A 101,355-nucleotide genomic window follows, 5' to 3' on the forward strand; every position below is an offset into this window, starting at 1 on the left:
TCGCAAAATACCCCTATGTTGAGCATCCGGATAACATCGCCTTAGTCTGCAAAATGGCGCAATATATTGGCATCAATAAAGACTATGTGTTCAAAGAAACGGCTTCTAGGGTTATTCCCGATGTTGGCGTGCTTCAGCAGTTTACGACCGCAAAGATTGGTGCAATCAGTCAAAGCTTTATCAACAGCATGTCTGCCAACGAACGTCTAGCAACGATAGAAAATTGGAAACGCTTAAACATCGTCGAACAGGGAAAACAGGGGCAAATTGTTGCACTAATTAATAATCGCAACGACCGTGTAGCGCGCTCGCAAGTATTTGCGAACATTCTGGCCAATGATCTGCATTTTGATGCCATTGTGGTGATCGGCACCAATATCGATGGTTTCTTTAAGTACTTTATGGTTGCACTGGACAATCTCTTACACAGTATTTTCAGCAATAACGACCACAATGCACTGCGCGATTTACTCACGCGCTTTAGGCTCACATTATCGCGAGATGCGCTTATCGCATCATTAAATACTACGGCAGACAAGCTGCCTGAGTCTGCGTTTTCAAGCCTCGACTCGCTGCAGTCGCAACTTAATCATGAAAACGACACACATCAGCCCACTCTAAAGCGTTTTGAGGCGTGGACGATTGCCCAGTCGCTTTTGGCAGTTGAAGATCTGAACACTAGGCTTTCGCAAACAACAGCGCTTGCAGAGCAACTTGCCACTCTCAAATGTACGTTAGTGCATGATAGCGACATTAAGCCTGATGCCTTAAATCAAATCATTGCCAAACAAGCACTGCCAAATGAACATCAAATTATCGTCGGCATGCAAAATATCAAAGGTGCGGGACTGGGCTACGTTTACATGTGGCAAAAGTGGCAGTTGTTTAATCAGCATTGCGAGCGCCTGAGCCGCCGCAGCGTAACACAAACTGAGTTTAGAAATGGCTTAAGTAGAATTTTACAGCAAGAGGAGCTCAGCGCGATTGAATGCCAATACTTAGCTGACAAGCTCGACTTGTTCAAAATGTTGCCCAATGCCCAAAGCGAATTCAGCCAAGCCGAATTAACGCAAATAAAGCGCAAACTCGAGCAACAAATGCAACGCTTACAAAGTAAAGATAATACGCGGGCTCACTCGCCGCTAACACGCTTTTTGAATAAATTGGTCGAGTCATTTTTAGATGCCGGCGCGGCGGTAAAAAGGAAAAAAATCGCAGTTCAGGTATACAAAGATATCGCCGACTTTAGGATCACAATAGAAAAGGCAACCCTTATTTTAAGTGAATTAAATCGCTCGCAAAAACCTGGATGGTTGAAATTACAAAATGGTAAGCGCCGCAAAAAATAGCTCGGCGCTTGTTACCCGACCACTAAAACGTAGATAAGTTTAATGATCAGCGTCACCATTAATAAAGGCAGTACATATTTGGCATACTTTTGCATTTTATCTAGCCCTAAACGCTGCTGATACTTTTCCAATAACGGTATCAAGACGACCAACGCGATGACTAAACTCACTAATAATATAACTACATTCATCTTAGTTCCTCTTTCTAAACAGGTATCTTACAACCGGTATTCACTTCAAGCAAAATTCCAGCTATGCTCATAAACACATCTGACCAGTAGAATAACAATGATGAAAACTGCTATCACCGAATTATTTGGCATCGAAAAACCCATTATATTACCCGGCATGAGCTGGATTTCTGTCCCTGAGCTTGTTGCGGCTGTGAGCAATGCTGGTGGCTTAGGTATTTTAGCCACGGGCCCGCTCAGTCAGGACGAGACACGTCAAGCAATACGAAAAATTCGTGCACTCACCGATAAGCCTTTTGGTATTGGTGTGACGTTAATGATGCCAGGCGCCAAAGAAAATGCCAAAGTCGCATTAGAAGAGCAAGTGCCTGTTATCAATTTTTCTTTAGGAAAAGGCGATTGGCTAGTACAAGCAGCTAAAGCTTACGGCGGACAAGTCATTGCCACTGTGGTGACACAAAAGCATGCACTAGCAGCACAAAAATCTGGCGTTGATGCGCTATTAGTTACAGGTCATGAGGCCGCAGCCCATGGTGGTGAAGTAACTTCACTGTGTTTAGTGCCGAGCATAGTCGATATTGTCGATATACCTGTGATTGCCGCTGGGGGATTTGCCGATGGTCGAGGACTTATCGCCGCGCTAGCGCTTGGCGCAGAGGGCGTTGCAATGGGCTCTCGTTTTGCAACATCTAAAGAAAGTCCTTTGCATCAACATGTCAAAAATACTGTAGTGGAAAAAGATGTTGAACAGACGATTTATTCCAAAAACTTCGATGGTCTTTATGCTCGAGTAATGAAAACCCCCATGGCTGAAAAGGCAACGCGCCGCCCGATGAACTTTTTCATGGCCACCATAAAATCATTCAAGGCCGCTAAAATGGTCGACATACCCTTATGGAAGCTACTACTAGGGCTGTTATCTCAATTCGATAAAATTAAGATGCTGTCGCTCTTTGGAGCCGCCACCGAAAAGCTTGAAGCCGCCACAATCCACGGAGATTTAGACCATGGCGTGCAGTTTATTGGTCAATCTCAAGGCTTAATTCGAGAAATCGAATCAGTACAAACCTTAATGGATAACATGATGGCTCAAGCCACTGAGGTGCATTCACGTATCGGCAGCAGTACAGCCAAGTAACGGATGTTTGGTATTGATGCGGTAAAAGCGGTATTATTTGCTCAATATCGCTCTGGCCCTAGTTGCGCAATTCAAGTGCTGGCCATAAACTCTGATTTTATAAGTGACTTTTAATGCCTAAACATTATCTTTTCTACATTGAGCAGCCATATAGCTTTGCCATTCTGAGACCCCTTCAAAACGCTATCCGTGCTAACGGTGACGTAGTGAAATGGTTTTTAAAAGGTAAAGATGTAAACTCAAGTTCACTTGCACCAGACGAAGCAGAGTTACTGAGCGTAGAGGACGTCAAGACGTTTAATCCCAGAGCTGTATTTGTACCTGGAAACGTTGTTCCTGACTTTTTCCCAGGCGCTAAAGTGCAAGTGTTTCACGGGTTAGAATATAAAAAGAAAGGTCACTTTGGGATCCGTGGTTTCTTCGACTTGTATTGTACTCATGGCCCAATTACCACCGCGCCATTTAACCAACTCGCACAAAAACATGGTTATTTCTCGGTAATTGAAACTGGCTGGCCAAAACTCGACCCTTATTTTGATTACACCAAGCAAGAGAATGAAAAGCCAGTCATACTGTATGCTCCTACTTTTTCACCCAATCTCACATCGCTTGAAGCATTACATGCACAAATCAAACAGCTCGCAGAGTCAGGAAAATACAAAGTCCAACTTAAGTTTCATCCTAAGACGAAACAGCAGTGGCAACAGATGTACATGGAACTTGAAACTATCAGCGATTTTGAAATCGCTGGGAATGACAATCTCATTCCACTTATTCAGCAAGCAGATGTGGTGATTTCTGATACCTCTAGCGCCGTTGATGAGTCGCTACTAATTGGTAAACCGGTTATCACATTTAATAATCACCAGCCTCAAGATGCCTTAATCAATATTACCGACGCAGGCAAATTATCTGAAGCGGTTGAACAAGCACTTAATCTGTCTGAGGCACAAAGTGAACGTATTGAGCAATATATTCAGCAAGTGCACCCTTACCGCGATGGTAAAAGCGCCGAGCGCATACTCGCAGCAACAGAGACCGTAATTGCTGCTGGATTAAAGCGTAAACCACTTAATTTATTGAGGCGCTATAAAATACGCAAAGCACTGAATTACATGAAGATAAGGTGAAAAGCCGGTAACTTTTCGGAAATAAAAAGCTCACTAAAATGTGAGCTTGTTCATGTTAATTTATCACTAATCTTAACAATCGCACTGCCAGTATTGGTTACCCGTTTCCGTCAAAGGCGGACGACACGGAATACGGCTATTTGCACCACCAGCGATGTTTGGTGTTTGCTCTTGAGGCAAGCTTTGTTTTTTATCTAATTGTTTTAATGCTGTTTTTTTAAATTTTAATTTCATCTTCTTATCCTTGAGTTAATCTTAATTTATAAATCATGTTGTTTAAGGTTGATAGTCCAACAAGTCGATCTCTATCCCATCAGGCCAACCTAAAACACTGCTCGACTATACTAACAACGGCACTGACCGTAATCCGTACCAGTCAACGTTTCCGTTAAACGGCATGGGATTCTAGTGTTTGGCTCAGCACCGCCAGCTACTTGAGGGGTTTGCTGTAAAGGTAGGTTTTGGTTTTTATCTAGTTGCTTCAACGCTGATTTTTTTAATTTTAATTTCATTATCATTTCCTTGAAATAGTCGTTTAGTGATAAGAATTTATCACTAATTCTTAAGCTGCCATGAAAAAATTAAAAATTCAACATTATTAACAATAAAGTTAACTTTAAAATTCACTCCCTCATTAGGACAACAGTTAACCATATGTTAAATAATGTTTTTTAACCACAACCCCCAAAAAACGCACCATTAAAAACAAACAAAAAATTAATAAATCTGCAATCTAATGAGATAAGCTTACCTCAACTAGGCATCTTGTTGCTTATCCATAAAATCAGCCATACGCGCGAGTAACTCGGTTTCTGTGAGATCTTCTTTATGCGTGCCAATCGTCCAGACATGACCAAATGGGTCTCGTAGCGTTCCCGCCCTATCACCATAAAACTGATCACAAACGGGTGTGACTTGCTGTGCCCCCAATTCAATTGCCCCCGCAAACACAGTGTCCACATCGTCAACATACAACATCAAGCTAACGGGCGTGCCACCAAGCTCATTGGGATCTTTAAAGTGCATATCAGGGCACATATCTGAAAGCATCACATAAGAGTTACCAATCAGCAGCTCCGCATGTGCTATTCCTCCATCTGGCATAGGTAACTGAAGCTTTACGCTAGCGCCAAAAGCAGCTCGGTAAAACTCGATAGCTTTTGCTGCACCAGCCACAATGAGGTAAGGCGTGAGTGAATGATAACCGGGAGGAATTGAAGAAGTCGCCATAATATGGATCCTATAAAGTCCGTTAAATTCCCTCTAAAACTAGCCGATTATTTGAAATATGCGAATTAAAATTGTGATGCTCATGTTATTGCAGCGATGAGATTTACTCATAACTCGAGTGTTGATTAACGAATTATTTACCTATATGCTAATTTGGTTTTGTTCATAAAACACACAACAACTTGTAAGGGATCAGTATGAAACCAACTTCTATATTACGATTGGCTTGGACGAGCGGCGCTCTCATCCTCGCAGGCCAAGCAAACGCCTACGACTGTAGTAATTTAGCCCTGTGGTCTGAACAACAAGTCTACAGACAAGGGGATATTACAGAGTCCCAAAACCAAGCATATGAAGCTAAGTGGTACAGTCAAAACGACAATCCAGCTGGCCACTCAGGTCCTTATGATGTCTGGCGGTCACTTGGAGCTTGTGCAACGGGGTCAGGTCAAACGCCGAGTGTCGTACTCACCAGCCCAAATAATGGTGCTGTGCTGGGCGAAAATGACAGCGCTGTTTTTTCCGCTGATGCCAATGATGCCGATGGTGACCTAGCTTATGTCGAATTCTTAGTAAATGGCCAAGTTATCGCAACGGATACTAGCGCGCCATTTCAAACCACTTGGAGCGCAGTACTTGGCGAATACGATATCAGTGCAATTGCCACCGATTTACAAGGGCTAACCGGAAGTTCGCAATCAGCACGGATCACAGTAAAACCGGGCGGGGGAAATTTACCACCGAACGTATCCATTGTAGCACCAGCCAACGGCCAGCAATTCTATCAAGGCGATATGGTAGGGATCAGCATCACCGCTGAAGATAGCGACGGTACTATTGCGGGAGTAGAAATTAGCCTGAACAACCAGCTTGTCGCGAACCTAACAACCTCCCCTTTTGAGTTCCAATTCCAAGCGGAACAAGTTGGCGTAAACCAACTAAATGTAAAAGCGATAGACAATCGAGGCTTGGTGAGTGAGGCAAACCTTGCCATCGACGTGTTAACAAAAGTGGGAGGTGGCTGCCAAGGCCTTAGAGCATACAGCGCTGGACAAAATTACCAGGCTGGTGAACTCGTCGCGCATAATAATCATAAATATCGCTGTGACATCGCAGGCTGGTGTAGCTCAAACGCGCAGTGGGCATACGAGCCAGGTACAGGCCAGTATTGGACCGATGCTTGGAGCGACTTAGGGATCTGCGCAATCGCGCCAACCGTAACGTTCGAAAGCCCGTCCAATAATGGTACTGTTTTGGTCAATGCGCCCACCACTATCTCTGTCAGTGCTCAAGATACTGACGGCAGTATTGCTACACTGTCACTCTATGCTGACAACACACTCCTCGCCACAGCCAATCAAGGAACACTTAGCCACAGCTGGACACCGACAACCCTCAATCCGGTAAGCTTAAACGCCATTGCCGTCGATAATGAAAGTAATCAAAGCGAGCAAACAATCACAGTGAATGTAACTGATAAACCGATTGCCGTTGATTTACTCGCCCCCACTAGCGGCAGCCAAATTACCTTGGGTAATTCCACTCAATTGATTGCACAAGCATCCTCTTTTGTTGGACAAATCACACAAGTACAATTTTATGCTGATGGCGTATTACTCAATACAGACGCAACGCCACCCTACGAATATAGTTATGCACCGGCCTCAATCGGCACAAAAACACTTTATGCCACGGCCACCAACGACAATAATGAACAGGTGTCCAGTAGCGGCGTGACAGTTCAAGTCATCGACAAACCCATCGGTAAAAAGCACAAACTGATTGGCTATTGGCATAACTTTGTCAATCCAGCTGGTTGCCCTATTCCACTTGATCAGATGTCTACTGCTTGGGACATCATCGATATTGCCTTTGCTGAAAATGATAGAAACTCGAATGGCACAGTGCACTTCACACCATTTGAAAAAGACATTCGCTCTAACTGCCCGCCTATCGACCCAGTAAAATTCAAATCCGACATGCAGGCACTACAAGCGCAAGGTAAAGTTTTTGTGCTAAGCCTTGGTGGTGCAGAAGGCACAATTACCCTCAATACGGATGCCGATGAAGCGGCATTTGTCAGCAGCCTCACCGGTATTATTCAACAATGGGGATTTGACGGGCTCGATATAGATTTAGAGAGTGGCTCGAACCTTGTGCATGGCTCTCAGATCCAAGCTCGGCTGCCAAGAGCATTAAAACAAATAGAACAAAATATTGGTGGCAATATGGTACTTACCATGGCCCCTGAGCATCCCTACGTACATGGTGGCATGATTGCCTATTCAGGTATTTGGGGCGCTTATATTCCACTTATAAATGAGCTACGCGACACATTAGATTTACTGCACGTACAGCTATACAACAATGGCGGCCTACCTAACCCATACGAACCGGGAAGTGCTCCTGAGGGCTCAGTGAACATGATGGTTGCTCATGCAAAAATGCTGATTGAAGGATTTGATCTTGCTGATGGCACCCGCTTTGCGCCACTTAGGGATGACCAAGTAGCCATTGGTCTACCTTCTGGCCCACAGTCGGCAAATTCAGGTCAAGCGCCTATCGGCAATATCATCAATGCCTTAGATTGTTTAACCAAAGGTACAGGATGTGGCACTATTCAACCCAACAGGGCTTATCCGAACTTTGGTGGCGTGATGACATGGTCGATTAACTGGGATAAGTACGATGGTTATAACTTCTCTCAACCCATTGGCGATAAATTAACGCAGATGAATCGAGGAAATTAAAGTTACATTGGCCTGGGCTTGGTATTTACGTCAAACGTTATTCTGAGCTCAGGTTGATGAATCAATAAAATACAAAGAATAAAGGCAGGTACTGCCCAGCTCCTGCTTACTTAATTGCTAACAATTTTCAGTCGTGTAGTTATCGCATCGAGCGCTTGTACAAAGTGCAGTGGTGATTAAATCACACTCTTTAGTCGTGGTTTCACAACCAATCGTGCCAGGCCTCGTTGTATAACCGCCTGCCACATTAGGCGTCGCTGCATAATCAAGTGTTTGGCTGTTTTTAGATAAAGACTTTAATTTTTTAACCGTTAATTTCATTGGTAATCCTTTTTTGTTTTATTGATAAATTCAGGAACTAGCTCATAATAATTTAGTCCTGAACTTAAGTTGTATCACCTGAACAAAAAACACTCAACCCAATTAAAGCAACTATTCAATCATTCGCGTGTTATCACTGTATTTTTGCCAGAACCACACTGAATAACCCTATAACTTAGACTATGTAGCAATCAGCCAACGACACAAACAAACAAGGCTGATAAACGGTCAACAGCTTTTTGCTTGGAAATAAACTATTTCTCCCCTACTATTAGAGCGTTACACGCAAATTCATAATGAATCCCAAGGTCGATATGAAATCTTTTCCATCGCTTTATTTAACAAATCTATTCTTAGTCGGTGGGACAGGCCTGCTGACTACTTACTTAGCGCTTTATTTAGGCCAGCACGGCGTCAGCACGTTTTGGATCGGCTTGCTTACCTCGTTTTATTACTTGGGTTTGTTGCTCGGTGCCAAATTAGGCTACCACCTGATCAAATCAGTTGGGCATATTCGCGCGTTTGCGGCAAGCACAGCTGCAGTGACGGCCTGCGTAGCAATACATGGGGTGAGTGACAATATCTATCTTTGGCTTGGACTACGACTTGTGGTGGGTCTTGGCATGATGTGTAACTTTATGGTGCTCGAAAGCTGGCTGAATGAACAAGCAGCACCAGAGCAGCGAGGGCGGGTATTTTCTTTTTACATGCTCACTTCCTACCTCGGTATGGTAACTGGGCAGTTTGCGCTTTCTAACTTCCCCGAGCTTGGCTATGCGCCGCTATTTTTAATTGTTGTTGCTTTATCCTTTGGAATTATCCCTATTTCAACGACGAGGCGGATCCACCCCAAGCCACTTAAACCTATTCAAGTCAGTCTGTTTACCTACTTCAAAAAAGTGCCTCAATCTCTTACGGCGGTCTGTTTTGCCGGAGTGATTAATGGCAGCTTTTATGGCCTTGCCCCGACTTTTGCCAGCCAATCAGGATTTAATGCCGAAGAAATTGCTATGTATATGTCGGTAACAATTTTTGCAGGTTTGCTTGCACAGTGGCCAATGGGCATTATCTCTGACCGAGTTCGCAGAAGTATCTTACTGCGCAGTAACGCTGTTTTTATTGGGTTGATTTCTCTTTGTATATTTTTACTGCCACTGAGCCCAAGCTACAGTCTTTGGCTGACTTTTGGCTTTGGGTTATTTGCATTTACCATGTACCCACTTTCTTCGGCACTAGCAAACTCCCGTGTTGATGATGAAGACCGTGTTGGTGTTTCTTCCGCATTGCTGGTGGCGTTTGGGGGAGGTGCCTGCGTTGGCTCGGCCGCTATTGCACAGATCATGTCCCATTTTGGTCATCAAGCCCTATACGCTTCGTTAAGCGCACTAACCGTTGTTATGTTTTTACTCCTCCACTTTATCAACGCCAGACAAAAAGCTGAGCAGCCAGAGCCTAGCGACTATGTGGCTGCGACTTCTGATATTACCAGCTCACCGCTCGCAGCCACCATGGACCCGCGTATCGAAGAAAAAACAGCACACGAACAGCTACTTGTCGTTGACGAATATGCGCCTCGCGATAACGACGATGAACTCGACGACAATGATCAAAATAGTGAGCCAACCGAGGAGCTGGACGAAACGACTAACAAACCTCAGCCATAGTCTGACTGATAAACGCTCGTAACCAACGAAGTGCAGGATATTGATGCTGCACTTCGTGCCACACCATAGCGACATCAAAAGCACAGTCAGGTATCGGATTTTCAACGAGGGTAAAATCAGCTCCGAGTTTTGACGCTTGACGAGCTGGAATAAGTGCAACCAACTCGGTATTTCTCACCAGTTCCGGCACCAATAAAAATGAGGGTACTGACGTCATCACCTGCCTCGATACACCATATTGCTGCAAGATTGAATCAACGAATGTCGAGGTGCTATTTCCTTCAAAAGACACCACAATATGCTCAAGCTTCACATAATCTGCGATTGTCATTTCTGGCGTTAGCTGTGGATGATGTTTTCTGCCAATCAAGACATACTTTTCTTGATATAAGGTTTTAAATCTTAACGAATCAGGCCCACATTCCGGCGACATTAATGCCAAATCGAGTTCTGACTGTTGTAGCTGGGCTGCAAGCGTTGCTATTTTTAAGTGGCAAAGCACGACCTTGATATTGGGCGCAGCGATTTTTAAACGCCGTATTACCTCTGTCATCACCACTAACTGTAAATAGTCGGTACATGCCACTTTAAAGGTTAAATTGGCCGTTTCTGGGAAAAAGTCTTGATGCTCGACTAACACGTTACTTACTAGCTTCATCGCAGCGCGAAGTTCCGGCAGCAAAGCAAGCGCTTTAGCAGTTGGTAGCATGCCTTTATGAATTGGGACTAATAACTGATCATCAAATAGTCCGCGCAGCCGACTTAGCTGAGTGCTTACTGCAGGCTGGCTGAGGTTCAACCTATCTGACGCTTTGGTCACATTGCACTCTTCCAGTAACACCACCAAAGTCTGAAGCAGGTTTAAGTCCACCTTTTTGCTATCCATTTAATTTATACCTAGGGTAAAAATATTCAATTTCATTTATAGCAAGATTACAGAGATAGTAACAACTCCTTTTCGTTACAGAGCACTTATCATGACCAAATCCGCACTAGTGGTATCGGCACATCCAGAGCCGACTTCCTTAACCCAGACACTCGCCAAAACAAGTGTTGAAACCTTAACGCGCATGGGTTTGCAAGTTCAAACTTCAGATCTATACCAAATGAAATGGAAGGCTGTGGTTGATGAGACCGACTTCCCGCAAGATGACTCACAAGCACCACTTGCGATTATTGCAGCATCTGGCAAGGCATATCACTCAAACACCCTAACCGAAGACGTTATTCAAGAGCAGCAAAAATTGCTGGCTGCCGATTTGGTTATTTTTCATTTTCCACTTTGGTGGTACAGCGTGCCTGCCATACTTAAAGGCTGGTTCGATAGAGTCTATGCCTATGGCTTTGCTTACGGTTATCAAAACAAAGGGAACCAATTGCGCTACGGCGAGGGAGTTTTACAGGGAAAGCGAGCGTTAATTTGTGTAACCACAGGTGGTGGATATGAGGATTACTCTCCTTTAGGGATAAACGGCACAATGGACGAATTACTATTTCCGATCACGCACGGGACTTTGTTTTTCCCAGGTATGGACGTTCTACAAAACCATGTTATTTTCGACGCAAAAGGCGAACCGAATCAACGTATAGCTGATGAAATTGTCAATTGGTCAGAGCGCTTAACACAGGTATTTAGTGAACAGCCAATCCCCTACCGAAAACAAAATAGTGGCGATTACATCAACGGCCAAGTGCTAAAAGCCGAAGTCGCTATGGGAAAATCGGGTATTGCTGCACATATTGCTTAATCAAGGCCTTATCAGCTATGTTTATAGGATGTAGCTGATGATTGATGAGTATTGTGATTTGCAAAACACTTGGATTGCCTTTTGTGGCGTTATGCTGCTCACGGCTTGTACCATAGCCAATAGCTGTGAGCTTGCTGTACTTGATGGTAGTGTCGTGCTCAATTCCTCAAAGATACAGCCTAAATGTCGTTTTAAACAAGATCAAACCGGCCAGTTGTCTGCTGCGGCTAAGTTCACCTCCGCGCTAACTCGTCAAACGCCAAATTCTAAAATAAAGCCGCTATCACAGGAGCAAGCTCAGCAATCATGCAACATTGACGCTACCCAAGGCAGTTTGACTTGTACATTTAATGGCAAAAGCGACCACTTCACGCTGACTAACACCGTTAAACAAGGGAAAATCGCATCAACAAACTGGCAAGATGATGAATATGTTTACCTTGGCTGGGTGACCAATACTGAGGTATTAATGGGCTATATTGCGTTTGGCGCCCTTAACAAGCATACCGCACCCTTTTTCATTCCCGCCTCCCAGTTTTGCCAATATGGTCTAAGCCCGCATATTATCGACCTTGGTAAGGGCAACTTATTGTGCCAAAACCACGAGGGGCTTTGGTCTCATAGCCGTTTACTGCCCCTACCACAGCCCTGCCAACAACCACAACAAATGCTCCAAGATAAAGGTGGGATTTGGGCGCTGGAGTTTATCGAAAGTAGCTATCAATGGCGGTTCTGCAGATATACCGATAACGCAGGTAGCCTGTTAGCCGCATACGAATACAGCATAGACTTAAAAGCAACGCTGGCTCGGTATGACTTACAGCCCAGTGATTACACCCAACTCACTTTTTTATCCGATGGCGATACTAACGCTATCGCGAATGCGGTGGAAATAGATAACGTCTTTCCGGTCAGTGATATTACGCCAGAGCTTGACCCACAGACGATAGAGCTACCTATTCAGCAGCTACAATACAAACTAACTAAGCTAGATTAGGCCTGTTGATCTTGTGCTTCACGTAGCACTTGCGTTTGGCTATTTTGCTTTCTAAATTGATTTGGCGTGGTTCCCGTGGCGATTTTAAATGCTCTAGTAAATGGTCCAACCGACGCAAAACCACTTTCCAGTCCAACGACAAGTACTGGCCAATGCTGTTTAGCGGGGTCTTGTAACAGCACTTTGGCATGCTCAACCCTCAACTCATTGACCAATTGGCTGAAATTTCGCGCTTGCAGGTTTTGCCGTATCACTCGGCTTATCTTGTATTCAGGTTCATTAAATTGCTGAGCTAAGTCAGCAACTTTTAACCCTTCTTTGAGAAAGCCTTTTTGCTTGATAAGAAAGTGTTCCACCTGTTGCTGGAGCGCAATATCATCCTCGGTTTGTGTTGGTTCATTTGATTCAACGCGCCTTACTGATGTAATTGTACGTTGAGATGAAAATCGCCAATACAGTAACACTTGCGCCGTCAATATAATGAGGATGGCTGCGCTTGTCACTGCCCACTCTTGAACTTCACGATTATCGGCAAAGCGATTTTCGACTAATTTGGTGCCTGCGACGCAAATAAAATAAGCGGATAAGAATAGCACCCTTTGTGCTTTTTCTTGCCCTTGAGACTGTGAGAATCCTCGGCACCCTTCCCAAAATGCCAACATGAGTACACTAGATGACAACAACAAAGTAAGCTCATACGCCGCAATGTTAAACCACTCAACAAATCCGCTAGCATTCATGTGTAATTGACTGTCGATAAACAAATAGCCTTGCCGCCACACGACTAAGGCAGCAATGGCGATTGCAAACACAACATGCCTTTTTAAAATGGCATGCTTTTCTCTAAATAGTGCCCGAGCAAGCAACCAAAACCCATTACAGGTCACGCAAGCGCCCATGCCAATTAAATACTGATATCCATTTAAAGAATCTTGAGTCAGCTTTTTGGTCGTGGCCAATGCTATCGAGCCGCACACTAAAGCAAAGAGTAAATGTGCTGCTTTTTTCTCTTTTACAAAAAGCTGAGCAACAACCAAAGTGCAACATAGGCTAAGTAAAAGTAGGTAATAGTTTTCAATAGTCATGGTGATTGAAGGAATATTGATCGACACAGAAACTCTAACAGCCACACCAAAAGCATTCAAATTAACTTTGTAAATAACCATTACATCAGGTCAAGTAAACTTAACACCACCATTTTTAAAATTCGGCCTACTTTCTTTGCTTTGATTTTCAAAATCAAAGCGACGAGATAGCAAAATCTTATCATTTTATATATCAAGTTCATTGATTTATAAGGATAAGTATTTTGTCTTCCCTCAATCTAACCAAAACAACTGGGCTTTTCTTTAGTCCCTTTAGCGTATTGAATGGTGCCGTAAAGAGCTGGATATGTATCGCACTGCTCGGGCAATGGATGTTTGCTGTTTATATCTTAGGCCTATATGCCATCCCGCTTATCGTGGGACTCACAGAGCAAAGTGCAGCGGTTTCACCGGCGAGTGGACACACAAAAGATGCCAAGGTGTTTTTTAGCCATGTTTTACCCGCTGTGATTTTGGCCACCAGCGGTTTATTACAGCTTATTCCTGCGGTGCGAAAACGCTTTCCACGCTTTCACCGCTACAACGGACGCGTATTTTTTATTCTCGGTATTTCGGGCGCACTCACAGGATTATATCTCACTTGGGTAACCGGTCTTAGGCTAAGCGATGTTGGTGCCATTGGGATAACACTCAACGGTATATTAATTCCCATTGCGATATTTTTTGCTTGGCACGCTGCCATACAAAAAAATATCGCCGCACATCAACGTTATGCCGCACATAGTTTTTTGTTGGTTAATGGGGTATGGACATTTCGTCTTTATTTGTTTGGTTGGTACATGGTCAACCAAGGCTTCAATGGCAATACCGCAACCTTAGATGGCCCTGTCGATATATTTATTTCGTTTGCCTGCTATCTGCTACCAATGGTACTCGCAGAACTCTACTTTTGGGCAAAACGCCAAACCAACGTCAGCGCACCGGTGTGGATAATCGCGGTGATGATGAGCCTAGGTTTTGTGATCACCGCGATTGGTGTCTGCGCGGCCGCTGTCATGATGTGGTGGCCACGCATTTCAGCCGTCTTTTTTAGTTAAATTACAGTTTAATCAGTTAGGAGACAACACAAATAATTCCTAGGCGCTGCTATATAACCCGTTCCTTGTCGTTTTGACTCGTGTTAAATTAGCGATGATTTTTAAGCAGGGAACGAGCGGTTATGCAAACTAGGTTAGTTACTCACATTGTTATCGTGGCTATTTTTACATTGCTGTCAGTTGGTAGCGCAGTTGCTAATAACTCAGCAGATCCGAACTCGACACTGCAGCTTTCGTCCGCTTATTTTTCGCAAAAAAGAACGGTTCATATCGTCCTGCCACCAAGCTATGAGCAAGGCAATACAAGCTATCCAGTGTTATATCTGACTGATGGCCAGAGCAATCTTGAACATACCGCTTCGGCGGCTCGCTTCTTGGCACAACAACATAAAATACCTGAACTTATCATTGTTGCCATCGAAACCAACGAACACCGCACTCGAGATCTGACCCCGTCTTATCACAAAGGCAGCCTTGCGGTACTGGGACATTTTGCAGGTCCAACACGACAGCAAAATCCGGGCGGTGCAAAAATGCTACTGCAATTTATCGACAAAGAACTCATCCCATACGTAGACAAGCATTATCGCACATCAGGCTATCGCGCGTTAGCAGGACACTCATTCGGTGGGCTGTTTGCAACCTATGCGCTACTTGAAAAACCCGATTTATTTAATGGTGTGATGTTGGCAAGTCCAAGCCTTTGGTGGGATAAAGAGCGATTATTAAATGACTTACTGGCAAAAGCGTTAATCAACAAGTGTATCTACATCAGCGTGGCAGACGAAAGCGCAATCATAACACAGCCATTTCAACGTCTTAATGATGCTTGGCGAAAGCCAAATGGCATTGACTTCAAAGCACAGCACTTTAGCAGCGAAACCCATATGAGCGTCGTCTACCCGAGCTATTATCATGGTCTGCAGCACCTCTTTAACCATTATCAGCCATCCTTGAAGGTAGCTGCTGCCGGTGTTACTCAGCTGGAAAATCATGTCGCCATCGCTAAGTCACTATATGGACTCAAGACTTACCCCTATAGTGCGCTGACTTCGCTCGGGTATGCCGCCCTATTCGAACGTAACTTCACTGCGGCCATCAACCTGTTTAGCTTTGTGAGCCAGCACAACTCAGAGTCTCTCAATGCACTGCAGCAATTGGCGATGGCTTATCAGCAAAAAGGAGATAAGCCATCACTATTAAAGACCTACCAAGCCATGCTTAAGCTTGAAGGGCTAAGTGAAAGCGAACAAAAACATTTGCTCTCTGAAATCAAAGCATTGCAACACTTACATTAACTGATTTTTTCTAAAGTGATGATATTCACTCAACGCAAGTGGCACAGAAACCACTGGGTTTTGTGAATGCCCCGCGCCCTCGCTAATGCTGTGTCCCCAACGCACATTGACAGGCGCATGTTGTTCAAGTGCATCTAATAAACCGTGAAATGCCCCCGTAATGATGTCATTCTCAGCACCGCCGATGGAGAGGTAAATATACTTAGGTTTGCCTTGAACATTGGCTAGGCTTTTTGCGAATTCTTTTACGACAACCGAGTCGTCGTACCACGCAGCAGGACTAAAAGCAAAATAGCCATCAAAAAGCGCTGGTTTAGTCACCATGGTATAAAGTACAAAACTTCCACCAGCAGAGAACCCGCTTAATACACGGTTGTCGTTAATTGAGTAGTTAGCTTCTAAATAGGGTAACAGCTCGCTTTCAACAAATTGCAAAAAACGATCTGCACGACCAAAAATGGCAGGATCATTGTCACTCTCTGGACGGGCCTCAATCGCAACATCTTGTCGAGCATAAGGCGGCACTAAGTCGCGGTTGCGGGTCTCAGTCCAAAATTGATTGGGAATAGACACTAAAATTGCATCTTCTACCCTACCTTGTTCAGCAAGGCTGCTTAGTACCTCATCCCACCGCGCGAGATTAAAGTTGCCGTCGGTGCGAATAATGAGTGGATAACTATGTGCCTTGTCATATTCTTTTGGGAGGCGAATAAAGACCTTTCGATCTTCATTAAGCACTTGTGAAGACAACACTACATCAACATAATCTGAAGTGTAATGAGACTGATACTGGGTAAACTTCCAACCAACAGCTACGCTGGCGATTAAACCTAAGAAATAAAATAGATATCGCTTCATAAAACTTCCTGTCATTGTTTTTATTATTTCGTACTTTTGAATACTGTTTACTTCATCCTACTGTATATTTTTTAGAAACTAAATCGCAACTGCTATTATATAGGCAGATAAACATAACATCATGAAAATACTAAAGTTTATGCCAAATTTAAATGTAAGATTATGTTTTAAAAAATAAACTTTCGCTGTAATGTGGTGTAATGGATAAAATCAGAATCTACCCTACCCTTACGCTGCGCAACAAATTTGCAACCAATTAAGTTCATTTTTTTTACTCGCGCAAATCATGTATCTGCATCAGCAGTACAGCCAGATACTTCTTACACCATTTGAACAATATCTTGTCGCTGTTGTGAGATTTTCCGATTAGATAATGCAAATGGTATCTTTTGAGATGGAGTTCACGATGATGAAAATCTTAGTATCTGCCATTGTTTTGGCAACCACAATGTCGAGTTTCAATTCGCTCGCTGCGCCTGAATCTTATGGCGTACTTTTTTTAGACCGCAGTAGTTCAATGAACACGTTACGCCCAGATGGACAAAGCCGATGTTCGTTCTCAAAGCAACAAGCAGTGCAAAAAGTATCAAAGTTCTTTTTAGATGCCACAATTAATGGCCAACAGCTAAATGTGAAAACGTTTGCTAGTGGCGGTCAAATTCAATCCCTAACTAACGGGTTTGTCGGTTTCAATGCGGCAATGATGGCACTCTATCAACTAGATCCAGAAGGGTGCTCAGGGTTAACTGCACTTGCACAAGCTATGTGTGATGGCGCTGATGAGTTAAGAGCAAACTACTCAACAGAAGCCGCTAATGGCGCACTGTTAAGAGTGTATGGTTCTACTGATGGCGGCGAAAATGACAGCCCAGCCTCTAGCTGTGGCGGCTCAAATTGGCAAACGAGCGTAACCTCTAAATACCTGTTTGAGCTACCACCTGTGCAATTCAATGCCACAATCTATACAGGCACAGTGCAAAATATTCTAGCTAATAAAGATAAGATGTATGTATTAGATGTTTCATCTGCATCTCAGTCGGTATCTAGTACCCCTACATTTCAGTTTCTTAAACAGCTGAGTATTGACACTGGCGGTACTTACGAGGAGATCAGCGACTCAGATGGCGGCGACCCAGGCGACTGGTAACTCACCAAATACCAAAACATATATAAAGGCCGATAAGGCCTTTTTCTATTTATCGTAGAGAAAAGACAGAATGTTGTTTTTACACATTATTTAAAATAAAAAAACAATTAAATTACACAAAGCGCAAATATCTAAGGATCTTCAACTACACTCTTCGTGGGCATTTACCCTGTGCAAGTTAAAAGGAGATTGTAATGAAGATTAATGGCAAACAACCGAATTTTCTAATCATTACCACCGATGAAGAGCGTTTTCCTCCGCCCTACGAAAATTCACAAGCAAAAGAGTATCGACTCAAGCACAGTGCGTGCATGGCAGAAATGCGCCGCTGTGGCATGGAATTTATGAACCATAATGCAGCAGCAACGGCATGCGCACCGAGTAGAACATCCATTTACACGGGACAATATCCATCCCTACACGGCGTCAGCCAAACACCTGGAATTGGCAAGTCGTCATTTGATCAAAATATGTTCTGGCTGGCTCCCAATACCGTGCCAACCATGGGCTCTTGGTTTCGCGAAGCGGGTTATCAAACCTATTATCGTGGTAAGTGGCACCTCTCCGATGAGGATATTATCGTGCCGGGGAGTCAGCAAGCGCTGTATAGTAACTCCGAAACCGGAGAGCCTTACCCAGCAAAACAAGCTCTCTATGAGCGCGCAGAGCGCCTAGATAAGTTTGGCTTTAGTCAATGGATAGGTCCTGAACCTCATGGCGCTGCAGAGAACAATTCAGGTACATCTCGAGATCCGGGATTTGCCAATCAAGTTTGTGAAACCCTTAAACAACTTGAAGAAAAGGCACAAAACGGCGACCAAACGCCATTTTTACTGGTTTCTTCATTCGTAAACCCACACGACATTGTATTAATGGGACAAAAAGATTGGTTTTCCAACTTTTATGCCGAAAAAGAAGCCGGTAACCTTCCAAGTGTTGCACCAGCCCCAAGCCAAAATGAAAGCTTAATGGACAAGCCTAGATGCCAAAAAGACTATCAACTTATGTACCCGCATATGTATCTACCACAGCCACCAGATGAAACCTATCGACAGTTTTATTACTACCTTATCGCAGAAGTGAACAAGCATATAGAACAGGTATTTAACGCTTTAAAGCAGTCATCTTTTTATGAAAATACGATTGTCGTTTTTACCTCAGATCATGGTGAGCTACTAGGTGCTCACGGCGGTCTACATCAAAAATGGTACACCGCGTATCAAGAAGTATTAAACGTGCCGTTTATTATTTCTAACCCAGTGCTTTTCAATCAACCTAAACAGCTTGATATCACCACATCACATATCGACTTACTGCCTACCCTGCTTGGTCTAGCGGATATAGATATTGAGCAAACTCGTACTCAGCTTGCTAAAGATCACAGTGAAGCACAGCCACTCGTTGGCCGAAACCTAGCCAACGTCATTTTAGGTGAAGCGTCGCCCAAAGAAGAAGCTATTTACTTTATGACCGATGACAACATCGAAGTTGGCAGTGATATGACGAATATGCTTACCGCTAAAGCTTACAATAGTATTATCCAACCGAACCATATTGAAGCTGTGGTAACACAACTACCAGATATCAGCGGTGACACGAAATGGAAGTTTGTACGTTATTTTGATAACGCTAGATTCTATGAGCAAGACCCGAACTTAGTTGATCTTGGTGGTAACGATGAGGCTACCACGCAATCGTCTGTGAGTAATGTCGTTGGCGTTGGCAACCCTGACGGAATAACAACCTCTCAGTTCATTCCCAGTGAATACGAGTGTTATAACTTGAGTGAAGATCCGACGGAAGAGAACAACCTGTTAAGCCCGTTTTGCGAAACGCCATTGGAGGCGCGGATTTTAAAAGCGCTTCAATTTACGCTACGGGAGCAGCGTAAAGCCAAACGTTTATTACCACAAAACCTCAATGAAGCACCGCAAAAGCCAGTCAACCAGCAAGTGCCGATTAGAAGGTAATCGAAAGGCTCTGCAAGTAGCCCTGAAATATACGGGCTACTTGCGATTATTTATGCTTTTTTAAACACTGCCAACAACTGACTTAGCACCGCCGCAATAATGACACCAATCACCGCCCCCAAGCCAAGCTTGGCGATAATATTCAAAAGCCAGCTTATTGCAGGGATCAGCTTTTCAATAGCGTGAACAATTTCTTCGAGTAAGTGGAACTGGTGAGCCAAAATATCAACGCCAACTAAAAGCATTGCCAGCACACCGGCGACCGACAAAAACTTCATCAGACCGTTGGCAAAATAAAGCAGCCCCTTACCCACCCCACGTTTTATCGCCGCAAGTGTAGTCTTACTTGCGTCCTTAATCATGGCTAAACCAATATCATCAAGCTTAACAATCAAGGCCACAATCCCGTAGACCCCGACTGTCAGTGCAAGCCCAATTAACGAAAGGACTATTGCTTGCTTTTCAAAAGGCTGATCAGCAATCGCACCCAGCGCAATAATGATAATTTCCGCCGACAGAACAAAGTCGGTAACAATAGCGCCCTTGATTTTGTCTTTTTCAAACTCGACCAAGTCAACACGCTCATCCTCAAGCGCTTTGACAAACTCATCGGTTTCTTGCTGTTGCTCCTGACGGTGAAAAATAGCGTGGAGAATTTTTTCGCCGCCCTCGAACAGTAAATACAGCGCCCCTAAAATTAGCATAATGGGGATCATAAACGGCGCAAAGTAACTGCAAGCCAAAGCAACGGGCACCAAAATAAACTTGTTCAGCAAGGAGCCTTTAAACACCTTCCATACCACTGCAAGCTCCCGATCTGGTTTGATCCCGCCCGATAGTTGCTCTGCGTTGACGGCAAGATCGTCTCCTAACACCGGAGCGGTTTTCGTTGCGGCTAATTTTGTTAGCGCAGCGACATCATCGAGCAAGGCAAGTAAGTTTGCGGATGGCATAGCACACTCCTTTCGTTTAAGTTATTCATCAGGTGCGGTTGTCAAATTACTGTTTATGTTAACCTGAGCTTCGGATAATTAATGCCTTTCTAGCAGCCAGTTTTAGCGCTAACTGCGTTGAGTTCACTTCCAATAGCCAGCTATTGGTGCATAAATTCGCCTTGTTATCCCTAAAACGGTCTGGCTAGATAAGGGGATAATTTAATGTGATATTAAAAACAATGAGTTAGCTCATTCCTTATCCAAACCTCAGGTTATGTTAGCAACAGACCCTAATACACAATATTTTTATCATAGGCCAAACATGATATTGCAGGCATGACCGCTTCAAGACAACTTAAATGTTGCTTTAATTCTCTCGGCTCGGTAATTTTTTTATACCGGATCCAAGAGATCAAAGGCATAGTGTCGTCCAGCTCAGCTGTTAGGTAGGCCTCATACCCTTTAATCCACTCATTCAACAAACCAAATGCATACGCATAAGGTAACAATGCTTCGTACTCTGCTTTTTCGACCCCTTCAGCGAAGCAGTGCTGACTCTTAAGTTTAATGTATTGATAAAATTGCTGAGACTGCAATACCCAAGCTTTAAATTGCTTGGAGGGCCCGATAAATGAAAAGAAAGCCGCAATAAAACCCAGGTAAAAGAAGTGAAAAACCACACTGGTACCATTCACCAGCTCATCATCACCATCAACACACATCCATAATAAGAATAAATAGGTAGGAATATAAATTAACGCGCGTACAAGCCACATTTCTCGGCTCTTTTTATCTCCGCTGCGATGTTCTATAAACATCTCTACAATAAGCACCGCAATTAATAATATTGAAGTGCACAATAAAACTACAATTAAACTCCCCGCAAACACTTGCCATCCATTGCCAGCACCAACTCCAATCACAACAAAAGAAGCACTTAACCAAAGTAAAATAGGCACAATAAAAGCAAGAAAGTTTACATTATGCTGAGCTTTCCCCACTTCGGCATTATTCACATAATGACATATTATTTCTGTGAAAGACGTTCTCCCCTCGTTTCCTTTGTTAATAACAAAGCGGTTTTTTATTACTCGTTTTCGCTTGCGTTTTCCACTCGGGCTTTGAACGTCTTGCTGTTGATAAAAGTAACGTTGCAGTTTACCGCTTAACCCAACCGCCTCTGGCTGGCTCGGCGCTTCAGGATTTATCTGAATTTGATCCAGCTTTTTTGGCTCAACATTACTAAATTCATCATTGTTTTTACCCCGTTCGCTAATCGTTAACTGTTTCGCCACTGCAAGCTTTAGCACCTCAGCTAATGCGTCTTTTGCTGTTAGCATGCGCTCGATATTTGCAGCAACCAGCTCTCTCACCAAGCAAATCGGTAAGTCTGGTGGTTGAGTTGAACAAGGATGCGCATCGGCAAGTTTTGGCAATGTGTGGAGGCGCTTACGCGTTTGCCACACAGCCAATGCAAATAACATTAAAAACGGCAAAGCAATAAATAACACTCTAAACGGATACCAAATTTTGCGGTAAAGAAAATTATCCTTAAACACACCTTTTTCAAACGCGAGGGCGATTTCTCCCTGCGCTTTATCTGCTATCTCAGATTGGCTCTCGAATAGGAGCTGATTGCGTCCATCAACCACCCCATCGCGTATCAAAAACGCATCATTTTTTAGGTGATCGACAAACAATTGGTGCTCCTTCAGCGTCGCAGTTTGAGGATAGAGAATGGAGACGGTAAGCTTTTTTATTTTAAGATTAACATTCGGAAAGAGTGCATAAGTCAATTCATCCAATGCCGGATAAAATCGCATACGGTTTTTTGATTGATATCGCACTTCAAATTGCTGAGCTTGTCCTTGCTTTGGAAGCTGCTCTTTGCTTATTACAAGCGTGACTGCACTTCTATCGTAGTTATACTTCAGTGCATAACGCACTTCTTGCTCGTCGATTTTTACTGAGTCAATGCTGATATCGCTCAGATAGTGTGTACCATCTGGATACCTCACATCCAGCTCAATTGTTTGCGCGAGCCCCTGCCAATCGAAGTTTCCCCCTTGCAGTATGCCTTGCTGAGTAACTTGCAGTGCACCCGTTTTATTAATATCGAGATTAACTTGTAGCTGAGAGAAGTGAGGATCCGCTACCGACGCATCTTTAAATCTCAAATAAGCCAGAGAAGGCGCGCTCACAACCAATAAAATGATTGCCAGTAATACACCATAAAGCGTGGTAAACCAAAAGCGTTTAGTCATTGTTCAAATCCTTTGAATGCGCAGCGCTAAGTCTATGTAACTCAGCTCAATTTGCGCAGCAGACTAAAGCAAATAAGGTCTAATTTCAACACTAAAGTTACCGTTAAAAACACCGCTTTTGGCGAGTAGACCTTGATAATATTTGCACATCACCGGTTGACTTTTTGGCTATATACGCTCCCTTTTGGTGCAACGAACAACCGCCTTAACGCATGCTAATTGACACCGAAATAGCGCAGTGATCGCTGAGCATTTTCTCTTCAGACATATCCGCAAAAAAGTGTACGCTGGGGTCGAATTTCACCGTGTTTGCAAGTTTGTTGCTCAGCAATATATGGTCAATCGGCACAGGGTAACGTGGGTGACAACCTGTCAGTGTTTTAGTTGCGTTTACCAAAGGTACAGAAGCATTATTTTGATGCTTGGTTAATTGCTGCCAAAATTGATTGTCGCCATGGCTTAAACGATGATTAAAGTCACCCAACACAATGGTGTTGCTATTTGCATGTTTCTCCAACCAAGATTTAAGTACTGGTAACTGATCTGCCAGCAATCGACAGGCCTTTTTATCCGAAGTCGAGTAGTTATCAACAAAACAGCCACTTTTAAGGTGAACATTAAGCACTGAAAGCTCACCAAACTGAGTATCTAAGGTCACAACTAGACCATGTCTTAATCCTTCAACATCCACGCTAAGTTCGCTCAGGTTATCCACTTTGCTTGGGACTAGGTTATTTCTAATCGCAAACGCGGTTTTCTGCTGTGTAGACAGATTGCCACTTCCTCTACAGTCGTACGTCGTGCTATTAGCTCGACTTGAAATCAGTAATTGCCATTCACTACTTGGAAAGACCTGCTCTAATGCCTTAACCGATGCGACTTCCTGCAGCGCAATAACGTCTGCATTAAGCCCTTTTGCATAATCACGCAGTGCGCTTATCTCCTGCTCGTCACGAGGTCTACATCCTGCGCTCGATGGATATGCTAAATGCTCCATGTTCCAAGTCGCGATTTTAAGCGATGCGGCCGTTGCTTGGCCGCTTACCACGGAGTTACCGATATTTGAAGGCTCCGATTGGCACCCCAAAAGCGAGAGACTAAAAATAGCGCTAAATGCAAATGCAGTTAATTTTGTTGTCATAATGAATCCAATCTAGGCGATAAAATCTAACGTCAGTAGCAATCGTTTTTCCCCTATTACTACCGCAGGTGAGCGATGTACTAAGCCACGGCCTTCATTACCTTCCCAACGCTCGCCTTTTAATAATGCCACATCCCCACAGGCAAGCTGTATTGCGTCTGCTTCCGAGGCCAGAGTCAGTTTGTTGTCATCCCTTGATACATGCTGGTTTCTAAGCCACTCACTGCCCGCGCCTGCGAGTGTAGTCACCAGTCGTACAGGTACTTTATCAACATGAAATTTCGGGCACATTGCAGTCTTGAGCATTTTTAACCGAAAACCAACGACGCGAAGTTCAAATAAGCAGCTAAACATATCTACTATTTCAATAATATGCGCCACCATCGCATCGCTAAAATTCAGCCGCTTTAACGGCTCACTAACTTCACAGGTGATATTGCTAGTCGCAATTTGTAGCGCTAATTCTAGCTCTTTTGCTGCTTCTAAGTAGCGACCAAACTCTGCTTTCAAAGCAGGAGATAATGCATGTTGCCAAATCACAATATTGATTTTGGGCTCATAAATCTTGGTTAACACGGTAGCATGTTCTGACTGCTGATGATGCACTGAGTCCACGTCAAGCAAGGGCTCTATAGGCATAAGGCTATTCATAGTAACTCCAAATAGGGTTTTATTTAGTGAAAGTTGCGACGCAGCGCATAGTTTCGAAGATGAGCGTAGGAGATGAGCATAGAGCCAAGTACTGTAAACAAGGTTTCTCCGCGTTGTTCACCTAAAATAGTTGCTAGCACCAAGAATGTGCAGCCCATTAACCCCAAGCCCACGACAAGACCTGACTTATGCCGCACATAGCCAAATCCAAGGGCCAATACGCTAATGGGTAGCACGGCTATGAGTAACCATTCGTGAAAAGCTTCATCAGAGAGCGCTAGTAAACCCGCAAAGGGAGGAAGTACAAATAATAAAAAAGGTAATATTAAACAATGGACTAAGCACAGCATAGATAACCCAATTGCTGCCTTGTCTCCAAACGACTGTACTTTTGCGTTCACGCTTTCTCCTTCGCCATGGATGCACCAAGTTGATACAATATAACATACCAATCAAAAAAGAGTAAAACGTTAAAGTCGTACAACAACAAGAGTGTTCGATACAAAGCCATGAATACAAAAGTAGCGTGTATTTAAAGCATCTAGAGAGTCAATCTCTGCTTGTTGTGATTTTTACGGTGTTGTAGCAAATAAACGCAAAAGCACTTTGGAAGGTATTTATAAAAAAGAATGCACTGAATTACAATTCACAGGTTTGAGATTCAGAACAAACCTATGAATTGATGAGCAATCGCTGACTATGGGGAAAGGTTATGCGTTACACCCCATCGTTTCACACTCTGGATATGCAGACGGACAATGCGTTGTCCCACAAAAATAAAAGTCTGTATAACCTCGATTATAACCACCAGCAATTTGCAAAGTAACATTTTTAGCTATTTGGCTATTATCTTTATTGAGTACTTTCATGTTCCTTTTCTTAAGGCTCAGTTTCATTTTATTTCCTTGATAATCATTGTTTAAAGTTTCCAAAATGGAAACTAGCTAATGACTATACTGGCAGCAGAGAAACAAAAAATCAACATGTAAAAAAATTTGTTAGGCAGATTAACAAGTGATCTCTAAACCTAAACAATGATGTATATGGCAAGCGCCAAAAGCCCCATGTATGAGCACTTTTGACTCCCAATGATTAAAACGTGTTCACAGCTTTAAACGACTTTTATAATTTCGTTGACGCCATAGTCTCTTGTTAGATTACCTATGATCCAGACAATGTAAGCCAACTTTCTCGGCACATGACTCAATAATGGGTCTGATCCACTCCCTAAATTTGGACACAAAAAACCCGCTGTGTGCGGGTGGTTTGTCTAAAAGTTAAATCGCAGGATAACTACCCACTCTAATTCGAATTCTTTTCTTGCATTACTTCTGAGTCAACCGGCACATCTGAAAAATGCATTTCCGTAGGCTTTATCCCTTTATCATCAAACCTGTGATGCAAAAATTCATTAAAGCAGTTAATGTCATGAATGTTAGCGTGCACGATTTCTCGGAGCGGAATTGATATAGAAAATTTCTTTATTAGGTATCTTCTTCTGTCGTGATCATTTAAATGCTGCAGCTTCCCATCATCTAGATGCTTCGGCTTATTTTTGTCAAATTCTTTAATTACACTTTGGTAATTAATTACTTTTTCTAAATCAAGAGTTTTTTCATGACGATAACCACTTACTAATGGTAAAACATGAACATCATTACAATTGACTCCAAACTGGATCACGTAGCCTATATATACCTTTCTATTGGATAAGGTAAATGCAATAGGTAGTTTTAGGTCCGTTGCATCAAAAAACAGGCTTAAAAATTCTGGAGTTTCCTTGTCTCTAGCATCAACTTTCCACTGCTCTAAGTATGGACTTTTGTTGTATCTTGCCTTGTAAATAGCTACTACTAGCTTTGGATAGGCGAAAGCAATAATTAAAGACACGATACACACTGAAATAAGGTTGAGAGAATCGGTATCATTTCCTAGTGATGGCAATAATATAGATACAGAGCTTGAAAACCAAGAGCCTATCGTTTGCGCAAAATCACAGTGAGCTACTGTAGAAACTAAAATAAAAGATATACCGAACAACAGCATGCCAGCAAACGCAGCCATTATAAATGTGTGATACCCACTTGAATTATTGTATTTTGTTGTGGTTCCTGGGAGCTTTCTTAGGAATAAAGAGCCGCACGCCGTAAGTAAAAGTATCAGTAAAACTGTTGGCTTTATCATAACTCCCTTTAGTAAATTTTAGTTATTGGGTTACATGAACCTCCCTATAAGCTATGCCCTATAGTTTTACCAGCAGCCGACGCTTGTTCTTGCACAGTTTTACTGTCAAAAAGTGAGTCAGAATCAACAACAAAGAAATCTGTTCCAATGGTATGCACCTTAAGTTCTGGCTCAACAGTCACACTTTCCGATTCATGTTGTTCTTCAGTATTGCTAGTAAAAGCTTTAAATATGCCTTTTATCGTCATTTTATATCTCCCAACAAATAGATCTAATCTATCAGCTCGGCTCCTAGTCTTAGAAGGTCAAGCGCGACCTTTAAACACCTTTAAGTTCGTTTAAACTACGTTGAATTGCTTTGAATCACGTTTAATTAGTATTTTGATACTAAGACACTTGAACAAAACTTTCAACCAAACCTTTTGTAAAATAGTTAGCTAATATTAGCCAAAAGGTTTAGCTAACCCTTTTACTTAATGATTTAGCTTAACTTTTTAGCTCTCTTTGTAGTTAGACGCTTGAATAAGGGAATAAAAAACCCGCACTATGGCAGGTTTATTCAGACTAGGCTCTATTTATACAGCTCTCGCAAGCTTGGTGAAATTATGGCATTTTTAAGAGGGAAATAAAGCTCATATTTGAACGCTTACTGTTCAAATATAACATACCGACTCTAAACTTTCTGCACTTCCCTTATGATTACTTATAATTCTGATAATTTTTTAAATTCTAAACCTGTTTCTCAAGCCAAGACCGATAAGAAAAATAAACGTAAATGATGCAAAAGCATGCCCATAACTAAGAAGGTCATAGTCCTTCGGAATATCATCACCAAACATCTTCTCGAGTCCTCTATCCCTTGCACCTTTTGACAAAGATATAAACGGAATGACTGTTGCTATTGATACAGTAAGTGCATCTTTAAAACGTGGCTCACTATCAGGTTCTGCAAAACTAATAGTCAACTGAGCAAACATAAAAATCGATAGCATCAAACATACAAAAGGTCTTAGTATGCTTTGCCCATAATTGCTGGTTAAAGAGTAGAGAGTATCTAGAACAGAACGTTGCCAATTTAATTTTATCCAACGCTTTGCTCTCATTTCATCAGCATGGAAAGCTAAAGCTCGTTCATGGTTTTTATTAGACTCGGCTATTTCTTTTAATCGGCACAAACGTTCTGCATCTTGAGTGTCATGTGCCTTTTCCAATATTGCACCATTTTGGCTATCTCGTTTCAAATTAACCGTCACCCCACTCAAATCTATATGGTGGCTCGTTTTGGTTTGTCTTAGATCTGGTATGCAGTTGAAATCCCCTTTTAAAGAAAAGGGTCTTTCAAATGAAGTACCCTTGAAGCTAAGTGACTCTATTGAATCGGCATGCTCTGGCTCAAACCTTGATTTAGAATTAAAGTCTACACTAGCAAAACGAAAAAACTTGCCGTGGCTTATTTTAAAAAAGCTCGAGAATCCGTCGAATTTTGAGTCTAAAAAGTCCGCTCCCGCGCCAAACACTGCCTTATCAAAGCTCGCAAGCCCGATGAATTTTACGCTTTGAAATAACGCTCTACCGTTGAATGTTGCTTGCCCAAAGTGCGCATCGCCACTAAATATTACCCCATTGAAGCGCGTTCTTTTGTTAAATGTTACTCTCTTAAAGTACGCATCACTGTTGAATTTTGCTTCCTCAAAGCGCGCATCACCACTGAATGTTGCTCCATCAAAGTACGCATCATCACTGAATGTTGCTCCCTGAAAGTCCGCAACACCACTGAATGTTGCATTCCGAAAGCCCGCAACATCATGGAATACTGCATTCATAAAGGTCATATAACCACTGAATATTGTCTCCGTAAAGTTCGCATAACCGCTGAATTTATAACCAGAAAAATTTATTATCTCATCATCTTTGCAGTCTTGTATAAGCTTCTTCAAATTCTTATTAACTGGAAATCGCTTATTTAATGCTTCATAGCTAAAGTCAACGCCTTCAAAGTCAATATTGACTTTTGGATGCTCTTTCATCCAATTATTCCAAGCGTTTCTCCCTTCTAACCACAACAGTATTGCATCATCACCTTTAAGCACCGTTACAGGCTCTTTTTCATCTGCCATTACCACTAACCTCTTTTCCCTGACTGCACCGCCAACACCTATCGATATATAATACTCAATTGGATGGCTATGGAAACAAAAAAACCGCTATTAAGCAGGTTATCAAACAAGAGCTTTTATTATTTAAAACTTTCACTAACCAATTGAGTTTATTCCACTTTTAAGAGAAAAACAAAACACGAGTAAACTTAAGCCAAACACCCACCTCAAATGTGTACGCTCCTAAAAATGCAGCTTCAACTCGAAGGGGGATACTATCTCGGCTTCTTTAAAAACTTCTTCCCCTCTCTTGCTTATTTATCACAATCTATCAAATTGATTAGCGGCGTTTGATAAGGGCTTTACCTTTTGCGTTATCTCCTCTTCAAGGTTATTAGACAATCGTGTACTCAGCGCAGCTGGTTTCGCGAAATAATAACCTTGCAGATAATCAGCCCCTATATCTCGGAGCACTTGTGCTTCTGCACGACTTTCCACCCCTTCCGCAATTACTTCGATACCATTTTCATGTGCGAGCTGGATTAAATGAGAGACAATATTACGCTTGTGTTGATTGGTGTCGATGTGTCTTACCAGCTCCATATCTATCTTTATATAATCTGGCCTCAGCTGCGCCAACATATTTAAGCTCGACCACCCAGAGCCAATGTCATCTAGTGCAACACCAAAGCCACAGCTACGATAAAACGCCAAAATTCCTTTCAAATGATTCATATCCCGAGCTTGATGTGTCTCGGTCACTTCAAATACGATGTCCTGAGGTTGAAACCCCAGCTCACTAATCGCTGAGGCAGTCGAACGCAAACAATATGACGGATCATAGATGCTAGAAGGGTTGAAGTTTATGAATATCTTGGAATTCAAATTCGCTTTAGCAGCATGCTCTACAGCAGACTTTCGTGCAATTAAATCAAGGGAAAAGAGTAAACCGCTTTGCTCGGCTAAATTAAAAACGAGGCTTGGCGGTACCATATTATTTTCATCATCGAACAGCCTAAATAGCGCTTCATTAGCAAACACATCAAGGTTTCCCGGCTCCGAATAAGCTCGTACAATGGGTTGAAACCAGCTTTGGTACGTCTCGTTTTCTACCGCAGTTTTGATCCACCGCGCTTGATGGCGGCGCACCAAAGTTTCAACACTGGCGACTCGACTAATCGCATTGATATCTGGTTGGCCTTCCTGTGCCATGGTCGTCACTTTGGATTGGCCGAACTCAGGCCCTGCTAAACAACCACCGATATTATTTAAAAACGTAGAAAGTCCATTTTTATTCACCTGAACAGTAATGCATTTATCTGCTACTAACTCTGGGGCTAGCGCCATTTCAGTGCACATTTGCATCAAATTTTGCTCAGCATTACTGGTCGGCAGGAAAAACCAAAAGTAAGTTGTTTCAAAAAAATATGACTCAATTGCTTCACAATCTGCGCACCACATAGCATTCTCCATAGGTTTTAGTCAGCCTTTTGTACGTGAGTGATCTCAAAACCGCTCACTTAGAGGTGAACCTAACAGTAGCGTATACCGTATTATTCGTTAGCGAAATAAAATAGCCACGCAAAGGTTTAAGTTTGAAGAGCAGTTCACGTAAAGTTCCATCATCTCGGTTTAGCCGCCTCGCTCACTTAGGTGGGCTGGCAGGTCAAGTCACCTCAAATATGCTACTTGAAGGGGCAAAGCAGACACTCCAAGGACAACCTATCAACCGCACTGATTTACTACTACAAAGCAAAAATATTCACGCAATTGCAGAAAAACTGAGCCACTTGCGTGGTGCAGCAATGAAGTTAGGTCAATTGCTTTCAATGGATGCAGGCGACCTATTACCACCTGAACTTGCGATGCTGCTTACACACCTGCGTGCAGATGCAATGCCGATGCCATACAAGCAGCTCATTGGCGCACTAGAACAAGAGTTGGGGCAAGACTGGCTCGACAAGTTTAGCCATATTGAGCTAAAAAGTTTTGCACAAGCGTCTATTGGGCAGGTGCATAAAGCCAATGCCGAAGATGGTCAACCACTAGCCATAAAAATACAATACCCTGGGGTGGCAAAAAGTATTCAAAGCGATGTAGACAACGTAGTAAGTCTTATCAAAATGACTGGTATACTTCCTAAAAACATCAACATCGCCCCTTTAGTAGCCGAAGCTAAATTCCAATTGCTCGCAGAGACTAACTATCAACAAGAAGCGAACTATTTGCAGCAGTTTGCCTGCGGACTTGCAAAAGATACACGCTTTAAAATTCCTAAGGTATACCAAAGCCTAAGTAGCAAGCATCTGCTGACTATGGAATACGTCTCTGGCGAGCCACTAGCCGAGGCTGTTGCTTTACCACAGCCAGCTCGCAATAAAATTATGGCAACACTGATCGAGCTTTTCTTTATTGAAATGTTCGAACTTAAATTGATACAAACCGATCCTAACTTTGCCAACTATCTATTTAATAAAGATCCCCTTCAAATCGTGTTACTAGACTTTGGCGCAACACGTGTAGTCAGCGACACTATTAGCAGTGGTTATAAAAACTTGCTTGGGGCTGCCATGGAGCAAGACCATGCCGCCGTTAAACAGGCTGCATGCGACATCGGCTATTTCGACACAGATATTGCACCTGAGTACTGTGATGCGGTTATTGAGCTGTTTTTACTTGCAACGACCCCGCTTCGCTACAACGGCCCATTTGATTTCGCTAATAGCAAACTGAGTAAAGAGCTCAGTGAAAAAGGGCTAGCGTTGAATGGCCGCTCTAACGAGTGGCATACTCCACCTGTAGATGCGTTGTTTATTCACCGTAAACTGACAGGGTTATATTTAATCGCAGCAAAATTACAAGCAAAGGTAGACTTAACAGCACTGCAAACATATTTAAAATAGCGGCCTGCCAGTAAGCAGGCCTTGGGTCATTACCACATACTTTTTAGCACGCCATCTTTTCTTATAAAGTGATGGTAAAGCGCCGCGCCAATATGAACTGCAAGTACTGTTACCAATAGCAATACAGCTAAGCCATGTCCTTCGCGAAACACTGCAAAGTATTCGATGCGTGGTACCATCGCTGCTGGAATGGTGAATAAGTCGAGCACCACAATTGGTCGCGCAGCATAATACTGCATCAACAGGCCGCTAGTCGGTATAATTAACATCAATACGTAAAGCAGCCAGTGGCTGAATTTGGCCAGTTTGACCTGTATTGTCGACATCCCTGATGGCAAGCTGGGTGTCGATGACTTTATTCTAATAAGAAAGCGCAATAAAAGTAGCAAAAGTGCCAGCATACCAAATGATTTATGTAACCCCAGTAAAGTAAGCTGCCAAGGTTCAAGCGCACGTACCATCGTAAGGCCAGCAAAAATCATAGCAAAGATAAGTAATGCCATAGACCAGTGAAGCACTCTCATCGCAAGATTAAATCGTGTTGTTTGATCAGTCATTCACTGTCTCCTCAAGTGCGCCCATCAATTGCTCCTTAGCCCTACGGCGATAGGACTCTGCATAGGCAGCAGAGCGCGCTCTTAGAATTGGATCTTCGGTTGCAATAACACCGCTAGGTAATATCAAGGGATCAAAATTGAGCGCATGGCAGTTACCCGATAGTTGCGGTTGCCAATGCGTTATGAAGATCTCTCCAGCATCTACCTTTGCGCGGTTACTGGGCCAAAGTTTGGCTGGATTATTTTCATCATCTTCTTGCTTGGCAAATATAAACTGCCAATTGAAGCGTACAGCTCCTTTCTCTAATCGAGTTGCAAATTCTTGCTGTAGCGCGTCTTTGCCAGTGTAAGGATTTTTACTTTCTTCATCTAATGGCAGCATTTTCCAGCGAATAGCCTGACGCTGCGCTTTTTCATCAACCAAATAAAATGCATTAATACTATGATAAGTCTCAAGGGCAAAGCTCGGGCTTGGCGTGTAACTCGCTTTCCATGCCAAAAAATCCGCACTCTCTGGATGCTTAGCAAAAAAGTCTTTTACTGCCTCTTTGCCCTGCTTCAGAGCAACAATTTGCTGATAAAAATCATGCGGATTTGTTACCGCCATCACTGGAGGCGTATTCATCGCAATATTCCAACGCTCAGCACCTGTTACGAAGCTCAGCGCGAAGCTCCTTACTGGTGCCGTCAACTCAGCAGCGTGCGGATTATTTCCAGCAATGGACAATCGGCCAATAAATGGATGCGTACCGGCTTTAAAAACTGTTGCGTTTGAGTACTGAGATAGCCGTCCATTCGATTTAAATTCTCCTGACACACAAATCCCTTTTGCATGTGCTCTACGAAACCCAGGGAAGTGGTTTTGCCCTTGTTGCAAATCGACAAATTGCTGGGCGGTGACTTGCTCGGTTTGCGCTTGTGTTAATGGTGAAAGTAACAACGCAACAGCAAGACTCGCAAAATAAAACCCCTTTTCTAACAAGGATACAGATGTGTATTTCACAAAACAGCTCCTAAGTTAAGCCAGTTTGCCGAATTAGTGACTTATATACAGCGCAAACTGGTCGTGAATAACTAATGCCATCAATAGACCTGCAGTACGAACGTTTCCTTTCATTTATTTTGATTGTAATCCTGATGTTTACGCTATGCTTTGTTATCTACCCGCCTATCATTATTTAGCTTGGGCCTATTTAACAGCACGGCGAAATTGCTTAAGCGGAGTAAATACTGTACTCTTGCCCGCCGCCCAATACAGAGTACAAAATCATGAGCTTTAGCCACTTAGGTTTAGCCCCAGAAATAAATCAAGCCGTTGTCGAACAAGGTTACGACAAACCGACTCCGATTCAAGAGCAAGCCATTCCTGCTATTTTAGAAGGCAGAGACGTGATGGCTGCGGCGCAAACGGGAACAGGTAAAACAGCGGGCTTTACATTACCTTTGTTGCAAAAGCTGATTGCTGGTACTAAGCCTCGTGCGAACAATGTACGCGCGTTAATTCTAACGCCGACCAGAGAGCTTGCTGACCAAGTATGGCAAAGTGTTGCGCTTTACAGTAAACACCTGCCTATCAGCTCTGAAGTTGTTTACGGCGGTGTGAAGATCAATCCGCAAATGATGAAGCTGCGTAAAGGCATTGATGTTTTAGTGGCAACACCTGGGCGATTACTCGACCTTTACCAGCAGAATGCTGTCAAATTTGATGACCTTGAAGTATTGGTATTGGATGAAGCCGACCGTATGCTAGACATGGGCTTTATTCACGATATCAAGCGCATCATCAAAGTATTGCCAAGCTGCAGACAAAACTTGATGTTCTCTGCCACTTTCTCTGAAGAGATTAGAGCATTGGCAAAAGGGCTAATTCATGATCCAGTAGAGATTTCTGTGGCACCAGCAAACAGCACAGCAAAAAGCGTGACTCAATGGGTATACCCGGTAGACAAAAGTAAACGTACGAGCTTACTCAAGCATTTAGTGCAAACGCATGATTGGCAACAAGTGTTGGTATTCACCCGCACAAAACACGGTGCCAACCGCTTGGTTAAGGATCTAGAAAAAGACAAGATCAATGCCGCAGCAATCCATGGTAATAAAAGCCAAAGCGCTCGCATGAAAGCCCTTGCTGGCTTTAAAAATGGTGAAGTACGTGTACTTGTTGCTACTGATATTGTGGCAAGGGGCTTGGATATTCAAGAGCTGCCTCATGTCGTGAACTTTGACCTGCCAAATGTTTACGAAGATTATGTTCACCGTATCGGCAGAACAGGCCGTGCTGGTGCGACAGGTGAAGCTATCTCGTTTGTTACCCAAGAGACAGCAAGCGATTTATTTGGCATTGAGCGATTAATTCAACAGTTGGTGCCACGTAAAGTGGAGCCTGGGTTTGAACCGCAACTTGCCGTACCTGAGTCAAAGTTAGATACGCGCCCAATCAAACCGAAAAAACCAAAGAAACCGAAAAAGCCAAAGGCGGCAGACGCTGAACAAGCACCTTCTGCTCAGCCGAAAAACAAACCTAAGCAAAATTCAGGTCCTCGCAACAATAGGCCAAGTGGCAACGGCAAGCCTGCTGGTAACAACAATAGCAACCGCAGACGTCGCCCATCATCACCTGCAAACAAGCCAAAGAGCCAACACTCTGGAGAAAAACGTACACCACGTCAGAAGCCCACTTCTGGCAATTAATGGTGTAAGCAGGTGTAATAGCATTTGCAACACCTTCTCCTAAGCTAAAAAGGCTGTTAATCGTAACAGCCTTTTTTCGTCAAAGGAGCTAGACAATGAATATCTTGAAATTGATACTGTTCACATTGTTTGGTAGTACATTTTTAGCGCACGCTGGTACGCAATATGTGACCCAAGCTGCGAGCAATATCACAGAAACCTCCGCTCAATTAAACGGCTATTCCACCTCTACTATTGGTTTAAGTGGAGAAACGTTTGATTATGGCCCAACCACTAACTACGGCTACAGCGTACTCGCAACACCGGCTGGCGTGAATGGCCCGGTTAGCGCACAAATAGCGAACCTAGAGTGCGGCAGCGAATATCATTTCCGTTTTCGAGGAGATCCAAAGCCACCTCGCACCACCATTCAAGGGGAAGACCTAACCTTCACTACAGCCCCATGTGGCCCGACGATTTTTACTAATGTGTCGTTTGAAACGGGCGGACAATATTACTTCGTTGCAGAAAACAATGGCGGTAATACAGTAAACGCCAATCGTATTGCGATTGGCCCTTGGGAACGGTTTAATCTTATCGATGTCAACGGCGGTAACCTGTTTGATGGCGACACCATTCACATTCAAACAGCCACTGGCTATTACTTTGTTGCAGAGCAAGGTGGGGGCGCTGAGTTAAATGCTAATCGAACGGTGGCTTCTATTTGGGAAACCTTCACGATTGAGCTGCCGAATAACCCCGGCGCTTTGATCCAAAATGGCGATAAAGTGGCGCTTAAGTCAATCAATGGTCACTATATCCAAGCCGCAGGTAATGGTGGCGCGGGAGCCAATGTGCATCCTACCGTCATAGGCTGTAATGCCACTTACCCCTGTTCATGGGAAATGTTTAAGATTATTTTTTAACGCACTTGGCCGTGGTAAAAAATTTTATCACGGCCTTACACGCGCTATCCGTTCGAGCCATGTTATAATTGCGGTTTTAGAACTACAGAGACAGCGACTTTGACTCAGCCACTTTTTTCAAGTACCTCACTTTCCAGCGCCTTACTCGATAACCTCGCGTCATTGGGGTATCACACCATGACTGACATTCAAGCACAAACCTTACCGCTTATCTTGGCGGGTAAAGATGTCATTGGCCAAGGTAAAACAGGCTCAGGTAAAACCGCCGCTTTCTCTTTAGGACTATTACATAATTTAAACGTGAAACGCTTTCGCGTGCAGGCGCTTGTGGTATGCCCAACTCGAGAGCTTGCCGATCAGGTTGCGGTTGAAATTCGCAAGCTTGCCCGTGCTGTTCATAACATCAAAGTGTTAGCGCTGTGCGGTGGCGCACCTATGGGTCCGCAAATTGGCTCTCTTGAACACGGTGCGCACATCATTGTGGGTACACCAGGGCGTATTGAAGAGCACCTGCGCAAAGGCCGTTTGTCGCTAGATGAAGTGAATACCTTTGTACTGGATGAAGCGGATCGCATGTTGGAGATGGGTTTTGAAGAGTCACTACAGTGCATCATAGATCACTGCCCTACAGCACGCCAAAACCTGTTATTTAGTGCAACTTATCCACCAAAAATAGAGCAGCTCGCGCAGCACATCATGAAAGATGCAGCCAAAGTCACTGTTGAAGCAACCCATGACGATAGCTCAATTGAACAGTACTTTTACGAAGTCGACAATAACGACGCGAGATTGCCTGCGGTACAAAAGCTGTTAATGCAATTTCAACCAAACTCAGCGGTTATCTTCTGCAACACCAAGGCAGAATGCCAGAACGTATGCGACAGCCTATATAGCCTAGGTTTTGATGCGGCTGCACTTCACGGTGACTTAGAACAAAAAGACCGTGACCGCACATTGGTTCGTTTTGCGAATAAGAGCGTCACCATTTTATTGGCAACGGATGTCGCCGCCCGGGGTATCGACGTCGATCACGTAGATATGGTGATCAACTATCATATCGCCCATGACCCAGAAGTGCATGTTCACCGCGTTGGCAGAACCGGACGTGCAGGTAATAAAGGCGTGGCATGCTCTTTAATGAGTTATAAAGAATCGCATAAAGTAAATGCCCTCGAAGACTATTTAGGCAAGACAATTGAGCCCAATGCCCTGCCAAGCGACCAAGTGTTAAATAACAAAATTAACCGAGCGCCGATGGTAACCATTCAAATCGACGGCGGTAAGAAAGCGAAATTAAGACCGGGTGATATCTTAGGAGCACTGACCTCAAATCAAGCGTTAAAAGGTGACCAAATCGGCAAAATAAAGGTCACCGCGATGTCATCATACGTTGCGGTTGAGCGCAGTATTGCCAACGTGGCGCTTAAAACAATCTCAGAAGGGAAAATGAAAGGCCGTAACTTTAGAGCCCGCAAAGTAACAAAGTAACAGGTCACTCTCCCCTCTCTATGGTGGTCAACTTTTCCCTGACCACCATGACTTTAGATTATCCCAGCAATTACTCGCCTATTTATAACTTATTTCACACCACAGGGGTTTAAATCTACACCATGACCCCAAGGTCTTAATTAAGCAAACACTTTAAAGGAGTTTATCTATGAAGACCTTAATTATTGGTGCCAGTGGTCAAATTGGAAAAATGACGACAAAGAAAATGCTGAAACAAGGCCATGACGTCGTGGCGTTAGTGCGCAATAAAAGCAAACTAGTAGATCTTCAGTCTGAGCAACTTATTATCATTGAGCAAGACCTTGAAGGCGATTTTAGCTCAGCCTTTAACAACGTCGAGCAGGTAATATTTAGTGCAGGTTCTGGTGGAGATACTGGTGCGGATAAAACCCTACTTATTGATTTGTGGGCCGTCATTAAAGCCATTAACTATGCTGTGAAAGCAAACGTTAAGCATTTTATTATGGTCAGCTCTATTGGCGCCGATGATCCTGATAACATTGAAAGTGAAATTAAACCGTACTTGGTAGCCAAACACATGGCCGATCAACACCTACAGAAAAGTATTGTAAACTACACCATCGTCCGACCGGGTGCGTTACAAAATGAGCCTGCAACTGGGGGATTCTCGACCGCACGCCCTGCAAATAGAGAAGATGCCGTAATAAGTCGAGAGAATGTCGCAGACGCGCTAGCTTACCTTGCCACTCAACATCCTCAGAACCTAACATTTGAGCTATTTAACGGCAAGCAGTCAGTCGAACAAACGCTGTGCTAATAGAGTAACTATGTCTCGGGGTTTAACGCCTCGGGGCAAACTTAGGTGCTTTATTTGGCTAAGTGTTGAGAATATTTACCGCTACATCGACATAAAAAGCTTGCTTTAAAAAATGCAATTCTATATTATCCCTCTCTTGCTTTAACTTCCTCTCAAAATAAAGCAAACCTCAAGTAATGCCTCCTTGCCTTGATCCAGTAAGTCCGCATAAAAAATACAAGTAGAGCTTAATATAGTCAGGCGAAATCAAGCCAATTACGAAAATTGGTATAAGCTGTCATACCCGTCTCGGGTCGTTGCGAGGACAGTGTCTTCTGTTCGCTAAACTGTAATGAAGCTCATCTACTATCAAAAGCATCAGCTAATTTGCTGTGCATTATAAAAGTGAGTTTTATTATGTCATATACATATAACGGAACAGAGATCCGTGTTGAGCAACCAATTCGCTCAATTTCGGTGAACAAATCTAAAGTGATCTTTGCTGACGGCACAGGCCGTAAGATCACACAATTCGCCAATGGCGGCGAAGCACGTCAATTTCTGAGCTGGTTAACTTCAGCACATTAATTGAGTGGTAATATAATTGATGTAAAAAATGCCGGATAAAGTCCGGCATTTTTGTATCTTTGTTTGTTAAGCTTAGCAGTAGTAAGCTTCAACAGTCCCTTTTGACTTCAGTAGCAAAGGCTGACCACGACGGTCTAACGCCTTTGGTGATGCTACCTTAATCCAGCCTTCGCTGATGCAGTACTCTTCAACATCCGTGCGCTCTTTTCCGTTGAAACGGATGCCAATATGGTGTTCTAGCACTTCTTTAGCATAATGTGGGCTGCGAGGGTTGATTGAAAGTCTATCTGGTAGTGCTGGTTTTTCAGTTGAATCTGTCATCGTTTTTCTTCAATTATTTAAGCATGCTGTATTGTAGGTAATCCCGTGCGTGCGCTCAATAGCTGAGCGTCCTATATTCGCAATTGAATTAAAAACTGTCCCCCCTAGGCCTAGTGGGATTCTGAAGTTTAGCTAACATTATTACTTAAAAATGCCTTGGCACATTCACCCACGTATCGGCGGCCGAGATTATCTCCACTCAACCACTCTCTCCACAGAAAACTTGTTATAACACCTTTACCATAAAATACTTACAGCCATCTTTAGGGTAATGCTCTTGGATCCATTGAGTCTCGTAGCCATGCTTTTCATAAAACGGCATTGCCTGAAAATTTAAGGTATCGAGTAAGCATTTCACGCACCCTCTTTGTTTGGCTGCCGCTTCTAGGCTTTCTAGTATCTGTGAGCCGATATTTTGACCTCTAAGTGTCTCAGGAACCCACAAAGTATCTAGCAACAACCAGTTACCAAAAGTACGCGCGGCTGCACCTGCAACAACCTCTCCAGACTCATCCTTTACTTCAACCGCCAATGGAAGGCGCTCTGTGACCTCCCAATTCGCCCAGTTAAACTCGCTAATTTTACTACTTAAAAAATCGACAAATTGTTGCTCAGGATTTTCTACTACGGATATTTTCACAGCTACGCTCCGGTTGACTTCGTTGAACTACGGTAATTGTTATTTACTGTGGTATTTTGCCATTTCATAATAAAGAAAAAGTATCAAAAAAGAATCAAACATAACGCACGATAACAATAGCGAGAAGGCCAGTTGTTACTTTCAACCTGGGTTATTGAGTAAACTCTTTTTCTGTTGCATTTACCAGCTGTTGAAATGCGCGAGTACTGCCGAGGAGCTCTCGCTTTACCTTATTCCACTGTGCATTGTGGTGACCAAACCTTAATTGCCATTCGCGCTTTTCGTCCACACTTAAAGGGTGCAGCTTTGCGCCCAAGGCCATGAGCTCGCGCTCACAGTGTTTTTGCAGTTGCTCTATCTGCGCAATATGAGTATGAAATGTTTGCTTACCCGCGTCCTCGATTTCCCCTTTTAAGCGCAGCGGTAAACCATCTAACCAATGCTGATTTGCGACGGTCACCCAAGCATCGGGAACACTTTCGAGTAAAGCTATCTGCCCTATCTCGTTTTTTAGCAGATCAGGACCTGAAAACAAGCCAACAACGCTAGGGTCAATAACCTCTATATGTTCTGTTCTTGCCATTTTGGCCACTTGTGCCCAAGGCACATCAATAACATTTGCCGACGTCATACTGTAAAAATGACTCAAAACCTTAGAAGCAGGTACTCTTAGCACTACTCCTTTAAGTTTTTCAGGCAAATTAATCAAGCGGTTGAACTGCTTTGTGCTTGTTAGGGTGCGACCTCCAACGAGATGATGCATTAAGATATTCAGTTTTCCTTGTTCACTAATAGGCTTAATAACAAGTGACTGCCATTGTGGCGAACAAATTAGATTGAGAAACGCGCGATTTGAGCTCGCCCAAAATGGGATATTAAGGATATCTAGCACAGGTAACGCCCGAGACAGATTTGACACAGAGATAAGTGCGGCCTCCACATGTCCCCGAGTCACTGCCGCCATTAACTCGCGGCCACTTCCAAGCGCGCCACTATGGTGAACATCAACATAGATTTTACCGCGAGTCATAGACTCAACATTCTCCTTAAGCACTTGATGCATGTGCGGGATAAAGTCACTTTGATCCGCAGGGTATGGGGAAGCTAATCTTAAAATATGGAGGGCAGCACTGCGCTTAGCCATTTCTTGTTCTCGTTCATCTTCTGAGAATAAATTTAGTGCAAGTACTTGGCTAACCGGAAATGAAGCACTCAAACATGCCGCTAGTGAAGCTTCAAGAAATTGACGTCTACTCTTAGACATGGGAGTACAACCTAAATTCCATACCTCAATTAAAGATAGCTGAGTCGATCACTATTTCAATAAGCTTAGATGTAAACCCAAATCAAAAACACAAAAAGCTCACTTGTATTTAACAAAATTTATACTAGTCTATCTTGGATTCACCACAAGGAGTGTACTGCTAGTTTATTCATCAAAAGCGATAGCTTTACTATCATTACTTTTGTCTCGCTGGGTGTTTTCTTAAAACAAAGCAAATTTAACGCAGTAATCACGTTCATATCGATTAATAAAAGGAGATTAACGATGAACAGAAGAAATGCACTAATCTGTGTTGCCTTGGGATTTTGTGCCCACTTATCCGCCAAGACACCTCAACCAACCCTTTCGATCAACACTAACCTTGATTATGACGGCCTCATTACAACACCGAATGGAAAGGCTTATTTTGGTCAGCAATGGTTTGAAAATGCCAGTGAAGTCACTTTGTACCCAAAAAATGGCAACAGCGCGCTTTGGACATTAACATTAACCTATTCTGATGGCAGACCGGCCGTTGGTAAAACCATTACTATAAATTCAACTTATAACACGCTCACCACATCAAGTTGGCGAGATAAAAATACCATGGCAAACCGCTTTCCGAGTGGTTCAAGAGCAACGGTAATTCAAAGAATAGACCAAGGGCTGTTCCGATTACGTGCTCCTTACGAAGCTTCAAGCCTAGTGACCGATGCTAATGGCCAAGTGAAAGTTACCGTAAATAACTTCCATAGCTGCGGTAATGAACAACAGCCAGGTTCTGATAAGTTAACAGCCTCAACTGGTAACTTGCAGGCTCAGCTAATTGTAAAATGCGCAGTAACAGGCTTAGTCAACATTCCAGACCGCGCAAGTGAGGGGCTTACTACAGCAGGTTTAGTTGGCCGCCACTTACACCCAGACTTGCTAAGTGCTTTACAAAATTTAGGACAAGCTTGGAAAAACGTACAAAACAAACCTATCGGGATGCCAAATTATCTCACAATAACGGGAGCAACCATGCGCTGGGGTGGAATAAATCCTCCTCATTTTACGCACAAGTTTGGTGGTACAGTAGATATTCGTCCGATAGGAACATCATCAGGCCCGGTTAGCGTTGGTGACGCACACTACCATCGCCAAGCCACACAGACTATAGTTGACGCTTTGGTACAATTAGGCGCAACTAAAATTATCTTTGCCGATAATTTGAAAGGCGTTACAGATGTTAAATCAAATCATAAGAATCACCTACATGTCAGCTTCTTAACTGAACCTTTAGAACCTTGGCTTGCTCCTAATGATAACGAGCTTGATAGCGAAGGTGAAGCTTGGCATGACTACAGCAATATCTACGATACTAGCTATTTCGTGCCTCAAGTTAAATCGTTACAGGTTACCGACTTTCATTTTGAATTAGGAAAGTAATGACGAATATCGCTTGGCTAATTTATCTCGCTATCTTTAGCATTTCGGCAAGCTTTGATTTATTAAGCTGCGAGCTCGCTATGTCTAGCGATAAAGTAGCCTTAGCACCCTCTACTGAGCGGCCAGAGTGCCGCTTTGAACAATCAGACAATAATGAGTTAAAGCCAACATCGTTGCCGCACACGCGCTTTATTCCACCAAACTATCCAGATGCTGCAATACCTCTCAATTTCGATAGGGTTCAGTCAGCCTGTAAACTTAAGAGTGACACCATCCATTGCCAGTTTGCTGACCGACAAGGCGCTTTGCCTTTAGCTACTAAATATCAACGAGGTCGGTTAAGCTATGATCAGTGGCGCGTAGACAATGATTATTTTATTGGATGGACCTCGCACGACCCAGAAAGACCTGTCGGATTTATGGTACTTTCCACCACCAAACCCGCCTATTGGTTACCTGTGGAAGATGCTTGTAAAGCAAGACTCAGCACACGAGTCGTGACGCTTAATAGCAAAGAGAATCTCTGTTTGAATCACCAGGGTACTTGGCAACGCAGTAACACACAGTCACTACCTGCGCCTTGTGAAAACCCATACACTGTTGCTACCGATAAAAATGGGGTGTGGGCTTTACAGCTAAACAATGAAAATCAAAGTTGGAATATTTGCCACTTTGATCACGCACTGCAACTGGTGAAAGCATATCAATATCAACTTGATTTACCGCGTTCGCTAGCGCCATACAAGCTTGTACCTACATCTTTTTCTCAGGTTACCGCCTTATTCGGCGAATATGACAATGCACCAGCATACGCATTTGATATTAGCGCTGTTGAACCGATGTTTCTATCAGCCTTCCCGAGTTCTATAAGGCGCTTCACAGTACCTCTTGCATCAGCGAAATATCGTTTAAAAGAAATGACTCACGTTAATTCTTCGTTAGCAGCTAAGTAGTCAATATCAACTAATTCGATGATGTACCAATTACCAGAGTAGGAATAAAACTCTTTATTCCTACTCTAAGGGTCAAATTGAACTATATTGGCATGCCGATCTAAAAGCTGAGTTGATTTAGAATTGAGATTGTCATACCAAAGCCATACTGCTCAGGTCCATCCAACCGAACCTTCATTGTTTTACAACTCCCGCCAGTGCTGATCCGCTTCGTAATATAGTACCTAGTACCAAAATCACTCCCTGAAAAACTGCCGCAAGATACGCTAAGCTTAGCGTCTTTACTCGCATACCCTGAAACATCAAAAATTAGCTCCTGACCAAAATCACCATCAACCGGTATCGTCATTTCATAACCCACAATATACTTCACTAACCTATATTTACCCTCACTTCCATATTTTTCGTATCGAGTCGCATGGATTGGCTCGAAGAAGTAATTAAGCAATTCATACCTTGCTCCACCCACATAGATAGGCTCTATATTCGTTATATTGTTTTGATTTGATTGTTCGGGTAGATACAAATTATTAGGCTTGGCACAAGTTTGGAACCCTGCCAAAACCAGTAACGTTCCAAAAATAAATCTCGAAAATGTTGCTTTCATTAAATGATTCCTTTTAGTTATTAAATTTCTACTTCTTTGTTATGCCTAATACTGGCAATAGACTTTTAAATAATTTTTATATGACAGGAAAATTTGATAACAGCTAAATAGAGAACAATAGCGTTCAGCTCTAGCCCCAAAAAAAAGAACGTTCCAAACAAAGGTAAATATTAACATTTTCATTACCTCTGTCAACTAGGAAGTAATTGGTAGTCACCAAAACTCAAAATATAAAAAATTCAATTTTCACATTCTCTGCACTTTTGCCTGCCAATTTTAAAACTCGAATCACAATAAGGTTTGGAATAACGATGAACAACGCGAACTTTCTACGTGCAATAGCACTTGTTACCGCGGTGGCAAGTTTACCAATAGCTGCACAACATAAACCTCTACCACCTCCGCCTCCAGGCCAGCCACAACCGAACTCGGCACTGGATGATGAACTCTCAGAAATTATTACTGCTCGCGGTATTACTGGCAGAGTTGCGGGTGCGCAACAACTGCCGAGGATCTCAGATCCCATTGCTCAGCTCGGCATGCAGTTATTTTTTAGCAAAGCCCTTGGGGGAGAAAAATCAGTCGCCTGTGCGAGCTGTCACGATCCAAGGCTCGGTGGTGCCGATGGCCTTTCGTTGCCAATAGGTACAAACGCAGTAGAAAGTGATGTGGTAGGCCCAGGTCGTCAAGCAGTCAACGATGACATCAATATTCCACGTAACTCTCCCACCATTTTTAATACCGGATTTGCCAACAACGCTTTATTTTGGGACGGTCGTGTTCAACGTGTGACTATCACTGACGACCAGGGCGATGAAAGCAGTTTTATCAGTACGCCTGATTCAGGCTTTAACCAACCAGATGTAAACGCGGCAGATTCACTAGTTGCAACCCTGTCTCGCTTTCCTGTCACCTCTCGTGAAGAAATGCGTGGAGAGGCTTTCGAAAGTGCCGAAACCAATGAACAAGTTCGCTCACACTTAGCCCAGCGTATTGGCGATTACGGTGAAGAAGCAGGAGGCTTGGCCACTAATGATTGGCTTCAAGCCTTTAGAGAAGCATTCAACTCACAAGCTGACGCGCAAACCTTAATTACCTTTGATAGTATTGCCTTTGCGCTCGGCCAGTATCAAGCGTCATTTGTGATGGTGGATACCGATTGGCATCGCTATGCCCGTGGTGACCGTGGCGCACTTAACGATCAACAAAAACGTGGCGCTAAACTCTTTTTTACTCCAGTAGCTGAAGGTGGTGCTGGATGTGTTGGGTGCCACAGTGGTGAACGTTTCACTAACGATGGTTTCTTTAACCTCGCCTTTCCACAGTATGGTATTGGTACACAAGATAATCAGGCCGATATCGGACGCGCTGCAATTGACCCCTCGCCTCGCAATCAATTTGCGTTTAGGGTCCCGAGCTTAATCAATGTTGCCCTGACTGCGCCATACGGTCACGCAGGAGCCTACGAGTCGTTAGAACAAGTGGTCAATCATTACTCAAATCCTGAGCAAACCGTCGAGCAATTTTTTCAACGTGGTGGTGCTTGTGGATTAAAGCAGTTTTCCTTAACCGCTCAGTGTGACACACTAAACCTACAAGCGAGAGAAAATAGTGAAGCGGCGTTAACGTTACTGCGCCAATCTCCCTTTGTTGCCGCCAATTTAGCGCCACAACAAAAGCAGGATCTCGTTGCGTTTTTACATGCCTTGACAGACAAGTGTGCAAAAGACCAACAGTGCGTAAGAAGATGGATGCCAAACCGTCGCACACCAGACCCTGATAATTTACGCTTGCATTCACAACGTTAACCGGTGGAATCACAACAACCATGAAAATGACCATTCGCGTCAAACTATTGCTGATAATTTTGATAGCCAACACCACATTGGTGCTGGCTATCTATATCGCCAATAAATTAGCGTTTGAAAAGAGCTTTACGGCCTATCTTGAAAATACCTCTCGGGCACAGCTCAAAAATGTGGTAACGCAAGTTGCTGAGACTTACGCACGCCATGGTTCTTTGGACTGGGTGTATCGAGGTTCAGAGGATTGGGACAGCATAGTACGTAGCTTCTATGGTCTTTCTGAGGATGAGCGCCCACGAGACAGGCAACATTCTCGTCCACCACCAAGGCATCGTGAAAGAGGCGACGGAGGGCCAAGAAGACGTGACGGCCCCCCACCGCGTTTTGACAATAAAAAACGCCTGCTGATCAAAGACGCACAAGGCAATATTATTATGGGCACACCGAAAAGTAAGCAGACTTCGCTGTGGTTCCCAGTCTATCAAAGCGACCATTTGGCGAAGCCTAAACGCGAACAGATTATCGCCTACTTAGGTGTCGAGCAAAGTGGCTTGATACGCAATGACTTCGACCAATTGTTTGCAGAGCAACAACGTAAACAGTTCATGATCATTGCGCTTGTCGCCCTGTTGGTTACTTTAGTGATTGCCGTGCCTTTTAGTAAATATATGGTCAACCCAATCGTGTTGTTGCGCCGCAATGCAAAAACACTGACACAAGGAAATTACGATGCTCGCGTCGATATCGCGAGTAAAGACGAACTCGGTTTGCTTGCCAGAGATATGAACCGTTTGGCAGACACATTAGCGCAGAACCAAATAGCTAGGCAGCAATGGATAGCGGATATTTCGCACGAGCTACGCACGCCGATTGCCGTGATCCGCGCGGAACTTGAGGGAATGATTGATGGCATTATCGCAAGCGATCCTGAACAACTTATGTCCCTTAATGAAGAGATCCAACGATTGACTCGGCTGGTGGACGATTTACATCAACTATCGCTATCAGACCGCGGTGCACTTACTTACAACATGGATAAAGAAAACCTTTACGACCTGCTCTCACGCACGTTTGCGAAAAGTAGTCACCAAATTGAAAAGCACCATCTTGCTTATTCCTTGCAATGCGACGAGCATATTACCTTAGAATGTGACGAACAGCGCCTTGGACAGCTATTCGACAACTTGTTGCAAAACACCTTGCGTTACACAGACTCCTCAGCTGAACAACCGGGAAATCTCGATGTAAAAGTCATACAACGACAAGATAAAACGATAATTTACTGGCAGGACAGCGCACCTTCTGTACCACAAGAACAGCTAAACAAACTATTTGATAGGCTCTATCGAGTAGAGGAAGCGCGGAGTAGAAAAACGGGTGGCTCTGGCCTTGGTTTAGCCATTTGCCAAAGTATTGTTGCTGCCCACAACGGAAAAATCACTGCGGACTTGAGCGAACTGGGTGGTCTCGCTATTATTATTGAACTGAAATAATAATGAGTTTCCCCCGTGCCAAACAAACATATTTTAATCGTCGAAGATGAACCAAAACTTGCCGATATTTTAAGTAAGTATTTGGCTCAAGCCGAGTATACCAGCCATTGTGTTCATGATGGCGCTTTAGCTGAAGAGGCTTTTAAACAACAGCAACCCGCCCTTATCTTACTCGACCTCATGCTGCCTAATCTTGACGGTATCGAAATTTGCAAGCGGATCAGAGCTTATTCTAACGTGCCAATTGTCATGATCACCGCCAAAGTAGAAGAAATCGATCGTCTCCTTGGTCTTGAAGTGGGTGCTGATGATTATGTGTGTAAACCTTATAGTCCAAAAGAAGTCGTCGCAAGGGTGAAGGCGATTTTAAGACGCGTGACGCTAAATGAGCGCGGCACAGTGTCAGAAACCGAGAGCAAACTTAAATTGGACGAAGAGAGCTTGTTTGTCTCCTTCCTTGACGCGAGAGCGACACTCACTTATGTCGAGTTTATGCTCTTAAAGGCGATGTACGGACACCCATGCCGAATTTATAGCCGCGACTTATTGATGGATCACATCTACGATGACAGCCACATTGTTAGCGACAGAACCATAGATAGCCATATCAAAAATATTCGTAAAAAGCTGCAAAGCATCGCGCCTAAATACGACTTTATCCACTCCATTTACGGAGCGGGATATAAGTTTGAAGCCCAGGAACGTAATGCCTAGTCCTTAGCCCATAAGGGAAGTTGGGTTATGCGTTAATCCAACTTCCCTTAAGGCATATCTCACCGCTACACCCCACCCCCTTTTATTGGTAAACTCCAAAAAATAACTAATAATTATAAAAAGGAATGGGCATGAAAAGGCTTGCTTTGGCAGTCATAATCACATTAACAGGCTGCAGTAATAGTAATGTTGTAGAGCGAATAAAATCTGAGTCTTCCGTGGTAAAACATAGCTCTGTAGAAGGGTATGAAGATAGATATTCCAACATCTACAATAAGTTTAAAGATTATCCCGTGACTTGCGAGGAAAACTGCTATCCAGTCACCCAACAAATTCAATGTCAGTCCGAAATGCAAGATTGCACTTACGTTGGCAACAACCCCACTCTCTCGCTCAATACCGGTTTTGCTATCCAATGGCTCGGACATGCGAGTTTTAAAGTCAACACCAAAGATGGACAACAGTTTTTGTTTGACCCTGTCACGGCTCAATTTGACTGGCCTGTAAACTGGGCATTTCGCCTCTCAGAAGGGTTTAATCGCAAGCAACCTGCACAGCTCAGTCAAACCGAGTTACAGCAAACCAATGCTGTAATGTACTCCCACATTCATTACGATCATTTTAACAAGAGCGATATCGAAGCGATTGGTACTGGACCAAATTACCTCACCCCACTTGGATTTGCTGAGCACTTTCCTGAAGATGGATACAAAGTTTCTGAAATGGAGTGGTATTCAAGCAAACAACTTGGTGAAGTAACCGCACACTTTGTGCCTGCAAATCACTTCAGCAGCCGTATTTGGGTGCCGTTTTTATACGAAGATCATGGCGCTGCACTATGGGGTGGCTGGATATTAGAACACCAAGGTAAGACTCTATTTTTTGCAGGAGATACTGGATATTCACCGCACTTTAAAGACATTCAAGAAAAATACGGTGATATTGATGTGTGCCTACTTCCAATTGCCTCATACTACAGCGAAGAACATCCTGATTGGTATCGTAAAGTACACACCACACCAGAAGATGCACTAACTGCCTCAAAAGAGCTCGGCTGTAAGGTCATGGTGCCGTGGGGCTATGGCAATGCTAGTTGGAAAATGGGAGATAAAACCTCACATTCAGCACTGTTCCGCCTACTGCATATGCAACAAGTGCTGAAAACCCAAACGCCATTGTATATTTTAAATGAAGGTGAAAAAGTAACTTGGTGAGTTTATCGAGGCTCATGTAAAAGAAACATTGATAGATAGCTCTCCGCGACCAATGCCGCATTAAAAAGGAAGCCCTAAGTCCATTAAGGCTTCCTATATGTGTACTAAGATGGCGTACTAGAAATCAGCCTTTGATAACAAATATGACCAATCGCGCCCCAAAGTGCATTCGTAGTTTCTTCATTACTTGAATTTACCCCGAGTGGCGAGACTACTTGCCATTCACCACGCTCAAAATCAGATTCCCAAAGGTTTCTATAGCCGCGATCATAATCAGTATGGCGAACCGGGTACTCATTAGGATCACAATTCCCAAGATCAATCACGCGAGAAGCTTTACCATCAGGGCCCGTTGTAATGTCATAATTAACAGCAGCTCCCCTTCCTTGGCGCCAATTTTTAACTAACCTAAGCCGAACTGTTGCCCCGGCTACAGGCGCTCCTGTCGAATCTTCTAACTCTGCTGACCAAGTAATTTTATTATAGGCCTGTACAGTAAGATATGGATTGTCGTATGCGGAGCCGGGAATACGAATCACGTTATCTTCTCCTGAAACGGTACGCTTTCGGATAGAAGCCACTGATCCAGCCTGCAAATTATAGGTATTGCTTGGATTTGTTGCGACATTTGGGTTAGCCCTAACTCTAAAATTAACGACTTGATTTACCTGTAGTCCAGTTAAAGAAATGTACTGGTTATTATCTAACAAAACCCACCCGTTGTTGTATACCTCAAAAATATATTCATTACTTGCGGTACTTTGTAGTGACAGAAAAAGATCTTGCCCCCGTACTGCAGAATACTGAAAATAATCAATGTCATTGACAGCATCCATATTAGCGACCAAGCTTGTTTGCTGATCTGGCAAAACGGTTGCCGATGCAACCGTATCATTGAACTCATACTCGTCTAGATTAGTCGCTACTGCTGCGCCAAAACTGAAAGGCGACCCATCGGACTCAATCACCTCCATATACCAGTAATAATGTCCGGGCTCGGTAAGCGCAACAACTACTTCATCTTGATTCCCTGCATTAGCAGAGCTGCCAATTGTGGTGTAAGTATCATCACTATTGTGACGCAAAATAGATAAATTGACATCGGTCAGTGCATTTTGATCAACCAACAAAGCGGTTGTTTTGCTACGTTCAGTAATTTCAAAGTGATAACAATTCGCATCACCTGATTGCGAGTTATTAATCGTATACAGATTTCCCATAGATAAAGTTGGGCAAACAGGAGTAATATCTAGAGCTGATTCAGCACTATTAAATGATATGTGTGAAACTCCCTTGCTTGACTTTTCTATTAAGTTTCGGTCTTTCATAGCCTTGACTGCACCAAAGTGACTCACTACTCCTGATGGGGTCAATTTATGTTCTAGTGCGTGGCTAGAGCAGGTTGTTGATACTGCTACTAATACAACTGATAAGTGTGAAATTTTCATCTAATCCTCCTTTTAACGTATGAAATTTCCCCACCAACACTAGTATTGATAACACCAATTATCAATATAATTAACAAAATAAAAACATCAATCATTAAAGGTTTTATTTTTAGTGATTTTCTAAAGATGAGAATTGATTAGCAGAACCTATTAAACATTGAGATCAATAACCTATAAACCCATTTCAGCTTTTATACACTTATCTATGTTATAATTACAAAGTGTTAATTCAAGGAGGCACCATACCCGAGTGAGCAGAGCCAAACTAAGTCAAGACGAAAGCTTATCTTTTAAAATCAACTATCAACTCCTTCCCAAAGAGACAAACCAACTCGACCTGTATTTTTCAATCCCAACCGATATGGGGATTAATACCAACACGTTGAACGAAGTAGACTACTTTAATGCCAATATAAAAAGCCACAGTGCATATTACTCGGAACAGCTCCACCTCCCCTTGGTACGTAGCCGCTTTATCAGCCAAAGCAAAGGTCAAAAAACGGATTATCGCGTTAATCTAAACCTATTTTGCTACCAGATCCGCATTGCACTAGATGCCGATGTAAAGCAGACATTGAAGCTAAAAGAGGCCGATGAGTTTTATCCAGCCGCACAATTATTGGTGGAAGAAACCGAACGCCTATTGAAGAAGCTCAGGCGTTACACGCCACCAGATAATAAGCTTAAGCCTTACTATCAAAACGCAGATAACTATCTCAGCTGGCATACTGAGCAAGCGTTTTTGAAACTCCTCTCCAGCGGGCCTAAGTCAAGCGACTTTAGTCATGAGCGAAGCTGTATTGTTAGTTTCTGTCAACGAGAAAGCCAATACCGCGAGGAGCAGAGCTACAACTCACAAGTCACGTTGGACGACCCAAACCGCATTACCAATAAAATGAAATTGCTTGAAAGGCTCATTGAATATGGCGTTGTTTTTAACAAACAAACCATTGACTTAAGTACCAATCTAAAGCGTTTAGTTCGCGGTGTGGTTACTGGTATTATCATGGCCTTCGTGATGTTTATTGTGCTCAACGCCCGCTCTAACTTTCAAGAAGTCACCGTCGCCCTTATCGCTTTGCTTGGGGTAATTTATGGCCTTAGAGAAACATTCAAAGAAGATTTAACCCAGTGGGCGTGGCGTCATATTCAACGCGGCCGACCAAAGTGGCGCAACAAGTTTAAAAACTCAGTGACGGACGCCATCGTTTGTACACAAACGATATGGCTGGAACATATTCGCAAAAAAGACCTACCAGAAGACGTTGATAAGCTGCTAAAGAAGCGTCGACAGCAAAATAAACAAGCTGCGCATCTACTGCATTTTTGCTGTAAAAACCAAGTACATATTGACGAGTTTTTACCCGGTTACGAAGAAGTACAACAACGTATCACCTTTAACATGAGTTCGTTTGTACGCTATCTAAAAAAAGGCGCAGGAAAGCTTTATAGCCTTGAAGGGAAAAAGGTCTCTAAAAAGTCAGTTGAACGTCGCTATCAAATTAACTTGGTAATGCGGTTTAAATCTTCTCAGGGAATACAGTTAGAAAGATATAAACTCACCATGAATCGTTCTGAAATCGTCGCCATAGAGCTTATGGCGAGCGACTCCGTGTATATTGAAAACGACGTTTAAACACTGATACGGTTTTGCATAACCGCCGACAAAACGGATTGGAAGCAGGTTTATCCTGCACTCCAATCTTAAATCCAGCGATGTGGCTACTCAAAAGATATTAATGCGCTTTCTTTGGCCCGTAACGAACCATGTCTTTGCCGTTTTCATACACGTCTTGAGATACCCAACGACCCAACAACAATTGGTGTTTATCATCCAAAATCGCAATAAATGGTCTGCCATCACTGTTGTTCGTTGCCAGTGCCACACCGGCCACGTTTTGCAATCCTAAGCCACCGTTATCAATTAGCAATAAAAAAGCTTCCAGCTCGTCCAAAGTTTCAATGATATCTTTATCGTTGATCATCTCTTTACTCTCACTTACTCAGTATGCCGCGTAGAATACCAGTTCTGTTGAAATGATTGAACCTGACGCCCCAATTACATCCTATTCAAACTATGGCTTAATGCTTCCCACACACACTGTACGGCTTTACTGCGGCCTTGTTTACCTAAACACACTAAATGAATTGGTTGGCGGTCAGGATGTGCGTATTGAGTTAAAATAGGCACCAACTGACCTTGGTTTAATTCCTGTTGAACGTAGTAAGGGTCTCCCATCACAACCCCCTGCCCCAGCACCGCAAGTTGCACCATTGCACGCGCATCATCACAATACGCTACCGCATGAGGCTTGATGTTGAACACCTGACCGTTTTGATGGACAAATGGCCATTTGTCCATGGTGGTGCCTTTATTTTTAAATACCAGGCAACGATGACTCAATAAAGCATCGGGAGAGTCAGGCGTGCCGGCTACAGCCAAATACTCCGGACTGGCAAACCAAGCAAAAGATTTTTCACCGATTTTCTTAGCAAGTAATGAAGAATCAGGTAAATGCCCTATTCGGATAGCAATATCTATCTGATTATCGATTAAATCAACAATATCGTCCGTCAGGTTCAGCTCGAAGCGTATATCAGGAAACTGTTTAGAAATATCATGTAGTTTAGCCAGCAAATAGCGCTCAGCCATCAAGGTCGAGCAGCTGATCTTTACCTTACCGCTTGGTGTTAAACGTTGCTGCTCACTTAACTGCTCAGTCTGGCTTAATACTTCCTGTAACTTTTCGGTACTTTTGAGTAACTGGCTGCCGCTTTGGGTCAGTGCCAATTTACGCGTACTGCGCTCTAATAAACGCACATTGAGCTGCTGCTCTAGCTGCGATATGCGCTTACTGACTGACGAGCGTGGTAACTGCACTTTATCGGCAGCGCCCTGAAAACTACCTATAGAGGCCACTAGCCTAAATAAATACAAATTTTCTAATTGCTTGTGTAATTCCATTTCATTGTTTCTCTAAGAGAACTTATCAATTCGTTTTTTATCATCTTATCAGCACGAATTGCAATCACTACAATGTCATTTATACCATCGTATAACGCATAAGGATTTACCATGTCATTACCAACCACCTTGATCACTGGCGCAACCGCTGGAATTGGATTTGCAGCTGCCAAGCATTACCTCACCCAAGGCTGGAAAGTCATTTTTACGGGAAGAAACGAAGACAAAATTGCAACGGTCGAAAACCAACTGCTAGCATGCGCAAGCCATCCCTCACAAGTGCTAGGGCTGCTCTGTGACAGCAGCGTTCCAGCCCACTTTGAAAGCTTACCAGAGGAGCTAAAAGCACAAGGTATTAAGCTTGACGCGGTGATTTTAAATGCAGGTGTATTCTATCCAAAACCTTTTGCTGACAATGAGCTAAGCGATTTAAATACGACCATGCTTATTAACTTCACAGGCCCTGCAATGCTATTACAACGCTTGTTACCTGTAATGAATAATCCATGTAGTGTTGTTTATGTATCAAGTATTGCGGTACAGCGTGCTTTTGCAGGAGCGGCAAGTTATGCCGCTAGCAAAGCCGCATTTGAGGCGCTTGCAGCGACGCTCAATTTAGAATGGAGTGACCGTGGAGTACGTATTAACCACCTACGTCCAGGGGTGACTCATACTGAAATCCAAAATAAAGCAGGAATGAGCGAGCAACAAATAGCCGAGCTAAATGCAGGGTTGTCGTCGATTCCATTAGGGCGCATGTTACAAGCAACAGAAATGCTAGCAAGCTTAGACTTTTTAACTGGCGAAGGGTCAACAGCAATGCGCGGTGCGCACATCACTGTTGACGGTGGTTACTGCTTGTAAAAATGTGGGGTCAGTCCGCCGTTGGTTTTACCTCTCTGGGCTGATCCTGCATTTTTTGAAACAACCAACCAATTCCCACCAGACATAAGCCTAAACCGATAAAAGACAAGGCACGCAGCAAGCCTTCGAGGTTTGCCATATCGACCACAAAGGCTTTTAAGATAACAATGGCTAGCCCTGCAAAACCGGCGTTAATCAACACCTTATGCTCTATCCGCTTGGCAACAAAAATCAATACGGTTGAAATCAATAGCCAAACAATTGAATAGGTATATAACTCAGATTGCTCCATCGGCATCGACAGCACGAGGAAACCCTCATGAAATAACGCCCGAATTTCACCGTTGATAAACAAGACCCCTAGCAAGGCTATCAGGCCGTATACCAAACGCTTAAATTGCGGTGGTATTAACTTAAACTGGAGCATGACAGCAAATACACATGCTGGTGCCAACCACTGCAAAAGTAGCCAATTAAACACACCGTCTCCAATATATTGCCTGTCAAAAAACGGATTATTGGCAAACGAAATATCGGCGTGGAGCAACGCGCTTCCAAGTAACAGCAAGCTCGCGGCAAGCGGATAAAGTCTGTTGCCCTTGTCGCTGAGCTGCCCTCGCCACAGATATACAGCGCCAAGCACCAGCCAATTTAAAGCAAGCAACACGGATTCTTGGAAACCGAGATTAGTAAAATCAGGGTAGTCACCAATCAAGAGATAGCTTGTTTCGGTCGTGACCAGAAGCGCCACAATATGCATTGCGACACCCATAAACCAAGTGCTCAAGCTCTTTGAAGGGTTGTATTTGGTAGCAAACCAAATAATGCCCAGCACCAGCGGATAGACAACAAGTGTCCAATGTATAGTTAAAATCGTTTCGTGCTTGTAATCTGCAAGCCAAGGCGCAAAAGTAAGACGGGTAACAACGGCAATAAGTGCAGCTTTATACAACCAATCAGGTAAACGCACTTTGTACTTCCAGCTCAAATAACTCATAGACGCTACTTGTGCCGCAATCGCTAAAGTCAACGAGCTTGCCGAGAGTAACATCGTAAAACACAAACTCAGCATAGCGTTCGCCAAAATAAGGTAAGTGACCTGTTGAATATTTGTATCCGTTTTCATCGCACAATACGAAGCGAAAAGCCCGATGACCAACATTTCAATCGCCCATACAGGATACAAAATTGCTTCTGTGACTTTAGGAGAAATAGCGTAGCTTACACCGTAAAGCGCAAGTGGAGCCACGTTTAAAAGCATCAAATAAGCGAGTCTTGATGGATATCGCTTAATCATCATCATACTAAATAACATCATGATGACCACTGCTACTTGGATAAACAAATACTTACCGATGAAAGGAAAAAGTACGTCGTCGTAAGTGCCCACTTTGGGCATCAAGTAGAATGAGAGAAGTACAAAAAATAGCAAATAAAATGGCCAACTATCCAATGCACTATGTCTATAAGCCGCACACAAAACAACGCTAGCAAATAAGACATTAGCCCAAATAAGCGTATCGATTTGGGTTTTTATTATTAGCGCACATGCGATAAATAACAGTGGGAGTATAATCCCCAATTGCTCTTTTCTTGGCATTAATAGATCTTTGATAGGCAAAGGACTTATCATTGAATTCGTCAGTCGCCAACCCAGTACGTCTACCAACACATATAAGTACATAGAGATAAGCGCAAAAATCAGCAGCACCCAAAAGTCGCCGCTTCCACCAACCGCAACCGCGGTGCAAAACCATAAGAAATGACCAACAAAACTTTGCCACCACAACCATTTGCGCTTCACATAATCCGCAACCCATATCGCAGAGAGTGAAACAAAGCTGATATACAGCAGTAACGCACCGATATTATTAGAACCCGTCGATACCAAGGCAGGCACGACATACGCACCAACAATGCCAATACCTGCGAGCACTGGGCCAAATCTCAGTGCCAAAGAGGTCGCAGCCAATGAAATAATGGCGAGTAAAACAAAGGCCATATTAGCCGGTATAAAATGATAGAAATCAAAAGCAACCAATGTCATGGCAAAGCATGTGATCACGCCACCACTGGCAAGCGCTGCAGAAATGTATGGAGTATTAATTTTTAGCTTTTCTTTGTAGCGACTTACGACTTCAGCGGCAGTAACCAAACTGATTCCAAAAAGGGCCCCCAGTATCACTCGCACACTTGGGGGAAGAAGTCCGGCTTCAATAGAGTACTTAGCTAGAAAAACGCCGCCAAGAGCTAGTACTACGGCACCTATCCAAAAAAGTCCATTCCCTTTTAATAAGGAATCTAAAGTAAAGTCAAATTCAAAGGCAGGTTTACTCTTACTAGGCTTAGCTCTTGCGATAGTGACCGCGCTTTCAGGCTGCTGAGGTTGTGTATGATTGGCTGTTGCCGTGGGTTCGCCCAATGCAGTCTGTGCTGTTAATGATGTGCTATCAGCTGTTTCGCCATTCTTTTGTCCACACTCAGATAGCTTATTCTCTGAATGTGTTTGCTCTGAGCATGCTTGATCTGATAATTCACGACCTTCAAGTGTCGAGATCCGGCGACTTTGCTGCTCTATCGTATTTTGTAACTGATGTACTTTTTTGACAAGTTGCTTGAGCCTTTGTCTATCTTGTAGAGCGAAAACAGCGCCAATAAATACAAAAAGATAAAAAATAAAAGAGATAAACTCCGTTTCCATACGATTCCTTATTTGTTTGCTAGGCCCTAGCTAACCTGTATTAGAAACAGTATGAGATCAACCACACCAATAAATCAATCTCTCATCATGGGAGCCATAACTTTAGCAAGCCGCATAGAAGTATGATGACTTGAAATTTTCTAACATTGGCCAAAAATGCACATGAGCCCCGTTGCCATATTACCTCCTTGTAAATACACTAAAAAATTATATTTTAGGGACGTTGTTCTAAGGTTTTTTCTATGCGTTTTTTATCACTTTTACTCGTTGTTGCGGTTTCTGGCTGTAGCTATACTCAGCCAAACTTAAACCCAAAACAATGGCGTTTTGCGACCGATCCGCATGGCAGCCAAGCAATTCTGAACGGCCCGCTTGTTAACGAAGAGCAAGTTGCAATTCAGTTTAAACGCGTACCTCGAGTCGACAAACAAAACAACTCTTGGGTAGAACTTATTTACGACTTGCCCACAAAACAGCTCCCCTCTCAATTCAACATCGCACTGACGTATAAAAGTGATAACGCTTTAATCGTTAAGTTATCGCAACAGGAGTATGGCGGTTCAGGTGATAAAAGCTATGCTCACTACCAAACTAAATTACCTGCATCAAACACTTGGCATACAGTCAACGTATCTTTGAGTGATTTTGCCAGGCCTAATTGGACACCTGCTTGGTCAAAAGACAAAGGGGTCATACTCAAGCATGTTTCAGCACTTTACTTCGTACCAGATTTAACGGATGTGGAAGGTGGTGAAGCAAGCCTTGCAATAAAAAGTCTTCGAATTGAGTAATCCATTGGTTAGAAATGATGTACACGAGATGTGAGATATTGCGGCTTTTCGCTAGGGGATAATTTGGCCAGCGCATATAACGGTTAAATTATTAGCGCTGGCGAATCCGGGGCAATTAAGCTTTTGATAGCTAAATTACGCACCTAATGCCGTTAGCTTTTCTTTTAATTCTTCTTTATTGATTAGACCCATTTCGTGCTGCTTTTTGGTTTTACGAATTTCATCGAAATTGTCTAGTTTCAAACGCGCTTTAGCCAGCTTAGTATCAAATTCGTCTTGTGAGATAACATCAAGCTTTAGCGCTTTTTCTAGCTTCTCCTTTTCACCATCAAATTCTTTTTGGAAAACCGCTTTTTCCTGAATAACAATCTGATCTTTTAGTTGCTTCTCAATAGCAATAACTTCTGCTTCTAAATCATCTTTACGCTTAATTAATGGGTCGATACGCTCGATAGTGTCTTGCAATACAGCTTCAAGGTTTGCACCATCGTTTTTGATTAGGTTTTCAATGTATTTGCGGCCAATATCTTGGTATGCAATATTAAGTTGACCATCGATTGACGCGATATCTGATTTCAAACCAGCAAGCTTTGCATTGTCTTTTGTTGAAGACACAATATCACCGCTTAGTTTACTGGTAGATTCGCCAATACTACTACCAATAGATTGCGCTTGAGTTTTGAATTTATTTAATAGACTCATGGTTATTTTTCCTTAAATAGATTGAGATTTTCAATTTATGTAATATCTAATACGGCAGACAAACCGACAAAATATATTTCAGATTAATTAAGTAATAATTATTAAGCCCAGAGTATCTTGACTTAACTTTAAGAGACTCGTTTCTTGCGCTTCGACATGATGCGTTTAGTGCCACTCCACGCCATCCAGCAGCCGAATAACACAGCTCCCACGACCAAAGAGTAAATAGCAAAAGAGGCAACTTTAATAATAAAAATGACGAGTAAGGTGATAAATAGAACAACAAACAACAAAAGCTTTGGTGATTTAGCCAGTTGCTTGGCAATAAAAGAAGGCAAAAACGCACTTAATATGCGCTCCAATCTTTGAGCATTCATAACACTATAATCCTTGTGTTTAAGTGAGATTATTTTAAGACGGACGGTAGGTTATCAGTTTTATTTCTACCTGCCAAATTAATTATAGGTTAATTATCAAACTGAACAATCCCAACCTCCAAACCAGTTATTAAGTGTAACTTACAGCAGAAATGAAAATTAAAACCATTACTTACAAAAAGTTATCACTTAAAAAAATGTTGCACTTTGAAATTTTAATACCTTTTTTATCAACAATTGAAACTAGCCAATTGTTAGTACCCGAAACAATACTGTTTTATTTGAGTAAATTTCGATAGTGCCTTCCAGATTTAGGTCAACACTTATCCAAGATTTTGCATGGCTTCACCCAAACGCTAGATCGAAACCAACGTCTCCACTAGGGATACTTTCACACCAGCTGTTAATCATAAAATATTCTGCAGGTATCCCTGAAGCCGTAAGCCTTGGGGAGTGGTTAAACCCAAAGCGTGAGTAATACGCAGGCTCACCAATCAGCACATAAAAGAAATCTTTTAGCAAAGAATTACTGTCGAACCTGTAAGTTAGACACATCACTGCTAATAAGTAGATACAGCGACTATGTATAGGGGGGAGTATGGATATTAATCATAAATAACCTGAGCTGCGGTTAAATAAATAATGTTGAAATGTGATACAAGCTCAAATTCGTATCACATCTCACTATGGTTGCTCGTCCAACTTTTTTAATAAAAATATCGCCTCCATACATCCTTGGGTTAGATTATTCGGTCGTCAATTTTATGTAAGGCGTAAGTGTGTCAACTTGATCCAAACAGCGGATTTGGGCAACAGGTTGCTTTGCTCTATCTGCAAAATTAACAACACCACCGCGCTGACATTTTGCTTTGAAAGCTTGATAAGCCGGTCCCCCATTTTTAAGCAGATCCACTCCATCTACAAACTGTATCTCCATGTCATGGTCAAATACTTTGCAGTTCTCTATCGGGTAGGTCTTGATATAGTCATCGTAATAGCTGAGGCTAATCCTGCTGCAATGAGTACGCATTAGTTCTATTATAATCTCTTTACCCCAATGTTGATGGTAAAAACTAGGGTAGTCCGTTGACACAGCCCCCTTTAGCACAGTGCCTTCAAACCAAGTCTCTATTTCGCTGAGGTTATCTTCCACTCTTTGATCGCTAAAACGTCCCAGCACCTTAGCAAGCCTATCATTACCGATTAAGCCATTTAGTACATTAAAGTAATCGCTTTGATTGTATGAGTAGGCCTTACTTTGTGCGAATAGATGTCGCCAGATATCAAAAAGTGACAGCGAGGGGTTTGTAGCTTGAACCTGATAATGACTAGCAAGCGCCATTACCGCGCCACAAGAATAATAGTTTTTGTATCGTTGCAACTTCGCTGATTTGTTAAGCGCCGTTTGCTCTTTGTTCAATAAACATTGATTGGCTGACTCTTCAAATTTTTGTAACCACTGTTTAGCGTCAATAAAACCAAACTCAAGCATCGCAAAGTTAGCAAAAGCATCGGCTCCCCCTTCGTGAAGCCAAGCATGTCCATGGTCTTCAACCGCATACATTTGACCATTCCAAAAATGAGCAGCTTCATGGGCAAGAAAGTGGAAGAGCTGATTAAAACGCTCACTGTCTTTGTTTTGCCAACGTTTACCATTCACACTTAACTGCACCAGTCCAGCTAACGTTCCCCCTTCATAATTGGCAAAATCGTCAGCTAAGTGTGCATAATTAAAAAATACGACAGGCTTGAAGTTAAGTGGTTGATCAAGTTTTTTGGCGTAATAGTCAAATAGTTTGGGGAAATACGTTTGTGTGTTTTGCCACACCCACTTAGGTAGCGCTGGATCTACTACCGCTATCATGTTGTCATTCTCAATGGGAGTGATAGTGCCAAAGTAAATATAAGTTCCATCTCCGGCTAAATCCCAGCTTGCCTTATGCTTATATCGCTTGCCCGAGAAAACAATATCGGTCTTAGGGCTATAAAAATAAAACTGGGTCCCATCAAATATAGGCTCAGATTGCGCAGTTAACTTTTCACTAAGGCTAAGATGATTGGTGTAAAACAAAACGCTGCCATCACTGTATTGCACATTTTGGCTGTAGTCTTTTAGGATAAAACCATAAAACGAATCAAATGTAAGCGAGAAAGACGTAAACTTTTTACCATTCGCTGCGGTGATTGATAGTACTCCATCTTCTTGCTGCCACTTTAAGTCCGGTTGAGTTATTTGGTAGTGCTGCGTGCGGTCGAAGTTGCTTTGTCTTGCAAAGCTTACCCGCTCAACTGCTTTAGGCAATTTGTACTGTATCAACCATGAATCCGAGGCTTGCTGATAATGGACATGGATCTGCAGCTTATTTTCACTCTCAGATGCCAAAGTCGGCGTTGATAGCATTAGTAGCAACGAGAATAACAAAGTAATTGTTAATATTATTGTATTTTTCATGCAACTCGGATTGTATCTTTTTTAGGTGCAATAAAATTAACCTATTTATTGACTAAATACTAGTCGAGTACGGCTTTGCTCTACCCTGAGCTAATTTGCTCATCAAGTTGACTGTTTTTGTCCTAGCTATTGAATTTTCTTCATTCCTATACTGAAGAACATAATAATAACGACGAAAGGTTACTCAGCATGATTGCAGCAACTCAATCGCACAGAGTCAGTTCAACCAAAGGAATACCACGGCATACCTTGTCACTTCTGATAGCGACAGTATTATCAGGCCATAGTTATGCCGAAGCGGAATCCACGCTTAGCTCTGAGCAAAGCAAAAAAATTGAGCGGATCAGCGTTACCGCAACGCGGCAAACCGAAAATCTACAAGATGTCGCGCTTGCGGTGACCGCCCTCTCCGCCTCAGAGCTTGAGAAGATGAACGTACAAGATCTCGGTGACTTGGCGTCTCACGTTCCGAACCTCAACCTGCACTCAGGTGATGCTTCCAACGCGGTCATTTATATTCGCGGAATTGGCCAAATTGACTCTATCTCATTTAACGATCCCGGCGTTGGTGTGTATCTCGATGACGTATATCTTGGGCGCGTCCAAGGTGCCTTTTTAGATGTTGTCGACCCTGAGCAAATCGAGGTATTACGTGGTCCACAAGGCACCCTTTACGGTCGCAATACCATAGGTGGCGCGGTGCGTTTCAGTAGTGCCAAACCTTCGCAAGACAACGAAGGGTATGTCAGCGTGGCGCTTGGAAATTATAATGCTCGAACGGTAAAAGCTAGCGTCAACGGTGCATTGGTTGAAGACACGCTCTCTGGACGTTTTGCGATTGCCAAAAGTAGCCGAGATGGTTTTAGTGAGAATCGCTATAACAATAGTGACGACCACGACAAAGATACCTTAGCATGGCGCGGCAGCTTACTTTATCAACCAAGTGAGAATTTTTCGGCCTATTTAGTCGTCGATGGCTCGAACGCATCTCCCTCAAGCTCACGCACTCCACATCGAGAAACGCCTATCTATTCGGTGATAAAAGAAGGCTATTATGCGCCTGAGGAAGACCCTTTTGTCGTTGACGTTAACTACAACGATTTAGAAGAGCTCGATACCTCGGGAGCGAGCTTAACACTTGAATATCTCACGGGCCACTCGGTATTTAAATCCATCACTGCTCGACGCGAAATGGAATACCGCACGCACTTAGACTTAGATGCCACTCCCGATGCATCATTTGGTATTTTTAACTTCGAAGATCAACAGCAGATAAGCCAAGAATTTCAATGGTTATACAAAGACGACAAGTTCTCCTTGGTATCTGGGCTCTATTACTTTAATGAGGACGATCTGAGTTTTGGCGGCTCCGTAGCACCGGACTTTTTCGTTATGGTGGCGCCAGAGGTTTACCTACCTTGGCCTGTGATTAACGCAGGAGAACGCGATCAAGAAAATACCAGTTCAGCCCTCTACGCTAATCTCTCTTGGTCTTTGACTGAAAAGCTCGACGTCACGCTTGGCGCACGCTACACCATAGAGAAAAAAGAAGTCACATCCAAAGGCGAGGAATTTTTTGACACCGGTGTAACAACGGCTGAGGAAATGGAAGCGGTATTCGGCACGGGGATTGGCTATAGCCCTACAGGCTACAGCGCATCCAAGGAGTGGAAAGAATTTACCCCAAAAGTGGTGTTCGATTACACCATCTCTGACGACAGTATGGTTTACCTAAGCGCTGGAAAAGGGTTTAAAAGTGGCGGTTTTAACGGCCGGATCACCTCATTTGCACAACCTTTTGAGCCTGAAACCTTGTGGAGCTATGAAATTGGCTCTAAGTCTTTATTGAATAATCAGAATATTCGCTTAAATACCGCGGCTTTTTTCAATGACTACAAAAACTTTCAGCTCAGCCGCTTTTCTATCGACCCCGACACCGGTGCGTTTTTATCACTGTTTGAAAATGCAGGTAAAGCCACTATTTACGGCGCAGAAATGGAGCTCGAAGCCGTGGCTTCCGATAACCTCACTCTGAACCTCAATCTGGGCTATTTAGGGGGCGGTTATGATGAGCTCATCGGCGACTTTGGTAAAGAAGTCAGCGATGAAAGGGAGCTGGTTAATTCACCCAAATGGAATGGCCGTGCAGGCTTTGAATACTTCTTTAGCGCCTTTACACAAGGCGAATTTTCACTACGTGCTAGTGCCGCCTATCGCAGTAAAACCTATCTCACCGTGAGCAGTTCAGAGGTGCTCGCACAATCTGGCTACACCCTCTTTGATATGTCACTACACTACCGCTCCGTGGACGACAGTTGGGAAGCAAGTTTATACGGCAAAAACTTAGGCGATAAACGCTATCGCCAACACGGCTTCGATCTTAGCGCAGCACCTGGGGTTCAACTTGGTTATTACGGCGCGCCTAGAACGTACGGTATCAACCTTAAATATAAGTTTTAATTATGAAATTAGACAAACAAACACAAGCATTGTTAGACGACCTCGCGGCTCAAGCTGGCGACATTCATGACATCGAAATCTCCATTGAGACCTCACGAGAAGGCGCAAGAGCGATGTTTTTGGGGCTCGCGGGAGAGATTGAAGCACAAGTAAGTAGCCAAGACCTACACATTGAACACAATGGTATTCACGTGGGCGTTCGCTGTTACCGCCCAGCGCAGTCTTTGGCAAGCCCCAGTCCCGCGGTGGTGTTTGTCCACGGCGGCGGCTGGTCTTTAGGAGATGTCGACTGCTATGACGGACTGGTAAAAGACTTATGCCAGCAATCCGGTGTCGTTTTTTTCAGTGTCGAATACAGCCTTGCGCCCGAGCATAAGTTTCCATGCGCCCTGCAACAAGTAATAGCTGTAGTTGATTGGCTGCAAGAAAACCACCAGCGCTTGGAGCTAGACCCCACTAAGATTTCCCTGATGGGCGACAGTGCAGGTGGTAACTTAGCGCTTGTTGCAGCGCATAACTTACATCAACAACAACCAAACACCCTAAGTAACTTATACCTAGTTTACCCTGTGGTTGATTCCTTTTCTCCCCATGAAACCTATCCGTCACGCATGCAGTATGGCGATGGAAACTTGTTGCTAACCAGAGAGGCAATTAAAGACACCTGCAACTGGTATCTCGCACCCGAGCAAAGCGCGGCGGACGTCAATGTCTCGCCATTATTTATTGAAGACATGACACACCTTCCTGCCACCAGTGTGTTGCTTGCCGGCTGCGACCCACTTTACGATGAGGGAGTGCTGCTCGCCAAAAAACTAAAGCAAGCGGGCGTGCTTAATACCTTAACCTGCTTTGAAAATACCATACATGCGTTTTTCTCCTTTGCCGTGCTCGACGTCTGCAAGCTCGCGCGCAGCAATATCGCCAATCAGTTAAAACATGACTTGACCTAGGATAAGAATATGAAAAACACAAATACGGCGTTGCGCACTCACACTTATGGTTTGCTCGTTTTTATCTCACTCGCAGCAAGTGGCTTAGCGCACGCTTCAGCGACACTTGAAGCCACCTATACCTCTGGTATTAATAATGGCTGGCAAAAGATTGAAAGATGGCGAGATAATTCAGGGCATATTGGTAATGAGAGCTTTCCTGCTGACGGCCGTGGCAACCAATCAGGTCAGCGTGCTACTTTCTTTGCATCTAACCAACCAAGCTCTGCGCAGTTTCTGCTTTATCATGCGCCGGGTTGGGATAGTAACAGCCGCCAAACACCGGTGTTGCTGATCCACGGTGCCAATCAAGATGCCGATTTGGCTTGGGCAAATCCAAACGAGGCCGGTAGTTACGGCTGTGGCCGACAAAACTGCCCTTCGCAAGGCTTAATGCAAACGCTTGCCAATGATGATTACAAAGTCTTTGCCTTAAATCTGGCGCATAAAAATGGCGATGGCTTTATCTGGGCGGAGCAGATCGCCAATGCCATCGCTCAGGTTAAAAATAAGACGGGGGCAACGCAAGTCGATTTAGTCACTTGGTCAAAAAGCGCGTTTAATGCCCGCATGTATATTTCTTCTTTGACCAATGCTTGGAGCACTAAATTCAACAGTGATGTACGCAAACTAGTGATGCTCGGCGCCCCCAACAACGGCATTGATTGGTCATTTCGTCACGGCGTTAATCATACCTATGGTGCTTATTCGCAATGTGGCGGCAGCATAAATGGGCCTACTGCGCATGATCAGATATTATGTTTTGGCTTATGGTATTCAAGTTCTGAGTGGGTTTACGACTCGCCTTACTTTCCAGGCTCCGCGCAGATGCTAAAAGCACTCGATGATAAATATGCACTCCCCACTACAGAACAAGATTGGTACACCACTTACTACGGTGGCTTGGGGTTTGTGAGCAAAGGCCGAGGTATCGCAGCGTTTACGGTCGACTCACTGGTAGACCAAGTTCGTAGCGCTGGCACCGACAGCAGCGTTCAAGTTTATAATCTTTGCGGCGATCAGGCCGACATGGCATTTATTCACAATGAACATACCGGCCCTTCCGATGGCGTTGTATTTATCAGTAGCTGCATCGACAGCACAGGAATAAGTAACTTGGCGGGCTCTGCAGTTGTGGCCACCAACCATCTAGAGCTTGGCTGGGAGCCCAGTGCAATCAACCAAATCAAAAATTGGTTAAGTACACCCTAGATGAGTGGTGACAAAATACTGCACTAAAGTTGCAACGCAAAACTATTGCTATCTAGAGTTGATGTTGATTAACTGAATTGTTGAGAGTGACAGGATGAGCTTACGTATTTATGTCAAACACCGCCATTGCACCTTGCTACGTGCAATTGATGCAGCACACACTCACCGCAGCAAAACTGGAATTTGCTGCGGTCGCTCGGTCTTTGGCTATCAATAAAGCCATTGACGCCCTAGATGCCATTGAGTTTATGCGCGTGATGGAACACTGTGCTGTCGAACTCAATGACGAAAGCCTAAACCTCAACCGCAAAAAGCTTCTGCCTGGCACCAACGAATTTGTATTCAATAGCCTACGCCATTGCCGTACCATTACTCAGCTATTACAAGAACTTGCCCGTGGCTATAACTTTATCCACGCGGGAACTTACAATTTCTGCGAGGTATCACACACTCAAGTGAGTTATATAATTGATGATGCGGCCTTTGACTATGCCACGGCCGCTGACGCGCAATTTTCTCGCTGTATGTTAGATAGCATGCTGATATTGATCCACGGCCTCGTAAAATATGTGTGCGCCGAAACCACCCAAGTTCAACTCACACAAGTGCAGACCAAAAGTGACTCAAACTCGCTGCTAAATTCGGTTATCACCCACATTCCCATTAAACCCTTAAGCAATCGCTACTTACTCACCTATCAATACCAAGAAACGAATCAATCATTAGACTTGGCGAAGTTAGAGTACCTAACGCTCAGTACCATTTACCATTCACTGGCAAATACGCTCCATCATCAGCAGTCGATTAACGACCATGCCAACTTGCTCGATAAAGTCTATAGTGAGCTTAACGCGGGAACACTGTGCCAAGAACAAATGGCTGACAAGCTCAATATCAGTCCGGCAACATTAAGACGAAGGCTCGCTGAGTATCAAACCAATTTTAGGCAACTCAAAAATAACGTACAGAACAAGCAGGCCAAACTGCGACTGACTCAAGGCAGTAGTTTGTATGAGGTGGCGCACACGCTGCAGTTTTCAGATGAGCGTAGCTTTATCCGTGCGTTTAAGTCGTGGAACGGCGTAACGCCTATGCAATTTCTGCAGGGTTTGAGTTCAAAACCCTAACTATTAAATTTTGTTTAGAGCTGCTAATACAACTCATGTAAAAGTTGACGTTAAACAAAGCAAAGCACAACAAAAATGATATTGTGCTACGAGCAAATAGAGTAAGAATATAGTACGTGGAAAGGATATGGAAACACTTCAACTTGCAGGAACGCTACTCGGCGGTTTGGGGATATTTTTAGTTGCGATAAGCATGATGACAGACGGCCTGAAACTAGCAGCCGGGTCGTCGCTGCGCCGAGTGCTTGGTGTGTGGACCAAAACCCCTCAGCGCGGTATTGCATCTGGCTTTTGCATGACAGCCTTAGTGCAGTCTTCCAGCGCGGTTACCGTGGCCTCTTTGGGCTTTGTGAACGCAGGTCTTATTACCATGCATCAGGCGCTTGGTATTGTCTATGGCGCCAATGTTGGCACCACCATCACTGGCTGGTTAGTGGCCGCGGTTGGATTTAAATTTAATATCCAAGCTATCGCACTCCCCTTGATAGGCATTGGTGCCTTGATGAAGTTGCTACTTCCTCGCTCGCGACTAGCGTCGGCAGGCATGGCCTTAGTTGGTTTTGGGCTATTTTTTATCGGTATTGATATTCTCAAAGGCGCATTTGAGCATATTGTCGCTGCTTTTGATTTAAGCCAATTTACCGCAGAGGGAATAAACGGCATGTTGACCTTTTTGCTGGTGGGTATGGTGATGACAACTCTCACTCAGTCTTCCAGTGCTTCCATCGCCTTGACCATTACCGCCGCTGCTAGTTTTATGATTGGATTATATGCCGCAGGCGCGATGGTCATCGGCGCAAACGTCGGCACCACGTCAACATCTATCTTGGCATCCATTGGCGCAACTTCTAATGCCAAACGCGTCGCAGCGGCTCAGGTCATATTTAATGTGTTCACTGCGATGGTCGCTTTCGCGGTGTTGCCAGTGCTGTTTTATCTCATCAACCATTTTACCGCGCTTTTCGGCGTCACTGCTGATCCTGCGTTGTCATTGGCACTTTTTCATACTTTGTTTAATATTTTGGGCGTGCTACTCATCTTTCCACTCAATGACAGGCTCGCTGGCTTTTTAATGAAACGATTTTGTAGTGCCGAGGAGACGGCTTCGAGGCCACGCTTTTTAGATAATACCATCGCCCAAACGCCAGAGCTTGCAATCAATGCGTTATTGCTTGAGTCCAAACTCGTTGCAGATAAGGTGTTAGCCCAGTTTGATAAATGCCTACTCCCAACCGATAAACTCGCAGTTGAACAGGCACTCCATGCAATCCAATCTCTGTGTCAGCAAATTAGCCTTTTTATTGTGTCGGTAGAGCAATCAGCATTATCATCACAGACCACCTCACTACTCGCTAAACTCATGCGTATTGAGCAGTATTTGTTTACTTGTAGTCACTGTGTAGAACAATTAACGGAACACGCTCCATATAAGCAACTCGCAGAGCATCATGACTTGCATGCACAGTTGAATGAATACCAAGCCCAGCTTAGCCACTTCATGAAAACCAGTTTACATGGGCAAAGCGTCACACCTGCAGAGCTGTCGTTGGCGCAAGAGACATTGCAACGTTTACATGACGATGTGAAAGACGACTTAATTCTAGCAGGTACTCACGCGTCACTGGCGATAGATAAGATGGTAAGTAATATCAATACACTAGCGGAAATGTGGCAACTTTCACAGCAGTGGCATAAAGCAATGTTGCTGATCCACGCCATTGAAGCGCAGCTCTCTCCATCACAAGCAGATTAAGTGTGAATCAATGTAAGCAAATTGCGCTTTTTTAATCAGCGCACATTCCTATTTTGACGACTTGATGATAAAACGTAATAAACAACTACAAAATAGGGACTAAGTTTTGAGAAAAAAAATTACTAATATTGCGACACTATGTATGCTAACCACCTTTGCTGGTAAATCTATGGCATTAGAAAAGGATCCATACCTATGGCTTGAAGAGATTGAAGGCAAACAAGCGCTAGAGTGGGTAACGGCACAAAACGATAGCTCACTAAAACAACTCAAAAGCCACAGCCAATATAATCATATCTTTCAAAATACATTAGATATTATCAATGATCGGTCTCGTATTCCTTACGCAACTGAACGTGCAGGTTATTACTATAATTTCTGGAGAGATGCGGATCATGTAAGAGGCATATACCGCAGAACAACCCTTGAAGAGTATAAAAAAGCGGATCCTAAGTGGGAAACCGTTCTCGACTTAGATGCGCTAGCAAAAGCTGAAGACGAAAACTGGGTTTATGGCGGGATGAACTGTCACTATCCAAAGTATGAACGCTGTTTGGTGTATTTATCGCGCGGTGGTGCTGATGCAAAAGTCGTGAGAGAGTTCGACATTCCAAGCAAATCTTTTGTAAAAGATGGATTTTATTTACCTGAAGCAAAAACCTCAGTATCTTGGTTCGACGAGAATTCAATATTTGTTGCAACAGATTTTGGAGAAGGCTCATTAACTGACTCAGGTTATGCTGGAACGGTCAAAGTGTGGCAACGCGGTACGCCGCTGGACGACGCTAAAACGGTCTATCAGGCAAATAAAAGTTCTATCAGTGCCGGAGGTTTTACGATATACGACCAAGGCAATACAAATCACTTTCTATACGATTCTACAAGTTTTTATACTCGCGATGTCTATAAACTTGAAGGTGATAAGCAGATAAAAATTCCAGTGCCTAGCGACGCAAGCCTCCTCGGATTAAACAATGGCATGCTCTTTATCCAGCTAAAATCTGCTTGGAAGCATTTTTCACAAGCAGAAGTAATATATGCCAACATTAACGATATAGATTCTAAAAATATCCAGTTTACGAGTTTAATCAAACCAACAGCAAATCGTTCAATAGAAGATTTGAGTTTTACCAAATCTTCTATACTAGTTACCGTGTTAGATGATGTAAAAAATAAGGTTTTCCGCTATATGCCTAAAGCGAATGGGCAGTGGAAAATAGACCCAGTGAACTTTCCTGATACCGGTTCATTATCCGTTTTTGATACTGATCCCAATAGAGACGACTTTTTTGTCACCTACACGGACTTTTTATCACCGACCAGTCTTTACTTAGTCGAAGGTAAATCACTTGGAACAACAAAGCTCAAAGGTAATAAATCACATTTCGACGCAGATAAGTTCGTTACCCAGCAAAAATTTGCGACATCAAAAGACGGTACAAAAGTGCCTTACTTTATTGTTCATAAGAAAGATATCAAGTTAGATGGTAGCAACCCTACTTTATTATATGCCTATGGTGGCTTTGAAGTTTCTATGCAGCCGTACTACTCGGCATCAACTGGTAAAAACTGGTTAGAACAAGGCGGTGTTTATGTGCTTGCGAATATTCGTGGCGGCGGTGAGTATGGACCAAGCTGGCACCAAGCAGCACTAAAAGAAAATCGCCACAAGGCGTATGAAGACTTTGAAGCCGTAGCAGAGCAGCTGATTGCAGACAAAGTAACCAAGCCTCAACATTTAGGTATTAAAGGTGGTAGTAACGGTGGATTGCTAGTGGGCGCCGCTTTCACTCGCAGGCCTGAACTTTACAACGCCGTTATTTGCCAAGTGCCATTACTCGATATGAAGCGTTTTAATAAGCTACTCGCTGGCGCAAGTTGGATGGGCGAATATGGTAATCCAGATGTTCCTGAGGAGTGGGAATACATTAAAACGTACTCGCCTTACCATAACCTAAGTAAAGACAAACAATATCCAAAAGTATTTTTCACAACCTCAACCCGAGATGACCGCGTTCACCCAGGCCATGCACGTAAAATGGTTGCTAAGATGAAAGATATGGGATTTGAAGTGCTGTATTTTGAGAATACCGAAGGTGGCCATGCAGGCGCTGCAAACAATGAACAGCGCGCGATGGTAAATAGCCTTGAGTTTGTTTACCTCATGGACAGACTCAAATAGCTTTAAAATTTACTATCTAGTACGTTAAAAGCGCTCAACTTCATATTGAGCGCTTTTCTCATTTCACCTACTTGGCAAAACTAAGCTCATGAGATTCAAGTGAAAATTGCTCGCCAGTATCCAGTGAAATTTCGATATAAAATACATGGTTCTGTTTGTAAGTGGGCTCACCATTCAGTGCAAACTGGATGAAAATAAATTTAGCAATTAAAAAGCATATCCACACTGCAAGAACCATAAATTATTTTTATACAAACTAAGTTAAGTATAATAAAAACTCATAAACCTGTTAATAAAAAAGGTAGAATTAGGAGTTTGAGAGCTTCTTTAATTTAATAGAACCAGAAATAAAAACTAAATAAAAAAGAAATAAATCATACGTTATTAAAGAGATACCAAAAAGCAATCAACTTCACCCTACTTTCTCGCCCTCTAACAACACATAGGATTAAAGTAGAGATTATTAGCATAAAAATTAAATTATTAAAATTACGCAAAACAGAAATTAATGTGCTAGTTATGTAAATGATTATTTATAAAAAGGAAAGAAACATGAAATCATTAGTAACTTTAGTTTTTACTCTGATGCTTACTGCATGCGCACATTCACCCGACAAGAAAGCCTACCCCGATTACAACGATTATAAAATGGACACTCAAAAACATATTCTAAGGGTAAATCGTCATGGGTACATTATTGATAGTGATTTTGCTGCAAAACCGCTGCTTTCTCGGCAATCACAGCGTGCAAAACCTGTAACTGAAGTAAATCAACAAATTGAAAATATGCTTATTGAAGCTATAAAGCTTAGCTGCATTAAATCGGGTTTTACATGTAATGAACTAACATCGTTAGATTCCCTTTCTACAGAAATAGTTTCAAAAGTAAATGAAGTCAAGATATTGGTTTATGCGCATGGAGGGCTTAACACATACAAAGATACTGATGAGCGGATGGAAGAGCAACTTCAGCCTATTTTGTCTGAGGAGTCTGACTGGCATTATCCTATTTATATATCATGGCCATCTAATATACCGGGAACTGTATTTGAGCACTTTTTTGAAATACGTGAAGGCAGAGACACTTCAGCTTTGGCTGGTATTCTAAGCTCTCCATTTGTCTTATTTGAAGACTTGGTAACCGCAATAGCTAGAGCTCCGGCAAATATCTATTATCAATTTACAAATGATAAGGACAGGTTCGCATCAGGCTCAAGCAATAAATACTTATCAAATGTCTGGCGTGAAGCCAACTATCAATATCAAAACCATTTTTTTAAAAATAATTCTGACACTTACGAATCAAATGATTATTACGTCAACAAGCTAGACAATATAAAAGTCAATCAAAGTACTTATCGTAATCAAGGCTTTGTTAACGGGGCAAAATCTGCAGGAGTCATCGCAGTCACTCCCATCAGATACGCCACAGGAATTTTGTGGAATGGTACTTTAGCTGGGGACAGCTGGGATATGATGAAGCGTCGAGCAAGAGCTATAGCCTACCCTACTGGTGAAGTTAACGAGACCGTTCGAACAGATACAAATAAAGGTATTGGCCAAAGTGTTGGCTTTCTCTTTGAAGAACTCTTTAAACTTGAAAACAAATATCCAGATTTACCGATCAAACTAACTCTAGTTGGACATAGCATGGGGACGATAGTTTTCAATAACCTACTTACTCGCTATCAGTCTAAATTTGAGCAAAGTAAGTCCCTTGATTCTATTGTTTACATGGCCGCGGCTGCAAATATTAGTGACACTCTATCAATCATTCCCGATGTGTTAAAAAATAACCCAAAAACAATCCACTTTTACAACCTAACTCTCAACAGAGTAGCCGAAGTTGCTGAAACCTATGGATTAGGCTTAGCACCAAGCGGCTCTTTATTGGTCTCTATTGATAAGTATCATGATGCGCCCGAACATCATTTATTGCGTACATTCGGATCTGAAGTGAATATCCATTCCTCTCTTATAGCTATAGCTGCAGCTTTCAAAAACGTTACGGATCCTGTTATATTAAAGTCTTATAATAAAGACAATGATAAGCTCCCTTTCAAACACGGTCATTTTGGAAAGCTAAAGTTTTGGCAATGCGCAGAATGGCAAATTGATGCTGAAGATATTGCAAACAACTGCAAATAAAGCAAAACTTGATAGCTAGAAACTCTATCTAACATGGTCTTGTATTCAGGCGTAAACGAGAGTAATAGGGCGAAATCAAGATCTTATAGACTTCGCCTCAAAACCGGCTAACCGTGGCTTCGTGCAGCTTGATATGCACCGCGAGCTTGCACTTTTTCAAGATAGGCCTTGATATTGCCATGCGCTGTGAGCAAGCCGACTTTGTCTGCAATTTCTAGTATCACCGTCATCATAATATCGGCGGCGGTAAAGTCGTTGCCTGCAAAATAGCTTTGCTTGGCGAGTGTGGCATCTATATAAGAAAAGTCGACATTGACTTCTTTAGCAATGTAACCATCCATTGGTTTATCGCCTGTACGCTGCTCCATCTTCATCATCAAAGATGCGATCACCGGCAGTGCCAATGACCCCTCAGCAAAGTGCAACCATTCTTGATATTGATAGTATTCAGGTGTCCCCGCATCTGGTCGCAAACTACTGTCTTCTGTCTTATCTAGCAGATATTCCATGATGGCTCCAGACTCACATAAGACTAGGCTGTCATCGACCAACACGGGGGCTTTTCCGAGCGGATGCACCTTTTTAAGACTTTCAGGCGCAAGGCGCGTTTCAGAGTTTCGCTCGTGCTCAACAAGGTCATAAGGCATGTCGAGTTCATGTAAAAGCCAAAGTACTCTTGTCGAGCGTGATTCGTTTAAGTGGTGAACAGTTAACATCTATTTATCCTTCCTAAAATTTAGTTATACCAGCTCGTCTGGACCTAAGCGCACGACAAGTTTGCCGAAGTTTTTACCTTCCAATAAGCCAATAAATGCCTCGACAGTATTATCCATCCCCTCGACCAAGTGCTCTTTGTACTTAATCTTGCCCGCGTTTAACCACGGCAGCATCGCTTCGCTGAACTCGTTGTATCTATGCCCATAGTCGTCGAATACAATAAAGCCTTGCATTTTCACTCGCTTAATCAGCAGCGTCGCCATCAGCATCGACATACGATCGGGTCCCGATGGCAACTCGGTGGCATTATATTGAGAGATCAACCCACAAAGTGGAACCCGGGCACTTGAGTTAAGCAATGGCATAACCGCATCGAACACCTTGCCACCCACATTTTCAAAATAGACGTCAATTCCTGATGGACATGCCTGCGCTAACTGCTCAGCGAGATCATCCTTGCGGTGATCAAGACAGGCATCAAAGCCAAGTGTCTCGGTAGCGTAACTGCATTTTTCGGCGCCACCAGCTATGCCTATTACTCTACAGCCTTGCAGTTTTGCTATTTGTCCAACAAGGCTACCTACAGCACCGGTTGCTGCGGCAACGACTACCGTTTCTCCAGCTTTTGGCTGGCCGATATCCATCAGTCCCATGTAAGCGGTAAGGCCTGGCATCCCTAACACGCCCAAGCTATATGATGGGTTGGGTAAATTGTTGTCTAACTTAAGTAAGCCTGTGCCATCCGAGACGCTATAGTCTTGCCAGCCGCTCATCGCGAGTACCCAGTCACCTTTGGTAAATTTAGGGTTATTTGACGCTTCAACTCGGCATACTGTGCCACCCACCATCGCTTCACCAATAGCAACCGGCTCAGCATAAGATTTTGCATCGCTCATACGGCCACGCATGTATGGATCTAACGACAAAAAGACGGTACGAAGGAGCACCTCGCCCTCTTTTGGCGCTGGGATCTGTGCTTCTTCATAATTGAAATTTTCTTGCGTTGGTGCACCATGTGGGCGTGACGCCAAGGTAATGCGACGATTCGTTTGTGCGTTTTGAGCTTGGTTTATTGCGTTACTCATGATTTATTCCTTTTAATAAGCAGGTTACAGCTGGTTTAGGTACGTCAGCATTTTCTCAGCGACAAGTTCAGAGCTTGCTGGATTCTGCCCTGTAAAAATTAAGCCATCTCTAACAGCAAACACATTCCAATCATCGACTTTCTGGAAATCAGCACCTCGTTTAACCAGCTCATCTTCTAATAAAAATGGCACAACATCAGTCAGCCCAACTGCCGCCTCTTCACTATTCGTAAAGCCAGACACCACTTTGCCTTTTACCAGATACTCACCCGACGTGGTTTTTACATCCATCAGCACAGCTGTTGCATGGCATACCGTACCAACCGGTTTATCTGCAGCTAAAAAGGCACTGATCAATTGGATTGAATTGGTATCTGTTGCTAAATCCCATAATGGTCCGTGACCGCCAGGATAAAACACAGCGTCAAAATCTGTCGCGTTCACCTCTGCAAGTGGCACTGTATTTGCCACCAGTTCCTGCGTTTTTTGATCATCAAAATAGCGTTTCGTACTGTCGGTTTGGAAATCAGGCTGTTCACTTTTTGGGTCAATTGGCGGCTGACCACCTTTTGGTGAAGCAAGCGTTACTTCTACCCCTGCATCCACAAAGGCATAGTAAGGTGCGGCAAACTCTTCAATCCAAAACCCTGTCTTCTCACCTGTATTGCCTAGTTCTGCATGTGACGTTAGCACCATTAAAATTTTCTTTGCTGTCATCAAAGTTACCTCTCATTCTTTCTTAAAACTTCAGGCTATTTAACCTGCGGATAGATATAAAAGTATGAACTTAAGACAAGTTAAACAATGCAGACAAAAGCTAACTCTTTGTTCAAACAATTGATACAATCAATTCATCTCAGCCAGTGGAGTAATGCGTGGATATTTCGTTTGAGCAACTTAAAAGCATGGTCGTTTTTGCCCAAGTTATTGAGCAAGGCACCTTAAGCGGCGCCGCTAAGCATTTAAACTTGTCTCGTGCAGTGGTGAGTTATCATGTCAAAAAACTGGAGTCACAGTTAGGCATAAAATTGCTCAATCGCTCGACCCGCACCATTTCACTTACAGAGGCAGGCCGCGAATATTATCAGCGCTGCCGTGTGATTGCAGAGCAAGCCTTTGCTGCAAACCAGCAAATTGAGAATTTAAAGAAAGAACCAATCGGTCTAATCAAGCTTACCTGCCCTGTGAATGTTGGCCTGCAAACCATAGTGCCTGCACTCAATGAATTTAGAGCTATGTATCCAAAAATTCAGCTCGATATCATGCTTACAGATGAGGTCGTCAATATCATCAAAGAAGGAATTGATCTGGCCATTCGAGGCGCCCCACTTCCCGATTCAGGTTTGCAAGCCAGTAAACTTTCAGTGCTAAAAACCTGCCTGTGCGCATCGCCCGACTATTTGCAAAAGTATGGTGTCCCCAGACATCCCACCGATCTCTACCAGCATCAATGGGTGATTTACAAGCTGACATCGGGGGCACTCACATTGAGTAAAGGGGCTCGGGCTTATAGCATCACGATGAAAGGCGATATAAGCACCAACAATGCCGCCGCACGCACTGCTTTTGTTGAGGGAGGTCATGGTCTTGGACGAATTCCAACTTACGATGCATTACCAAAAATACAGGCCGGCACCTTGGTTCCCGTATTAGAAGATTACACCCTGCCAGACATACATGTTTATGGCGTTTTCCCTGAAGGCAATGCCAACTCTAAAAAAGTTCGGTTACTGCTCGATTTTCTAAAAGGGTATTTTCAGCGCCAATTGGTTGAAGCGTAAAACATCACAACTATCGAAATAAACAAGGCACCTAAAATAGCAGCTCCAACACCTGTGCCTTATTGCTCAGTTACCCCAATATAAATGAGTAACCCACCAGCAACATAAAATGGAATACCAACGGAGATAAAATCCAAATGCTTGCCAATTGCAGCAAGCAAAAACTTCAGCTTGGTAGAGAGTGAAAACGCTCCTTCCTTGGTCATAACAAACAATGCTCATTGCATAAGATTTATACTGTTGTGATAATAAAGTGTTTAACCACTTTGGTCGAGTAGGTATCTCAGCAGGTGGATGAGATATTAATGTTGAGTGATCAATGAAATCACAAAGGTTAGAAGCTACTTTCTGACTTCATTGACTTTTGACACTTAAATGTTCTTAGCTATTAAATCGGCTTTCAACAAGCCACCTTTAGTAAACAATTTTGCTGAAAACTTAGGTTTTCTCCGTGCTCTATAGGCATCCAGAATTCGCTTAAGTCCATCAGCCTCCAGCAAAGAGATATTTACTTCAGTATCCATTTCCGCACTCTCAACAAAGTCATCAGAAAACGAGGGAGCAACGATTAAAACTTGAGCAACTCTTTTACCAGCACCTTCACATCTCCCTACGTATGACTTTACTTGTCTTGAGGTCGTCGAGTACTTTGCAAAATCCCCGTTTTTGCACGTCTTCGCTTCACCTACAATTACATCATCCTCACTCAATGAAATGAGAATATCAGCCTTATCTTTCGAGGTGTTGATCGAACGTCTCAAATCTTCATCTACTTCAAGACCTAATTGTTCAAATATTGCCTTAGTTACTTCTTCGAATTTAACTCCTAATTCGGCTTCAGCTACTTCTATATTTTCACTTTTCAATTTAGCCAAATCTCGTCTCGCTAGAGCACCATAATTATCAATCAGTTTGTCTGTTGCATCAGCAAAGCTGCTAAGGATATTTAGCCTTAAGTTTCCTCGTTTTTTAATCCCCATACTTTCAACAACACTTTTCACTTCATCATTGGTCAACATATATAAAATATCATATGGTGTAATACTCAGTGCCCGCAATTTCTCGACATCTAGCTCCTCTTGTTCTTCAAGCTCGAATTCTTGTTTCAATATTGTAGCTAATGAAGGGAAGTGATTTTGCAGCGTCGAAAATAGCTCTTTAAATCCTGTAGCACTTAAAGCATTAAACTCTCTCTCCGAGCTTTGATTTAGAGCATTTAAGATTAGATCTATACGTTCTTCTATCGTTGAACCAAATTTATCCAATTCTAGATCTAGATCTTGTATCAATGTTTTTAAGCGATCTTTACAATCGTTGACTGGCGTACCCTCGCTAAACATGTCCACTTTTAGGATTTGAGTGGCCGACAGCCCCAACTTGATTATATTTACGATCTTATCTTTTCTCTCAACACCACGAATTTTCTTTCTGTGGTTTTTAAGTACGTTTGAGAGCTCCGCATCAGTAAAGGTTCTAAGAATTCTTAGCAGATGCTTGTCGGCAAGTTCCTTTCCTTGTAGTCGGTGAAACAAACTTACAATTTCATCAGGAACGTATACGGTTTGCCTTTTTCTACTTACAAAAACCAGTCCAATTTCTCGTAAATCATTAATTGCATCTTGCACACCATTCTTGGGGATTTGATCAATCAAATGCTCGATTCCAGCTTGATTATCTGAGGTAACATCAAGGTGCTTAGCTAATACATTAAGAATACCGCGTTCATCATCAGTGATTTTCGCTTCTCTATTATTTCTTTCATCATTCGAATATGCTTCTTTTAGGCAAGCATGATAGATTCCTAACCGTTTTCCCTCGGAGAATATGTCATCATCACTGATACTTGCAATTTCAGAACGCAATTCGTTAGCTTTGGAGTCAATGAGTTCCCATTCTTTTGTATATAAAGACTCAATCCAATTAACCCTAGCAATGCAGTTTCCATCTCTACTTAGAATATTTGTCAAAAGAGTAGCTTGAGCTCCCAACATCGCTAATTGTTCTTTTACCGACTTTTCAAAGTGAGGTAATACAATTTTAAATAGCTGAGTAATATCATTACTTGTTGCATTTTTAATTTGACCATCAAGTTTATTTAACTGAGTTGCTATTTTGTTGTCGTGCTTTACAGCTTCTAGACAAATCCTATCTATAGCATTTATAAATTTTGACTTCTCGACTTGATTGACCAGTGAAAGTACACTCGATAATTTCATGCGTTTCCTTAGTTTTTGTTTTCCTTGGTTCTTCATTACACAACGAAACTTTAGCATCTTAGCTAGTAAGGTTGCGCTTATTTACTAAATACACTACTAAAGCCGCGACGCAAATTCACTATTTTTTTACATTTACATAAATAAAATTAGATTTAGATCTAACCAGTCAACTTTAGAGGCACAAAGATATATTTGTGAACAGAAAATGTCATATGAGAAACTTAAATCAAAAACTGTAATGTACTTTGTGATATGTGGTCTAATTACAATATTCAAGGTTTAACTGACGTTATTAGACGCTTTAAGCGTCGCCCTAACCGACGGGACAAGCCGACGACTGACGGGAACACTTGCTCCATTTGTTAATTTCAAGTTGCTCTGATTATTATCACTTTCTAATGACACCACTTCATTTAGATTAGTTAAATAAGAACGATGTGTTTTTACAAAAATAGAGGGTAAAGCAAGTTCAAGTTGTTTTAGTGAGCCTGTAAACAGCTTCTGCGTAGTGTCTTTCATATGCAGCTCAACGTAGTCCCCTGCGGCTTTACAAAACGCAATATCCGTGAGCACGACATAGTCAGTTTTACCTGCAATACTGACTTCCAGCTTAGAAGGAGACTGAAGTTGTTTATTCTGCGCGAGTTTAAACTCAAGCTTGGCAATATGAGCTTGATCACTACTCAACTGCACTTGCTGAGCACGAAACTCTTTAGCTTGACGAATGAAAAGGTAGACTAGCAAGACGGTAATGATCACAAAGTGAATAATTTCGTGAAAGCTTGATGCAACAAAGAGCACGGTTGCTGCCACCAATAACTGCACCACAAACCAAGTCGCTAAATTATTGTGTTTCGCGCATCGCCAACAATAGCCTAGCTGAACTAAGCTAACGAGTAACGGCACAAAAACTCCTGCAGTGGTTTTAGCATCAAAGCCTGGAGCAAAAATAATAACAATAAGCGTGACAATAGTACCAATATAAACCCAGTGAAGAACGTGCTTTTCTGCGACTTTTAAGGAGCTATATACAAGCAACAAAGTGCCAAATAAAAACGACAACGCCGTCACAGTCAACAGTCGAATATCATGCCATACATAGCCATAGTCAACTAATCCTCGCGATATTTCAGCACTGAGCTGCATTGCCGCAAGCAGGCACAGTGCGGAAAATATCCGAACGCTTGTATTGCCATAACGACCAAAGCTCAGACTTATAAAGTACAACGCGCCCAACAAAAAGGCACCAACCAAAATCAGGCCTAAGCCACTAAATGATTGAATATATTGCTTAGGATCGCCAAATTGCCCTATCCCAACAAAATGTATTGGGTATCCTAATGAAATAAGGCTATGCTGCGCAGACAAACCAAACACCAGCTGATTGCTTTTCTTTATAAGTGAGTCTGGCAAATAAAATACGCTGTCCATTTTGCCTATTTGCTCAGCTTTATCTACGGCAGGAAAACCGCTGTTCCCTACCTTACTACCATTTAAAAAGACTTCGCTTGATGTTTTAGCAAATAAATACAACCCCACGGGCCTTGGTATTGAGGCTAATTTCGCTCGCTCAAATTCGATTAACACCCAAACAGCCTGATTTTGCGGGTCTATCTCAGATAATTTCGCTCGGTAACATTGCGGCTCAGTAAACTGTGGAATTTCTTTTGGTGAGACTGACCATGGGCAAACCATCACGGCTTGATCATAAGAAAATGGCAACAAAGGTTGGCTGGCATAAGCCTTACCTAGAGCGCCCGAGCAACACACAGCCATCACTAAATAAAGTACAAGATTAATATTCACACTCTACCGCTTTTCCTTTAACCGTTCGTCGGCCTTTTACTACCGCTGAGCCTACAAACCAATAAATATAGGCCTCTCATAGAAGTTCACTACCCCATAAAGTTGCCATGGTATTCAATAAGAACAAACTATTAAGGAGTAATACTATGCGATCAACACACACATTAATAGCCGCGTTAAGCTTATTCACTTGCTTATGCGTAAGCGCAGAGAAAGGCAGCGATAAGCAAGTGCTGTACAGCAATGAGCAACAAATCGAGTTTCAAGCCAACAGCAGAGAAACAACGGATGCCATAGCTGGGCACCTCTGGGTGCCTGAAAACAGGAATAACCCCAGCAGCAAAAGAATTAGAATTAACTATGTGCGCTTTCCTGCAACCGGCAACAATAAAGGTTCCCCTATCGTATATTTATCTGGTGGCCCCGGCGGTTCAGGGATCGCGACTGCCAAGTGGCGAAGATTTCCTTTATTTCAAGCACTAAGAGAGTTTGGTGATGTTATTGCGCTAGATCAAAGAGGTACGGGCCAGTCAGAGCAAGCTGCTCCTTGCGTGTCTAATGAACATATTGCGCTTAATTCTGTTACCACTGAAGCGCAAATTGCAGACCGTTACCGCAAAGCCGCATTAGAATGCTTTACTCAATGGAAGTCTCAAGACATTGATATATATGGTTATAATACCGAGCAGAATGCGCTAGATATAAACGACTTACGAAAACACCTAAAAGCTGACAAAGTATCACTTTGGGGGATCTCTTACGGCAGCCATCTGGCACTCAGTGCCATAAAAGCGATGCCAGCGCATCTTGACAAAGTAATTATCGCCAGTGCTGAAGGGCTCAATCAGACCGTTAAACTACCTTATCTAACCGATCAATACTTTGAAAGAATTCAAGGAATTATCAATCAGCAAGCTCTTAAACAACAAGTTTCGGATCTACCCGCTTTGATGCGCCGAGTGCACAGTAAACTTGAACAACAACCTATTGCACTTCAAATTACACAAAAAGACGGCTCAAAAACACCCATGTTATTTCAAAAGCATCATATTCAGTCGTTAGCTAGCATGATGATTGCCGATCCTAACCAATATCTTGCCATGCTAATTCATATTTATTTAGGTTTAGATAATGGCAATACCGAGCTGTTAAAGCATGTTTTACAGCGTGGAATGTTTACCGATGAGCCCATTACGTTCAAATTGATGCCGCTGGCGATGGATGTGGCTTCAGGGATCACCGCTAAACGCCTTGCAAAAGTGACAAACCAATCGCCAACGGCCTTGCTTGGCGACAAGCTTAACTTTCCAATGCCAATACTTCACTTGATAGATAAAAAACTAGATTTAGGCGATGGTTTTAGAACCGCTCCCCTATCCAACATCCCAACTTTATTGTTTACAGGGAGTCTAGACGGTAGAACTTATCCAGAAGAACAACTTGAAGCTGTGAGAGGGCTCACAAATTTGACCCTGATTATGGTGAACAATGCGGGCCACAACCTTTATACAAGCTCACCCTTGGTGCTCGCCAGAATGCAAACTTTCTTAAGCGGAAAACCCGTCAGCGCAGAAGCAATCCAACTACCGCTACCAAAACTTGCGCTGTCAGCACCTTAACCCATAAAAGCGGCTCAGAGTGAATTGAAAAAGCAATTCACTCTGAGCGGGCTATCAACAACAAAGTTGTTGATAGCCCATAAGCTTGAGTATAATTAGGCTTTTGGCCTCTTACATCCATAGCATTATGAAAAAGCTCTCAAAAGTACAAGAAAAACAACAAGCTTTGGTACTGACCATTGCAGATAAACTCGAAGAACAAGCTCGTGCAGAAATTCCCGGCATGGTGCAATGTTGGTTTGATGTGGAATATCACTTGTTCCCCGGCTCATTAATACTCTTTTTCCAATTTGAGAACGAACAGGCACTGGAAGCCGCAAAGCCAGAACTCCTTAAATGGCAAAAGCGCTTAAGCGCCGCCATGCTGAAAAAAGGGGTGATTTTAAAAGATATGCGTAAACATTTAACCTTTACTTTGCAGGGTCCCGAGGATTAACACTGGCGATAAAATCTAGCCGGACAACTGAACGCTATTCGGCTAGCTGATATTAACAGCCCTCATTCGCCATAGTGTTGACGTCACAATTGATTACTAAAACGATGATTGGGATCTAGTTCTTGCTTTAAAGCAAAAAATGCTTTTGCATTTGGATTGGATTTTTTCAGCTTATTGACTGCAATCCTCCAGCTCTAAAGGTTCTTATCGATTGCAAATTCCATATTGCGTTATTTTCAAGTAAGCTGCTAAGGCTCCTTATAAATCTCAAAAAAGAGGAAAGTACGTTGGATAAGAGAATTGAACCTGAGCTTCCCAGTATTACGCCAGATTTAGATCAGGTTGAAGCCTATAAAAACTCCACCACTCAAGCGAGCCGTAAAACCTCAGCACCAAAAGAAAGTACCAAACAAACAAGCCAGCCCGCCAAAGGTATGGGGATGATGAATTGGTTGGGTGCAATCTCGATTATTGCGTTGGCCGCTGCGGCGTTTGCGCTCTACCAACAAAACTTAACAACCCAGGCACAATTACTCGAATCAACAAAGCGCATTGCCGAGCTTGAACATACCCTCACCGCCACAGATGAAGAGATGGACTTGTCCGCAGGTGCAATGCAAGCAAAATTGAACACACTAACCGAACGCACAGACGAGCTTTGGTCGCAGATGGATAAACTATGGGCGTCAGCGTGGCGAAGAAACCAATCAGACATCAAAAAGCTTGAAGAGCAAGCAAGTAATAACGCTAAAAGCCAGACCAGTACGACTTCCAAAGTAGAAACGCTATCGCAGAGTCAAACAGAGCTTGCTTTAAAACTATCGCTACTAGAAGAACAACAGCAAGCTGCTAACGTACTCAAAAATCAAATTGCTGCCATTAATGGCGATGTTGATCAGTTAAAATCTCAAGCGCAAAGCCGAGATTCCAAGCAGATAGAGATCGGCGCAAGCCTTACCCAAATAGAAATGACACAAACCGCACTGGCAGAAAAATTAGAACGCTTGGAGCGTGAATTGGCTGCAACAGCCCCAACTCAAACGCAACCAAAAGCGAATTAAGCCGCCATTATCAATGGTTACGTTAGTAATATGAGTTGGCTGCGAACTCGCGCAACCAACTCAGCTTTTATTCTCTTCGGCATTCACAAAGTCCCTCGCCAGTTCACAAAATATAACGTAAAATATCCTATTACATTCCTGTATTTATTCGCGCGTAAGCTTTACGCTTAAATCAATACACATTATCTACTCAGGCATACTGTTTTGCCGATTGAGTATTTCTTGCTTGAAGGCAACTATGAAAAAGACATTTGAACTAATTCACCCTAAAATCAAACTTGAAAGGCGCGTTGACGCGGTTAAGCATGAGCTTAAAAAATACCTAAAGCGCGAGCGCAACAAAACCTTGCCAGCGGGCGCTGATTATTGGGATTTTGATTGTAAGTTTGGTAACACAGAAGCCGAAGCCGAGCCAGTGCACCTATCACAACTAAACAAGTTGATTGATAAAACGCAAACTGAAAACCTCACGTCCTTTTATGTTGAGATTTTAGCAAAGCCAGGCTATAGAAAATCAAACGATTTATCTGACGATGAGTTAGAAGACTACTAAGCTCAACTTCTGTAGGTCGAGCTTTAGCTCGACAACATCTGCCCTTCCCAAAAACGCAGATTGCTCGACCCCAGCAAAAACGGAGGTCGAGCTTTAGCTCGACAACATCACCAGCTCTCCCCCAGCAATACCAACTGGCACAAAATCACGCGCATGATACAATCGCTCGTCGAATTTTTGCTGGCGCTACTGCCGGTATAGTGAGAGTTAAAAAGTATGAGCGAGTCATTTGTAGCAATCGGATTAGTAAACCCTAAATCACCAACCAATGTGGGTGGCGTATTACGGGCCGCAGGTTGTTATGATGCGCAAGCCATCTACTTTAGCGGCAATCGTTACGCAAGGGCTGCAAAATATCATACGGATACAAAAAACGTTGCCGACAGCATTCCCATCAAACAAGTTGATGATTTTATCAGTTTAAAAGTAGCTAGCCGTGCGCTTGTCTGTGTTGAGCTGGTAGAGGGCGCAGCCCCACTGCCTCAGTTTGTTCACCCCGACAATGCGTTATACATTTTTGGTCCTGAAGATGGCAGCCTGCCACAAGAAATCGTGGATGCCGCCGATGCCGTGGTATATGTACCAACCACAGGTTGCATGAACTTAGCCGCGACAGTCAACGTGTTGTTATACGACCGTATGGCAAAACGCTCAACGGGATTTGATGCTAGTCAGATACTCAACAGCCGTGATATCAATAACCGCCTAACGGTTGGATAAGTTTTTGCTGTAAGCATCTTTTTATTTTTAACTAACCCGCTCTTCGACCGGGTAGTGATTTGCATTTTTTAGGCTTTGTAAGTCATCAAAACGTACTCCGTGCTGAGCCATAACTGGGCGTACTTTTTTACTTATCAATTGCCGAATATAAAACGGTTGATTTGGTACAAAGTGATGGATAGTGTGTGTACGGCCAAAATCAAAACAAAATAACTGAAACGGCAAAAACCAGCGACTAGTGATCACATGGGTCTGCTCTAACACGTTACTCACCCCACCATAATAATGCATTGAAGATGTGACAAGATTTAAAGACGCTGAGCGGATCATATTAGGCACAATCAGCACCACCATTAAGAACTCAGCAACCGCTAGTAACTCAGCTCCCCATCTGGGTAGTTCAAATGGCTGAACAAATTGCAGCACGTAATAAGTAATCACACCATATAGAGTCGCAAAATAAGCCGTGGCAAGCGGAAAGCCAGCATTAAAGACCTGCAAAAACTTAAAACCCTTGATTTCTCGACTAAACCGCTTGGCATTAAATAATAAACCTAACAACCCGTCTGTAACCACCACAGCTCGCAACCAAGGAGATTGGACGCCATTACCCACCAAGCGCTCTTCTAAGTCTTGTTCAGTACCAGACACTTTATGGTGATGTAAGTGGATCTTTCTACGATACCAAGGATTCACCGTATTTGGCCGCATTAGCCACACCGTCAACATCATAAAGTGATGTACAAATGGACGGTCACTAAAATACTGCTTGTGGATCAAATCGTGCTCAAGTTCATGAGAAATAGAGGTAATAAAAGCGGCCAACAGAATGCACAGCCACGAGGGAATAACGGCAAAATAATAAAGCGAGGCAACACCAATTAGCACACTTAACGACAACAGCAAAATCACCATAGCGATGCTGTTTTGCTGATTTAAAATAGGATAACGCGTTCGAAGCGACTGCTCTTCAGCTTGGATAGCAGTCACTATCGCTTTGATATTCTGCCTAGCGGTTAATGTTGGCATAGATAACTTAATTCACCTTTTGATATCAAAATCATAGCGCAATCTCGCATTACGGTATTGCCGTAGCAGCGACTTTATGTCGCGACAACTTTAAAACAGCAACGCAACGAAACACCCAAACTCCGCGCTTCTATTGATTATCGTCCATCTCATATTGTCGTAGCAGCGACTTTATGTCGCGACAACTTTAAAACAGCAACGCAACACCTAAACTCCAAGCTTCTCTTGACTATCGTCCATCTCACATTGTCGTAGCAGCGGATTTACGCCGCGACTACTTTAAAACAGCAACGCCTAAATTCCGAGTTTCTATTGATTTTCGTCCATCTCATATTGCTTCAATATCGCCAGCATGCTCTCTGGAATTGGCGATTTTTTCCCTGTTTTCATATTAAACATCACCACATTCGCATACCCCGTTGTGCATACTGCTTGTTGCGATTCACTAAACGCCTCATAGCGCATGGTAAATCGATCTTCTTTGATATCGGTAATATATGAACCAATATACAAGGTATCTGGAAACGTAACGGGTCTTTTATATTGCGCGTAAGTATCACGTAGAACTGGGCTATGGGTAGGTTCTGATAATACAGAAAGTAAGCCTGTTTGAGTCAAAAAATCGATTCGCGCGGTTTCAAAATAGCGAAAGTACGACACGTTATTCACATGCCCCAACGCATCCATTTCTCCCCACACCACATTCACTTTGGTGGTGATTGCAAACTTTTCTAAAAATTCCTGCATGATATTGCCTTTAATTTTATTTATTGAACTCGAGAGTAACAACTCATCGTACCAGCAACAAGGTTAATGAGATGATTTAAAGACAACTTGCTAGGATAGGAAAGTAAAGCCAACATTTCGCAGTGCAACCTTACGCTATCCCACGTAGGTCGCCATTTATGGCGAAAAATAATGCTTCAACTCCTTTTGTTCTCGACAAAGCGGCAGATATAAGCACACGGAAAAAACTGGGCTTTATAGCTTTGATCTTGCATTGTGCCCTGCGTAGGTCGCCATTTATGGCGACAAATAATGCTTCAGCTTCCTTTGATTTCAGCACAGCCTAAGTTACAAGAGTTAGTCTTTTTAGCTTTGCTGAGCCGTTTTTTACCCCGTAGGTAGCCATTTATGGCGACAAGTAATGCTTCAGCTCCCTTTGTTTTCAGCGTAGCTTTAGATAGAAACACAATTCAAGCGAAATCTCTATCACTCAATCTCACAAAAAATTGACGCCTTTTATGGGTTCAACAACCAAGATAAATACAAAATTAATTTTCTCAATATTTTCAATACATAACCAAACAGCAGAGCAATATTTACAAGCTTGGTTTAAAAAATGCATCTGAAATCAAAATCAGAATTAAACTTAAGCATGTCACCAATATGAACAAAAGCACAAATACAGTTTATGTGTTGAGCGGTTACGCCAAATGCGCCATCACTCAGCAAGGGAAATACAAACCCGGTAACAAACACTCCATCGGCCTGCTAACCACAGACGAAAACTATAAAGATAACATCAATAAACTTGAGGCCTTTATTAAAGATTTAGGTTGGGAGTCCATTACGTTTTGCATGGTCGAAACCGTTAACGACATCAGCACCCTATCCAACGACGTTTTGGTATCCAGTTTTATGCGAGCTCAGCAAAATGGCCAATCGTTAGTAGTAAACGATCTGCCTATTACCGTCCATTAAGGCGGTAAATGCACACGACAAGGCCTGACTGTCAGCAATGGCGGCAAAAGCACTACGCAACTCTATTCCGAGCTGAAGATGATCGGGTAGGAGCGGCTTCACGCCGCGATCTTTAGATGCTTGCCAGCGGCTACGAACAATTTGTAGTAACGACTTTATGTCGCGAACTGTTTGAACCCAATCTGCAACTTTACCTTTTGGTAAGCTACTCTACTTTCTATAATGCTTTAAATACACTACGTTGGATGAGTCACAAGCACCACCTGAAGCAACTTTGTTCACATCCCCAAGGTACTCACTTTTAACCAAAGCCTGGCAATAAGCCAGTAACTCCTTTATCGGAATAACCTTTTCTTTACGCTTAGTTTCTTTGTTTGTTATTCGTTTTACGGACGTGTTTAGGTAAATCGCTAATTCAGTCGCTTGATGGGCTGATAACTGGGATGCACCTTGCTCTCTTAAAATTTGTTCAACCCAAATCCCTGCATCGCTAATATGCCCATTTATACTTAAATCAGTATTTTTAACCCAATCAACGTTAAATGTTATGTCTGATAACTCACTCAACAACAGGGCTATTTCACTTCTAGGCATCCTTCCATCAGCGCTTTGATAGCTCTCCAATGTTTCTGCCAACATTGCCTGCCACTCCATAGTGAGTAACTGAGTTAACTCATCAACAGTTAGTGGTAAAGTAACTGGTATAAAGAAGACAAAGCGACTATTGGCTTCACAAACAATTATGGTCTTTTCATATGACTTGTATCGATTATCAATCACATGAGCTTGCCAGCACATAGCTGTGCTATCTGACTTCAATGTATTAACCCCCGCTTGTTTACCTTCACGCGTTGGTAATCTCGACAGATCGGTTTTAAGCCATTTATTTAATGCATTGCTGGCAGAGAATAGTAACTTCATCTGACTTCTTTTCCCCTTTAGGCTGTTTTACTGCCATTTCTGAACTACTGAGGTAAGGAACCTTACCTGAAGGCACTATATTAGCAGCCGCCTCCAAATGCACGTCTTGATCATCAAAAAATATGTGAGGATTAAAGGCTTTTAATACTTTATCTTTACTCACCCCACCTAAAAAGAACGCTTCATCAACATAAACACCCCACTCCCGCAACGTTTTGATTACGCGCATTTCTGATGGGCTATTTCTGGCAGTAACAATAGCGATCCGAATAGGCGAATACTCAACTCTTATCGGAAGTCTGTCTTGCAGTTTTGACAATTTTCTCAACAAATTGGCATACGGCCCGTCTTGCATGGGAATATCTTGTTTTTCATCTTCTTGAGCATGAAAAGCTGCCATACCTTGAGTTTTATACACCAACTCACTTTCGTCAGAAAATAATACTGCATCACCATCAAAAGCAATTCTTACCTGACCCTCAGGTATTTTAGGAGCATTTATTGGCGGATTTTTTAAAATAGCCGCGGCGCACTGGGTTGAATCAATAACTCGCTGCGCATCATCAATATTAGTGGTAAGAAACAAATCTACGTCGAAGGCGTCAAGATAGTCTGCAACCGACTCTCCTGCGGTAAACGCTGAGCGCGTAATATTGAGTTTATCGTGGCGAATGGTATTAAGTACCTGTAAACCAGTATCAGGGCTATTGCGCGACATAACCACCACTTCGACGAGCGGCGATCTATCATCTGCGTCTTGGTATTTATTTAAAGCAAGCAAGGCTTTAATTAAGTAATAACCCGTACCCGGTTTTAGCGGTTCGTCTTCATGCTTCAACATATAGTCCCGATACGCTTCAATCGCTGTATCTGGGTCTTCAGCATAGGTTTCGCGAAATATTTTATCTGATGCACTCATATCAAAAAGTGCCGTTGCTGAAATACCCACCACTAAGGTATTACGTAAATCAAGTGCCATTACCGCCCCCTTATTACTCTCTTTATACTGGCCTAAAACCTGTGAGCGGTTTCTTTAACTTACTGAGTAGACTTAGCCATATATGCAATCCTTTCAACAAAATCATGATTGACTTGATTTATCACTTTGTTAAATATGCTCAAAGATCTCGATGAAGCACAAGGTGAGCATACCCTGAGTCGCAATTGTCAGCTCAAATACAGTCGCATACTCCTACACTTCTAAGTACATTTGAAATTTGCTCCGATCTACGCTCGATACTAAGCTGCAAACGCACAAATTCAATGCGCTCAGCTAGAATTGGATACTTGTGTCTGCTAACAGAATAAATGTGAACGTTCTGGGGGAAATAATCCCTATGTTTGATTGCATTTTAACTCATAGTAGTCCAGATTGCTTCTTTGGCGAGAGGAGCGTATCACTTTCGTCAATTGTCATCCTCTTCCACACCTTTCTATAAGTATCTTACTTATTTATATGAAAACATATCTAACACTCTTAACACCGTACCCAAATCAGAGGCCGTTCGGTTTTTAGTAATTCTAGAGCTATCTTATCAGATGACAATAGAACGAGTTTATTAGATATTGCATACAGGCATTAAAAAATATTAGTATGCAATATCTAATAAATTTAGATTCTTTCGAAAAAGGATTTTATGCTCAAGATAAAAGTTGGTGGCCTTGATAGTATCCCGTCGGTCTACTTCAAAACATCTCCATCCTTAAAAGAATTCAATACTTATTGGCACTCAGGTAGAGTCCCTAGAGTCCAATGGGACTTAAGGGAGATTGCTTATGGTAAAATTAACGTTGCTGCAGCTTCGCTCTTTTTAGCCCTAGCTCACAGAGTTAGGCAATATACTAGAGCACCCCAAGAAATATTACTGGACTATCACCCCAAAATTTTTGCATTTTTAACTGAAATTAAGTTCTTTAATGTTGCAGATGAATATGACCTTTTTGAGTTACCTTACCCTATTGGAGGATACTCAGATCTTAATATAAACCCTAGAACACAAATACTATCCTTAGACCAGTTCTCAACCAGACCTGATATTTTTGACATAGAAGAATTAGCTGAATGGAAAAGAGTCCATCGTGAGCAATTTAGAAAGCTTTTAATAGCAGATTGCAGTGACTTGTTTCGTTCGGTTCAAATGGGGCCAAGCGAAAAAGATCTACCTTTAATTATATCTAGAATTTGTGCTGAGATTGCTATCAACTCTTTACTATGGGGCCAAGCTACAGCTTTCTTGGGACTGCAACGAAGCCGAAATTTGATCGGGATTAGTGTAATTGATGTTGGCAAAGGATTTCGGCAAAGCTTTAAAGAAAAGAATATTCATTCAGAAATAATGCAGAGTGCCAATGGAGAGAATGCTGATTTATATGCTTGCCTTCTAGCAAGCATAACCAACGAAAAGCATTTTGGGCTAAAACGAGCCATAGAGAATGTGATTTCAGCCGGTGGCAATATATCAATAGGATCTGGTTCGGCTGAAGTACATTGGGGGGAAAAACTTTGGTGCAGTTTCATCGAGCACTGTAGAGATTATGGTGTAAAAGCTGCAATTTCTGAAATTGGAAAGTTAACTTTCAAAGCCGGTACAGAAAATAAAAAAGACGGTTACGTAAGAATTTGGAATAACTCTATTAGAGGTGTAAGAGTTAATTTTTCTATGCCCGTTCAAGGAGGAAACTAATGAAATATTTTATTCCCTCTGATACTTTTCACTATACAAGAGCTTTGCTCTTTTCATGGGCATGTAATACAGCACCAACAAATTTGTCTGAAACTAATGGTGTTTTTTTTTCTACAAAGTTAAAAGAATATGTGGGCTCACTACCTAAAGCTAAAATAATTGTAAATTGCAACAATGTTGTTGATGTGGATGACCATTTTTTAGATCCACTAGAAAAAGTAATCAAGGAAAAAAAAGTCAGCGTCTTGTTCTATTCGAACGACAATAAAAACAAATTAACAAACTACATTAGAAAAAACTTTACAGAAACATCAACATGCCAGATGCGAAAAACTGAGATTAGTTCACTGGTAGCAATTGAAATTACCCACAATGGAAAGTGGCTTGATGACTTAGAATCAGTAATTCTAAATGTTAATAAGCGAGAAAAGGAGTCCTTGATAGATGTTGTGTCTGATTGTTTTTATAAGAATGAATGTGATGAAGTTCTTTCCTCAACCCCGTTGGTAGCTACGGGCAGATTTAATGCTATGGACATCATTTCAGACCCTTATAAATTTAGGTGGTTTATCCTGAACCTAGTGGAATCGATCAATAATATTGTTAGCAAAGATGAACCTAAATCATATACCTTAGTAGCCGCAAGCCTAAGAGGCTCTGTAATAGCTGGCTCTGTTCATGAGCTACTGTTGTATATATCAGGTTCAGATTTATATTTGATTGATCATATTGGCCCAAAACATCATATTTACGAAATGACAAACTCGCATAAATTTGAGGAATCCGATTATTGTATATATATAGGTGACTTTCTTATCGCAGGAACCGAGTTAAAAGTAACACAAGCATATTGTCAATTCACTGGCGGAAATATTAAGCATTCCTTTGTTATTGGTAAATATACTGAAATAGAAAACCTAAATAATCAAATAATGCTTCACAGCCTAGTTAGTTTGCGTGATTGTGTGGATGAATTAACCTATACGTTGAAATAAAATGAAAGTACTACATTTAACAGATCTTCATATAAATGAACCTAATGGAAATAAAGAAGCATTAAGGGCCAATTTTTTTGACGAATTTCTTCATAGCCTCATTATTCAGTTAATTGGCTCTGAGGTTAAAGCAATTATTGTAACAGGTGATTTAATCAACATCTCAAAAACAGAAAATTATCCGCATGTTGAGAAAGTTTTGATGTACATTGCTGATAACATTGGTGTTGATAAGAAAAATATTTATATAGTTAATGGGAACCATGATGTACCAAGAGAATCAGGGAATTTAGAAGCTTTCAATAATTTATTAGGGGAATTTGGTACTAGTATTCTTGAAAAAGGCTATTACCTTGAAGAATTCGATTCCGAGTATTCAGTTTTAGGATTAAACTCGACTGGTTCAAATTATTCTAATGGACTCCCAGCTACATTAAAAGATTCATTAAAGAGCGAAATTGTTAGTAAGATCAAAGATAATAAAATAAAAAATTTAATTGTTCTTTCTCATCACCTTCCTATGTCACATCAAGCTGGTAAGCAAGCCCCCTTTGACGAAGATGATGAAAATGACAGAGCCCCAGATAGAAAAGGTTGGGCAGAAAGTCATATTTGGAATGAAGGGGGACATTTACTTAGAAGGCTGGCTAATCCGGTTACTACATCCGGTAATGTTTTTTGGTTCGGTGGAGATATTCACAGGCCTGAATTTATTTACGAATCTGAGAAAAAATATGTAATTGCTACAGGAAGTCTAAATACTTATCCTGAAAATAATTCATCTATTTCCCCGCAAGCTAGATTGATAGATCTAGCTCAACCCAAAGAGTCTAAGCACTTCGAATACAAGTTTGATGGGCATTTTAAAAAGCAACTAGAGGGAAAATGGATAGAAGTTCCATTTGAAATAACCAATATCAATACACAACACAATACTAAAATAAGAGATTCCATTAACGAAAGTCAATTTACTAGTAGAAACCAGTCCGATCAAGCCACTATACCCAAGACCACGAATGACTTAACTACAAAGCCATCTAAGTACATGAAAATAGATGATAAGCTAGATGCTTTAATATATCGAACAATTAAAGATCATGGACTATATCAGACTGGACAATTTGAAACTTGTGAAGAATACACAGCTTTATCGTGGGTAAATATAAAAGATTTATTAAAAAGAACAGAACTTTATAGTATGTTAATTAATAACTTTAAAGCCCAGATAAAATTAGCACAAGAAAAAGAAATTGATAAATCAGATATTATTCTAATAGGTGCGGATACATGGGGTGCGATTATGGCAGCGAGACTAGGATCTGCTAGCAACATTCGAAACTGCTGTGTAGCTGTACGTGGTGAATCAATTCGTTATGACGAAGAAGAAGTTGTGAACAAGCGTCTAACCAATATCATAAAGACCAAGAAATTGGTTATAGTTATAAGTGATGTCTTAGCTACTGGAAAAACTCTTTCAACGATCAGTAACTCCTTAAAAACTGAAAGCTCGAAATGGGTAGCATTTTCGATAATATGTGATCCAAGCTATGCTAGAGAAAGTAATACACGTAACTATGAAAATATTTTTGTAGCTTGCACATCCATAAAAATGCCTTTTATAGAAACCACAAAATTACCAGATGCAAGCATGTTGAATCGCGATATTTCATTTGTCTCAAGGTAAAATTTTTATTTTTAAACCTAATTAAATGGGGTTGCTGCGCCTCTTTATCTTTCCCTCCTAAAACTAATAAATATAAAAAAGCCGCCCCTTTTTCAAAGGGCGGCTTTTCAAAATTTGCTAAGTCGCGCTAAAGCGCGACCTACAAACTCTTACGCATCGCGGTAAGTATCAACCGCTGGGCAAGAACAAATTAGGTTACGATCGCCGTATACGTCGTCGATACGGGTTACCGTTGGCCAGAATTTGTCTTTTGCTACGCTTGGTACAGGGAATGCAGCGTAAAAACGGTCGTATGCGCGGTTCCAGTCCTTGCTTAGTACGTCTGCTTGCGTGTGTGGTGCAAATACTAATGGATTGTCTTCGATAGACCACTCGCCTGATGCAATCTTGTCGATTTCACCTTTGATAGAAACCATGGCTTCGATAAAGCGGTCGATTTCTACCTTAGACTCAGATTCCGTTGGCTCAACCATTAGTGTGCCCGCTACTGGGAACGACATCGTTGGTGAGTGGAAGCCGTAGTCTTGTAGACGCTTAGCAACGTCCATTTCGGTGATGCCTGTCGCTTCTTTCAGTGGGCGAAGGTCAACAATACACTCGTGGGCAACACGGTCGTTACGGCCACGGTATAGAATTGGGAAGTGCTCGCTCAACTTAGCCGTTAGGTAGTTAGCATTCACGATTGCCATTTCTGTTGCTTGTTTTAGGCCTTCGCTGCCCATCATCGCGATGTATGCCCACGAGATAGGTAGAATAGCAGCAGAGCCGTAAGGTGCCGCAGAAACCGCGCCGTTACCTACGTTTGTGCCTTCTACGTTGATCACGCTGTGGTTAGGCATAAATGGCGCTAGGTGCGATTTAACACCGATAGGACCAACACCTGGGCCACCGCCACCGTGTGGAATACAGAATGTTTTGTGTAGGTTTAAGTGCGATACATCAGAGCCGATTGAACCTGGGCTAGTTACCCCAACCTGCGCGTTCATGTTTGCGCCGTCCATGTATACTTGGCCGCCGTGCTGGTGCACGATGTCGCATACTTCACGGATAGACTCTTCGTATACACCGTGTGTAGATGGGTAAGTGACCATGATGCACGATAGGTTTTCAGCTACGTCAGCGGCTTTCGCGCGTAAGTCTTCCATATCGATGTTACCGTTTTTATCACAGTCAACCACAACCACTTTCATGCTTGCCATTTGTGCAGACGCTGGGTTTGTACCGTGCGCTGAACTTGGGATCAAACAGATGTTACGGTGACCTTCACCGCGAGACTCATGGTACTTACGGATCGCGATAAGACCTGCGTATTCACCTTGTGCACCTGAGTTAGGCTGTAGTGATACTGCGTCATAACCTGTGATGTTCACAAGCCAGTCGTGCAGCTCAGTCATCATGATCTTGTAACCTTGTGCTTGGTCGATTGGGCAGAACGGGTGCAGCTCTGCAAACTCAGGCCAAGTCACTGGGATCATTTCAGCGGTTGCGTTTAGCTTCATGGTACACGAGCCCAATGAGATCATTGAGTGGTTTAGTGCTAAATCTTTGTTTTCAAGACGCTTGATATAACGCAGCATCTCGGTTTCGCTGTGATAGCTGTTGAAGTTCGCGTGCGTTAAAATTTCATCGTCGCGTACTAGGCTTGCAGGAATACCTGTAATGTTCTCGCCTGATACTTGTGCGTCTAGCGCATCTACATTTAGGCCGTGGTCGTCACCTAAAATGATGTCGAATAGCTCAGCTACGTCTGCACGCGTAGTGGTTTCGTTTACTGCAATTGAGTATTCGCCGTTGTGGTTAAGGGCAAAGTTTACACCTTTTGCTACCGCACGCGCCACAACCGCTTGCTTGTCAGCGTCGTCCGCTTTAACGGTAATGGTATCAAACCACGTATCGTGCTTAAGTGATACGCCTTTTGCTTTAAGACCCGTGGCAAGAATGCTTGCAAGGCGATTAATGCGCTCAGCGATGATCTTAAGACCTTGAGGACCATGGTAAACCGCGTAAAACGCAGCCATGTTCGCAAGTAGCACCTGTGCAGTACAAATGTTTGAGTTGGCTTTTTCACGGCGGATGTGCTGTTCACGAGTTTGCATCGCCATACGTAGCGCGTCGTTACCTAAACGGTCTTTAGACACACCAATAATACGGCCAGGTAGTGAACGCTTGTAAGCATCACGCGTAGCAAAGAACGCAGCGTGTGGACCGCCGTAACCCATAGGTACACCAAAACGCTGTGCAGAACCAAGTACAACGTCCGCACCTAGTTTTCCTGGTGCTTTAAGTAGCATTAAGCTCATGATGTCTGCGGCAACACAGGCAATCGCTTTTTTGTCTTGTACTTGTGCGATTAGGTCAGTAACGTCAACCACTTCACCTGATGTTGTTGGATACTGGAATAGCGCACCAAAAATCTCGTGGTTAGCGGCGTCGCTAGCAGGGCCTACTACTACTTCAAAACCAAACTGCTCAGCACGCGTAGATACTACGTCGATAGTTTGTACGTGTACGTCGTCGGCAATAAAGAAGATGTTTGCTTTTTTCGCTTTAGATACACGTTTCGCAAGCGCCATTGCTTCTGCCGCTGCGGTGGATTCGTCAAGTAATGATGCACTGGCAAGATCAAGGCCGGTAATGTCCATAGTCAGCGTTTGGAAGTTAAGTAGTGATTCCAAGCGACCTTGCGCAATCTCTGGCTGATAAGGGGTGTAAGCAGTGTACCAACCCGGATTCTCAAGTACGTTACGTAGGATAACGTGAGGTACGTGCGTTGGGTGGTAGCCTTGACCGATATAAGATTTGAAAACCTTGTTTTTGCTTGCTACTGATTTCAGGTAACTTAGGGTTTCCACTTCTGTGCGGCTTTCACCGATCTGTAAGCCCTCTTCTAAACGAATTGAAGCAGGTACAGTTTGACCGATCAGCTCTTCAACACTAGATACTCCAAGAGCGCTTAGCATCTCGCTCACCTGTGCTGGGCTTGGCCCGATATGGCGACGGATAAAATCTTGCTTTTGCTCTAACTGTTCAAGAGATTTGGCGTTTGACATTAGTCCAGGTTCCTATGATCCAAATGAAAAAGGTGAATACTGTTTTTATCTAAATGAGATACCTTGGTAACGGCAGTATTCTAAAAACATTGGCATGATCTCGTCATACCTTGAGCAAGCACCCTTGCCCAAAAAGCAACAATAAAAGCCCCTAAAAAGGGGCTTTTATTGTTATCAACAAATTAGTCTTCGTCGATTGAATTTGCGTAGCCTTCAGCGTCTAGTAGGTTATCTAGCTCAGACTCATCAGACGCTTTAATTTTGAACAACCAACCGTCACCGTATGCATCGTTGTTTACAGTTTCAGGCGCATCTTCTAGCTCTTCGTTGATTTCAACGATAGTGCCGCCGATTGGTGCATAGATGTCTGACGCTGCTTTTACAGACTCAGCTACCGCGCAGTCTTCACCCGCGTCAACTTCATCATCTACGTCTGGTAATTCAACGAATACCATGTCGCCTAGAAGCTCTTGTGCGTGCTCAGTGATACCAACAGTGTAAATGCCGTCACCTTCAGCGCGAACCCACTCGTGTGAAGTAGCGTACTTTAACTCGCTAGGAATGTTGCTCATTTTTTTGTTCCTTTGGTCGGTTGCGATGTCACCCCGTGAGCGACATCAATGTTATTCTATTTATTATCTATAAAAACTAGATAATTGACTTGCCGTTACGAACGAAGCTTGGCTTAACTACTTTAACATCAACTAGCTTCTTACGCATTTCAACTTGTGCAGTCTCGCCAATTGAACGAGGTACACGCGCAAGCGCTACACTGAAGCCTAAAGTTGGTGAGAATGTACCAGAAGTGATAACACCTTCGCCACCTTCTACGATAACTTTAGAACCACCACGTAATACGCCTTTGCTTTCTAGGACTAAACCTACCAGCTTATCGGTGCTTTGCTCTGCACGTTGCTTGGTGATAGCCGCACGACCGATAAAGTCACGCTCCTCTGGCTCCCATGCAATTGTCCATGCCATGTTCGCTGCAAGTGGAGACACCGTCTCGTCCATGTCTGAGCCGTAAAGGTTCATGCCCGCTTCTAAACGTAGCGTATCACGTGCACCTAGGCCAGCTGGACGCACACCTGCGTCTAATAATTTTTGCCATAAGTCCGCCGCACCATCGTTGTGCACTACGATCTCATAACCCTCTTCACCAGTGTAGCCAGTTGTTGCGATAAATAGGTCGCCAGCTTGCACACCAAAGAATGGCTTCATGCCTTCAACAGCCGCTTGTTGTTGTTCGTCTAGGATAGTTGCTGTTTTTGCTTTTGCGTTTGGACCTTGTACCGCAATCATCGCGTACTCAGGACGCTCAGTGACTGTCACTTCAAAATCTGCCGCTACCGCACCGATATGTGCGAGATCTTTTTCGCGTGTTGCAGAGTTAACTACTAGGCGATATTGTGTTTCAGTGAAGAAGTAAATGATAAGGTCGTCAATTACACCGCCCTGCTCGTTTAGCATACCTGTGTATAGCGCCTTACCAGCCACAGTAAGCTTAGCTACATCGTTTGCAACTAGCTTTTGTAAAAATGCCTTTGCGTCTACACCTTCGATATCAACAATCGTCATGTGTGAAACGTCAAACATGCCCGCATCTTGACGCACCGCGTGGTGTTCTTCAATTTGTGAGCCATAGTTGATTGGCATTTCCCAACCGTGGAAGTCTACCATTTTCGCGCCAGCTTCTAGGTGCTTCGCGTGTAGTACTGTTTTAGAAGTCATACTTATCCTTCACTTTTTTACTCAGCCGCCATCAGTTGGCGCTGAGGGGGTTATTGTTATCGCGCTTACGATAACTGCACGGAATTTATGAAACGAGTTTAAAACCAGCGTCAGTGAGCGTCGTTTGCCATTTTTCTAACACAGCAGCTTGCGCAATCAACTGATACTGTTGCTGTTCGTCCACCAGCAAGGTCGTAATAAATACTTCACCGCTTTGCTTGCCATAGCAGGCATTTTTATCTGAAATCCTCAGGCCTGGCGTTAACGTAAAGTCACTGACTAAACGCTCAAACGCAAGCTCACCGCTTATGGTGGCAGCAACTAAATCATGACGGCGTACCAGTTCAATATCAAACTCGTCGGCATGGCTATCAATCAGTGTTGCCAGCTCAGCGGCTGCGCTTTCACTTACAACAAAACGGTAAGCTGTTTCACTAAAATAGTACACGGCGAAATTTTCGCCACTGTCTAGTTTGCCTTGAAAACCCAAGCCTGGTGCCATTAACTTATTCAAGTTAAGTGCAAGAATTTGGCTTAAGAAAGGCGTGGTCTCAAAGCCGCTGAAATCGAGTACAACAACAGCATCAGTTGGCATGTAATGGTTTTGCGCCGGAACACTGCCCTGACGGTGCTTTGCAAAGATAATTGGCGTGACGCTCATGGCACTACCTTAGTGAAATTTCGATGAGCAAAAGTATAAGGATGCGCAAACTCAACAACAAATTGTATTTACTTATCAATTGATAAATAATATTAATGTACTTGGGTTTTATAAATTGCATTTCCTTATATGAAAAACTTATCAATTGATGGATTAAGAACGCTGGTCACTGTGGTTGATGTCGGTGGATTTGCCAAGGCTGGTGAACTGCTTGGCTTATCTCAGCCTGCTGTTAGCTTGCAAATCAAACGTTTAGAAGACATGCTAGGTTGCAAACTGTTTAAAAAACAGGGCCAAAGGCAGGTGTTGAATCAATATGGTGAGCTACTTTTGCCTCTAGCCAAACAAATGCTGCAGCAGAACGACGCAATTATTCAGCAATTTACCTCAGAGAGTGTGACAGGCCGAGTACGTTTAGGCATTCCAAGTGAGTTTGCAGCACGGATCTTACCTTCTATTATTGGCGATTTCGTTTCTTTATATCCTGATGTGGCGCTGGAAGTTAAATCAAGGTTGAGTAAACACTTACTTTCTGTGGTAAGGCAAGACCAGTTTGATTTGGTGCTAGCGCTTAATGAAGAACTCTCATCCTCTAAATATCCAGTCTTTATGCAAGATCAATTAGTTTGGGTTGGCGATTTATCGCTTGCGCAGCATTCGGTTGTCACTTTAGTCACCGCGCCGGAGGGCTGTATTTATCGCCGCCGCGCTATCGAGGCGCTGCAGCAAGCTGGATTACAATACCGGATTGTATATAGCAACGCCGATTTAACCGGCCTTACTGCCGCTTTAAAAGAAGGGCTCGGGATCACTGTGCTGGCCAAAAGCACCGTGCCAGCAGAGCTGCCTTATCAGACCCAAACCCAAATATTACCCGAACTCGGCCAAATCGGTATCAGCCTAGTCAAAAACACCCAAGAATCCGCCCACGCGGTTGATAAACTCGCTGAGTTTATTGCATTGAGGCTAGGTTAAAAGATCGCGATGTAAAATCGCTCCCACCAGCAACACAGAACTCATGTGGGAGCTGCTTTACGCGGCGAGGTTGTTGAAAAGCTCGCGGGGTGAACCCGCAGACAAAACCACTCTGTTTTGTGGGAGATGTATGGACTCCTCCCCCTTAACGGGAGAGTACGGTATAAAGATATTGCAAAACACTTTTACCAAATAAGGA

At 42.9% G+C, this 101,355-nt stretch carries 89 protein-coding genes (1 of these 89 cut by a window edge); 44 read left to right on the forward strand and 45 right to left on the reverse strand.

The genetic code is table 11. The features are described 5' to 3' along the window. A protein-coding gene (gene pgsB / locus NO992_RS10230) for a poly-gamma-glutamate synthase PgsB (RefSeq protein ID WP_371376697.1) crosses the window boundary here: on the forward strand, positions 1–1,349 show its 3' end. Its footprint begins 2,719 nt before the window's first position; only the last 1,349 of its 4,068 coding nucleotides appear in the window; its start codon lies off the left edge, out of view; the stop codon is at positions 1,347–1,349. A gap of 11 nt (positions 1,350–1,360) precedes the next feature. Here the strand turns inward: pgsB and NO992_RS10235 are convergent, their stop codons facing one another. Next, positions 1,361–1,540, reverse strand: coding sequence for a hypothetical protein (locus NO992_RS10235; RefSeq protein ID WP_010370747.1), 180 nt, complete (start codon positions 1,538–1,540; stop codon positions 1,361–1,363). A 100-nt stretch (positions 1,541–1,640) separates the two neighbouring features. Between NO992_RS10235 and NO992_RS10240 the strand changes: the two genes are divergently transcribed. Both NO992_RS10240 and NO992_RS10245 read left to right on the forward strand, forming a co-directional pair. Next, complete coding sequence (locus NO992_RS10240; protein WP_371376867.1) at positions 1,641–2,678, forward strand: NAD(P)H-dependent flavin oxidoreductase; 1,038 nt, start codon at positions 1,641–1,643, stop codon at positions 2,676–2,678. A 113-nt stretch (positions 2,679–2,791) separates the two neighbouring features. Continuing rightward, positions 2,792–3,808, forward strand: a complete 1,017-nt coding sequence (locus tag NO992_RS10245; RefSeq protein WP_371376700.1) for a CDP-glycerol glycerophosphotransferase family protein — start codon at positions 2,792–2,794, stop codon at positions 3,806–3,808. A gap of 72 nt (positions 3,809–3,880) precedes the next feature. On the opposite strand, the gene NO992_RS10250 is transcribed toward NO992_RS10245, so the two are convergent. From NO992_RS10250 to NO992_RS10260, 3 genes are all read right to left on the reverse strand, one after another. Then, the gene (locus NO992_RS10250; RefSeq protein WP_017217812.1) at positions 3,881–4,042 is read right to left on the reverse strand and encodes a hypothetical protein; all 162 of its coding nucleotides are present in this window, start codon (positions 4,040–4,042) and stop codon (positions 3,881–3,883) included. A gap of 110 nt (positions 4,043–4,152) precedes the next feature. After that, entirely contained in the window at positions 4,153–4,320 is a 168-nt protein-coding gene (locus NO992_RS10255; RefSeq protein WP_017217813.1) for a hypothetical protein, read from the reverse strand. A 244-nt stretch (positions 4,321–4,564) separates the two neighbouring features. Next, positions 4,565–5,038: a VOC family protein gene (locus NO992_RS10260; RefSeq protein WP_371376706.1), complete on the reverse strand. Its 474-nt coding sequence runs from the start codon at positions 5,036–5,038 to the stop codon at positions 4,565–4,567. A 197-nt stretch (positions 5,039–5,235) separates the two neighbouring features. Here NO992_RS10260 and NO992_RS10265 point away from each other — a divergent pair, with 197 nt between their 5' ends. Continuing rightward, on the forward strand, positions 5,236–7,788 hold the full coding sequence (locus NO992_RS10265; RefSeq protein ID WP_371376709.1) for an Ig-like domain-containing protein: 2,553 nt from the start codon (positions 5,236–5,238) through the stop codon (positions 7,786–7,788). A gap of 117 nt (positions 7,789–7,905) precedes the next feature. Here NO992_RS10265 and NO992_RS10270 read toward each other — a convergent pair whose 3' ends face one another. Further along, positions 7,906–8,109 (reverse strand): hypothetical protein, encoded by a 204-nt coding sequence (locus NO992_RS10270; RefSeq protein ID WP_017217816.1) that lies wholly within the window; start codon positions 8,107–8,109, stop codon positions 7,906–7,908. A 314-nt stretch (positions 8,110–8,423) separates the two neighbouring features. On the opposite strand from NO992_RS10270, the gene NO992_RS10275 reads away from it, so the two are divergent. After that, positions 8,424–9,773 (forward strand): MFS transporter, encoded by a 1,350-nt coding sequence (locus NO992_RS10275; protein WP_371376712.1) that lies wholly within the window; start codon positions 8,424–8,426, stop codon positions 9,771–9,773. Here the strand turns inward: NO992_RS10275 and NO992_RS10280 are convergent. Continuing rightward, entirely contained in the window at positions 9,754–10,659 is a 906-nt protein-coding gene (locus tag NO992_RS10280; RefSeq protein WP_371376715.1) for a LysR family transcriptional regulator, read from the reverse strand. The two genes, NO992_RS10275 and NO992_RS10280, sit on opposite strands and share 20 nt — an antisense overlap. Before the next feature lie 91 nt (positions 10,660–10,750). On the opposite strand from NO992_RS10280, the gene NO992_RS10285 reads away from it, so the two are divergent. Together NO992_RS10285 and NO992_RS10290 are read left to right on the forward strand one after the other, a co-directional pair. Further along, the gene (locus NO992_RS10285; protein ID WP_045961921.1) at positions 10,751–11,521 is read left to right on the forward strand and encodes an NAD(P)H-dependent oxidoreductase; all 771 of its coding nucleotides are present in this window, start codon (positions 10,751–10,753) and stop codon (positions 11,519–11,521) included. A gap of 37 nt (positions 11,522–11,558) precedes the next feature. Then, positions 11,559–12,518 carry a hypothetical protein gene (locus tag NO992_RS10290; RefSeq protein WP_371376719.1) on the forward strand — a complete coding sequence of 320 codons (960 nt, stop codon included), beginning with the start codon at positions 11,559–11,561 and terminating at the stop codon, positions 12,516–12,518. Here NO992_RS10290 and NO992_RS10295 read toward each other — a convergent pair. After that, the gene (locus tag NO992_RS10295; protein ID WP_371376722.1) at positions 12,515–13,630 is read right to left on the reverse strand and encodes a helix-turn-helix domain-containing protein; all 1,116 of its coding nucleotides are present in this window, start codon (positions 13,628–13,630) and stop codon (positions 12,515–12,517) included. The two genes, NO992_RS10290 and NO992_RS10295, sit on opposite strands and share 4 nt — an antisense overlap. 197 nt (positions 13,631–13,827) lie before the next feature. On the opposite strand from NO992_RS10295, the gene NO992_RS10300 reads away from it, so the two are divergent. Beyond that, positions 13,828–14,661 (forward strand): DUF2306 domain-containing protein, encoded by an 834-nt coding sequence (locus NO992_RS10300; RefSeq protein WP_371376725.1) that lies wholly within the window; start codon positions 13,828–13,830, stop codon positions 14,659–14,661. Positions 14,662–14,783: 122 nt separating this feature from the next. Then, the gene (locus tag NO992_RS10305) at positions 14,784–15,959 is read left to right on the forward strand and encodes an alpha/beta hydrolase-fold protein (RefSeq protein WP_371376728.1); all 1,176 of its coding nucleotides are present in this window, start codon (positions 14,784–14,786) and stop codon (positions 15,957–15,959) included. On the opposite strand, the gene NO992_RS10310 is transcribed toward NO992_RS10305, so the two are convergent. Then, positions 15,951–16,817: an alpha/beta hydrolase gene (locus NO992_RS10310; RefSeq protein ID WP_371376732.1), complete on the reverse strand. Its 867-nt coding sequence runs from the start codon at positions 16,815–16,817 to the stop codon at positions 15,951–15,953. The genes NO992_RS10305 and NO992_RS10310 overlap by 9 nt on opposite strands. A gap of 406 nt (positions 16,818–17,223) precedes the next feature. Here NO992_RS10310 and NO992_RS10315 point away from each other — a divergent pair, with 406 nt between their 5' ends. Further along, positions 17,224–17,964 (forward strand): hypothetical protein, encoded by a 741-nt coding sequence (locus tag NO992_RS10315; protein WP_017217829.1) that lies wholly within the window; start codon positions 17,224–17,226, stop codon positions 17,962–17,964. Positions 17,965–18,158: 194 nt separating this feature from the next. Continuing rightward, positions 18,159–19,934: a sulfatase-like hydrolase/transferase gene (locus NO992_RS10320; RefSeq protein ID WP_371376735.1), complete on the forward strand. Its 1,776-nt coding sequence runs from the start codon at positions 18,159–18,161 to the stop codon at positions 19,932–19,934. A gap of 50 nt (positions 19,935–19,984) precedes the next feature. Here NO992_RS10320 and NO992_RS10325 read toward each other — a convergent pair whose 3' ends face one another. The 10 genes from NO992_RS10325 to NO992_RS10370 all read right to left on the reverse strand — a co-directional run bounded on the left by NO992_RS10325 (position 19,985) and on the right by NO992_RS10370 (position 30,666). After that, a complete protein-coding gene (locus NO992_RS10325; protein WP_017217831.1) occupies positions 19,985–20,887 on the reverse strand; it encodes a DUF808 domain-containing protein in 903 nt (300 codons plus the stop codon). A gap of 272 nt (positions 20,888–21,159) precedes the next feature. Then, on the reverse strand, positions 21,160–23,133 hold the full coding sequence (locus NO992_RS10330; protein WP_371376738.1) for a DUF2207 domain-containing protein: 1,974 nt from the start codon (positions 23,131–23,133) through the stop codon (positions 21,160–21,162). Between the two features lie 205 nt (positions 23,134–23,338). Next, entirely contained in the window at positions 23,339–24,274 is a 936-nt protein-coding gene (locus NO992_RS10335; protein WP_371376741.1) for an endonuclease/exonuclease/phosphatase family protein, read from the reverse strand. 12 nt (positions 24,275–24,286) lie between these two features. Beyond that, positions 24,287–24,925: a DUF1826 domain-containing protein gene (locus NO992_RS10340; protein ID WP_222242680.1), complete on the reverse strand. Its 639-nt coding sequence runs from the start codon at positions 24,923–24,925 to the stop codon at positions 24,287–24,289. A gap of 23 nt (positions 24,926–24,948) precedes the next feature. Next, positions 24,949–25,326 (reverse strand): MerC domain-containing protein, encoded by a 378-nt coding sequence (locus NO992_RS10345; RefSeq protein WP_371376745.1) that lies wholly within the window; start codon positions 25,324–25,326, stop codon positions 24,949–24,951. Positions 25,327–25,635: 309 nt separating this feature from the next. Continuing rightward, positions 25,636–25,821, reverse strand: a complete 186-nt coding sequence (locus NO992_RS10350) for a hypothetical protein (RefSeq protein ID WP_017217836.1) — start codon at positions 25,819–25,821, stop codon at positions 25,636–25,638. A 406-nt stretch (positions 25,822–26,227) separates the two neighbouring features. Further along, positions 26,228–27,109, reverse strand: coding sequence for a hypothetical protein (locus NO992_RS10355; RefSeq protein ID WP_222242676.1), 882 nt, complete (start codon positions 27,107–27,109; stop codon positions 26,228–26,230). Between the two features lie 44 nt (positions 27,110–27,153). Continuing rightward, complete coding sequence (locus NO992_RS10360) at positions 27,154–27,357, reverse strand: hypothetical protein (RefSeq protein WP_222242674.1); 204 nt, start codon at positions 27,355–27,357, stop codon at positions 27,154–27,156. A gap of 474 nt (positions 27,358–27,831) precedes the next feature. Continuing rightward, complete coding sequence (locus NO992_RS10365) at positions 27,832–29,226, reverse strand: pentapeptide repeat-containing protein (protein ID WP_371376749.1); 1,395 nt, start codon at positions 29,224–29,226, stop codon at positions 27,832–27,834. Between the two features lie 300 nt (positions 29,227–29,526). Beyond that, positions 29,527–30,666, reverse strand: a complete 1,140-nt coding sequence (locus tag NO992_RS10370) for an EAL domain-containing protein (RefSeq protein ID WP_222242670.1) — start codon at positions 30,664–30,666, stop codon at positions 29,527–29,529. Positions 30,667–30,800: 134 nt separating this feature from the next. On the opposite strand from NO992_RS10370, the gene NO992_RS10375 reads away from it, so the two are divergent. After that, positions 30,801–32,108, forward strand: a complete 1,308-nt coding sequence (locus tag NO992_RS10375; RefSeq protein ID WP_371376752.1) for an ABC1 kinase family protein — start codon at positions 30,801–30,803, stop codon at positions 32,106–32,108. 29 nt (positions 32,109–32,137) lie between these two features. Here the strand turns inward: NO992_RS10375 and NO992_RS10380 are convergent, their stop codons facing one another. Together NO992_RS10380 and NO992_RS10385 are read right to left on the reverse strand one after the other, a co-directional pair. Continuing rightward, positions 32,138–32,665 carry a cytochrome b gene (locus NO992_RS10380; protein ID WP_222242668.1) on the reverse strand — a complete coding sequence of 176 codons (528 nt, stop codon included), beginning with the start codon at positions 32,663–32,665 and terminating at the stop codon, positions 32,138–32,140. Beyond that, positions 32,658–33,668, reverse strand: coding sequence for a catalase family peroxidase (locus tag NO992_RS10385; RefSeq protein WP_371376755.1), 1,011 nt, complete (start codon positions 33,666–33,668; stop codon positions 32,658–32,660). Before NO992_RS10385 ends, NO992_RS10380 begins: the two co-directional genes overlap by 8 nt. 266 nt (positions 33,669–33,934) lie before the next feature. On the opposite strand from NO992_RS10385, the gene NO992_RS10390 reads away from it, so the two are divergent. The 5 genes from NO992_RS10390 (at position 33,935) to NO992_RS10410 (ending at position 39,115) form a co-directional block, all read left to right on the forward strand. Beyond that, positions 33,935–35,356, forward strand: a complete 1,422-nt coding sequence (locus NO992_RS10390; RefSeq protein ID WP_010370683.1) for a DEAD/DEAH box helicase — start codon at positions 33,935–33,937, stop codon at positions 35,354–35,356. Positions 35,357–35,451: 95 nt separating this feature from the next. Further along, a complete protein-coding gene (locus NO992_RS10395; protein ID WP_222242664.1) occupies positions 35,452–36,261 on the forward strand; it encodes a peptidase S8 in 810 nt (269 codons plus the stop codon). Positions 36,262–36,360: 99 nt separating this feature from the next. Continuing rightward, positions 36,361–37,749, forward strand: coding sequence for an ATP-dependent RNA helicase DbpA (gene dbpA, locus NO992_RS10400; protein WP_045961943.1), 1,389 nt, complete (start codon positions 36,361–36,363; stop codon positions 37,747–37,749). Between the two features lie 169 nt (positions 37,750–37,918). Then, on the forward strand, positions 37,919–38,548 hold the full coding sequence (locus tag NO992_RS10405) for an SDR family oxidoreductase (RefSeq protein WP_371376759.1): 630 nt from the start codon (positions 37,919–37,921) through the stop codon (positions 38,546–38,548). Between the two features lie 396 nt (positions 38,549–38,944). Beyond that, the gene (locus NO992_RS10410; protein WP_010370673.1) at positions 38,945–39,115 is read left to right on the forward strand and encodes a hypothetical protein; all 171 of its coding nucleotides are present in this window, start codon (positions 38,945–38,947) and stop codon (positions 39,113–39,115) included. A gap of 72 nt (positions 39,116–39,187) precedes the next feature. Here NO992_RS10410 and NO992_RS10415 read toward each other — a convergent pair whose 3' ends face one another. The 3 genes from NO992_RS10415 to NO992_RS10425 form a co-directional block, all read right to left on the reverse strand. Then, positions 39,188–39,436, reverse strand: coding sequence for a DUF3297 family protein (locus NO992_RS10415; protein WP_010370670.1), 249 nt, complete (start codon positions 39,434–39,436; stop codon positions 39,188–39,190). A gap of 226 nt (positions 39,437–39,662) precedes the next feature. Further along, on the reverse strand, positions 39,663–40,076 hold the full coding sequence (locus NO992_RS10420; RefSeq protein WP_371376763.1) for a GNAT family N-acetyltransferase: 414 nt from the start codon (positions 40,074–40,076) through the stop codon (positions 39,663–39,665). A 151-nt stretch (positions 40,077–40,227) separates the two neighbouring features. Continuing rightward, the gene (locus NO992_RS10425) at positions 40,228–41,340 is read right to left on the reverse strand and encodes a TRAP transporter substrate-binding protein (RefSeq protein WP_253105738.1); all 1,113 of its coding nucleotides are present in this window, start codon (positions 41,338–41,340) and stop codon (positions 40,228–40,230) included. 285 nt (positions 41,341–41,625) lie between these two features. Between NO992_RS10425 and NO992_RS10430 the strand changes: the two genes are divergently transcribed. Both NO992_RS10430 and NO992_RS10435 read left to right on the forward strand, forming a co-directional pair. Then, positions 41,626–42,768 carry a hypothetical protein gene (locus tag NO992_RS10430; protein ID WP_349195431.1) on the forward strand — a complete coding sequence of 381 codons (1,143 nt, stop codon included), beginning with the start codon at positions 41,626–41,628 and terminating at the stop codon, positions 42,766–42,768. After that, entirely contained in the window at positions 42,768–43,721 is a 954-nt protein-coding gene (locus tag NO992_RS10435) for a hypothetical protein (RefSeq protein ID WP_253105740.1), read from the forward strand. The genes NO992_RS10430 and NO992_RS10435 overlap by 1 nt, the downstream gene beginning before the upstream one ends. Before the next feature lie 100 nt (positions 43,722–43,821). Here the strand turns inward: NO992_RS10435 and NO992_RS10440 are convergent, their stop codons facing one another. Beyond that, the gene (locus NO992_RS10440; protein ID WP_371376767.1) at positions 43,822–44,328 is read right to left on the reverse strand and encodes a hypothetical protein; all 507 of its coding nucleotides are present in this window, start codon (positions 44,326–44,328) and stop codon (positions 43,822–43,824) included. Positions 44,329–44,639: 311 nt separating this feature from the next. Here NO992_RS10440 and NO992_RS10445 point away from each other — a divergent pair, with 311 nt between their 5' ends. The 4 genes from NO992_RS10445 to NO992_RS10460 all read left to right on the forward strand — a co-directional run bounded on the left by NO992_RS10445 (position 44,640) and on the right by NO992_RS10460 (position 49,554). Next, a complete protein-coding gene (locus NO992_RS10445; RefSeq protein ID WP_371376770.1) occupies positions 44,640–46,136 on the forward strand; it encodes a cytochrome-c peroxidase in 1,497 nt (498 codons plus the stop codon). A gap of 20 nt (positions 46,137–46,156) precedes the next feature. Further along, on the forward strand, positions 46,157–47,626 hold the full coding sequence (locus tag NO992_RS10450; RefSeq protein ID WP_371376773.1) for an ATP-binding protein: 1,470 nt from the start codon (positions 46,157–46,159) through the stop codon (positions 47,624–47,626). Between the two features lie 15 nt (positions 47,627–47,641). Beyond that, entirely contained in the window at positions 47,642–48,340 is a 699-nt protein-coding gene (locus NO992_RS10455; RefSeq protein ID WP_017217860.1) for a response regulator, read from the forward strand. A 131-nt stretch (positions 48,341–48,471) separates the two neighbouring features. Beyond that, on the forward strand, positions 48,472–49,554 hold the full coding sequence (locus NO992_RS10460; protein ID WP_371376777.1) for an MBL fold metallo-hydrolase: 1,083 nt from the start codon (positions 48,472–48,474) through the stop codon (positions 49,552–49,554). A gap of 104 nt (positions 49,555–49,658) precedes the next feature. Here the strand turns inward: NO992_RS10460 and NO992_RS10465 are convergent, their stop codons facing one another. Continuing rightward, entirely contained in the window at positions 49,659–51,002 is a 1,344-nt protein-coding gene (locus tag NO992_RS10465) for a hypothetical protein (RefSeq protein WP_371376780.1), read from the reverse strand. 250 nt (positions 51,003–51,252) lie between these two features. Between NO992_RS10465 and NO992_RS10470 the strand changes: the two genes are divergently transcribed. Further along, positions 51,253–52,638 carry a hypothetical protein gene (locus tag NO992_RS10470; protein ID WP_349195425.1) on the forward strand — a complete coding sequence of 462 codons (1,386 nt, stop codon included), beginning with the start codon at positions 51,253–51,255 and terminating at the stop codon, positions 52,636–52,638. 100 nt (positions 52,639–52,738) lie between these two features. On the opposite strand, the gene NO992_RS10475 is transcribed toward NO992_RS10470, so the two are convergent. After that, on the reverse strand, positions 52,739–52,987 hold the full coding sequence (locus tag NO992_RS10475) for a hypothetical protein (RefSeq protein ID WP_010370646.1): 249 nt from the start codon (positions 52,985–52,987) through the stop codon (positions 52,739–52,741). Between the two features lie 74 nt (positions 52,988–53,061). After that, a complete protein-coding gene (locus NO992_RS10480) occupies positions 53,062–53,967 on the reverse strand; it encodes a LysR family transcriptional regulator (RefSeq protein WP_069021429.1) in 906 nt (301 codons plus the stop codon). Positions 53,968–54,078: 111 nt separating this feature from the next. Between NO992_RS10480 and NO992_RS10485 the strand changes: the two genes are divergently transcribed. Continuing rightward, positions 54,079–54,831: an SDR family oxidoreductase gene (locus NO992_RS10485; protein ID WP_371376783.1), complete on the forward strand. Its 753-nt coding sequence runs from the start codon at positions 54,079–54,081 to the stop codon at positions 54,829–54,831. A gap of 10 nt (positions 54,832–54,841) precedes the next feature. Here the strand turns inward: NO992_RS10485 and NO992_RS10490 are convergent, their stop codons facing one another. Then, the gene (locus NO992_RS10490) at positions 54,842–57,532 is read right to left on the reverse strand and encodes a DUF2339 domain-containing protein (RefSeq protein WP_371376786.1); all 2,691 of its coding nucleotides are present in this window, start codon (positions 57,530–57,532) and stop codon (positions 54,842–54,844) included. Positions 57,533–57,774: 242 nt separating this feature from the next. Here NO992_RS10490 and NO992_RS10495 point away from each other — a divergent pair, with 242 nt between their 5' ends. Further along, on the forward strand, positions 57,775–58,323 hold the full coding sequence (locus NO992_RS10495) for a carbohydrate binding domain-containing protein (protein ID WP_010370633.1): 549 nt from the start codon (positions 57,775–57,777) through the stop codon (positions 58,321–58,323). 135 nt (positions 58,324–58,458) lie between these two features. Here NO992_RS10495 and NO992_RS10500 read toward each other — a convergent pair whose 3' ends face one another. The 3 genes from NO992_RS10500 to NO992_RS10510 form a co-directional block, all read right to left on the reverse strand. Further along, positions 58,459–59,025 (reverse strand): hypothetical protein, encoded by a 567-nt coding sequence (locus NO992_RS10500; RefSeq protein ID WP_017217868.1) that lies wholly within the window; start codon positions 59,023–59,025, stop codon positions 58,459–58,461. A gap of 128 nt (positions 59,026–59,153) precedes the next feature. After that, complete coding sequence (locus tag NO992_RS10505) at positions 59,154–59,402, reverse strand: hypothetical protein (RefSeq protein WP_010370628.1); 249 nt, start codon at positions 59,400–59,402, stop codon at positions 59,154–59,156. 745 nt (positions 59,403–60,147) lie between these two features. Beyond that, positions 60,148–61,854, reverse strand: coding sequence for a hypothetical protein (locus NO992_RS10510; protein ID WP_371376789.1), 1,707 nt, complete (start codon positions 61,852–61,854; stop codon positions 60,148–60,150). A gap of 189 nt (positions 61,855–62,043) precedes the next feature. On the opposite strand from NO992_RS10510, the gene NO992_RS10515 reads away from it, so the two are divergent. From NO992_RS10515 to NO992_RS10545, 7 genes are all read left to right on the forward strand, one after another. Continuing rightward, positions 62,044–64,314, forward strand: coding sequence for a TonB-dependent receptor (locus tag NO992_RS10515; protein WP_371376792.1), 2,271 nt, complete (start codon positions 62,044–62,046; stop codon positions 64,312–64,314). A 2-nt stretch (positions 64,315–64,316) separates the two neighbouring features. Then, positions 64,317–65,267 carry an alpha/beta hydrolase gene (locus NO992_RS10520; RefSeq protein WP_371376795.1) on the forward strand — a complete coding sequence of 317 codons (951 nt, stop codon included), beginning with the start codon at positions 64,317–64,319 and terminating at the stop codon, positions 65,265–65,267. A 9-nt stretch (positions 65,268–65,276) separates the two neighbouring features. Then, positions 65,277–66,518, forward strand: coding sequence for an esterase/lipase family protein (locus NO992_RS10525; RefSeq protein ID WP_371376798.1), 1,242 nt, complete (start codon positions 65,277–65,279; stop codon positions 66,516–66,518). A gap of 110 nt (positions 66,519–66,628) precedes the next feature. Next, positions 66,629–67,645: a helix-turn-helix domain-containing protein gene (locus tag NO992_RS10530; RefSeq protein ID WP_371376801.1), complete on the forward strand. Its 1,017-nt coding sequence runs from the start codon at positions 66,629–66,631 to the stop codon at positions 67,643–67,645. 127 nt (positions 67,646–67,772) lie between these two features. Continuing rightward, positions 67,773–69,398: a Na/Pi cotransporter family protein gene (locus NO992_RS10535; protein WP_371376804.1), complete on the forward strand. Its 1,626-nt coding sequence runs from the start codon at positions 67,773–67,775 to the stop codon at positions 69,396–69,398. Positions 69,399–69,540: 142 nt separating this feature from the next. Beyond that, positions 69,541–71,580 carry a prolyl oligopeptidase family protein gene (locus NO992_RS10540; RefSeq protein WP_371376871.1) on the forward strand — a complete coding sequence of 680 codons (2,040 nt, stop codon included), beginning with the start codon at positions 69,541–69,543 and terminating at the stop codon, positions 71,578–71,580. A 552-nt stretch (positions 71,581–72,132) separates the two neighbouring features. Beyond that, on the forward strand, positions 72,133–73,728 hold the full coding sequence (locus tag NO992_RS10545; RefSeq protein WP_371376807.1) for a hypothetical protein: 1,596 nt from the start codon (positions 72,133–72,135) through the stop codon (positions 73,726–73,728). A gap of 107 nt (positions 73,729–73,835) precedes the next feature. On the opposite strand, the gene NO992_RS10550 is transcribed toward NO992_RS10545, so the two are convergent. Genes NO992_RS10550 through NO992_RS10560 form a run of 3 tightly spaced genes read right to left on the reverse strand, consistent with a single transcriptional unit; the run spans position 73,836 to position 76,247 of the window. Beyond that, positions 73,836–74,444: a glutathione S-transferase family protein gene (locus NO992_RS10550; RefSeq protein WP_371376810.1), complete on the reverse strand. Its 609-nt coding sequence runs from the start codon at positions 74,442–74,444 to the stop codon at positions 73,836–73,838. Between the two features lie 24 nt (positions 74,445–74,468). After that, positions 74,469–75,530, reverse strand: a complete 1,062-nt coding sequence (locus tag NO992_RS10555; protein WP_371376813.1) for an NADP-dependent oxidoreductase — start codon at positions 75,528–75,530, stop codon at positions 74,469–74,471. Positions 75,531–75,554: 24 nt separating this feature from the next. Then, positions 75,555–76,247: a type 1 glutamine amidotransferase domain-containing protein gene (locus NO992_RS10560; protein WP_253105753.1), complete on the reverse strand. Its 693-nt coding sequence runs from the start codon at positions 76,245–76,247 to the stop codon at positions 75,555–75,557. Between the two features lie 158 nt (positions 76,248–76,405). On the opposite strand from NO992_RS10560, the gene NO992_RS10565 reads away from it, so the two are divergent. After that, positions 76,406–77,311, forward strand: a complete 906-nt coding sequence (locus tag NO992_RS10565; RefSeq protein ID WP_371376817.1) for a LysR family transcriptional regulator — start codon at positions 76,406–76,408, stop codon at positions 77,309–77,311. 59 nt (positions 77,312–77,370) lie between these two features. Here NO992_RS10565 and NO992_RS10570 read toward each other — a convergent pair whose 3' ends face one another. The 3 genes from NO992_RS10570 to NO992_RS10580 form a co-directional block, all read right to left on the reverse strand. Further along, positions 77,371–77,517 (reverse strand): hypothetical protein, encoded by a 147-nt coding sequence (locus NO992_RS10570; RefSeq protein WP_371376820.1) that lies wholly within the window; start codon positions 77,515–77,517, stop codon positions 77,371–77,373. Between the two features lie 165 nt (positions 77,518–77,682). Further along, complete coding sequence (locus tag NO992_RS10575; protein WP_237116807.1) at positions 77,683–79,527, reverse strand: hypothetical protein; 1,845 nt, start codon at positions 79,525–79,527, stop codon at positions 77,683–77,685. Between the two features lie 279 nt (positions 79,528–79,806). Then, positions 79,807–81,333: a LytR/AlgR family response regulator transcription factor gene (locus tag NO992_RS10580; protein WP_371376824.1), complete on the reverse strand. Its 1,527-nt coding sequence runs from the start codon at positions 81,331–81,333 to the stop codon at positions 79,807–79,809. 146 nt (positions 81,334–81,479) lie between these two features. On the opposite strand from NO992_RS10580, the gene NO992_RS10585 reads away from it, so the two are divergent. The 5 genes from NO992_RS10585 to NO992_RS10605 all read left to right on the forward strand — a co-directional run bounded on the left by NO992_RS10585 (position 81,480) and on the right by NO992_RS10605 (position 85,722). Continuing rightward, complete coding sequence (locus tag NO992_RS10585) at positions 81,480–82,952, forward strand: alpha/beta hydrolase (protein WP_371376828.1); 1,473 nt, start codon at positions 81,480–81,482, stop codon at positions 82,950–82,952. A gap of 127 nt (positions 82,953–83,079) precedes the next feature. Continuing rightward, positions 83,080–83,388, forward strand: a complete 309-nt coding sequence (locus NO992_RS10590) for a hypothetical protein (protein WP_371376831.1) — start codon at positions 83,080–83,082, stop codon at positions 83,386–83,388. A gap of 287 nt (positions 83,389–83,675) precedes the next feature. Then, positions 83,676–84,449: a hypothetical protein gene (locus tag NO992_RS10595; RefSeq protein ID WP_371376834.1), complete on the forward strand. Its 774-nt coding sequence runs from the start codon at positions 83,676–83,678 to the stop codon at positions 84,447–84,449. 238 nt (positions 84,450–84,687) lie between these two features. Further along, positions 84,688–85,002, forward strand: a complete 315-nt coding sequence (locus NO992_RS10600; RefSeq protein ID WP_010370561.1) for a DUF6172 family protein — start codon at positions 84,688–84,690, stop codon at positions 85,000–85,002. A 216-nt stretch (positions 85,003–85,218) separates the two neighbouring features. Then, a complete protein-coding gene (locus tag NO992_RS10605) occupies positions 85,219–85,722 on the forward strand; it encodes an RNA methyltransferase (protein ID WP_371376837.1) in 504 nt (167 codons plus the stop codon). A 27-nt stretch (positions 85,723–85,749) separates the two neighbouring features. Here the strand turns inward: NO992_RS10605 and NO992_RS10610 are convergent, their stop codons facing one another. After that, positions 85,750–86,751, reverse strand: a complete 1,002-nt coding sequence (locus tag NO992_RS10610) for a fatty acid desaturase (RefSeq protein WP_371376840.1) — start codon at positions 86,749–86,751, stop codon at positions 85,750–85,752. Between the two features lie 309 nt (positions 86,752–87,060). Beyond that, positions 87,061–87,498, reverse strand: a complete 438-nt coding sequence (locus NO992_RS10615; RefSeq protein ID WP_017217895.1) for a thioesterase family protein — start codon at positions 87,496–87,498, stop codon at positions 87,061–87,063. Between the two features lie 642 nt (positions 87,499–88,140). On the opposite strand from NO992_RS10615, the gene NO992_RS10620 reads away from it, so the two are divergent. After that, positions 88,141–88,455 (forward strand): hypothetical protein, encoded by a 315-nt coding sequence (locus tag NO992_RS10620; RefSeq protein ID WP_349195404.1) that lies wholly within the window; start codon positions 88,141–88,143, stop codon positions 88,453–88,455. Positions 88,456–88,665: 210 nt separating this feature from the next. Here the strand turns inward: NO992_RS10620 and NO992_RS10625 are convergent, their stop codons facing one another. Both NO992_RS10625 and NO992_RS10630 read right to left on the reverse strand, forming a co-directional pair. Then, positions 88,666–89,376, reverse strand: coding sequence for an amino acid adenylation (locus NO992_RS10625; RefSeq protein WP_371376845.1), 711 nt, complete (start codon positions 89,374–89,376; stop codon positions 88,666–88,668). Further along, complete coding sequence (locus tag NO992_RS10630) at positions 89,339–90,355, reverse strand: 5'-nucleotidase (RefSeq protein ID WP_371376848.1); 1,017 nt, start codon at positions 90,353–90,355, stop codon at positions 89,339–89,341. Before NO992_RS10630 ends, NO992_RS10625 begins: the two co-directional genes overlap by 38 nt. Before the next feature lie 658 nt (positions 90,356–91,013). Here NO992_RS10630 and NO992_RS10635 point away from each other — a divergent pair. Genes NO992_RS10635 through NO992_RS10645 form a run of 3 tightly spaced genes read left to right on the forward strand, consistent with a single transcriptional unit; the run spans position 91,014 to position 94,739 of the window. Next, positions 91,014–92,060 carry a hypothetical protein gene (locus NO992_RS10635; protein WP_371376851.1) on the forward strand — a complete coding sequence of 349 codons (1,047 nt, stop codon included), beginning with the start codon at positions 91,014–91,016 and terminating at the stop codon, positions 92,058–92,060. After that, positions 92,060–93,055 (forward strand): hypothetical protein, encoded by a 996-nt coding sequence (locus tag NO992_RS10640; protein ID WP_371376854.1) that lies wholly within the window; start codon positions 92,060–92,062, stop codon positions 93,053–93,055. Before NO992_RS10635 ends, NO992_RS10640 begins: the two co-directional genes overlap by 1 nt. A 1-nt stretch (position 93,056) precedes the next feature. After that, on the forward strand, positions 93,057–94,739 hold the full coding sequence (locus NO992_RS10645; protein WP_371376857.1) for a metallophosphoesterase: 1,683 nt from the start codon (positions 93,057–93,059) through the stop codon (positions 94,737–94,739). 149 nt (positions 94,740–94,888) lie between these two features. On the opposite strand, the gene gcvP is transcribed toward NO992_RS10645, so the two are convergent. The 4 genes from gcvP to NO992_RS10665 all read right to left on the reverse strand — a co-directional run bounded on the left by gcvP (position 94,889) and on the right by NO992_RS10665 (position 100,181). After that, positions 94,889–97,789, reverse strand: a complete 2,901-nt coding sequence (gene gcvP, locus NO992_RS10650) for an aminomethyl-transferring glycine dehydrogenase (RefSeq protein WP_371376861.1) — start codon at positions 97,787–97,789, stop codon at positions 94,889–94,891. Positions 97,790–97,971: 182 nt separating this feature from the next. Beyond that, complete coding sequence (gcvH, locus tag NO992_RS10655) at positions 97,972–98,361, reverse strand: glycine cleavage system protein GcvH (protein WP_371376864.1); 390 nt, start codon at positions 98,359–98,361, stop codon at positions 97,972–97,974. 76 nt (positions 98,362–98,437) lie between these two features. Continuing rightward, positions 98,438–99,520, reverse strand: a complete 1,083-nt coding sequence (gene gcvT / locus NO992_RS10660) for a glycine cleavage system aminomethyltransferase GcvT (protein ID WP_010370538.1) — start codon at positions 99,518–99,520, stop codon at positions 98,438–98,440. A gap of 85 nt (positions 99,521–99,605) precedes the next feature. Continuing rightward, positions 99,606–100,181 (reverse strand): hypothetical protein, encoded by a 576-nt coding sequence (locus tag NO992_RS10665; RefSeq protein WP_017217916.1) that lies wholly within the window; start codon positions 100,179–100,181, stop codon positions 99,606–99,608. A gap of 129 nt (positions 100,182–100,310) precedes the next feature. Here NO992_RS10665 and NO992_RS10670 point away from each other — a divergent pair, with 129 nt between their 5' ends. After that, the gene (locus NO992_RS10670) at positions 100,311–101,156 is read left to right on the forward strand and encodes a LysR family transcriptional regulator (protein ID WP_010370532.1); all 846 of its coding nucleotides are present in this window, start codon (positions 100,311–100,313) and stop codon (positions 101,154–101,156) included. Positions 101,157–101,355 lie beyond the last annotated feature (199 nt).

The organism is Pseudoalteromonas sp. DY56-GL79 (genome assembly GCF_041414765.1).
GTDB lineage: Bacteria > Pseudomonadota > Gammaproteobacteria > Enterobacterales > Alteromonadaceae > Pseudoalteromonas > Pseudoalteromonas piscicida.

Excerpts from the sequence above, each read along its gene's own strand:
- NO992_RS10235 (WP_010370747.1), bottom strand. The coding sequence starts at position 1,540 with ATGAATGTAGTTATATTATTAGTGAGTTTAGTCATCGCGTTGGTCGTC.
- NO992_RS10240 (WP_371376867.1), top strand. The coding sequence starts at position 1,641 with ATGAAAACTGCTATCACCGAATTATTTGGCATCGAAAAACCCATTATA.
- NO992_RS10245 (WP_371376700.1), top strand. The coding sequence starts at position 2,792 with ATGCCTAAACATTATCTTTTCTACATTGAGCAGCCATATAGCTTTGCC.
- NO992_RS10250 (WP_017217812.1), bottom strand. The coding sequence starts at position 4,042 with ATGAAATTAAAATTTAAAAAAACAGCATTAAAACAATTAGATAAAAAA.
- NO992_RS10255 (WP_017217813.1), bottom strand. The coding sequence starts at position 4,320 with ATGAAATTAAAATTAAAAAAATCAGCGTTGAAGCAACTAGATAAAAAC.
- NO992_RS10260 (WP_371376706.1), bottom strand. The coding sequence starts at position 5,038 with ATGGCGACTTCTTCAATTCCTCCCGGTTATCATTCACTCACGCCTTAC.
- NO992_RS10265 (WP_371376709.1), top strand. The coding sequence starts at position 5,236 with ATGAAACCAACTTCTATATTACGATTGGCTTGGACGAGCGGCGCTCTC.
- NO992_RS10270 (WP_017217816.1), bottom strand. The coding sequence starts at position 8,109 with ATGAAATTAACGGTTAAAAAATTAAAGTCTTTATCTAAAAACAGCCAA.
- NO992_RS10275 (WP_371376712.1), top strand. The coding sequence starts at position 8,424 with ATGAAATCTTTTCCATCGCTTTATTTAACAAATCTATTCTTAGTCGGT.
- NO992_RS10280 (WP_371376715.1), bottom strand. The coding sequence starts at position 10,659 with ATGGATAGCAAAAAGGTGGACTTAAACCTGCTTCAGACTTTGGTGGTG.
- NO992_RS10285 (WP_045961921.1), top strand. The coding sequence starts at position 10,751 with ATGACCAAATCCGCACTAGTGGTATCGGCACATCCAGAGCCGACTTCC.
- NO992_RS10290 (WP_371376719.1), top strand. The coding sequence starts at position 11,559 with ATGATTGATGAGTATTGTGATTTGCAAAACACTTGGATTGCCTTTTGT.
- NO992_RS10305 (WP_371376728.1), top strand. The coding sequence starts at position 14,784 with ATGCAAACTAGGTTAGTTACTCACATTGTTATCGTGGCTATTTTTACA.
- NO992_RS10310 (WP_371376732.1), bottom strand. The coding sequence starts at position 16,817 with ATGAAGCGATATCTATTTTATTTCTTAGGTTTAATCGCCAGCGTAGCT.
- NO992_RS10315 (WP_017217829.1), top strand. The coding sequence starts at position 17,224 with ATGATGAAAATCTTAGTATCTGCCATTGTTTTGGCAACCACAATGTCG.
- NO992_RS10320 (WP_371376735.1), top strand. The coding sequence starts at position 18,159 with ATGAAGATTAATGGCAAACAACCGAATTTTCTAATCATTACCACCGAT.
- NO992_RS10325 (WP_017217831.1), bottom strand. The coding sequence starts at position 20,887 with ATGCCATCCGCAAACTTACTTGCCTTGCTCGATGATGTCGCTGCGCTA.
- NO992_RS10330 (WP_371376738.1), bottom strand. The coding sequence starts at position 23,133 with ATGACTAAACGCTTTTGGTTTACCACGCTTTATGGTGTATTACTGGCA.
- NO992_RS10335 (WP_371376741.1), bottom strand. The coding sequence starts at position 24,274 with ATGACAACAAAATTAACTGCATTTGCATTTAGCGCTATTTTTAGTCTC.
- NO992_RS10340 (WP_222242680.1), bottom strand. The coding sequence starts at position 24,925 with ATGAATAGCCTTATGCCTATAGAGCCCTTGCTTGACGTGGACTCAGTG.
- NO992_RS10350 (WP_017217836.1), bottom strand. The coding sequence starts at position 25,821 with ATGAAACTGAGCCTTAAGAAAAGGAACATGAAAGTACTCAATAAAGAT.
- NO992_RS10355 (WP_222242676.1), bottom strand. The coding sequence starts at position 27,109 with ATGATAAAGCCAACAGTTTTACTGATACTTTTACTTACGGCGTGCGGC.
- NO992_RS10360 (WP_222242674.1), bottom strand. The coding sequence starts at position 27,357 with ATGACGATAAAAGGCATATTTAAAGCTTTTACTAGCAATACTGAAGAA.
- NO992_RS10365 (WP_371376749.1), bottom strand. The coding sequence starts at position 29,226 with ATGGCAGATGAAAAAGAGCCTGTAACGGTGCTTAAAGGTGATGATGCA.
- NO992_RS10370 (WP_222242670.1), bottom strand. The coding sequence starts at position 30,666 with ATGTGGTGCGCAGATTGTGAAGCAATTGAGTCATATTTTTTTGAAACA.
- NO992_RS10380 (WP_222242668.1), bottom strand. The coding sequence starts at position 32,665 with ATGACTGATCAAACAACACGATTTAATCTTGCGATGAGAGTGCTTCAC.
- NO992_RS10390 (WP_010370683.1), top strand. The coding sequence starts at position 33,935 with ATGAGCTTTAGCCACTTAGGTTTAGCCCCAGAAATAAATCAAGCCGTT.
- NO992_RS10395 (WP_222242664.1), top strand. The coding sequence starts at position 35,452 with ATGAATATCTTGAAATTGATACTGTTCACATTGTTTGGTAGTACATTT.
- NO992_RS10405 (WP_371376759.1), top strand. The coding sequence starts at position 37,919 with ATGAAGACCTTAATTATTGGTGCCAGTGGTCAAATTGGAAAAATGACG.
- NO992_RS10410 (WP_010370673.1), top strand. The coding sequence starts at position 38,945 with ATGTCATATACATATAACGGAACAGAGATCCGTGTTGAGCAACCAATT.
- NO992_RS10415 (WP_010370670.1), bottom strand. The coding sequence starts at position 39,436 with ATGACAGATTCAACTGAAAAACCAGCACTACCAGATAGACTTTCAATC.
- NO992_RS10425 (WP_253105738.1), bottom strand. The coding sequence starts at position 41,340 with ATGTCTAAGAGTAGACGTCAATTTCTTGAAGCTTCACTAGCGGCATGT.
- NO992_RS10430 (WP_349195431.1), top strand. The coding sequence starts at position 41,626 with ATGAACAGAAGAAATGCACTAATCTGTGTTGCCTTGGGATTTTGTGCC.
- NO992_RS10435 (WP_253105740.1), top strand. The coding sequence starts at position 42,768 with ATGACGAATATCGCTTGGCTAATTTATCTCGCTATCTTTAGCATTTCG.
- NO992_RS10440 (WP_371376767.1), bottom strand. The coding sequence starts at position 44,328 with ATGAAAGCAACATTTTCGAGATTTATTTTTGGAACGTTACTGGTTTTG.
- NO992_RS10445 (WP_371376770.1), top strand. The coding sequence starts at position 44,640 with ATGAACAACGCGAACTTTCTACGTGCAATAGCACTTGTTACCGCGGTG.
- NO992_RS10450 (WP_371376773.1), top strand. The coding sequence starts at position 46,157 with ATGAAAATGACCATTCGCGTCAAACTATTGCTGATAATTTTGATAGCC.
- NO992_RS10460 (WP_371376777.1), top strand. The coding sequence starts at position 48,472 with ATGAAAAGGCTTGCTTTGGCAGTCATAATCACATTAACAGGCTGCAGT.
- NO992_RS10465 (WP_371376780.1), bottom strand. The coding sequence starts at position 51,002 with ATGAAAATTTCACACTTATCAGTTGTATTAGTAGCAGTATCAACAACC.
- NO992_RS10475 (WP_010370646.1), bottom strand. The coding sequence starts at position 52,987 with ATGATCAACGATAAAGATATCATTGAAACTTTGGACGAGCTGGAAGCT.
- NO992_RS10480 (WP_069021429.1), bottom strand. The coding sequence starts at position 53,967 with ATGGAATTACACAAGCAATTAGAAAATTTGTATTTATTTAGGCTAGTG.
- NO992_RS10485 (WP_371376783.1), top strand. The coding sequence starts at position 54,079 with ATGTCATTACCAACCACCTTGATCACTGGCGCAACCGCTGGAATTGGA.
- NO992_RS10490 (WP_371376786.1), bottom strand. The coding sequence starts at position 57,532 with ATGGAAACGGAGTTTATCTCTTTTATTTTTTATCTTTTTGTATTTATT.
- NO992_RS10495 (WP_010370633.1), top strand. The coding sequence starts at position 57,775 with ATGCGTTTTTTATCACTTTTACTCGTTGTTGCGGTTTCTGGCTGTAGC.
- NO992_RS10500 (WP_017217868.1), bottom strand. The coding sequence starts at position 59,025 with ATGAGTCTATTAAATAAATTCAAAACTCAAGCGCAATCTATTGGTAGT.
- NO992_RS10505 (WP_010370628.1), bottom strand. The coding sequence starts at position 59,402 with ATGAATGCTCAAAGATTGGAGCGCATATTAAGTGCGTTTTTGCCTTCT.
- NO992_RS10510 (WP_371376789.1), bottom strand. The coding sequence starts at position 61,854 with ATGAAAAATACAATAATATTAACAATTACTTTGTTATTCTCGTTGCTA.
- NO992_RS10515 (WP_371376792.1), top strand. The coding sequence starts at position 62,044 with ATGATTGCAGCAACTCAATCGCACAGAGTCAGTTCAACCAAAGGAATA.
- NO992_RS10520 (WP_371376795.1), top strand. The coding sequence starts at position 64,317 with ATGAAATTAGACAAACAAACACAAGCATTGTTAGACGACCTCGCGGCT.
- NO992_RS10525 (WP_371376798.1), top strand. The coding sequence starts at position 65,277 with ATGAAAAACACAAATACGGCGTTGCGCACTCACACTTATGGTTTGCTC.
- NO992_RS10530 (WP_371376801.1), top strand. The coding sequence starts at position 66,629 with ATGTCAAACACCGCCATTGCACCTTGCTACGTGCAATTGATGCAGCAC.
- NO992_RS10535 (WP_371376804.1), top strand. The coding sequence starts at position 67,773 with ATGGAAACACTTCAACTTGCAGGAACGCTACTCGGCGGTTTGGGGATA.
- NO992_RS10540 (WP_371376871.1), top strand. The coding sequence starts at position 69,541 with ATGCTAACCACCTTTGCTGGTAAATCTATGGCATTAGAAAAGGATCCA.
- NO992_RS10545 (WP_371376807.1), top strand. The coding sequence starts at position 72,133 with ATGAAATCATTAGTAACTTTAGTTTTTACTCTGATGCTTACTGCATGC.
- NO992_RS10550 (WP_371376810.1), bottom strand. The coding sequence starts at position 74,444 with ATGTTAACTGTTCACCACTTAAACGAATCACGCTCGACAAGAGTACTT.
- NO992_RS10555 (WP_371376813.1), bottom strand. The coding sequence starts at position 75,530 with ATGAGTAACGCAATAAACCAAGCTCAAAACGCACAAACGAATCGTCGC.
- NO992_RS10560 (WP_253105753.1), bottom strand. The coding sequence starts at position 76,247 with ATGACAGCAAAGAAAATTTTAATGGTGCTAACGTCACATGCAGAACTA.
- NO992_RS10570 (WP_371376820.1), bottom strand. The coding sequence starts at position 77,517 with ATGACCAAGGAAGGAGCGTTTTCACTCTCTACCAAGCTGAAGTTTTTG.
- NO992_RS10575 (WP_237116807.1), bottom strand. The coding sequence starts at position 79,527 with ATGAAATTATCGAGTGTACTTTCACTGGTCAATCAAGTCGAGAAGTCA.
- NO992_RS10585 (WP_371376828.1), top strand. The coding sequence starts at position 81,480 with ATGCGATCAACACACACATTAATAGCCGCGTTAAGCTTATTCACTTGC.
- NO992_RS10590 (WP_371376831.1), top strand. The coding sequence starts at position 83,080 with ATGAAAAAGCTCTCAAAAGTACAAGAAAAACAACAAGCTTTGGTACTG.
- NO992_RS10600 (WP_010370561.1), top strand. The coding sequence starts at position 84,688 with ATGAAAAAGACATTTGAACTAATTCACCCTAAAATCAAACTTGAAAGG.
- NO992_RS10605 (WP_371376837.1), top strand. The coding sequence starts at position 85,219 with ATGAGCGAGTCATTTGTAGCAATCGGATTAGTAAACCCTAAATCACCA.
- NO992_RS10610 (WP_371376840.1), bottom strand. The coding sequence starts at position 86,751 with ATGCCAACATTAACCGCTAGGCAGAATATCAAAGCGATAGTGACTGCT.
- NO992_RS10615 (WP_017217895.1), bottom strand. The coding sequence starts at position 87,498 with ATGCAGGAATTTTTAGAAAAGTTTGCAATCACCACCAAAGTGAATGTG.
- NO992_RS10620 (WP_349195404.1), top strand. The coding sequence starts at position 88,141 with ATGAACAAAAGCACAAATACAGTTTATGTGTTGAGCGGTTACGCCAAA.
- NO992_RS10625 (WP_371376845.1), bottom strand. The coding sequence starts at position 89,376 with ATGAAGTTACTATTCTCTGCCAGCAATGCATTAAATAAATGGCTTAAA.
- NO992_RS10630 (WP_371376848.1), bottom strand. The coding sequence starts at position 90,355 with ATGGCACTTGATTTACGTAATACCTTAGTGGTGGGTATTTCAGCAACG.
- NO992_RS10635 (WP_371376851.1), top strand. The coding sequence starts at position 91,014 with ATGCTCAAGATAAAAGTTGGTGGCCTTGATAGTATCCCGTCGGTCTAC.
- NO992_RS10640 (WP_371376854.1), top strand. The coding sequence starts at position 92,060 with ATGAAATATTTTATTCCCTCTGATACTTTTCACTATACAAGAGCTTTG.
- NO992_RS10645 (WP_371376857.1), top strand. The coding sequence starts at position 93,057 with ATGAAAGTACTACATTTAACAGATCTTCATATAAATGAACCTAATGGA.
- gcvP (WP_371376861.1), bottom strand. The coding sequence starts at position 97,789 with ATGTCAAACGCCAAATCTCTTGAACAGTTAGAGCAAAAGCAAGATTTT.
- gcvH (WP_371376864.1), bottom strand. The coding sequence starts at position 98,361 with ATGAGCAACATTCCTAGCGAGTTAAAGTACGCTACTTCACACGAGTGG.
- gcvT (WP_010370538.1), bottom strand. The coding sequence starts at position 99,520 with ATGACTTCTAAAACAGTACTACACGCGAAGCACCTAGAAGCTGGCGCG.
- NO992_RS10665 (WP_017217916.1), bottom strand. The coding sequence starts at position 100,181 with ATGAGCGTCACGCCAATTATCTTTGCAAAGCACCGTCAGGGCAGTGTT.
- NO992_RS10670 (WP_010370532.1), top strand. The coding sequence starts at position 100,311 with ATGAAAAACTTATCAATTGATGGATTAAGAACGCTGGTCACTGTGGTT.